Origin of the sequence: Geomonas propionica, assembly GCF_016458235.1 — a bacterium.
GTDB classification, from domain to species: domain Bacteria; phylum Desulfobacterota; class Desulfuromonadia; order Geobacterales; family Geobacteraceae; genus Geomonas; species Geomonas propionica.
The window spans coordinates 1-115,343 of the sequence record NZ_JAEMHK010000006.1 but is presented as its reverse complement, the minus strand read 5'-3'; the positions used below and the strand labels follow the sequence as shown (position 1 = coordinate 115,343).

Annotated in this window: 101 protein-coding genes, 1 tRNA gene and 1 riboswitch (1 of these 103 running past the window's edge); of the genes, 68 read left to right on the top strand and 34 right to left on the bottom strand. The window is 63.1% G+C overall.

What is annotated here, in order from left to right; all coding sequences use genetic code 11:
- The 13 genes from JFN90_RS09705 to JFN90_RS09645 all read left to right on the top strand — a co-directional run.
- Positions 1 to 463, top strand: the 3' portion of a protein-coding gene (locus tag JFN90_RS09705) for an ABC transporter ATP-binding protein (RefSeq protein WP_199394918.1). 227 nt of this gene lie to the left of the window's left edge; the window shows 463 of its 690 coding nt (coding positions 228–690); its start codon lies beyond the left edge, outside the window; its stop codon occupies positions 461 to 463.
- Positions 464 to 1,630: an ABC transporter permease gene (locus JFN90_RS09700; RefSeq protein ID WP_199394917.1), complete on the top strand. Its 1,167-nt coding sequence runs from the start codon at positions 464 to 466 to the stop codon at positions 1,628 to 1,630. It begins immediately after the preceding gene.
- A 148-nt stretch (positions 1,631 to 1,778) separates the two neighbouring features.
- Positions 1,779 to 2,936: an ABC transporter permease gene (locus JFN90_RS09695; RefSeq protein ID WP_199394916.1), complete on the top strand. Its 1,158-nt coding sequence runs from the start codon at positions 1,779 to 1,781 to the stop codon at positions 2,934 to 2,936.
- Positions 2,937 to 3,133: 197 nt separating this feature from the next.
- On the top strand, positions 3,134 to 3,877 hold the full coding sequence (locus JFN90_RS09690; protein ID WP_199394915.1) for a hypothetical protein: 744 nt from the start codon (positions 3,134 to 3,136) through the stop codon (positions 3,875 to 3,877).
- A 93-nt stretch (positions 3,878 to 3,970) separates the two neighbouring features.
- Positions 3,971 to 5,050: a prephenate dehydratase gene (gene pheA, locus JFN90_RS09685; protein ID WP_199394914.1), complete on the top strand. Its 1,080-nt coding sequence runs from the start codon at positions 3,971 to 3,973 to the stop codon at positions 5,048 to 5,050.
- Positions 5,051 to 5,063: 13 nt separating this feature from the next.
- Positions 5,064 to 5,924 carry a prephenate dehydrogenase gene (locus JFN90_RS09680; RefSeq protein WP_199394913.1) on the top strand — a complete coding sequence of 287 codons (861 nt, stop codon included), beginning with the start codon at positions 5,064 to 5,066 and terminating at the stop codon, positions 5,922 to 5,924.
- Positions 5,925 to 5,965: 41 nt separating this feature from the next.
- Entirely contained in the window at positions 5,966 to 7,255 is a 1,290-nt protein-coding gene (aroA, locus tag JFN90_RS09675; protein ID WP_199394912.1) for a 3-phosphoshikimate 1-carboxyvinyltransferase, read from the top strand.
- Positions 7,252 to 7,953 (top strand): (d)CMP kinase, encoded by a 702-nt coding sequence (cmk, locus tag JFN90_RS09670; RefSeq protein ID WP_199394911.1) that lies wholly within the window; start codon positions 7,252 to 7,254, stop codon positions 7,951 to 7,953. Before aroA ends, cmk begins: the two co-directional genes overlap by 4 nt.
- Positions 7,954 to 7,955: 2 nt before the next feature.
- Positions 7,956 to 8,807, top strand: coding sequence for a 4-hydroxy-3-methylbut-2-enyl diphosphate reductase (ispH, locus tag JFN90_RS09665; protein WP_199394910.1), 852 nt, complete (start codon positions 7,956 to 7,958; stop codon positions 8,805 to 8,807).
- A gap of 68 nt (positions 8,808 to 8,875) precedes the next feature.
- Positions 8,876 to 10,630, top strand: coding sequence for a 30S ribosomal protein S1 (locus tag JFN90_RS09660; RefSeq protein WP_199394909.1), 1,755 nt, complete (start codon positions 8,876 to 8,878; stop codon positions 10,628 to 10,630).
- Positions 10,631 to 10,684: 54 nt separating this feature from the next.
- Positions 10,685 to 10,966, top strand: a complete 282-nt coding sequence (locus tag JFN90_RS09655) for an integration host factor subunit beta (RefSeq protein ID WP_015721554.1) — start codon at positions 10,685 to 10,687, stop codon at positions 10,964 to 10,966.
- Positions 10,967 to 10,988: 22 nt separating this feature from the next.
- A tRNA-Leu gene (locus tag JFN90_RS09650) sits at positions 10,989 to 11,075 on the top strand.
- A 161-nt stretch (positions 11,076 to 11,236) separates the two neighbouring features.
- The gene (locus tag JFN90_RS09645) at positions 11,237 to 11,527 is read left to right on the top strand and encodes a putative quinol monooxygenase (protein ID WP_199394908.1); all 291 of its coding nucleotides are present in this window, start codon (positions 11,237 to 11,239) and stop codon (positions 11,525 to 11,527) included.
- 116 nt (positions 11,528 to 11,643) lie between these two features.
- Here the strand turns inward: JFN90_RS09645 and JFN90_RS09640 are convergent, their stop codons facing one another.
- Positions 11,644 to 12,066 (bottom strand): pyridoxamine 5'-phosphate oxidase family protein, encoded by a 423-nt coding sequence (locus JFN90_RS09640; RefSeq protein ID WP_199394907.1) that lies wholly within the window; start codon positions 12,064 to 12,066, stop codon positions 11,644 to 11,646.
- 234 nt (positions 12,067 to 12,300) lie between these two features.
- On the opposite strand from JFN90_RS09640, the gene JFN90_RS09635 reads away from it, so the two are divergent.
- Together JFN90_RS09635 and JFN90_RS09630 are read left to right on the top strand one after the other, a co-directional pair.
- Complete coding sequence (locus JFN90_RS09635) at positions 12,301 to 12,660, top strand: VanZ family protein (RefSeq protein ID WP_199394906.1); 360 nt, start codon at positions 12,301 to 12,303, stop codon at positions 12,658 to 12,660.
- A 16-nt stretch (positions 12,661 to 12,676) separates the two neighbouring features.
- Entirely contained in the window at positions 12,677 to 12,850 is a 174-nt protein-coding gene (locus JFN90_RS09630) for a hypothetical protein (RefSeq protein WP_199394905.1), read from the top strand.
- A 106-nt stretch (positions 12,851 to 12,956) separates the two neighbouring features.
- Here JFN90_RS09630 and JFN90_RS09625 read toward each other — a convergent pair whose 3' ends face one another.
- Complete coding sequence (locus JFN90_RS09625; RefSeq protein WP_199394904.1) at positions 12,957 to 13,409, bottom strand: BON domain-containing protein; 453 nt, start codon at positions 13,407 to 13,409, stop codon at positions 12,957 to 12,959.
- Positions 13,410 to 13,631: 222 nt separating this feature from the next.
- Between JFN90_RS09625 and fusA the strand changes: the two genes are divergently transcribed.
- Entirely contained in the window at positions 13,632 to 15,701 is a 2,070-nt protein-coding gene (gene fusA, locus JFN90_RS09620; RefSeq protein ID WP_328755543.1) for an elongation factor G, read from the top strand.
- Positions 15,702 to 15,750: 49 nt separating this feature from the next.
- Here the strand turns inward: fusA and JFN90_RS09615 are convergent, their stop codons facing one another.
- On the bottom strand, positions 15,751 to 18,576 hold the full coding sequence (locus JFN90_RS09615) for a hybrid sensor histidine kinase/response regulator (RefSeq protein WP_199394902.1): 2,826 nt from the start codon (positions 18,574 to 18,576) through the stop codon (positions 15,751 to 15,753).
- A gap of 311 nt (positions 18,577 to 18,887) precedes the next feature.
- Here JFN90_RS09615 and JFN90_RS09610 point away from each other — a divergent pair, with 311 nt between their 5' ends.
- From JFN90_RS09610 to JFN90_RS09550, 13 genes are all read left to right on the top strand, one after another.
- Complete coding sequence (locus tag JFN90_RS09610; RefSeq protein ID WP_199394901.1) at positions 18,888 to 19,070, top strand: hypothetical protein; 183 nt, start codon at positions 18,888 to 18,890, stop codon at positions 19,068 to 19,070.
- 76 nt (positions 19,071 to 19,146) lie between these two features.
- Positions 19,147 to 20,103 (top strand): YbgA family protein, encoded by a 957-nt coding sequence (locus JFN90_RS09605; RefSeq protein WP_199394900.1) that lies wholly within the window; start codon positions 19,147 to 19,149, stop codon positions 20,101 to 20,103.
- A 106-nt stretch (positions 20,104 to 20,209) separates the two neighbouring features.
- Positions 20,210 to 22,192 (top strand): heterodisulfide reductase-related iron-sulfur binding cluster, encoded by a 1,983-nt coding sequence (locus tag JFN90_RS09600; protein ID WP_199394899.1) that lies wholly within the window; start codon positions 20,210 to 20,212, stop codon positions 22,190 to 22,192.
- Positions 22,193 to 22,415: 223 nt separating this feature from the next.
- Positions 22,416 to 24,212 carry a transporter substrate-binding domain-containing protein gene (locus JFN90_RS09595; RefSeq protein WP_215906751.1) on the top strand — a complete coding sequence of 599 codons (1,797 nt, stop codon included), beginning with the start codon at positions 22,416 to 22,418 and terminating at the stop codon, positions 24,210 to 24,212.
- Positions 24,209 to 25,615, top strand: a complete 1,407-nt coding sequence (locus JFN90_RS09590; protein WP_199394897.1) for a sigma-54-dependent transcriptional regulator — start codon at positions 24,209 to 24,211, stop codon at positions 25,613 to 25,615. Before JFN90_RS09595 ends, JFN90_RS09590 begins: the two co-directional genes overlap by 4 nt.
- 397 nt (positions 25,616 to 26,012) lie before the next feature.
- A complete protein-coding gene (locus JFN90_RS09585) occupies positions 26,013 to 27,326 on the top strand; it encodes a dicarboxylate/amino acid:cation symporter (protein WP_199394896.1) in 1,314 nt (437 codons plus the stop codon).
- A gap of 137 nt (positions 27,327 to 27,463) precedes the next feature.
- The gene (locus tag JFN90_RS09580) at positions 27,464 to 29,713 is read left to right on the top strand and encodes an NADP-dependent malic enzyme (RefSeq protein ID WP_199394895.1); all 2,250 of its coding nucleotides are present in this window, start codon (positions 27,464 to 27,466) and stop codon (positions 29,711 to 29,713) included.
- 496 nt (positions 29,714 to 30,209) lie between these two features.
- Positions 30,210 to 31,379, top strand: a complete 1,170-nt coding sequence (gene sucC / locus JFN90_RS09575) for an ADP-forming succinate--CoA ligase subunit beta (RefSeq protein ID WP_199394894.1) — start codon at positions 30,210 to 30,212, stop codon at positions 31,377 to 31,379.
- A 9-nt stretch (positions 31,380 to 31,388) separates the two neighbouring features.
- Positions 31,389 to 32,261: a succinate--CoA ligase subunit alpha gene (gene sucD / locus JFN90_RS09570; protein ID WP_199394893.1), complete on the top strand. Its 873-nt coding sequence runs from the start codon at positions 31,389 to 31,391 to the stop codon at positions 32,259 to 32,261.
- A gap of 41 nt (positions 32,262 to 32,302) precedes the next feature.
- Complete coding sequence (locus JFN90_RS09565; protein ID WP_199394892.1) at positions 32,303 to 32,464, top strand: DUF6290 family protein; 162 nt, start codon at positions 32,303 to 32,305, stop codon at positions 32,462 to 32,464.
- 50 nt (positions 32,465 to 32,514) lie between these two features.
- Positions 32,515 to 36,096 (top strand): pyruvate:ferredoxin (flavodoxin) oxidoreductase, encoded by a 3,582-nt coding sequence (gene nifJ / locus JFN90_RS09560; RefSeq protein WP_199394891.1) that lies wholly within the window; start codon positions 32,515 to 32,517, stop codon positions 36,094 to 36,096.
- Between the two features lie 204 nt (positions 36,097 to 36,300).
- Positions 36,301 to 36,888: a DUF4124 domain-containing protein gene (locus JFN90_RS09555; protein ID WP_199394890.1), complete on the top strand. Its 588-nt coding sequence runs from the start codon at positions 36,301 to 36,303 to the stop codon at positions 36,886 to 36,888.
- A complete protein-coding gene (locus tag JFN90_RS09550; protein ID WP_199394889.1) occupies positions 36,885 to 37,817 on the top strand; it encodes a M28 family peptidase in 933 nt (310 codons plus the stop codon). The genes JFN90_RS09555 and JFN90_RS09550 overlap by 4 nt, the downstream gene beginning before the upstream one ends.
- On the opposite strand, the gene JFN90_RS09545 is transcribed toward JFN90_RS09550, so the two are convergent.
- Positions 37,762 to 38,709, bottom strand: coding sequence for a CHAD domain-containing protein (locus JFN90_RS09545; protein ID WP_199394888.1), 948 nt, complete (start codon positions 38,707 to 38,709; stop codon positions 37,762 to 37,764). The two genes, JFN90_RS09550 and JFN90_RS09545, sit on opposite strands and share 56 nt — an antisense overlap.
- A 134-nt stretch (positions 38,710 to 38,843) precedes the next feature.
- Entirely contained in the window at positions 38,844 to 39,008 is a 165-nt protein-coding gene (locus tag JFN90_RS09540) for a hypothetical protein (protein ID WP_199394887.1), read from the bottom strand.
- A 184-nt stretch (positions 39,009 to 39,192) separates the two neighbouring features.
- On the opposite strand from JFN90_RS09540, the gene JFN90_RS09535 reads away from it, so the two are divergent.
- Positions 39,193 to 39,573 (top strand): hypothetical protein, encoded by a 381-nt coding sequence (locus tag JFN90_RS09535; protein ID WP_199394886.1) that lies wholly within the window; start codon positions 39,193 to 39,195, stop codon positions 39,571 to 39,573.
- A gap of 351 nt (positions 39,574 to 39,924) precedes the next feature.
- Positions 39,925 to 40,893, top strand: coding sequence for a peptidylprolyl isomerase (locus tag JFN90_RS09530; protein WP_199394885.1), 969 nt, complete (start codon positions 39,925 to 39,927; stop codon positions 40,891 to 40,893).
- A 99-nt stretch (positions 40,894 to 40,992) separates the two neighbouring features.
- Here the strand turns inward: JFN90_RS09530 and JFN90_RS09525 are convergent, their stop codons facing one another.
- Positions 40,993 to 42,486 (bottom strand): sigma-54-dependent transcriptional regulator, encoded by a 1,494-nt coding sequence (locus JFN90_RS09525; RefSeq protein WP_199394884.1) that lies wholly within the window; start codon positions 42,484 to 42,486, stop codon positions 40,993 to 40,995.
- Between the two features lie 693 nt (positions 42,487 to 43,179).
- Here JFN90_RS09525 and JFN90_RS09520 point away from each other — a divergent pair.
- The 12 genes from JFN90_RS09520 (at position 43,180) to JFN90_RS09465 (ending at position 56,612) form a co-directional block, all read left to right on the top strand.
- Positions 43,180 to 43,671, top strand: coding sequence for a tetratricopeptide repeat protein (locus tag JFN90_RS09520; protein WP_199394883.1), 492 nt, complete (start codon positions 43,180 to 43,182; stop codon positions 43,669 to 43,671).
- A gap of 48 nt (positions 43,672 to 43,719) precedes the next feature.
- Entirely contained in the window at positions 43,720 to 45,723 is a 2,004-nt protein-coding gene (locus tag JFN90_RS09515; RefSeq protein ID WP_199394882.1) for a PAS domain-containing sensor histidine kinase, read from the top strand.
- A gap of 184 nt (positions 45,724 to 45,907) precedes the next feature.
- A riboswitch (cyclic di-GMP riboswitch) is annotated at positions 45,908 to 45,983 on the top strand.
- A gap of 189 nt (positions 45,984 to 46,172) precedes the next feature.
- Positions 46,173 to 47,957, top strand: a complete 1,785-nt coding sequence (locus JFN90_RS09510) for a putative bifunctional diguanylate cyclase/phosphodiesterase (RefSeq protein ID WP_199394881.1) — start codon at positions 46,173 to 46,175, stop codon at positions 47,955 to 47,957.
- Between the two features lie 38 nt (positions 47,958 to 47,995).
- On the top strand, positions 47,996 to 48,697 hold the full coding sequence (locus JFN90_RS09505) for a hypothetical protein (RefSeq protein ID WP_215906756.1): 702 nt from the start codon (positions 47,996 to 47,998) through the stop codon (positions 48,695 to 48,697).
- Positions 48,669 to 49,265, top strand: coding sequence for a DNA-3-methyladenine glycosylase I (locus JFN90_RS09500; protein ID WP_199394879.1), 597 nt, complete (start codon positions 48,669 to 48,671; stop codon positions 49,263 to 49,265). The genes JFN90_RS09505 and JFN90_RS09500 overlap by 29 nt, the downstream gene beginning before the upstream one ends.
- A 176-nt stretch (positions 49,266 to 49,441) precedes the next feature.
- On the top strand, positions 49,442 to 50,890 hold the full coding sequence (gene pyk / locus JFN90_RS09495; RefSeq protein ID WP_199394878.1) for a pyruvate kinase: 1,449 nt from the start codon (positions 49,442 to 49,444) through the stop codon (positions 50,888 to 50,890).
- Positions 50,891 to 51,109: 219 nt separating this feature from the next.
- Positions 51,110 to 52,096, top strand: a complete 987-nt coding sequence (galE, locus tag JFN90_RS09490) for a UDP-glucose 4-epimerase GalE (RefSeq protein ID WP_199394877.1) — start codon at positions 51,110 to 51,112, stop codon at positions 52,094 to 52,096.
- A gap of 28 nt (positions 52,097 to 52,124) precedes the next feature.
- Complete coding sequence (locus JFN90_RS09485; RefSeq protein WP_199394876.1) at positions 52,125 to 53,003, top strand: YicC/YloC family endoribonuclease; 879 nt, start codon at positions 52,125 to 52,127, stop codon at positions 53,001 to 53,003.
- Between the two features lie 71 nt (positions 53,004 to 53,074).
- The gene (gmk, locus tag JFN90_RS09480; RefSeq protein WP_199394875.1) at positions 53,075 to 53,683 is read left to right on the top strand and encodes a guanylate kinase; all 609 of its coding nucleotides are present in this window, start codon (positions 53,075 to 53,077) and stop codon (positions 53,681 to 53,683) included.
- Between the two features lie 30 nt (positions 53,684 to 53,713).
- Positions 53,714 to 53,920, top strand: coding sequence for a DNA-directed RNA polymerase subunit omega (gene rpoZ / locus JFN90_RS09475; protein WP_199394874.1), 207 nt, complete (start codon positions 53,714 to 53,716; stop codon positions 53,918 to 53,920).
- A gap of 122 nt (positions 53,921 to 54,042) precedes the next feature.
- The gene (locus tag JFN90_RS09470; RefSeq protein ID WP_199394873.1) at positions 54,043 to 56,193 is read left to right on the top strand and encodes a RelA/SpoT family protein; all 2,151 of its coding nucleotides are present in this window, start codon (positions 54,043 to 54,045) and stop codon (positions 56,191 to 56,193) included.
- 35 nt (positions 56,194 to 56,228) lie between these two features.
- On the top strand, positions 56,229 to 56,612 hold the full coding sequence (locus JFN90_RS09465) for a RidA family protein (RefSeq protein WP_199394872.1): 384 nt from the start codon (positions 56,229 to 56,231) through the stop codon (positions 56,610 to 56,612).
- Positions 56,613 to 56,685: 73 nt separating this feature from the next.
- Here the strand turns inward: JFN90_RS09465 and rpmB are convergent, their stop codons facing one another.
- Complete coding sequence (gene rpmB / locus JFN90_RS09460; protein WP_012531640.1) at positions 56,686 to 56,877, bottom strand: 50S ribosomal protein L28; 192 nt, start codon at positions 56,875 to 56,877, stop codon at positions 56,686 to 56,688.
- A 105-nt stretch (positions 56,878 to 56,982) separates the two neighbouring features.
- Between rpmB and JFN90_RS09455 the strand changes: the two genes are divergently transcribed.
- Positions 56,983 to 57,573: a YdcF family protein gene (locus JFN90_RS09455; RefSeq protein ID WP_199394871.1), complete on the top strand. Its 591-nt coding sequence runs from the start codon at positions 56,983 to 56,985 to the stop codon at positions 57,571 to 57,573.
- A gap of 221 nt (positions 57,574 to 57,794) precedes the next feature.
- On the opposite strand, the gene metG is transcribed toward JFN90_RS09455, so the two are convergent.
- The 4 genes from metG to tmk all read right to left on the bottom strand — a co-directional run bounded on the left by metG (position 57,795) and on the right by tmk (position 61,997).
- Entirely contained in the window at positions 57,795 to 59,324 is a 1,530-nt protein-coding gene (gene metG / locus JFN90_RS09450; protein ID WP_199394870.1) for a methionine--tRNA ligase, read from the bottom strand.
- The gene (locus JFN90_RS09445; RefSeq protein ID WP_199394869.1) at positions 59,321 to 60,259 is read right to left on the bottom strand and encodes a PSP1 domain-containing protein; all 939 of its coding nucleotides are present in this window, start codon (positions 60,257 to 60,259) and stop codon (positions 59,321 to 59,323) included. The genes metG and JFN90_RS09445 overlap by 4 nt, the downstream gene beginning before the upstream one ends.
- Before the next feature lie 128 nt (positions 60,260 to 60,387).
- Positions 60,388 to 61,350 (bottom strand): DNA polymerase III subunit delta', encoded by a 963-nt coding sequence (holB, locus tag JFN90_RS09440; RefSeq protein WP_199394868.1) that lies wholly within the window; start codon positions 61,348 to 61,350, stop codon positions 60,388 to 60,390.
- A complete protein-coding gene (gene tmk / locus JFN90_RS09435) occupies positions 61,350 to 61,997 on the bottom strand; it encodes a dTMP kinase (RefSeq protein ID WP_199394867.1) in 648 nt (215 codons plus the stop codon). Before tmk ends, holB begins: the two co-directional genes overlap by 1 nt.
- Before the next feature lie 246 nt (positions 61,998 to 62,243).
- Between tmk and rnc the strand changes: the two genes are divergently transcribed.
- From rnc to JFN90_RS09405, 6 genes are all read left to right on the top strand, one after another.
- Positions 62,244 to 62,942, top strand: coding sequence for a ribonuclease III (gene rnc, locus JFN90_RS09430; RefSeq protein ID WP_199394866.1), 699 nt, complete (start codon positions 62,244 to 62,246; stop codon positions 62,940 to 62,942).
- Positions 62,939 to 63,991: an elongator complex protein 3 gene (locus JFN90_RS09425; RefSeq protein ID WP_199394865.1), complete on the top strand. Its 1,053-nt coding sequence runs from the start codon at positions 62,939 to 62,941 to the stop codon at positions 63,989 to 63,991. The genes rnc and JFN90_RS09425 overlap by 4 nt, the downstream gene beginning before the upstream one ends.
- A 140-nt stretch (positions 63,992 to 64,131) precedes the next feature.
- Positions 64,132 to 65,028 (top strand): GTPase Era, encoded by an 897-nt coding sequence (gene era, locus JFN90_RS09420; protein ID WP_199394864.1) that lies wholly within the window; start codon positions 64,132 to 64,134, stop codon positions 65,026 to 65,028.
- Between the two features lie 270 nt (positions 65,029 to 65,298).
- A complete protein-coding gene (locus tag JFN90_RS09415; RefSeq protein ID WP_199394863.1) occupies positions 65,299 to 66,846 on the top strand; it encodes a NapC/NirT family cytochrome c in 1,548 nt (515 codons plus the stop codon).
- 473 nt (positions 66,847 to 67,319) lie between these two features.
- The gene (locus tag JFN90_RS09410; RefSeq protein ID WP_199394862.1) at positions 67,320 to 67,997 is read left to right on the top strand and encodes a PTS sugar transporter subunit IIA; all 678 of its coding nucleotides are present in this window, start codon (positions 67,320 to 67,322) and stop codon (positions 67,995 to 67,997) included.
- 2 nt (positions 67,998 to 67,999) lie between these two features.
- Positions 68,000 to 70,000 carry a proton-conducting transporter transmembrane domain-containing protein gene (locus tag JFN90_RS09405; RefSeq protein WP_199394861.1) on the top strand — a complete coding sequence of 667 codons (2,001 nt, stop codon included), beginning with the start codon at positions 68,000 to 68,002 and terminating at the stop codon, positions 69,998 to 70,000.
- Between the two features lie 106 nt (positions 70,001 to 70,106).
- On the opposite strand, the gene nrfD is transcribed toward JFN90_RS09405, so the two are convergent.
- From nrfD to JFN90_RS09390, 3 genes are read right to left on the bottom strand one after another with little or no spacing between them, the layout of a single operon-like run.
- Entirely contained in the window at positions 70,107 to 71,354 is a 1,248-nt protein-coding gene (gene nrfD / locus JFN90_RS09400; RefSeq protein WP_199394860.1) for an NrfD/PsrC family molybdoenzyme membrane anchor subunit, read from the bottom strand.
- 2 nt (positions 71,355 to 71,356) lie between these two features.
- Positions 71,357 to 72,139, bottom strand: a complete 783-nt coding sequence (locus JFN90_RS09395; RefSeq protein WP_199394859.1) for a 4Fe-4S dicluster domain-containing protein — start codon at positions 72,137 to 72,139, stop codon at positions 71,357 to 71,359.
- A complete protein-coding gene (locus JFN90_RS09390; RefSeq protein ID WP_199394858.1) occupies positions 72,136 to 72,612 on the bottom strand; it encodes a multiheme c-type cytochrome in 477 nt (158 codons plus the stop codon). The genes JFN90_RS09395 and JFN90_RS09390 overlap by 4 nt, the downstream gene beginning before the upstream one ends.
- Before the next feature lie 403 nt (positions 72,613 to 73,015).
- Between JFN90_RS09390 and JFN90_RS09385 the strand changes: the two genes are divergently transcribed.
- The 12 genes from JFN90_RS09385 (at position 73,016) to JFN90_RS09335 (ending at position 87,786) form a co-directional block, all read left to right on the top strand.
- Entirely contained in the window at positions 73,016 to 74,992 is a 1,977-nt protein-coding gene (locus JFN90_RS09385) for a proton-conducting transporter transmembrane domain-containing protein (protein ID WP_236018930.1), read from the top strand.
- A 19-nt stretch (positions 74,993 to 75,011) separates the two neighbouring features.
- Entirely contained in the window at positions 75,012 to 75,920 is a 909-nt protein-coding gene (locus JFN90_RS09380; RefSeq protein WP_199394857.1) for a respiratory chain complex I subunit 1 family protein, read from the top strand.
- Positions 75,921 to 75,924: 4 nt separating this feature from the next.
- Positions 75,925 to 76,566, top strand: coding sequence for a hydrogenase (locus JFN90_RS09375; protein WP_199394856.1), 642 nt, complete (start codon positions 75,925 to 75,927; stop codon positions 76,564 to 76,566).
- Between the two features lie 4 nt (positions 76,567 to 76,570).
- A complete protein-coding gene (locus JFN90_RS09370; RefSeq protein WP_199394855.1) occupies positions 76,571 to 78,004 on the top strand; it encodes a proton-conducting transporter transmembrane domain-containing protein in 1,434 nt (477 codons plus the stop codon).
- Positions 78,001 to 79,512, top strand: a complete 1,512-nt coding sequence (locus JFN90_RS09365) for a hydrogenase large subunit (RefSeq protein WP_199394854.1) — start codon at positions 78,001 to 78,003, stop codon at positions 79,510 to 79,512. The genes JFN90_RS09370 and JFN90_RS09365 overlap by 4 nt, the downstream gene beginning before the upstream one ends.
- A gap of 21 nt (positions 79,513 to 79,533) precedes the next feature.
- Positions 79,534 to 80,292: an NADH-quinone oxidoreductase subunit B family protein gene (locus tag JFN90_RS09360; protein WP_199394853.1), complete on the top strand. Its 759-nt coding sequence runs from the start codon at positions 79,534 to 79,536 to the stop codon at positions 80,290 to 80,292.
- Positions 80,293 to 80,415: 123 nt separating this feature from the next.
- Positions 80,416 to 82,935 carry a response regulator gene (locus JFN90_RS09355; RefSeq protein WP_199394852.1) on the top strand — a complete coding sequence of 840 codons (2,520 nt, stop codon included), beginning with the start codon at positions 80,416 to 80,418 and terminating at the stop codon, positions 82,933 to 82,935.
- Between the two features lie 72 nt (positions 82,936 to 83,007).
- Positions 83,008 to 83,739: a hypothetical protein gene (locus JFN90_RS09350; RefSeq protein WP_199394851.1), complete on the top strand. Its 732-nt coding sequence runs from the start codon at positions 83,008 to 83,010 to the stop codon at positions 83,737 to 83,739.
- Positions 83,740 to 83,862: 123 nt separating this feature from the next.
- A complete protein-coding gene (locus JFN90_RS09345) occupies positions 83,863 to 84,063 on the top strand; it encodes a cold-shock protein (protein WP_199394850.1) in 201 nt (66 codons plus the stop codon).
- 178 nt (positions 84,064 to 84,241) lie between these two features.
- A complete protein-coding gene (locus JFN90_RS22400; protein WP_268898649.1) occupies positions 84,242 to 84,376 on the top strand; it encodes a hypothetical protein in 135 nt (44 codons plus the stop codon).
- A 102-nt stretch (positions 84,377 to 84,478) separates the two neighbouring features.
- On the top strand, positions 84,479 to 85,171 hold the full coding sequence (locus tag JFN90_RS09340) for a PilZ domain-containing protein (RefSeq protein WP_199394849.1): 693 nt from the start codon (positions 84,479 to 84,481) through the stop codon (positions 85,169 to 85,171).
- A gap of 134 nt (positions 85,172 to 85,305) precedes the next feature.
- Positions 85,306 to 87,786, top strand: coding sequence for an ATP-binding protein (locus tag JFN90_RS09335; protein WP_199394848.1), 2,481 nt, complete (start codon positions 85,306 to 85,308; stop codon positions 87,784 to 87,786).
- On the opposite strand, the gene murB is transcribed toward JFN90_RS09335, so the two are convergent.
- The 3 genes from murB to JFN90_RS09320 all read right to left on the bottom strand — a co-directional run bounded on the left by murB (position 87,783) and on the right by JFN90_RS09320 (position 92,282).
- Positions 87,783 to 88,748: a UDP-N-acetylmuramate dehydrogenase gene (gene murB / locus JFN90_RS09330; RefSeq protein ID WP_199394847.1), complete on the bottom strand. Its 966-nt coding sequence runs from the start codon at positions 88,746 to 88,748 to the stop codon at positions 87,783 to 87,785. The genes JFN90_RS09335 and murB overlap by 4 nt on opposite strands.
- 184 nt (positions 88,749 to 88,932) lie before the next feature.
- A complete protein-coding gene (locus tag JFN90_RS09325; RefSeq protein WP_199394846.1) occupies positions 88,933 to 90,627 on the bottom strand; it encodes a methyl-accepting chemotaxis protein in 1,695 nt (564 codons plus the stop codon).
- Positions 90,628 to 91,040: 413 nt separating this feature from the next.
- Positions 91,041 to 92,282 carry an exo-beta-N-acetylmuramidase NamZ family protein gene (locus tag JFN90_RS09320; protein ID WP_328755466.1) on the bottom strand — a complete coding sequence of 414 codons (1,242 nt, stop codon included), beginning with the start codon at positions 92,280 to 92,282 and terminating at the stop codon, positions 91,041 to 91,043.
- A gap of 249 nt (positions 92,283 to 92,531) precedes the next feature.
- Between JFN90_RS09320 and JFN90_RS09315 the strand changes: the two genes are divergently transcribed.
- The 3 genes from JFN90_RS09315 to JFN90_RS09305 are packed head-to-tail and all read left to right on the top strand — an operon-like array spanning position 92,532 to position 94,496.
- On the top strand, positions 92,532 to 93,326 hold the full coding sequence (locus JFN90_RS09315) for a c(7)-type cytochrome triheme domain-containing protein (protein WP_199394844.1): 795 nt from the start codon (positions 92,532 to 92,534) through the stop codon (positions 93,324 to 93,326).
- Positions 93,327 to 93,335: 9 nt separating this feature from the next.
- Positions 93,336 to 93,638 (top strand): hypothetical protein, encoded by a 303-nt coding sequence (locus JFN90_RS09310; protein WP_199394843.1) that lies wholly within the window; start codon positions 93,336 to 93,338, stop codon positions 93,636 to 93,638.
- 60 nt (positions 93,639 to 93,698) lie between these two features.
- Positions 93,699 to 94,496: a c(7)-type cytochrome triheme domain-containing protein gene (locus JFN90_RS09305; protein WP_236018929.1), complete on the top strand. Its 798-nt coding sequence runs from the start codon at positions 93,699 to 93,701 to the stop codon at positions 94,494 to 94,496.
- 18 nt (positions 94,497 to 94,514) lie between these two features.
- Here JFN90_RS09305 and JFN90_RS09300 read toward each other — a convergent pair whose 3' ends face one another.
- Both JFN90_RS09300 and JFN90_RS09295 read right to left on the bottom strand, forming a co-directional pair.
- Positions 94,515 to 95,720, bottom strand: coding sequence for a M20 family metallopeptidase (locus JFN90_RS09300; RefSeq protein WP_199394841.1), 1,206 nt, complete (start codon positions 95,718 to 95,720; stop codon positions 94,515 to 94,517).
- The gene (locus JFN90_RS09295; RefSeq protein ID WP_199394840.1) at positions 95,717 to 96,229 is read right to left on the bottom strand and encodes a GNAT family N-acetyltransferase; all 513 of its coding nucleotides are present in this window, start codon (positions 96,227 to 96,229) and stop codon (positions 95,717 to 95,719) included. Before JFN90_RS09295 ends, JFN90_RS09300 begins: the two co-directional genes overlap by 4 nt.
- Positions 96,230 to 96,728: 499 nt before the next feature.
- Here JFN90_RS09295 and JFN90_RS09290 point away from each other — a divergent pair, with 499 nt between their 5' ends.
- The 3 genes from JFN90_RS09290 to JFN90_RS09280 all read left to right on the top strand — a co-directional run bounded on the left by JFN90_RS09290 (position 96,729) and on the right by JFN90_RS09280 (position 103,208).
- Complete coding sequence (locus JFN90_RS09290; RefSeq protein WP_199394839.1) at positions 96,729 to 98,498, top strand: autotransporter assembly complex protein TamA; 1,770 nt, start codon at positions 96,729 to 96,731, stop codon at positions 98,496 to 98,498.
- Positions 98,495 to 102,943 (top strand): translocation/assembly module TamB domain-containing protein, encoded by a 4,449-nt coding sequence (locus tag JFN90_RS09285; RefSeq protein WP_199394838.1) that lies wholly within the window; start codon positions 98,495 to 98,497, stop codon positions 102,941 to 102,943. Before JFN90_RS09290 ends, JFN90_RS09285 begins: the two co-directional genes overlap by 4 nt.
- 106 nt (positions 102,944 to 103,049) lie before the next feature.
- Positions 103,050 to 103,208, top strand: coding sequence for a hypothetical protein (locus JFN90_RS09280; RefSeq protein WP_199394837.1), 159 nt, complete (start codon positions 103,050 to 103,052; stop codon positions 103,206 to 103,208).
- A gap of 137 nt (positions 103,209 to 103,345) precedes the next feature.
- Here the strand turns inward: JFN90_RS09280 and JFN90_RS09275 are convergent, their stop codons facing one another.
- The 15 genes from JFN90_RS09275 to JFN90_RS09215 all read right to left on the bottom strand — a co-directional run bounded on the left by JFN90_RS09275 (position 103,346) and on the right by JFN90_RS09215 (position 115,126).
- On the bottom strand, positions 103,346 to 104,251 hold the full coding sequence (locus JFN90_RS09275) for an MBL fold metallo-hydrolase (RefSeq protein ID WP_199394836.1): 906 nt from the start codon (positions 104,249 to 104,251) through the stop codon (positions 103,346 to 103,348).
- A 170-nt stretch (positions 104,252 to 104,421) separates the two neighbouring features.
- Positions 104,422 to 104,874, bottom strand: coding sequence for a transglutaminase-like domain-containing protein (locus tag JFN90_RS09270; RefSeq protein WP_236018928.1), 453 nt, complete (start codon positions 104,872 to 104,874; stop codon positions 104,422 to 104,424).
- Positions 104,875 to 104,899: 25 nt separating this feature from the next.
- On the bottom strand, positions 104,900 to 106,126 hold the full coding sequence (locus JFN90_RS09265) for an MFS transporter (RefSeq protein ID WP_199394835.1): 1,227 nt from the start codon (positions 106,124 to 106,126) through the stop codon (positions 104,900 to 104,902).
- A gap of 197 nt (positions 106,127 to 106,323) precedes the next feature.
- Entirely contained in the window at positions 106,324 to 106,797 is a 474-nt protein-coding gene (locus tag JFN90_RS09260) for a nucleoside 2-deoxyribosyltransferase (RefSeq protein ID WP_199394834.1), read from the bottom strand.
- 171 nt (positions 106,798 to 106,968) lie between these two features.
- A complete protein-coding gene (locus JFN90_RS09255) occupies positions 106,969 to 107,628 on the bottom strand; it encodes a hypothetical protein (RefSeq protein ID WP_199394833.1) in 660 nt (219 codons plus the stop codon).
- 55 nt (positions 107,629 to 107,683) lie between these two features.
- Positions 107,684 to 109,378: a hypothetical protein gene (locus tag JFN90_RS09250; RefSeq protein WP_199394832.1), complete on the bottom strand. Its 1,695-nt coding sequence runs from the start codon at positions 109,376 to 109,378 to the stop codon at positions 107,684 to 107,686.
- A gap of 27 nt (positions 109,379 to 109,405) precedes the next feature.
- Positions 109,406 to 109,540, bottom strand: coding sequence for a hypothetical protein (locus JFN90_RS22395; RefSeq protein WP_268898648.1), 135 nt, complete (start codon positions 109,538 to 109,540; stop codon positions 109,406 to 109,408).
- Between the two features lie 332 nt (positions 109,541 to 109,872).
- The gene (locus JFN90_RS09245; RefSeq protein ID WP_199394831.1) at positions 109,873 to 110,280 is read right to left on the bottom strand and encodes a hypothetical protein; all 408 of its coding nucleotides are present in this window, start codon (positions 110,278 to 110,280) and stop codon (positions 109,873 to 109,875) included.
- A 73-nt stretch (positions 110,281 to 110,353) separates the two neighbouring features.
- A complete protein-coding gene (locus JFN90_RS09240) occupies positions 110,354 to 111,118 on the bottom strand; it encodes a M23 family metallopeptidase (RefSeq protein ID WP_199394830.1) in 765 nt (254 codons plus the stop codon).
- A gap of 19 nt (positions 111,119 to 111,137) precedes the next feature.
- Entirely contained in the window at positions 111,138 to 111,269 is a 132-nt protein-coding gene (locus tag JFN90_RS22390; RefSeq protein ID WP_268898647.1) for a hypothetical protein, read from the bottom strand.
- Positions 111,270 to 111,929 carry a hypothetical protein gene (locus JFN90_RS09235; protein WP_199394829.1) on the bottom strand — a complete coding sequence of 220 codons (660 nt, stop codon included), beginning with the start codon at positions 111,927 to 111,929 and terminating at the stop codon, positions 111,270 to 111,272.
- 16 nt (positions 111,930 to 111,945) lie between these two features.
- The gene (locus JFN90_RS09230; RefSeq protein ID WP_199394828.1) at positions 111,946 to 112,275 is read right to left on the bottom strand and encodes a hypothetical protein; all 330 of its coding nucleotides are present in this window, start codon (positions 112,273 to 112,275) and stop codon (positions 111,946 to 111,948) included.
- A complete protein-coding gene (locus JFN90_RS09225; RefSeq protein WP_199394827.1) occupies positions 112,272 to 113,441 on the bottom strand; it encodes a DUF819 family protein in 1,170 nt (389 codons plus the stop codon). The genes JFN90_RS09230 and JFN90_RS09225 overlap by 4 nt, the downstream gene beginning before the upstream one ends.
- On the bottom strand, positions 113,438 to 114,544 hold the full coding sequence (locus JFN90_RS09220) for a dipeptide epimerase (RefSeq protein WP_199394826.1): 1,107 nt from the start codon (positions 114,542 to 114,544) through the stop codon (positions 113,438 to 113,440). The genes JFN90_RS09225 and JFN90_RS09220 overlap by 4 nt, the downstream gene beginning before the upstream one ends.
- A gap of 171 nt (positions 114,545 to 114,715) precedes the next feature.
- Positions 114,716 to 115,126: a YbjN domain-containing protein gene (locus JFN90_RS09215; RefSeq protein ID WP_199394825.1), complete on the bottom strand. Its 411-nt coding sequence runs from the start codon at positions 115,124 to 115,126 to the stop codon at positions 114,716 to 114,718.
- Positions 115,127 to 115,343 lie beyond the last annotated feature (217 nt).

The following is a 115,343-nucleotide window of genomic DNA, read 5'->3' as shown; positions in this document are numbered from 1 at the left end:
CACCAGCCTCGGCGAAAGCGACCTCGCCCGCTGGCGCGCCGGCAGCGTCGGATTCATCTTCCAGTTCTACAACCTGATCCCGGTCCTCACCGCTTTCGAGAACGTCGAGCTTCCCCTTCTTTTGACTCACCTGGACCGGCGCGAGCGGCGCGAGCACGTCGAGGCGGTCCTGAACGTGGTCGGGCTCGCCGACCGGATGGATCACTACCCCGCCCAGCTTTCCGGCGGCCAGCAACAAAGGGTCGCCATCGCCCGGGCCATCGTCACCGATCCCGAAATCCTGGTGGCGGACGAGCCGACCGGCGACCTGGACCGCGCCTCCGCCGAAGAGATTCTGCAGCTCATGGATCGCCTGGTGCAGGCCTTCGGCAAGACCGTCATCATGGTCACCCACGACCCGCGCGCCGCCGAGAAGGCCCACATCATCCGGCACCTGGAAAAGGGTGAACTGAGCGTGACCTAGATGGGCATCCCTTATTCCTACAGTTTCCGCAACCTCTGGACCCGGCGTCTCACCACCGTCCTCACCGCGAGCGGCATGGGGCTCGTCGTCTTCGTCTTCGCCGCCACCCTGATGCTGACCGAGGGGCTGCAAAAGACCCTGGTGCAGACCGGCTCTCCCGACAACGTGGTGCTGCTGAGAAAGTCCGCCAATTCCGAGGTGCAAAGCGGCGTGGAGCGAGATCAGGCGTCACTGCTGGAGAGCCAGCCCGAGATCGCCATCGGTCCCGGCGGAACGCCGCTTCTGGCCAAGGAACTGGTGGTGCTGATCAACCTGAAAAAGCGGGTGGGGGACAAGCCGGCCAACGTTATTATCCGCGGCATCACCCCCGAATCGCTGGAGTTGCGCCCCGCCGTTCGCCTGAAAGAGGGACGCATGCCCCGTCCCGGCTCCGCCGAGGTCATCGCGGGAGAGAGCGTGTCGCGTCGCTTCAAGGGGTGCGGCATGGGCGAGACGCTTCGTTTCGGGATGCGCGACTGGCGCGTCGTCGGCGTCTTCGATGCGGGCGCCACCGGATTCTCCTCCGAGATCTGGGGCGACCGTGACCAGATGATGCAGGCGTTCCGCCGCCCGGTCTATTCCTCCATCATCTTCCGGTTGCGCGATACCACCGCCTTCGACGCCTTCAAGGCGCGGGTGGAGTCGGACCCGCGGCTGACCGTGGAAGCCAAGCGAGAGACCCAATACTACCTGGATCAGTCCGAAGCGATGGCGAAGTTTCTGCGCATCCTGGGGCTCGTGCTTACCGTCGTCTTCTCCATCGGCGCCGTGATCGGGGCGACCATCACCATGTACGCCGCCGTCGCCAACCGGGTCACCGAGATCGGCACCCTGCGCGCCCTTGGTTTCCAGAGAAAGAGCATCCTCTCCGCGTTTATCGTGGAGGCGCTCCTGCTCGGGCTCTGCGGGGGGATCCTCGGCCTCTTTGCCGCCTCCTTCATGCAGCTGATCACCATTTCCACCATGAACTGGGCCTCGTTTTCCGAGTTGGCCTTTTCCTTCACGTTGAACGTGAGCATCGTCTGGAAGTCGCTGCTTTTTTCCGCCGTCATGGGTCTTGTCGGCGGCGTGCTGCCCGCCTTTCGCGCCTCGCGCCTGAAGATAGTCGAGGCCCTGCGGGCCACTTAAAAGCTGGAACACAGATGGCACGGAGGTCCACAGAGGTCTCAGAGGAAGACGACTGGGTTTTCCCCGTTTTCCCTGTCCTTGCCTTTGCTTCGTGACCTCTGCGATCCTCTGTGTCCTCTGTGGTAAAGCTTTTTGTTTCGGGGTGTCGATGTTTCTCCTCAAATACATCCTCAGGAATCTGTTCCGGCACCGGCTCCGCTCGGTCCTGACCGTGGTGGGGATCGCCGTGGCGGTGCTCGCCTTCGGGCTGTTGCGCACCCTGGTCGGCCTCTGGTACTCCGGCGCCGAGCACGCCTCCGACACACGCCTGGTCACCCGCAACTCCATCTCCCTCGTGTTCCCGCTTCCCATCTCCTACCTGGAGCGGATCCGCGGAGTGCCCGGGGTGACCACGGTTTCCTACGGCAGCTGGTTCGGCGCCTACTACAAGGAGCCGAAGAACTTCTTCGCCAATTACGCCATCGAGCCCAAGGGGTACATGGAGCTCTACCCCGAGTTCACCCTCTCCCCCCAAGAGAAGAACGACTTTCTCCTGGACCGCAAGGGATGCATCGTCGGGCAGCGCCTCGCCAAGACCTACGGTTGGAAGGTCGGCGACCTGATCACGCTCAAGGGGACCATCTACCCGGGACAGTGGGAGTTCGTGCTGCGCGGCATCTATCACGGCAGGGAGAAGGCGACCGAGGAACGCATCCTTCTATTCCACTGGGATTACCTGAACGAAGCCATGCGCCAGACCGTGCCCAGGCGTGCCGACCAGGTCGGCTACTTCATCGTGGGGGTGAAAAAGCCGGAACTCGCTTCGGAAGTGGCGCTCGCCATCGACTCGCTTTTCAAAAACTCGCTGGCCGAGACGCTGACCGAAACGGAAAAGGCCTTCCATATGGGGTTTGTCTCCATGACCGAGGCGATTATGATCGCGATACAGATCGTTTCCTACATGGTGATCGCCATCATCATGGTGGTAGCGGCCAACACCATGGCCATGACCGCACGGGAGCGCATCGGCGAATATGCCACCCTGAAGACCCTGGGCTTCAAGGGGTGGCACCTGGCTGGGCTCATCTTCGGCGAGTCGGTGATCATCTCCTTTCTCGGCGGCCTGCTTGGTGTCGCCGCCACCTTCCCGGCGGCAAGCTGGATAGAGACTGAGCTGGCCCAGTTTTTCCCCTACTTCAGCGTCTCCGGAGAAACCCTCCTCTTGGAATTGCTGGCTGCCCTCTCCGTCGGCGTAGTTTCCGGTATCTTCCCCACCTGGCGCGGCGCCACCATCCGCATCGCCGACGGCCTGAAGCGGATCGGGTAAACCCATTTTCAACGCAAAGACGCAAAGGCGCGAAGAAAAACGAAAATCTTGTCTTTTACCCTGAAAGGCAGTATAAGAACCCCCCTGTATTTTCTTTTCCTCCAGTACGTTGAGAGCTTCTCTTTGCGGCTTTGCGTCTTTGCGTTACAAAGCCTTCTGCCTTTTTGCCTTGCGTTTTTGATTCTAGGAGGTCCCCGTTGAGATTTCTGCGTCTGCCCAAGGACCGCATCGTCTGGTTGCTGCTCCTGGTCTCCCTGGTCCTGTACCTGGGCGACTACTTCCTGTTCCCCCGCGCCGAGGAGATCGGCTTCAACTTCATGTCCAACGTGGCCTTCCTCCCGGTCTACGTCCTCTTTGTGACCCTGATGATCGAGCGCGTGCTCAAGGAGCGCGAACGCGAGGCGATGATCAAGAAGCTGAACATGGTCATCGGCATCTTCTTCAGCGAGGTCGGCTCGCCGCTGCTGCGGGACCTGCACGACTTCTACCCCGACGGCAAGGAACTCTCCCAGAAACTGGGGGTCACGGTGCGCTGGCACGAGGAGGATTACCGCGCGGCACGGGAATTCCTCAAGGAACACGAGATCCGCCCCGACTCCCGCTCCGGCGACCTCGCCGCCCTCAGGGCCTTCCTGGCCGAGAAGAAGGGGGTGATGCTGTCGCTCATGGAGAACCCGAACCTCCTGGAGCACGAATCCTTCACTGATCTCCTTTGGGCCGTGTTCCACCTGATCGAGGAACTCCAGGCCCGGTGCTCCCTTACCGGACTGCCGGCCAGCGACATGGATCACCTGAGCGGCGACATCAAACGTGCCCACACCAACCTCCTCATGGAGTGGCTCTCCTACATGGCGCACCTGCAAAAGGACTACCCCTACCTCTTCTCGCTCGCGGTCCGCATGAATCCGATGAATCCGGAGGCGCACCCCGAGGTAACCTGAGAAAGAGAAAAAAGTTGCATATTTGCGACGGGTGCCTTATAAGTATCAGCTCCGCAAAAAGCCACTATCCCTCCTGAAAGGTGACCGAAAGCTTTGAAAGAAAAGCAAACTCTGGCAAAACTCCGTCAGGAAATAGATGCGGTGGACGATCGCATCCTGGAACTTCTCAACCAGCGGGCCAAACTCGTGATGCAGGTCGGCGCGGTGAAGACCGAAAACCGCAGCGACTTCCACGTGCCCAGCCGTGAGAGGGAGATCTACGAACGTCTTATCGCGGCGAACCCGGGCCCGTTCCCGGCCGAGGCGGTGCACGGCGTCTTCCGTGAAATCATTTCCGCGTCGCTGGCGCTGGAAAAGCCGTTGAAGGTCGCCTTCCTGGGGCCCAACGCCACCTTCAGCCACCTGGCCGCCATGCAGCACTTCGGCCTGTCGGCTTCCCTGTCGCCGGAGCGCTCCATCCCCGCCGTGTTCGAGGCGGTGGAGAAGGGCGAGGCGTACTACGGCGTGGTCCCGGTCGAGAACACGACCGAGGGGATGATCTCGCACACGCTCGACATGTTCATGGAGAGCGAGCTGAAGATCAACGCCGAGGTCCTTTTGGAGGTGTCCCACTTCCTGCTTTCCAGGACCGGGCGCTTCGAGGACATCAAGAAGGTCTACTCGCACCCGCAGCCCTTGGCCCAGTGCCGCAAGTGGCTCGCCGAGAACCTCCCCAACGTGCCGCTGGTCGACGTTGCCTCCACGACGCTCGCCGCCCAGATCGTGGCCGAGGACTACACCGCGGCGGCCATCGCCAGCGAGTACGCCTCCTCCATTTACAACCTCAAGATCGTCAAGGCCCGCATCGAGGACCAGGTGAACAACTTCACCAGGTTCCTGGTCATCGGGCGCAAGATGGCCGAGGCCAGCAGCGATGACAAGACCTCGCTCATGTTCTCGGTGCGCGACGAGCCGGGCATCCTGCACCGGATGCTGGAGCCGTTCGCCAAGCGCGGCATCAACCTCTCCAAGATCGAGTCCCGCCCCCTCAAGAAGAAGGCCTGGGAATACATCTTCTATCTCGACCTCTCCGGGCACATCTCGGACCCTGCCGTCGGCGAGGCGGTGCAGGATCTGTCCACCTGCTGCCAGTTCGTGAAGGTGCTGGGCTCGTACCCCCGGGCGCGTCAGTGAGGAGGGACTAGCAATGGTCCAGTTCAAGAAGCTGGCCGTAATCGGCGTCGGCCTGATAGGCGGATCCCTGGCCCGCGTCCTGCGTGAGAAGGGGGCTGTGGACGAGGTGGTCGGCATCGGGCGCGGCGAAGCGAACCTGAGGCGCGGCGTCGAATTGGGCGTTTTGGACAGCTACACCACCGACGCCAGGGAAGGGGTCGCCGGGGCCGATCTGGTCTTCGTGGCCACTCCGGTCTGCACCATACCGAAGGTGGTCGCGGAGATTGCGCCTTACCTTGCTCCCGGCTGCATCGTCACCGACGGCGGCAGCGTCAAGGAAAGCGTGGTGACCGCGTGCGAACCGCTCATGCGGGAAGGGACCTTTTTCGTCGGCGGGCATCCCATCGCCGGGACCGAGCACTCCGGCGTCGAGGCCTCTTTTTCCACCCTGTACGTGGGGAGGCGCTGCATCGTCACCCCGACCGCGAATACCGATGCTAGGGCGCTGGAAAAGGTGGTCGAACTCTGGAAGGTGGCCGGTTCCACCGTGCCGCTCATGGATCCCGTGCAGCACGACCTGGTGGTCGCCGCCATCTCGCACCTGCCGCACATGGTGGCCTACTCGCTGGTGAACGCCGTGGACGGCTACGACCGTTTCGGCGGCGACCTGCTCTCCTTCTCCGCCGGCGGATTCCGGGACTTCACCCGCATCGCCTCGTCGGACCCGGTCATGTGGCGCGACATCGCCCTTACCAACCGCGATGCGATCCTGGAGATGATGGACTTTTTCTCCGTGTATCTGGAGAAACTGCGCACATTGGTCGCCGAGGGAGATGCCGACGGCCTGCAGTCCTTCTTCCTGAACTCCAAGCAGAAGCGGGACGCCATTCTCTAGCGGCCGCCGTCCGACGGAGCTGAAAAAATACGAGGTGTTTCATGCAAAGCTACACCGTTAAACCCGCCAAGAGTGTGCGCGGCGAGATCCGCGTCCCGGGCGACAAGTCGATATCGCACCGCTCCATCATGTTCGGCTCCATCGCCAACGGCGTGACCAAGGTCTCGGGTTTCCTGCGCGGCGAGGACGCCCTCGCAACCCTGGAGGCATTCCGCGCCATGGGCGTGCAGATCGACGACGACGGCGAGACGGTGACCATCGTGGGCAAGGGGCTGCGCGGGCTCGAGGAGCCGACCGACGTCCTTGACTGCGGCAACTCCGGCACCTCGATGAGGCTCCTCACCGGGCTTCTCGCTGGTCAGAGCTTCTTTTCGGTCCTCTCCGGCGACAAGTACCTGCGCGCCCGCCCCATGAAGCGCGTGGTCGGCCCGCTCTCCAAGATGGGCGCCCGCATAGGCGGCCGCGCCGGCGGTGAAAAGGCGCCGCTCGCCATCCAGGGCTCACAGCTGAAAGGGATCGAGTACGACTCCCCGGTTTCCAGCGCTCAGGTCAAGTCGGCCATCATGCTGGCGGGGCTTTACGCGGAGGGTGAGACCGTGGTGCGCGAGCCGCACCTCTCCCGCGACCACTCGGAGAGGATGCTGCGCGCGTTCGGCGCCAACGTCGAGACCTTTCCCGGCGGCGTCAAGGTGCGCGGCGGCGCCGAGCTGATCGGACGCGACATCGTCGTCCCCGGCGACATCTCCTCCGCCGCCTTCTTCATGGTGGCGGCGTCCATCGTCCCGGGTGCGGACCTGCTCATCAAGGGGGTCGGCATCAACCCGACCCGCACCGGCATCATCGACATCCTTAAGGGGATGGGGGCGGACCTGGAACTTGTGAACGAGCGCGACGAAACCGGCGAGCCGGTGGCGGACATCCGGGTGCGCTACGCGCAGTTGAAGGCCATGGCGATCTCGGGCGAGGTGGTGCCGCGCGCCATCGACGAGTTCCCGGCCATCTGCATCGCGGCGGCTCTCGCCCAGGGAACCACCGTGGTGAGCGGCGCGGAGGAGTTGCGGGTCAAGGAAACCGACCGCATCAAGGCCATGGCCGACAATCTCAAGCGGGCCGGGGTCACCGTGGTGGAGACACCGGACGGCATGGAAATCACCGGCGTGTCCGCCCTCAAGGCGTGCGCCGCCGACAGCTTCGGCGATCACCGGATCGCTATGTCCATGATGGTGGCAGGGCTGGTCGCACAGGGGGAGACCACGATCTCCGACGTCGACTGCATCGCCACCTCGTTCCCCGGCTTCCATGAACTTCTCGAGGGGGTAGTACAGCGTTGAGTGCAGTGAGAACAAACGGCGTAATCGTAGCCATAGACGGACCTTCCGGGGCGGGCAAGAGCAGCCTCACCAAGCTTTTGGCGCAGCGCCTGGGCTATATCCACATCGACACCGGCGCCATGTTCCGCGCCGTCGCCCTCATGTCCAAGCGCGCCGGCATCGCCAGCGACGATGACGCCGGGCTGGCGGAACTCTGCCGCGGCCTGGAAGTGAACTTCGTGCGTGACGGCGACAGTTGCCGGGTGCTCGCCAACGGCGAGGACGTCTCCCGCGAGATCCGCACCGAGGAGATCGGCCTGCTCACCTCCGCCATCTCGGCCCGGAAACCGGTGCGTGAGGCGCTTTTGACCATGCAGCGCGCCATGGGTGCCAAGGGGGGCGTCATCCTCGAGGGGCGCGACATCGGCACTGTGGTCTTCCCCGATGCCGAGGTGAAATTCTTCCTCTCTGCCAGCGCCGAGGAACGCGGCCGGCGCCGCTACCTGGAGTTGGCCGCCCGCGGCGACCAGGCCACGCTCGAGGAGACCATCGCCAAGGTGATCCAGCGCGACCAGCAGGACGAGGGGCGTGAACACGCGCCGCTCAGGCAGGCCGAGGACGCTCTCGCCATAGACTCCACCACCCTCTCCATCGACGAGGTGCTGGCGGTCATGGAAAACACCGTGCGCAAACGCCTGGGGCAGGGCGACAAGGGGTAACCATGGAAGTGATACTCGCCAAACACGCAGGTTTTTGCTTCGGGGTGAAAAGGGCCACCCATCTCGCCTTTGACGCGGCCGACAAGGGTGGCGACACCTACACTCTGGGGCCGATCATCCATTCTCCGCAGGTGGTGCAGCGGCTCGAGGAGATGGGGGTCAAATCGGTCGAGGATGTGAACGGGATCGGCGACGGCAGCACCGTGATCATCCGCTCGCACGGCGTCGCCGCCGAGGAGCTGGAGGCCGTGGTGCGGGCCAACCTCAAGATCGTGGACGCAACCTGCCCGTTCGTGAAAAAGGCCCAGGAACACGTCGCCACCCTCTCCAGAGAAGGGTATGACGTAGTCGTGGTCGGGGACGCGGTGCACCCCGAGGTGCAGGGGATCGTTTCCTACGCCACCGGCCGGGTCTACGTGGTCAGCTCCGGCAATGACGTGGACCGGCTGCCGCGCATGGCCAAAATGGGCGTGGTGGCGCAGACGACGCAGTCCTTCGAACACCTGAACGAGGTGGTGGCGGCCTGCCTCGCCCGCGGCGGCGAGACCCGGGTCTACAACACCATCTGCGACGCCACCGCGGTGCGCCAGGAAGAGACCAAGAAGCTTGCCGGCGAGGTGGATTGCATGATCGTCATCGGCGGCTTCAACAGCGCCAACACCAGGCGCTTGGCGCAGATCTGCCGCGAACTGCTGCCGCGCACCCATCACATCGAAACCGCCGGGCAGATCGACCCGGCCTGGTTCGAAGGGGTGCAGCGGGTCGGGGTGACCGCGGGGGCTTCGACGCCGAAGTGGCTGATCGACGAAGTGACGGAAACAATTTCGGCCATCGACAAGGATAAAATAGGTTGATATTTTTGTGCGATGTGCTAAATTAGCTCGATTTTATATGGAGATTACACGAGGGGGTAACAGTTTCAATGGGTGATGAAAAACGTACGTTCAAGAAAAAAGATATGCCGATTAGGCGGTTACACGATAATGACGAGGAGCTGGACCAGGCAGAAATGGGTGGCGAGTTCGCCGACCTTTTCCAGGACAGTCTGAGGCAGCCGCAGAGCGGCGAAGTCGTCAAGGCAGTCGTGGTTCAGATCGAGCAGGACGTGGTGCTGGTTGATGTCGGCTACAAGTCCGAAGGTGCTATCCGCATCGCCGAGTTCATCGACGAGAATGGCGACCTGACCGTCAAGGTCGGCGACGAAGTCAACGTCTACTTCGAGCGCGGTGAGAACATCCGCGGCCACATGGTCCTTTCCAAGAAGAAAGCCGATTCCCAGGTTGCCTGGGAAGCTATCGCCGCTGCCGGCGAAGGCGGCACCATCGAAGGCAAGATCACCGGCAAGGTGAAGGGCGGCATGACCGTCGATGTCGGCGTCGAGGCGTTCCTCCCGGCTTCGCAGGTTGACCTGCGTCCCGGCGGCAACATGGACCGCTTTGTCGGCCAGACCTACCAGTTCCGCATCCTCAAGCTGAACAGAAAGCGTGGCAACCTGGTGCTGTCCCGCCGCGTGCTGCTCGAAGAGGACCGTGACAAGGCAAGGACCGAGACCCTGGCCACCCTGAAGGAAGGCGACATCGTCAACGGCGTAGTGAAGAACATCGCCGAGTACGGTGCGTTCGTTGACCTGGGCGGCGTCGACGGCCTGCTGCACGTCACTGACATGTCCTGGGGCCGTCTGGGCCACCCGTCCGAAATGGTCAAGGTGGGCGACACCCTGAAGGTCATGGTGCTCAAGTACGACCGCGAGAAAGGGAAGATCTCCCTGGGCCTCAAGCAGACCGTACCCGATCCGTGGTTGAACGTTGCCGACCGTTACCAGGAAGGCGAGCGCGTCAGCGGCAAGGTGGTGAGCCTCACCGATTACGGCGCATTCATCTCCCTCGAGGACGGCATCGAAGGCCTGGTGCACGTCTCCGAGATGTCCTGGACCCGTCGCGTGCGTCATCCGTCCGAAATCCTCAAGGTTGGTGAGGACGTCGAGGCGGTGATCCTGGGCGTCGATCCGGGCAACCGCAGGATCTCCCTGGGCCTCAAGCAGACCGAGGTGAACCCCTGGACCGTGATCGGCGAGCGTTACCCGGTCGGCACCAAGATCGAAGGCCAGATCAAAAACATCACCGACTTCGGCGTCTTCATCGGCATCGAGGACGGCATCGACGGCCTGGTCCACGTCTCCGACATCTCCTGGACCCGTCGCGTGAAGCACCCGGGCGAGCTGTTCGGCAAAGCGCAGACCGTGCAGGCCGTGGTTCTCAACATCGACGTCGAGAACGAGCGTCTCTCCCTGGGCATCAAGCAGCTGGTTCCGGATCCGTGGGAAGAGATCCCCAGGAAGTACAAGCCCGGCTCCAAGGTTCGCGGCAAGGTGACCTCCGTGACCGACTTCGGCATCTTCGTCGAGATCGAGGAAGGGATCGAAGGTCTGATCCACGTCTCCGAGATCTCCTACGAGAAAGTCGCTTCCCCGAAAGACTTCGCTAACGTCGGCGACGAGCTCGACGCAGTGGTGCTGAACGTGGATATGGTCGAGAAGAAAATCGCCCTTTCCATCAAAGCGCTGCAGACCGCGATGGAGAAAGCGGAAATCGCTTCCTACATGGGCAGCCAGGGTGAGGCAACCTCCAGCTTCGGCGACCTCCTCAAAGAGAAGCTGAAGAAGAGCACTGAAGAATAAACCAGTCACTTCGCCGACTGAATAATCTTATAGATTCATATTTGAGGTGTTTAAATGACTAAGAGCGAATTGATCGACAAACTGGTGGAAGTGCGCGGCGCGCTGACCCGTAAGGATTCCGAGGCGGTAGTCTCCATGGTGTTCGACGCCATGAGCGAGGCTCTCACCAACGGTGACAAGGTTGAGATCCGCGGCTTTGGCAGCTTCACCATTCGTGACCGCGAGCCGCGCGAGGCGAGGAACCCGAAGAGCGGGGAAATCGTCAGCATCCCGAGCAAGAAGACTCCGTTCTTCAAGACCGGGAAAGACCTGCGGGAGCGCGTGAACAACCTCTAGCAGCAAGCAACCGACGGGATCGGCCCGGATGGCGGAATTGGTAGACGCAACGGACTTAAAATCCGTCGGCCTCACAGCCGTGCCGGTTCGACCCCGGCTCCGGGCACCACGGTGAAACACAACTGTAAGAAGGGCTATGTTTAGGCATAGCCCTTTTTCTTTGGGACTGCCGGGTGATTATGAAGGCAACCAATTTCCCGTTGGGATTCGTTGCCGCGACCGGGCTACCTCACGAGGAGCTATCTTCAAGAAAGAACGAAGGGGGACAACATGTCAAAAGTAACCATCGTGGCAAAACTGACCGCAAAGAACGACTGCATCGAGACGGTAAAAGCTGAAGTCATCAAGATGCTTGCTCCGACCCGCCAGGAGAACGGCTGCATCGAGTACCGCTTGCACCAGGACAGCACCGACCCGGCCGTCTTCGTGTTCTACGAAAACTGGGCCAGCCAGGTCGCTTTTGAGCAGCACATGGACTCGGCACACTTCAAGGCCTACGTCGCTGCCGTCAGCGACCTGATCACCGACAAGACCGTAAACCGGCTGACTGAGCTGGTGTGAATGCAGTGCAAGCTGGCGCCGAGGACCGGCTCCAGATCAGGCAGGTTGGTTCAACGTAAAAAGGCGTCTTCCCTCACGGGAGACGCCTTTGTCATATCTAGTACGCTACAGGACGGCTAAAGCTGGATGTACTCCTTGGGATCGGTGTTGGTTGCCATGGTCCAGACGGTGGCGCTCCCTTTCTTCACTATGTACACCGCCAGTTGTTCATAGCCGACCTTGTCGATCCAGGGCTTCAAGAATTCCCGCTTGGCCACGATCTCTTTTTTCAGCTCCAGATCCTCTATGGCCTCTACGGTGCCGGTGATCCGGACCTGGATCAGGTTCTCGAAAATGCCGTTAGTGAAACAGAGCTCGACCTTCGGGTTCTTGCTCAACTGGTGGTAAAGATCCTTGATCTTGCCGGTATTGAAGACGATGCCCTTCTCGTCGGCCCTGTATAACAGCATGCCGCGCACGTGCGGAGTGTCGCCGTCGGCGGTCGCCATGTGGAATATCGGATTGGAGTTCAAAAATTCCATTATTTCTTGCTTGTTCATATCTCGCTCCTTGAAAGCCCGGTGATGGCGCTGCTAGCTTGGACAACGGATATTATACAACAATCGCCCTGCCCGCAAGAAGGTGTCTTGATGTTTTCAATTAAGTATTGCCAATAAAAAGTTTGTGGACGGTGGTGATGAAGCGGCAATTCGGTAAAATGATGGCCTGTATCGGCTTTCCTGTAGGCGCATGGTGCAATCGGTCGCAGCACACAGGTACAGGAGGTTACAGCAATGAAAACAGCCATCGTTCTCCTCGCATTACTGTTTGCCCTGCCGGCTCAGGCCCTCGACAAGGATAAGATTTCCCATTTCGGCGGCGGCGCCATCTTAGGCCTCGCCTTCGACACCGTGCTGTACCACGCCACGGACCTGGAGCGCCCCAAACGGATGGTCACCGCCACCGGACTCGCCATGATCCCCGGCTTTGCCATCGAAGTGGCGGATGAGTTTACCGGTACGCATTTCAGTTGGTATGATCTTCTGGCCGACGGTCTGGGATCGGCGACCGGCATGTTTGCGGGAGAACTCATCAACGGTAAGCTCTGGATAAAGGCATCAGCGCGGCAGGTGCAGCTGACCGGGCGCTGGTGATGTCGAGGTGGCGGTCATGAAAGAAGGACGCGATACAGATCCTGCGCAGCGCTGGGTTGCCACGTTCACCTGGGAGGACCGGCTCATCGCCAGGTTCTTCCCTCGCTTCTTCAAGCGTTATGCGCCTGAGGAGGTGCAGCAGCAGTGGGAGTTGCTGCTGGCGCGCAAGCAGGAGCGCCGCAACAGGTAAACGAGTCTTTTAACCTCGTGCCGATGCCGGCAATGGCAAAGGCCAGGCTGCCGTGGCCGCCTGGCCTTTGTTGTCACGCGTTTGCAAGCCCTCGCAGGGACCTAATCTACTTATTCTCTTTCTGCTCTTTTTGCTCTTTCTTGTCCTTTTTCTCTTTCTTCTCCTTCGGGGGCGCGATTTCCAGTTCGTTGGTCACCTTCCCCTTGCCGACCACGCTGGCAGCAGCCTTTTCCACGGTATTCTTCTCTTCTTCGCTCTTCACCGGCCCTTTCAGGGTGACGTGCCCATTCTTGGTAATGATCTTCACGTTGTGCGCCGTGATGGACAGGGACTTGTCCTTCACCACGGTGCGCCGGATCTCCCGGGTGATCTCCCGGTCGGTCTTGTTCTCCTTTTGCTGCTCGGCGGTCGCGCCCTTGTTCTCTTCCTTGTTCTTCTTGGTGTTATCGGCCTTGGTGTCGCTCTTGGTGGTGTTCTGGGAGGCGTGAACTGCGGGCGGTGTGCCGAAGGCGACGGCGGCTGACAGTGTGGCGGCGAGCAGAATAGTGATCGTTTTCATGGTCCTGACTTCCTCCTTGAGATGTGGTATTGGGATAATTCCCGTTTAAGAATTAGTAAAAACTAATACATTGAGTGTGGTATGTCAATACGTAAGCAACAGAAAGAAGCAGCTAGTGTGACGGCACTACCTGGGAATCCCTTTTTGACTTCTGCAGGTGGTCGGATATTATTAGACTTTTCGAACCACAGTTCCACGGCCACCAGCCAAAGGAGAACGACGATTTCAGCCTCCGACGTTTCTCACATCCGAAACATTGGCATCATCTCCCATATCGATGCGGGCAAGACTACGGTCACTGAGCGTATCCTCTTCTACAGCGGGGAGACGCACAAGATGGGGGAGGTGCACGACGGCCAGGCGGTCATGGACTGGATGCCGCAGGAACAGGAACGTGGCATCACCATCACTGCCAGCGCCACGTCCTGCCGCTGGGGTGACCACCGGCTCAACCTGATCGACACTCCCGGACACATCGATTTCACCATAGAGGTGGAGCGGAGCGTCAGGGTCCTGGACGGGGCGGTGGCCATCTTCAGCGCGGTGGAGGGGGTGCAGCCCCAGAGCGAACTGGTTTGGCGCCAAGCGGACCGCTACCGGGTGCCCCGGGTCTGCCTGATCAACAAGATGGACCGGATGGGAGCCGACCACGACCACGTGCTGGCTCACATGGCCCAACGCTTGGGAGCGCGGGCGGCCTTGTTGCAACTGCCGGTGGGGACCGAGGCGGGGTTCGCTGGAGTGATAGACCTGGTGGGGGAAGAGGTGCTTTCCTTCTCGGACCAGGACCTGGGACGCACGGTAGTGCGGGCGCCGGTGCCCTCCGAGTACGCCGAACCGGTGCGGCTGGCACGCCTTGAGTTGACCGAGGTGGCCGCCGATTTCGATGACAAGGTGATGGCGGACTTTCTGGAGGGGCGCAAGGTGGCGGCGGAGGACCTGCACCGGGCCCTGCGTAAGGGGACGCTTGCCTGCCAGATCTTTCCGGTGCTCCTTGGCACGGCTCTGCGCAACAAGGGGGTGCAGCCGGTCCTCGACGCCGTTTGCCTTTACCTGCCGTCCCCGCTGGATCTCCCGGGCATGGTGGGGAGGCATCCCGTCAGTGGCGAGGCGGAGACATTCAGCTGCGATCCGGACCAGCCGCTGCGCGCGCTGGCGTTCAAGGTGATGGCGGAGGAAGGGAGGCGACTCACCTACCTGCGCATCTACTCCGGCAGGGTGAAGGCGGGGGCCACCGTGCTGAACGCGAGCCGCGGCGGTAACGAGCGCATCAGGCACCTGTTCCACATGCACGCGCACCGCAGGGAGGAGGTCGCCGAGGCGCTGGCGGGAGACATCGTGGCGGTCACCGGGTGCCAGTCGACCCTGACCGGCGACACCCTGTGCGATCCCGCTCGACCTCTGCTCCTGGAAGGGGTGAGCGTGCCGGAGCCGGTGGTCTCCTTGGCCGTGGAGGCGAAGGGGGGGGAGGATCGGGCCCACCTTTTGGGGACGCTCGAGTTTTTCCAGTGGGAGGACCCGACCTTCCGGGTGCACGAGGACAAGGAGACCGGGCAGACCATCCTGACCGGCATGGGGGAGTTGCACCTGGAGATCGTCATCGACCGGCTGCGGCGGGAATACGGCGTGCAGGTGAAAACGGGGCGGCCCAGGGTGGTGTACCGCGAGACGCTCAGGCACGAGGTGACCCGACGCGAACTCTTCACGGCGCTTGCCGACAAGCGTCCGGAACCTGCCGAGCTCTTGCTGCGCCTGGTGCCGCTGCCGCGTGGCACGGGGGTCAGGGTCCTGCTGCCGGACCCGGCGGCGCCGATCGCCGCTGAGCTCCTGGCGGCCGTGCAGGAGGGCCTGCTGGAGGCGTGCAGCGGCGGCTGCCTCACCGGGTACCCGCTCACCGACCTGGAGGTGCGGGTGCAGGAGGTCCCCGTGGAGCAGGGCGCGCCGGCTCCCTCGGAACTCGCCCTGCGCGGGGCGGCCCAGCGCGGCCTGGTGCTGGCGGCGCGCGAGGGAGCTCCCATGCTGCTTGAGCCGATCATGAAGCTGGAGCTGGAGACGCCGACGGAACACTTGGGGAAGGTGCTGGGGGGGCTGCAGCAGAAGAGAGGGAGGGTGGAGGGGCTCGACCGGCGCGGCGAGCTCGAGCTGGTAAAGGCCACCGTTCCCCTCGCCGAGATGTTCGGCTACATGACCGAGCTCCGTAGCGCGACCAAGGGGCGCGGCAGCTACACCATGGAGTTCCAGGGGTTCGAAGAGGCTCCCGCGGAGGTACAGGAGCGCTTCGGCCTCACGTAGGGGGAGGAAACGGAATGGGACTGGCTCCGCAGGTGCCTGTCCCCCTCGGTCAGCAAGTAGTGGGAGGGAGACCTTCGGTCCTGGGTCCCCTGCGTTGGGTGTCGCAGCACTTCATCACCTCGGCGAGCGCCTGCATGCTGTACGGTTTCTGGATGAAGGCGAGGTAGCCCGCTCCCGAGAGCTTCCGGGTCACCTCCTGCTCGCTGTAGCCGCTGGAAATGATCACCTTCACCTCGGCATCAATTTTTCTCAGCTCCTGGTAGGTCTGCTCCCCGTCCATGTGCGGCATGGTCAGATCGAGAACGACGAAGCGCACATCTCCCCGGTCGCGGTACAGTTCCACGGCCTTGGCGCCGCTGAGAGCGGTGACCACCTGGTAGCCCAACTGCTCCAGCATTGAAGCGCCCACGTTACAGATGAACTCCTCGTCGTCAACCAGCAGCACCGTCCCGCTCCCCCGCCAGGTCTCCTCCGGCGCCGGCTGCTGCTCGGCCGCCTCGTCCAGGACCGGCAGGTCGCTGGCAGGCAGGATGACAGTGAAGGTGGTCCCGCGACCGGGTGTGCTCTCCACCTTGATGGCGCCGCGGTGTCCCCTGATGATCCCCAGCACCGCCGACATTCCCAGCCCCCGGCCGGTGAACTTGGTGGTGAAGAAGGGGTCGAAGATGCGCGACAGCGTGGTTTCGTCCATGCCGCAGCCGTCGTCCTCCACCTGTACGAACAGGTATTCCCCCTCCTTGATCTCCTTTTCGGACCAGGCCCCTCTCAGATACAGCTCGTCGAAATGGCGCAAACCGCTGCGGATGGTTATGGTTCCCCCGCGGTCGCCGATCGCCTCGGATGCGTTGATCACCAGGTTCATCACGATCTGGCGCAACTGGGTGGAGTCCGCCTGCACCGGCGGGAGTTCCTGGGTCAGTTCAAGCACCAGCCGGGATTTCTTGGAGATGGAGACTTCAAGCAGGTGGGCCATCTCGGTCAGGAGGCCGTTCAGGCTGACTGGTTCGACCACGAACATCCCCTTGCCGGAGTAGGCGAGCATCTGCCGGGCCAGGTCCGCCGCCCTGATCGCCCCCTTCTCTATGTTCTGCAGGTTCTCCACCGCCGGCGAGCCCGGGTCGATGCGCATGAGTCCCAGGCTGGAGTTGCCGAGGATGCCGGTCAGGATGTTGTTGAAGTCGTGGGCGATGCCGCCGGCCAGGATCCCCAGGCTCTCCAGCTTCTGGGCATGCAGGAGCTGCTGTTCCAGCCTCAGGCGCTCTTCTTCGTGCATGCGGCGCTCCAACTCCGCGGCGGCACGGCCGCTCACCATCTGCAGGATCTCTTCCGCCAGCTCCCGGTTCGACAGCGGTTTGTGGCCGATGGTCGCGATGAGCCCGATGGGAACCCCGGTGGAACTCCATAGCACCACGCCCAGGTAGCTCTCGGCTTTCAGGTCCTGCAGTACCTGGTCGTTGGGGAAAAGCTCGCGCACCCCTTCGCGGTAGCAGCAGATGTTGTTTCCCACCACCTCGCCGCAGGGCGTTTCCTTAAGTGTGTAGCGGACGTTCTCCTCGAAGTTGCCGTTGTAGTAGACCGCGAGGGTGCGGGCCCAGAGGTTTCCTTCCTCCAACTGGTCGATGCAGATGAAATCCATGTCCAGGGTGGTGGCCAGGTAGCGGGCCAGGCGGTGGAAGAACTGCTCTTCCGGCGCGTCGGAGGTGTGGGACTGCGCCAGGAAGGCGAGGCACTCCTCGGTGCGCTTTCGCTTGGTGATCACGTCGAACACGATGACGAAGCAGCCGGGTTCCGGGCTGTAGACGGACACCGAGAGCCACTCGCTGATGGCGTTGATGTAACATTCCATCTGCTCCGGCTTGCCGCTCAGGGCGACGCGCCGGAAGGCGGCCAGCAGTTCCGGGTCCGAATCCCACAGGCGGGGCAGCACCTCGCTCATACGTCTCCCCCCGGCCGCGCGCAGGCCGGTGAGTCGCTCGAAGCTCTTGTTCACCTCCAGGAATACGAAGTCCTGGGGGAGCGAGGAGTCCAGGATCATCCTGCAGTAGGCGAAGCCGTTCATCATGTTGTCGAACAGGGAGCGGTAGCGCTCCTCGCTTTTTTTGAGGCTCTCCTCGGCCTGCTTGCTTCGGGTGATGTCCATGCCGCTCGCCTGGAACTCCAGTATCTGTCCGGCATCGTCCATGATGGCGCTGTTGCTCCACTTCTGCCACACCAGGCGCCCGTCGGGGAGCCAGGCCCGTACCTCCAGCGACTGCCCCTGGTTCTCCTCGGTCATGCTCTCGACGTTTCGGATCAACGCCTCGCGGTCCTGCAGGAAAAAGAAGGGGTAGAAATTCTGCCCCAGCATTTCCTCCCGTTCCTTTTGCAGATAGCGGCAGTAGGTGTCGTTGACGAAGGTGAGCGTGCCGCCGCGCCGGTAACGGACCACGAACTCGGCCTGGGTCTGCACCATGGCATGGTAGCGGGACTCGCTTTCCTGCAGCGCCCTTTCGGCCTCGTGGGTCTCCCTGACGATGACGCAGACATGGGCAGGGGCGCCTCCGTCGGCGGACTTGATCGGCATGGCGTCCATGCAGACCGGCACTAGGCGCCCCCTGCGGCGGTTGTGAATGGCGAGGTTGACGTCGCGGGCGGGTGTGCCCAGGAAGGCGGATGTGGCGGGGTGCTGGTCGGGCGGAAGAGGGGCTCCCTGCGCCGTGCACAGGTGCCATTGGGGCGAGTCGCTGTTGTGTCGCAGGAACAGGTCCCGTTCCATCCCGAAGACCTCCAGAGCGGCGGCATTGACATCCAGCGGTGTGCCGTCAGAAGCCTGGATGAACATTCCCAGGGGCAGATCATCGAACAGGGCGCGGCATTGCTCCAGCGAGTCGAACATCGGCATGTCTCCGTGTTGCCGGTCACTTGGATTCACAACAAGATAGCGTTATATCAGATCGTGCTGAATGTTCAATCAGGGAGGGATGTACCTGTGTGAACTTCCTTACAAATATGAGCAGTCGGTACAGCGTCTGTGACTGTGCATGCTGTCAAGGTTTCGGCATAGTACGACGAAATTTTGGAGCCTTTGTCGCCTTTGTCGCAACCTTTTGTCATGCTCTTTTTCGAGAAATTGCGAGGTTATGACTTTGGTTGAGATATTGCATCAAAGCGGAGACCCGCTGATACTGTCCCAAAAGGAGCAACCACGTGTTCTTGATGCTCGAATCGAACCCTGATCGTAGGACCCATCTTTCCCCCAAGCAACAGCCTCTGCTGGACCGCGAAGCCAACTTCGTTCCCAGGCACGACCTGAGGATGCCAATGCCTCCCCGACAGGTGCGGCTCTTCATCGGTGAAGGGCTTTTCTGCCCGGACGCCCCGCTGCTGTGAAGTCCCGGCTGGCGCGGGGGGGATTTTTCTGCCACAATGTCTCCCGTCCCTGAAGAGGGGCTATGGGGAGGGTTACATGTCCGGATCCGGCGCACCCATCAAGATAGGCGTCAGCTCCTGCCTGTTGGGGGAGAAGGTACGCTACGACGGCGGCCACAAGCACGACCCCTACCTCACCGGCGTACTGGGGAGGTTCTTCAGCTTTGTGCCGGTCTGCCCCGAGGTGGAGTGCGGCATGACAACGCCGCGCGAGGCGATGCGGCTCGAGGGGGACCCGGCACAGCCGCGGCTGATGACTCACCGCACCCGCATCGACAAGACCGAGCAGATGCTCGCGTTCTGCCGCGCCAAGGTGGAGCAGCTGGCGGCCGAGGACCTGTGCGGCTTCATCTTCAAGAAGGGTTCCCCCTCCTCGGGACTGTTCCGGGTCAAGGTGTACCGGGAGGGGATGCCCGCAGCGAGCGGCAGCGGTCTCTTCGCGGCCTCGGTGGCGCGGCGCTTCCCGCAACTCCCGATGGAGGAAGAGGGGAGGCTGAACGACCCGGTGCTCCGGGAGAACTTCATCGAGCGGGTCTTCGCCTTTCGGCGCTGGAAAGACTTTCTCGCGGAGGGGCCCGACCTGGGCAGGCTGGTGCAGTTTCACACCTGCCAGAAGCTATTGATCATGTCGCACAGCACCCAGCTCTACCGCGAACTCGGGGCGCTGGTGGCCACGGGGAAGGAAATCGCCTTTCCAGAACTGCTGGAGCGCTACCAGGAGCTCTACATGAAGGCCCTGGAGCTGCACGCGACCGCGAAGAAGCAGACCAACGTGCTGATGCACATCATGGGATACTTCAAGAAGCACCTCTCGGTCGAGGAGAAGCAGGAACTTTTGCAGCTCATCAAGCAGTACCACGACGGGCTGGTGCCGCTGGTGGTGCCCCTCACCATGCTCAGGCACTACGTCGCCAAGTACCGGCAGGAGTACCTGAGCCAGCAGGTCTATCTTTCCCCCCACCCGGCGGAGCTGATGCTGCGCAACCACGTCTAGCCGGGCTGCCGCCCACCATCCCGAAACCCGCCTATTAGATTTTCTCTATCCCGGAGCGCCCTCTTCGGCTATAGTTTGCCAATTCCGCAACTGACAGAGGTGCCGTATGGAAGCGACACGCGAGATCTACTGGAACGTCAACCATGGCTTCATCTGGGTCATGTACCTCTTCGCCTTGCTCGCCGTCGGCGGGTGCGCCTGGGGCTTCTGGTCGCGGCTGCCGCTGTACCGGCAGGGCAAGCCCCTGGAGCGGTTGGACCGGCTCCCGCTGCGCTTTAAGCTCATGGTGCAAGGGGCCCTGACCCAGGCCAAGGTGCTCCGGGTCCAGGTGCCGGGTACGCTGCACGCCTTCTTTTTCTGGGGCTTTCTGCTCCTTTTCATCGGCACGCTGCTCATCATGCTGCAGGTGGACTTCACCGCGCCGCTCGCGGGGTGGACCTTCCTGAAGGGAACCTTCTACAAGGCCTACTCGCTCACCCTCGACCTGGCCGGCATCATCGCCATCCTCATGCTGGCGGGGCTCTTCGTGCGCCGGTTCCTGGTTCGCCCCCCGGCGCTCCCCACCAAGCGGGACGATTACCTGGCCCACGCACTCCTCTTCACCATTCTGGTCACCGGTTTCGTGGTGGAGGCGCTCCGGATGGCCGCCACCGAGGTGCACCAGAACCCGGAGCTGGCGCGGCTTTCCCCGGGAGGGCTGCTGCTCACCCCACTGTTCGCCGGGATGAGCCTGGCCGGTATCTCGGCGACGCACAAAGCGCTGTGGTGGTTGCACTTCTTCCTGGCCATGGGCTTCATTATCGTGATCCCCTGGACCAAGCTGCGGCACTTGTTCACCGATCCGGCCAACTACCTGTTCACCGACCTGCGCCCCAAGGGGGCCATCGCCACCATCGATCTCGAGGACGAGACCGCGGAGCAGTTCGGGGCCGCCAAAGCCACCGACCTCGCCTGGAAGGACATCTACGACGCCGACGCCTGCACGCTCTGCAAGCGCTGCCAAGACCGCTGTCCCGCCTGGCACACCGAGAAGCCGCTCTCGCCGATGCGGGTGGTGCAGCAGGTAGGGGAGATGGCGCTTAACGAGCCGCAGGGAGACCTGTGCCGTTACATTACCGAGGAGGTGCTCTGGGACTGCACCACCTGCCGCGCCTGCCAGGAAATCTGCCCGGTCGACATCGAGCACGTCAACAAGATCCTCGAAATGCGCCGGAACCTGGCACTCATGGAGGGGAAGTTCCCCGGCGACGAGGTGCGCACTGCCATGAGCAACTACGAGGTGAACGGCAACCCGTTTGGGCTGGCCTGGGCCGAGCGCGGCGCGTGGGCCGAGGGGCTGGACGTGGTCACCCTGGAGAGCGGCGAGCCCTTCGACGTGATGTACTTCGTCGGGTGCTACGCCTCCTTCGACCGCAGGAACAAGGAGGTCGCCAAGGCTTTCGCCAAGATCTGCTCGGCGGCCGGTATCAGGCTCGGCATTCTCGGCAAGGAGGAGAAATGCTGCGGCGAGCCGCCGCGCAAGCTGGGCAACGAGTACCTGTACCAGACCATGGCCCAGGAGAACATCGAGCGCATCAAGGGATATGGAGTGCAAAGAATCGTCACCACCTGTCCGCACTGCTTCAACACCCTGGCGCGCGACTACCGCGATCTTGGCCTGGAGGTTCCGGTTAGCCATTACACCACCTTCCTGGCGGAGCTGGCGGACCAGGGGCGGCTGAAGCTGAGCCCCGGCGAGCGCTTCGACTGCACCTACCATGACTCCTGTTACATCGGCCGCTACGCCGACATCTTCGAGCCGCCGCGCGAGATGCTGCAGCGCCTGGGGGGCAGTATCACCGAGATGGACCGCAACCGCCTGGAAAGCTTTTGCTGCGGCGGGGGAGGGGGGCGCATCCTGGCCGAGGAGAAGGTCGGCACCCGCATCAGCGTGGCCCGGGTGCAGATGGCCGGGGAGACGCACGCTCCGATGCTGGTCTCCAACTGCCCGTTCTGCCTTACCATGTTCGAGGACGGCATCAAGACCGGCGGGCTGGAGGGGGATCTGGCCGTGCGCGACCTGGCTGAGCTGGTAGCGGCGCGGCTGTAAAGGGGACTGGCTCCGAAAGGTGCCTGTCCCCCTTTAGCTCCTTTACCTCCCATGATTAGCACCAAAGGGGACTGGCACCTGCGGAGCCAGTCCCCTCCCTCTCATGAGCTTCATTGACTTGTGCGCTTCATGCGTGCGATAGTGTGATGGGCTTTTTCGTTGCCGCCGGCAGCCGGGACGCCCATATTCCAGTTTTAAGGACGAAGCAGTGGTCCACCGCGCCTTGACAGGCAAAACCCAATCCCTCGGCACCAGGTTGCTCCGCCTTACCCCGGCCCTCCCCGGCACAATCCTCCTGGCCTTTTTCCTGCTGCTGGTCCCGCTGTGCCTCCACGCGCGCGCCGATTTCATCCCCGACCCGGCGCACCAGGGGACGCCCGCCACCGTCGTGGTCGGCGGCGACCGCGCCTATCCACCCTACGAGTTCATCGATAAAGACGGCAATCCCGCCGGCTACAACGTCGACCTGACCCGCGCCATCGCCGAGGTGATGGGGATGAAGGTTCGCTTCGTCTTCGGCAACTGGTCCGAGGTGCGCGCCGGCCTGCAAAACGGCAGCGTCGACATCCTGCAGGGGCTCTCCTACTCGGCGCAACGGCTGAACACGGTCGAGTTTTCGCCGCCGCACACCATCGTGCACCATGCCATCTTTGCCCGGCGCGACACTAAGCCGGTGAAAAGCCTGGAGGAGCTGCGCGGCAAGAAGGTGCTGGTCTTCCAGGACGGCATCATGCACGAGCGGTTGAAGCAGATGGGGTTCGCCAAGGACCTGGTGCTTACCCCGACGCCGGCCGAGGCGCTGCGGCTGCTCGCCTCCGGTCAGGGGGACTACGCGGTGGTGGCGCAACTGCCGGGTATCTACCTGATCCGCGAGCTGCACCTCTCCAACCTGGTGCCGGTGGCGAAGGCCGTGGTGAGCGAGCAGTACTGCTACGCGGTGGAGCGCGGCGACAAGGAACTCCTGGCCCGCTTCAACGAGGGGCTTGCCATCGTCATCAAGACCGGGCAGTACGCCCAGATCTACAACCGCTGGCTCGGCGTGAACGACCCCCCGCGGGTGACCCGGGAACTCGCCCTCAAATACGGCGCCATGATCCTCGCGCCCCTGCTCATCATCCTGGCTGCGATCGCGCTCTGGTCCAAGACCCTGCACAAGCGGGTGGCGGAGCGGACCACGGCGCTGGCCCAGGAGGTCGCCGAGCGCAACAAGGCCCTGGAGGCGTTGAAGCGCCACCAGGACAAGCTGATCCAGGCCGACAAGATGACCTCGCTGGGGACCCTGGTCTCCGGCGTGGCCCACGAGATCAACAACCCCAACGGCCTGCTCCTCTTGGACATCCCGGTGCTGAAGCGGGTGCATGACGACGCGGAGGAGATCCTCGAGGAACATTACCGGGAGCGCGGCGACTTCATGCTGGGCGGGGTGCCTTACTCGGAGATGCGCGAAGAGATCCCGCGCATCCTGGACGAGATGCAGGACGGGGCGCAGCGCATCAAGCGCATCGTCAACGATTTAAAGGATTTCGCCCGCAAGGACATGGGGCAGAAATCGCTCATCGACCTGGACGCTGTGGCACGTACGGCGCTCCGCCTTGTGGACCCCACTATCCGCTCCTCCACCAGCCACTTCCAGACCGCCTTCCACGGCTCGCTGCCACCGATCCTGGGCAACGCCCAGCGCATCGAGCAGGTCATCGTCAACCTGGTCCTGAACGCCTGCCAGGCGCTTCCCAACCGCGAGTGCGGGGTGTTCGTGGGCAGCAGCTATGACCCGGCCCGGGGACAGGTGCAGCTCCAGGTCACCGACCAGGGTATCGGGGTGGCCCAAGAACACCTCCCGTACCTGCTCGACCCCTTCTTCACCACCAAGCGGGACAGCGGCGGCACCGGTCTCGGGCTTTCCGTTTCCTCCGGGATCGTCGAGGATCACGGCGGCTCGCTGCAGTTTCAGTCCACCCCGGGGGCGGGCACCACGGTGACCCTTTCCTTCCCCGTCCCCGACAGGAGTTCGGCACCATGAAAAAGACCCTCTACCCCGGCTTCGGCATCCTCTTGGTAGACGACGAGCCCGCCTGGCTCAAGTCGTTCGCCCTCACCCTGAAGAGCTGCGCCGGGATCAACAACATCGTCACCTGCCAGGAGAGCCGTGAGGTGATGGGGCTTCTCGACCAGGGGGGCATCGGCCTGGTGCTCTTGGATCTGACCATGCCGCAGCCCTGCGGCGAGACGCTGTTGCAGCAGATCGGGGAGAGCCACCCCGAGATCATGGCCATCGTCGTGAGCGGCATGAACCAGTTGGAAACCGCGGTGCGCTGCATGAAGCTGGGCGCCTTCGACTACATCGTCAAGACCGACGAGGAGGACCGCCTGGTGAGCGGGGTGCTGCGCGCTGTGCGCATCCTGGAACTGCAGCAGGAATTCCGCACCATGTCGGACCGGATGCTGTCGCGCGAGCTGAAGCATCCCGAGGCCTTCGTCGACATCGTCACGGCGGACGCGCGCATGCACGACCTGTTCAACTACGTGGAGGCGGTTTCCCCCAGCCACCAGCCGCTTTTGATCACTGGGGAGAGCGGCGTCGGCAAGGAGCTGGTTGCCCGCGCCGTGCACAACCTGAGCGGCTGCTCCGGCCCCTTGGTGGCCGTGAACGTTGCCGGGCTGGACGACACAGTGTTTGCCGATACCCTTTTCGGTCACGTGCGCGGCGCCTACACCGGCGCGGACCAGGCACGCCCCGGCATGATCGAGCAGGCGGGAAACGGCACGCTGTTTCTGGACGAGATCGGCGATCTCAGCATCGCTTCGCAGGTAAAACTCCTGAGGCTATTGCAGGAGGGGGAATATTTCCCGCTTGGCGGCGACCGCCCCAAGAGGATGAACGCCCGCATCGTGGTGGCGACGCACCGCGACTTGGCCGCACGGGAGGCGGCGGGGCAATTCCGGCGTGACCTCTACTACCGCCTATGCACGCATCGCATCAACATCCCGCCGCTCAGGGAAAGGCCCGGTGACATCCCGCTCCTGCTCGACTACTTCCTTAAGGAGGCGGCGAAGTCGTTGGGAAAGAAGAAGCCGACCCCTCCCAAGGAACTGGCGCAGGTGCTCGCCACCTACAGCTTCCCCGGTAACGTGCGCGAACTGCGCGGCATGGTCTACAACGCGGTCAGTCTGCACAAGGAACGTATCCTTTCTATGGACAGTTTCCTCAAGGCGATCGGGCAAAGCCGGGACACGGCGCCCCTCGCCTCCCAAACTCAAAACCCGTTTGCGGCTTTCGAGCGGCTCCCCACCTTTGTCGAGGCCGCCGAGCTGCTGGTGGAGGAGGCGATCAGCCGCGCCAACGGCGTACAGGCCATAGCGGCGCGACTTCTGGGCATCTCCGCGCCCGCACTCAACAAGCGTCTCAAGATGTCCCGCAAGTAATAAGTGCAGCGGGGAGAGTCGCTCTCCCCGCCAAAGCCGCAGTAAATTATTTTCGTCTTTTATCCCCTCAATCCCATCCCCAGACGCGCCAGTCGCCGCTCCAAAAGGGTAATGGTGTTAACCTTGGTTAACTGCTTAACCGTGGTTAAGGCCCTTATCTCTCCGTAATTAAACCGCTTTTTCGATTGCAACAGCTAAGGTGTTTTCTTTGGTTAATGCCTTTCGTTGTTTTGCTCCTGTGTAAAACATTATTTTTCGACGTGTATCCGGATAGTTACATCCGTATACAGGCTTTGGTATTCGTCTTGCTGATATGAAGTGTCAAACAATGTTATCGGCTACACGCCTTTGTCGGATCTTATACAGGTTCAAGATGAGCCACCAAAAAGGAGAGACCATGAAAACGAAGAAGTTCTACCAGGTTCTGTACTTCCAGGTGCTGTTTGCGATATCCATCGGTATCGCGCTGGGCTACTACCTGCCCGACACCGGTGCGGCCATGAAGCCCTTGGGCGACGGCTTCATCAAGATGATCAAGATGATCATCACCCCGGTCATCTTCTGTACCGTGGTCACTGGCATCGCCGGCATGGACGACATGAAGAAGGTGGGACGCGTCGGCGGCAAGGCGATGCTCTACTTCGAACTGGTCTCCACTCTGGCCCTGGGCATTGGCCTGCTGGTGATCAACGTGATCCAGCCGGGCGTTGGCATGAACGCCGACGTCACCAAGCTGGACACCAAGGGGCTCGCCACCTACACCGCGACCGCCGCCAAGTCGCACAGCTTCGCCGATTTCGCCCTGAGCATCATCCCGACCAGCGTGGTCGACGCGTTCGCCAAGGGTGAGATCCTCCAGGTGCTTTTCTTCGCCATATTGTTCGGTCTGGCACTGGCCGCCCTTGGCGAGAGGGGCAAGCCCATCTACAAGTTCATCGATGACGTCTCCCACGCCCTCTTCGGGGTGGTCAACCTGATCATGAAGTTCGCTCCCATCGGCGCCTTCGGCGCCATGGCCTTCACCATCGGCAAGTTCGGTCTGGGCTCGTTGGCCAAGCTGGGCATGCTGATGGGGAGCTTCTACCTCACCTGCCTGCTCTTTATCTTCGTGGTGCTCGGCACCATCGCTAAGATCTGCGGCTTCAACATCTTCAAGTTCATCTCCTACATCAAGGAAGAACTCCTGATCGTACTGGGGACCTCCTCCTCCGAGTCCGCCCTGCCGCGCATGATGGCGAAGCTCGAGAACCTGGGCTGCACCAAGTCCGTGGTGGGCCTGGTCATCCCGACCGGCTATTCCTTCAATCTGGACGGCACCTCCATCTACCTGACCATGGCCGCCATCTTCGTGGCGCAGGCCACCAACACGCCGCTTACCATGACCCAGACCATCACCATCCTGGGCGTGCTCATGCTGACTTCCAAGGGTGCCGCCGGCGTCACCGGCAGCGGCTTCGTGACCCTGGCCGCGACCTTCGCCGCCATCCCCACCATCCCGGTGGCGGGCCTGGCACTGATCCTCGGCATCGACCGCTTCATGTCCGAGGCGCGCGCTCTCACCAACCTGGTCGGCAACGGCGTAGCCACCGTGGTGGTCTCCCGCTGGGAGAACGAACTCGACATGGACCGCATGCATCGCGTGCTGAATCAGCAGGAGATCGAAGAAGAGCCCGAGATGGGGCTTTTGGAGCCGGAGCCGGAAGAGGCATAATTTTGCATGCGGGGGCGGCCGGTCCGCCCCCCGCCACATTTTGGCCCCGACAGGGGCTATTGAGAGAGGGCTAGCACGTGGTTGCTGCTGCCCTCTTTTTTTGAACCAAAATTAGCTGGAACAGGAGGATTGCATAGATGAGCAAGAAACTGGGAGCACTTGACTACCACTGTAACGGTAGGAAAGGGAAGATCGAAGTCATCGCCACCAAGCCGTGTCAGACCGCGGCCGACCTGTCGCTTGCCTATTCGCCGGGTGTCGCCGAACCCTGCCTCGCCATCCAGCAGAACCCCGACGACGCCTACAAGTACACCGCCAAAGGGAACCTGGTGGCCGTCGTTTCCAACGGCACCGCGGTCCTTGGGCTTGGCAACCTGGGCGCGCTTGCCGGCAAACCGGTCATGGAGGGTAAAGGGGTCCTCTTCAAGCGCTTCGCCGACATCGATGTCTTCGACATCGAGCTGGACACCGAGAACCCGGACGAGATCATCAAGGCCTGCCAACTCCTGGAGCCGACCTTCGGCGGCATCAACCTGGAGGACATCAAGGCGCCCGAGTGCTTCTATATCGAGGAAGAGCTGAAAAAGACCATGAAGATCCCGGTCTTCCACGACGATCAGCACGGCACCGCCATCATTTCGTCGGCCGCCCTTTTGAACGCGCTGCAGCTCGTGGGCAAGAAGATCGAGGACATCAGGATCGTCGTCAACGGCGCCGGCGCCTCGGCCAACTCCTGCGCCAAGCTCGCCATCGCGCTGGGCGTGAAGCCGAACAACATGATCATGTGCGACACCAAGGGGGTCATCTACAAGGGCAGAGTGGAGGGGATGAACAAGTACAAGGAGCTGTTCGCCGCCGACACCCCGTTCCGCACCCTGGAGGAGGCGGCCAACGGCGCCGACGTCCTCTTCGGCCTCTCGGTGAAGGGTGCCTTCACCCCGCAGATGGTGCGCTCCATGGCGCCCAACCCGATCATCTTCGCCATGGCGAACCCCGACGCGGAGATCACCCCGGAGGAGGCGCACGCGGTGCGCGGGGACGTGATCATCGCCACCGGCAGGAGCGACTATCCCAACCAGGTGAACAACGTGCTCGGCTTCCCCTTCATCTTCCGCGGGGCACTCGACGTGCGCGCCACCGCCATTAACGAGGAGATGAAGCTCGCCGCGGTGCACGCCCTGGCGCGACTTGCCCAGGAGGAGGTGCCCGACTCGGTCTCCAAGGCCTACGGCAACGAGAAGTTCTCCTTCGGCCCGAACTACATCATCCCCAAGCCGTTCGATCCGCGCGTCCTTTTGCACGTGGCGCCGGCCATCGCCCAAGCCGCCATGGACAGCGGCGTCGCGCGTCAGCCTATCGAGGACATGGCGAAGTACATCGAGCAGTTGGAATGTTCGCAGGGGCGCTCCAAGGAGATCATGCGCAGCATCATCAACAAGGCGAAGAGCGACCCGAAAAAGGTAGTCTTCCCCGAAGGTGACAACGAGAAGATCCTGCGCGCGGCGCAGATCATCGTGGAAGAGGGGATCGCCCACCCCATCCTCGTGGGCGACCGCAAGAAGATCCTGCAGAAGATGGATGACCTGAACCTCGACCTCGAGGTTCCCATCGTCGACCCGACCGAGAGCGAGTATACCGAGGAGTACGCGCAGGAGCTGTACCGCCTGCGCCAGAGAAAGGGGATCACCAGCTCCGAGGCCAGCCGCATCATGCGCCGCAAGTCCCGCACCCACTTCGGCACCATGATGGTGCACAAGGGGCACGCCGACGCACTCCTGGGCGGCATCGACACCCACTATCCCGAAACCATCCGCCCGGCGCTGGAAGTGCTCGGCAAGCAAGCGGGGCTCTCCAGCGTGCACGGCCTGTACATGATGGTGTTCAAGAAGGGGGTCTACTTCCTGGCCGATACCACCGTCACCATCGACCCGACTGCGGAAGAGCTGGCCGAAACCGCCATCCTCGCCGCCGAAAAGGTTGCCATGCTCGACGTGGAGCCGAGGATCGCCATGCTCTCCTTCTCCAACTTCGGCTCGGTGGAGCACCCGCAGGCGAGCAAGGTAAAGCGCGCCGTGGAACTGGTCAAGGAGCGGGCCCCGCACCTTATCGTCGAGGGTGAGATGCAGGCTGATACCGCCTTGGTGCCGGAACTTCTGGATGGCTTCACCTTCTCAAAGCTGAAGACCCCGGCCAACGTGCTCATCTTCCCGGACCTCAATTCCGGCAACATCTGCTATAAGCTGCTGCGCCGCCTGGGGGGCGCCGAATCCATCGGCCCCATCCTGATGGGAATGAACAAGCCGGTGCACGTGCTGCAGCGCGGTGACGATGTGAACGACATCGTCAACATGGCCGCCCTTGCCGTCGTGGACGCCCAAAACCCGTAACCGTCGCTTGGTCAGAACCGATCCCCCCTTCCCCTCTGTCGAGGTGGGAGGGGGGATTTTTTTGTGCCGGCGGTTCGATTCGTTTACGGAGTGTTTTATTTTGGACTTTTGTCGTTTGTCTCTCATTTGGCCTCCTGATATTGCCGTATTACCATGTAACCAAATAACGTTGCCGGCTCCGTTTTACTGGGACGGCCTCGACTTTCCCGGCTCGATTGGTTGCTTAGTAATTACGAGTAAATATGTGTAATTCAAACATTCGTTCGGTGTTTCTCGGGTGACCTGTCAATCTCACTGCCGGTCTGGATTGGTGCAGAATTTTGGTATGACCAATTATTTTGTGGAAATATTATAAAAGTGTTTGCCAAAAAACTATCATGGGAGTATATGAGTGTGGTGCGGCGTTGACCCCCGGATTTAGGCCAAAATAAAACAAGAACAGGTTAATGTTGTACGCTTGGCAGTTTTACTAAAACAGAGGCTTTAAGGAGGGAAAATGAACGTCCACGAGTACCAGGCCAAAGCGATTCTGAGAAAATTCGGCGTGCCGGTCCCCGACGGCCACGTCTGCTACAACGGCGCCAGCGCCAGGGAATGGGCCAAGCGTTTGGGCGAGGGGCCCTGGGTGGTGAAAGCGCAGATCCACGCCGGCGGGCGCGGCAAGGGGGGCGGCGTCAAGCTCGCCAAGACCTCCAGCGAAGTGCAGATGATCGCCCGCGATATGCTGGGCATGACGCTGAGGACGCATCAGACCGGGCCGGAAGGGAAGGTGGTGCACCGGGTGCTGGTGGAAAACGGCTGCAACATCGCCAACGAGCTCTACGTTAGTTTCCTGGTCGATCGCGGCACCTCCCGCGTCACCGTGATGGCTTCCACCGAAGGCGGCATGGACATCGAGGAGGTGGCGGCCAACACGCCTGAGAAGATCGTCACCGAGGCGGTGGATCCTTTGGTCGGCCTCACCCTGTTCCAGTGCCGCAAGATCGCCTTCGCCCTGGGGCTCAAAGGAAAGTTGACCAACAAGGCGGTCAAGGTTCTCACCAACCTCTACGCCACCTTCATCGCCTGCGACTGCTCCCTCTTGGAGATCAACCCGCTGGTGGTCACCGCCGAGGGTGACCTGCTTGCCCTGGACGCCAAGTTCGGTTTCGACGACAACGCCCTCTTCCGGCACCTGCAGATCGGCGACATGCGCGACTTTGACGAGGAGGACCCGAACGAAATCGAGGCCTCCCAGCACGACCTCTCCTACATCTCGCTTAACGGCAACATCGGCTGCCTGGTGAACGGCGCCGGCCTCGCCATGGCCACCATGGACATCATCAAGCACTACGGCGGCGACCCGGCCAACTTCCTGGACGTCGGCGGTGGGGCCACCATCGAGCGCGTCACCGAGGCCTTCAAGATCATCCTCTCGGACAAGAACGTGAAGGGGATCCTGGTCAACATCTTCGGCGGCATCATGAAGTGCGACGTGATCGCAACCGGCGTCATCGAGGCCGCGCACCAGGTCGGCATCCAGGTGCCGCTGGTGGTGCGCCTGGAGGGGACCAACGTGGAGTTGGGCAAGAAGCTTCTGGCCGAAAGCGGCCTCAACATAGTAGCCGCCGACGGCATGGCCGACGGAGCGCAGAAAATCGTGGCCGCCGTTGCGGCTGCCGCCTAGGGGGACGCCATGAGCATATTGATAGGCAAGGAGACCAGGGTCATCACGCAGGGGATCACCGGCGCGACCGGCCTGTTCCACGCACAGGGCGCCCGGGAGTACGGCACGCAGATGGTGGGCGGGGTGACCCCCGGCAAGGGGGGCTCGGTGATCGACGGCTTCCCGGTGTACGACACCGTGGCCGAGGCGGTGCAGGCGACCGGCGCCACCGCGAGCGTCATCTACGTCCCGCCGCCGTTTGCCGCCGACTCCATCATGGAGGCGGTGGACGCCGGCGTTGAGTTGGTCTGCTGCATCACCGAGGGGATCCCGGTCCTCGACATGGTCAAGGTGAAACAGTACCTGGTCGGCAAAAAGACCCGGCTGGTCGGCCCCAACTGCCCCGGCGTGATCACCCCCGGGGAGTGCAAGATCGGCATCATGCCCGGCTACATCCACAAGCCCGGCAAGATCGGCGTCGTTTCCCGCTCCGGCACGCTTACCTACGAGGCGGTCTGGCAGTTGACCAGCATCGGCCTCGGGCAGTCCACCTGCGTCGGCATCGGCGGGGACCCGGTGAACGGCACCAGCCACATCGACTGCCTGCGCCTCTTCGAGGAGGATCCGGACACCGAGGCGGTGATCATGATCGGCGAGATCGGCGGCAGCGCCGAGGAGGAGGCCGCCCGCTTCGTCAAGGAGAACATGACCAAGCCGGTAGCGGCCTACATCGCAGGGGTCACCGCCCCTCCGGGCAAGAGGATGGGGCACGCCGGCGCCATCATCTCCGGCGGCAAGGGGACTGCGACCGAGAAGGTGGCGGTGCTGAAGGAGTGCGGCATCAGCGTCGCGGCGACCCCCGCCGAGATGGCGCAGGCGCTGCTCAAGGTCTACAAACCGTAACAACGTAAAAGTGCCACGAGGATGTGGCGGCGGAGAACGACATGAAAAAGAAAGATAACGCACGCTATCACGTGCTCTCGGTGCGGGTGAGCCGCGAGGAACGCGAAACCATCGAGAAGATATCCAAAGAAGTCAACATGAAGGTGTCCGACCTGATGCGGGAGGCCCTGCAGGACATGGTCCCCTGGCAAGCCGCGCCCTAGCCGGGCGGCGGGAAAGAATCGACTGCATAAGAGTATAGAGGAGCGAGAGCATGAGCAGAAAGATGGTAACCATAGACGGCAACACCGCGGCGGCCCACGTGGCTCACGCCACCAACGAGGTGATCGCGATCTACCCGATCACCCCTTCCTCGGTGATGGGGGAGATCTCGGACGCGAAGAGCGCGGCGGGGGAGAAAAACATCTGGGGCACGGTGCCGCTGGTTTCCGAGCTGCAGTCCGAGGGGGGAGCCGCCGGGGCGGTGCACGGCGCGCTGCAGGCGGGCGCGCTGACCACCACCTTCACGGCGAGCCAGGGGCTTTTGCTGATGATCCCCAACATGTACAAGATCGCCGGCGAGCTCACCTCCACCGTGTTCCACGTCTCGGCGCGCGCCATCGCCACCCAGGCCCTGTCCATCTTCGGCGACCATTCCGATGTGATGTCCTGCCGCGCCACCGGCTGGGCCATGCTCTGTTCCAACAACGTGCAGGAGGTGATGGACTTTGCCCTGATCGCCCAGGCGGCCACCCTGCGCTCGCGCATCCCGTTCCTGCATTTCTTCGACGGCTTCCGCACCTCGCACGAGGTGCAGAAGGTGGAGGCGCTCTCCCGTGACGACATGCGCGCCATGATCGACAACGAGCTGGTCAACGCGCACCGTGCCCGCTGCCTCACGCCGGACCGGCCGGTGCTGCGCGGCAGCGCCCAGAACCCCGACGTCTACTTCCAGGGGCGCGAGACGGTGAACCGCTTCTATCCCGCCACCATCGGTATCGTCGAGAAGGAGATGGAGAAGTTCGCGGCGCTGACCGGGCGCACGTATAGTGTCGTCGAATATGCCGGCGCGCCTGACGCCGAGCGGGTGGTGGTGATCATGGGTTCCGGCGCCGACACCGTGCAGGAGACCGTGGCGACCCTGAGCGCGCAGGGGGAAAAGGTGGGGGTGGTGAAAATCCACCTGTACCGTCCCTTCCCGCTCGAGGCCTTCGTCAAGGCGCTCCCTGCCACGGTGCGCCGTATCGCGGTGCTCGACCGCACCAAGGAGCCGGGTGCCCTGGGCGAGCCGCTCTACCTCGACGTGCGCACCGCCATCGGCGAGGGGATGGCCGCCGGCATCAGCAACTTCGTCGGCTATCCGGTCATCGTCGGCGGGCGCTACGGTCTGGGATCCAAGGAGTTCACTCCGGCCATGGTCAAGGCGGTATTCGACAACCTGAATGAGGACCAGCCCAAGAGCAACTTCGCGGTCGGCATCAAGGACGACGTCACCGGCGCGAGCCTCGACTACGACAGCTCCTTTAGGACCGCGATGGAGGGGACCTACGAGGCGATGTTCTTTGGCCTCGGCTCGGACGGCACCGTGGGGGCCAACAAGAACTCAATCAAGATCATCGGCGAGGCGACCGACAACTACGCCCAGGCCTACTTCGTCTACGACTCCAAGAAGGCCGGGACCATCACCACCTCGCACCTGCGCTTCGGCAAGAAGCCGATCAACGCGCCGTACCTGATCGACAACGCCGACTTCGTCGCCTGCCACAACTTCACCTTCCTGGAGAAGTACGACATGCTGGGCAAGGCGAAGCCGGGGGCCACCTTCCTGCTCTGTTCCCCGTTCGATCACCAGGAAGTCTGGGACAAGATGCCGGTCGAGGTGCAAAAGCAGATCATCGACAAGAAGCTCAAGGTCTACACCATCAACGCCATCAAGCTTGCCGAGGAACTGGGCTTGGGCGCCCGCATCAACGTCATCATGCAAACCGCCTTCTTCAAGATCTCCGGCATCATCCCGCTCGAGAGCGCGATCGCCGAGATCAAGGGGGCCATCAAGAAGAGCTACGGCAAGGCGGGCGAGAAGGTGGTGGCCATGAACAACGCCGCCGTCGACCAGGCGCTGGTGCACATCCATGAGGTGGCCGTCCCCGCGGCCCCCGGAAGCTCGATCACCATGCCCCCGCCGGTGGGGCCGGGCGCGCCGCACTTCGTCAAGGAAGTTACCGGGCGCATCATCGCGGGCTTCGGTGACGACCTCCCGGTCTCCGCCATGCCCATCGACGGCACCTTCCCGACCGCGACCTCGCAGTACGAGAAACGCAACATCGCGGTGGAGATCCCGGTGTGGGACGAGAAACTCTGCATCCAGTGCGCCATCTGTTCCTTCGTCTGCCCGCACGCCGCGATCCGTGTCAAGGCCTACCCGGCCGAGGCACTGGCCGGCGCCCCGGCGGGGTTCAAGTGCGCCGGGTCCAAGATCCCGGAGCTTAAGGAGCACAAGGTGACCTTCCAGGTCGCCCCCGAAGACTGCACCGGCTGCGGCGCTTGCGCCCACAACTGCCCGGCCAAGGACAAGGAGAACCCGGCGCATAAGGCGCTGGACATGCAGTTCCAGCCCCCCCTGCGCGCTGCCGAGGCGGCCAACTACCACTTCTTCCTGGGGCTTCCCGACCTCGACCCCGCCTTGGTGAAACTGGACACCCTGCGCGGCAGCCAACTGGTGCGCCCCCTGTTCGAGTACTCGGGCGCCTGCGCCGGCTGCGGTGAGACACCGTACCTGAAACTTCTCTCCCAGCTCTTCGGTGACCGGGCTCTCATCGCCAACGCCACCGGCTGCACCTCGATCTACGGCGGCAACCTCCCCACTACGCCGTGGGCGAAGCGGGCCGACGGGCGTGGCCCGGCCTGGTCCAACTCGCTCTTCGAGGACAACGCCGAGTTCGGCTACGGCATGCGGCTCGCCGTCGACAAGTTCAGCGAAGCGGCAGGGGAGCTCTTGGAGCAACTCGTGGAGTGCGGCTGCGGCAGTTGCGCCCCGATCGCGCCGCTGATGAGGGAGATCCTGGATGCCGACCAGTCGGGTCAGGCCGCCATCGAGGCTCAGCGCGCCAGGGTGGCCCAGCTCAAGGAGGCGCTTGCCGGCTGCGACGAGGAGGCTGCGGCGCAACTACTCCCCATTGCGGACTACCTGGTGCAGAAGTCGGTCTGGTGCGTGGGGGGGGACGGCTGGGCCTACGACATCGGCTACGGCGGTCTGGACCACGTCATCGCCTCCGGGAAGAACGTGAACATCCTGGTGCTCGACACCGAGGTCTACTCCAACACCGGCGGCCAGGCCTCCAAGTCGACCCCGATCGGCGCGGTGGCGCAGTTCGCCGCCGGCGGCAAGACCATGGCCAAGAAGGACTTGGGCATGATGGCCATGGCTTACGGCCACGTCTACGTGGCGGCGGTGTCGCTCGCCAATCCGGGCCAGGTGGTCAAGGCCTTCATCGAGGCCGAGGCCTACGACGGCCCCTCGCTGATCATCGCCTACGCGCACTGCATCGCGCACGGCATCGACATGACCCGCGGCGTGGACGAGCAGAAAAAGGCGGTTTCCTCCGGCTATTGGCCGCTGTACCGGTACAACCCGGCGCTCGCCGCGCAGGGGAAGAACCCGCTGCAACTGGACAGCAAGGCCCCCACCACCACCTTCGAGGAATACGCCGGAGGCGAGAACCGCTACAAGGTGCTCAGAAAGGTGAACCCCGAGGCGGCGGACCGGTTGATGGAAAAGGCAAGCGCCTGGGCTGCGGACCGGTTCGACTACTACACCAAGCTGGCGGCGCTGAACTTTGGCGACGACGGCAAATAGTAGCGCCAAAACGACGCTGCGGTAACAAAAAGGGCCGGGGGATTTCCCCCCGGCCCTTTCGCGTTAAGCGGGTCCTCCCCCCCAGGGCACAGGCGCGCCGGGGGCGGGGAAGATGAGACGCTGCAAAAGAAAATTGACAAATGGCGCCACATGCATATTATCTTCAGCCTTGAACTGCACGATCTTGCTATTTCCGGAGGGCACATGCGACGCACCACGATGATTGCCACGGTTTTTCTCTTTGCCGCACCCACGCTCGTTCTGGGCGGCACCTACCAGTGGCGCGACGACGCCGGGACCGTTCACTTCACCGACGACTCCGACCGCATCCCCGGAAAGTACCTAAAACGTGCCCAGGAGGTCGATGCGGCAAGTGCTGCGAAACCCGCGGCAAACGCGCCGAAGCAGGAGGCACCGGTAGCGGCGCCGGCAGCGAGGCGGGCTGCTGCCCCAGAGCCCGGCGACCCCAACGGCGCGCAGCGGGAGCGACTGCGTGGCGAACTGGCCCGGATCCGGGGCGGGCTGGTGGGCAAAAAGCAGGAGCTGCAGAAGCTGCATCACAAGTGGATGGTGCTGAAGGGGCGCACCCCGACCCTGGAAGAGGCCAAGAAGTTCCAGAAGGACCTCGCCGAGGGGAAAACGACTGACGGCAATAACCCCTATGTCACCAAGAACCACGTCTTCTCTACGGCCGGTGCAGCGCGTGCCGCTTACTACAAAAAGCTGGTTGAAGTGCGCGAGGACGATGCGCAGTTACAAAAGCTGGAGCGGGAACTCGAGGCGATGAAGTGAGCACGGCGCCCGGAACTGCGGGGAAGGGTGGGGCGCTGCCGGTAGTTTCCAGGGAGCGCATCGCACAACACCTGCAGTTCCTGGAGGGGGTCCGGCATCCGGTGGCGGCGCCAGCCGCCTTGCAGCGGGCCTGCACCTATCTGGAAGACTCGCTGCGCGCCCTGGGGTACGCGGTGGACCTGCACGGCTTTCTTGACGGCGGCGAGCAGTACCAGAACGTCGTCGCCACCAGGCTGGGGACGCGCCGGCCGGAACAACGAGTCCTGGTGCTGGCCCACTATGATACCGTTGCCGGTTCCCCCGGGGCCGACGACAACGCCAGCGGCGTGGCGCTGCTCTTGGAACTGGCGACCATCTTCAAAGAGTGGCGGCCGGAACTGACGCTGCAGTTTGTCGGAGTCAGCCTGGAGGAGAACTCGGAGGAGACCGGGACCGGACTCCGGGGAAGCCGTGCCCTAGCTTCCTTCGCGTCGATGCAGGGATGGCAAATCGAAGCCGTGGTGGTGCTGGAATCGGTGGCTTTCGCCGGCAGGTCGGTGCGTCAGGAGGCTCCCGCAGGGGTGCCGCTGCAGGTGCCTGAAACCGGCGACTTCCTGGCGGTGATCGGAAACCAGGCCTCGCAGGGGCTGGTGTCGCGCTTTGTCCTGGCCGTGGAAAGCTTTGGTGTCGTCCTTCCCGTGGTACCCCTGGTGGTGCCGGGCAACGGCGAACTCCTCCCCGATACCCGCAGATCCGACCACGCACCCTTCTGGGATGCCGGTTACCCCGCCATCATGCTCACCGACACCACCAACTTCCGCAATCCTCACTACCACCTGCCGACCGATACCGTAGCGACCCTGAACCTTTCCTTCGCGGCCCGCGTCTGCGAGGCTACCTCTGCCTTCCTACTGGGGCTGGCGTGCGGGGAAGGCGAAGCTCCGCGCTGATCGCACGCGTCAGTGGTTCGATCGGCTGCTCCCGGTGCGCCTGCATCAAACTCCCGAAAAGTACCGCCCGCTGCCCGGCCAGCACCTGCAGCAGTTCTTCCCGGCCCGCTCCCTGTGCCACCCGCTGTTCCACCATCTCCGCGAAAACATCCAGGTCGTGCAGGCTTCCCAGGAGGTCCTGGTAGCGCTTGAGGACCTGGCGCAGTTGATCCCCTTCGTCTTCCAACAGCGGTGCCAGGATCTCCAGCCGGTAGCGCAGCTTCTTGAAGGCGATGCGCAGCCGGTGCTGGGCCACCGCGTCCTCCTCCCGTAGCGCGGCCGGGAAAAGCTCCTCGACCAGCGTGACCCGCTCGGCCAAGGCCGCTTCTGCAAAGAGGGCGACGTCCATGAAGGGGTCGATACCGCTTGGCCGGAAGGGATTCGGATGCCCCAATAACCGCGCCAGTTCCTTTTTCAGGTTCCCCGCACGCAATCTGGGCAGTGCTTGTGCCAGTTCGGTTTGGGCCGCGTCCCTTTCTTTCGACAGCGTGCGCAGCAGGCCGGCCAGCGCCGGTCCACCGCCGCCTTGCTCCCGATTAAGCCCGGAGAAGAAGGCGAGGGCCTCGTCGACGTTACGTAGTTCTCCCAGAAGGGTAGTGAGCCTTTTCACCCTGCGCGACAGCCTCGCCACCTTCTTCCCCGGCAGAAGGGGGGCGAACAGGGCGAGCCCCTCCCGCAGGCGCCTGGAAGCGACGCGCAGGTCGTGCACCGCGTCCAGGTCGAGCCCCCGGACGGCACCGCGCCAGCGGACGAAGAATTCTTGCTGCAGCATGGCAAGGAGGTGCGAGGCGGCAAACCACAGGCGTGCCGGACGGAGTTGCGGGGAAGGGATGTGATCGGCGGGAATACTCATAGCTATCACCCAGACTGACAGCATTATAGCATGAACTCAATCAAGGATTCCGCCACTCGTTTGATGGCAAAGGGGTAAGTGCGTGCCCACTGGATGCCAGGGAGCGCAAGACTACGCTTCCTGGATCAAAGGGTTCAGTGAGGTTTGTGGATGGATATTAGGAATTCCATGACTGCCAGCAGGTTGGTGAGCCTTCTGAAGAGGATGTTCTTTTCCCGCAGGTCCTTAGTGTTCTTGAACTTTGTCATCAGTAGCTGGTACTGCTCATGGGCCAGATCGAAAGGTTTCATCTTTTTCAACGTGCCGCTCTCCTTTGTGGTTTTTTAGATTAGAGTGTTATAACTACAATAGATTAACATGTCAAGCGAGGAGGGTGAAGAAACCCCGTTCCCGCCATTGCTAAAAAATGCCAAGCGAATAATTGGTAAAAATTAATGTTGTGCTATAGTGTGTCGGTCGTTTATCAAACTCGGGAGGATCATTATGAAAAGAGTGTTGACCACCATCGTAACCGCGCTAGTAGCAGTATCTTTCGCTGGAATGGTCTGGGCGGCAGACACGACCGGAACCGATTCGGGATACACCGGGGGGCAGGGGACCGGTATGTCGTCCGGAACCCAGAGCGACCAGGGAAGTGCCGAAACGGCCAAGCCGAAGACCAAGACCAAGAAGAAAAGAAAGAAAAGCAGCAAGAAGACCAGGAAACATACCAGGAAAAGCACGGGGACCGGTGCCTCCGGGACGCAGCCCAACTACGGCACACCGCCTCTAGGCGGTCCTAGCGGCACCGGTGGCATGGGCGGTACCGGCGGCACTGGTGGTGGGACCGGCGGTATGGGCGGGACTGGCGGCACCGGGCAGTAAGGTATCTACGGCAGGGGCTCCTTCTGGCCGCACCGCAAGGCGCGGCCTTTTTTTCGCCGCCTGTTGATCCGCGACATAGCGATTCAACACGGAGCCGCCCGGTTCCCCCCCATGGGGTGGGTGAAATGCCCCACCTCCCTTGCCGGTTGGGTGACGGCTTATGTGGCGCGGCGGTGCATCCGCAGTGGCTACCCCCACAAAGTTTTGCAATTCTGAACAATTACCTGAACCGGCCCCGGCGCGGTGACGGGCGTTGGATGACGGTTTTGCCCCAGATCGTTGCCGGGTACGGCTCTTGCTGTGCAAAGCTGCCAGCTTTACATTTCATTACATTTGATAAAAGGAGATTCCATGTCTGCGTTGAAGAATTGGATACCGGCCACAGCGGCGGTGCTGGCCCTGTGTGTGCTCCCGGGGTGCTCTGAGAAAGGGGGCGGTGGCGCCCCCGTCGCCAAGGTGAACGGCACCACCATCACCAAGCCGGAGCTGGACCGTGCCGTGAAGACCCTCCTGGCGCAAAACCAGGTCAACCAGAAGCTGCCGCCGGAACAGATGAAAAAGGCCACCGACGCCGCCCTCGAGCAATTGACCTCGGCGGAGCTGTTGTACCAGGAAGGGAAGAAACTGCAGATAAAGAACCTGGACCAACTGGTCGACCAGCAGTACCAGAAAAACCGCGCGGCCTTCCCGACCAAGGAGGAGTACGAAAAAGCGCTGAAGGCGACCGGGATGACCGAGGCCGAGGTGCGGGAGTCGATGCGCAAAGAGATCGTGGTCAACTATTTCGTGGATCAGCAGTTCTCGGCCAAGGCCACCTGCACCGATGCCGAGGCGAAGAAGTTCTACGACGACAACAAGGTGAAACTGTTCCAAAAAGGCGAGCGCCTGCGTGCGAGCCACATCCTGGTGAGCGTAGACCAGAAGGGGGGGGGCGAGGAGAAGAAAAAGGCACGCGAGAAGGCGGAGGCACTCTTGAGCAGGGTGCAAAAGGGTGAGGACTTCGCGGCAGCCGCAAAGGCCGAGTCGACCTGTCCCAGCCGTACCAAGGGTGGGGAACTGGGCATTTTCGGCAAAGGACAGATGACCGCCCCCTTCGAGAAGGCCGCTTATGCCCTGAAACCGGGCGAGATCAGCAAGGTGGTGGAGTCGGAATTCGGCTTTCACATCATCAAGCTGCAGGAGCGGATCGCCCCTTCCACGGACAGCTTCGACGCCGTCAAGTTCCAGATCGTTCAGTATCTGAAGATGGAGCAGACTCGCAAGGCCGTGGCCGCCTTCCTGACCGAGTTGCGCCAAAAGGCGAAGATCGAAAAGGTCTAGCAGCGGGCGTCATCACGCAGATCGGCCCGGGGGGAGTTTCCCTCCGGGCCGTTTTTGTTGCCGTCGCTGGGGCGTTGCAGTAAGGGGGGGCGATGGAGGTCAGACCCACCTGAGGTTGTCGGCGGAGGCCTGGGGGGCACTGCCGGAAACCGACGCCTCGAACCCGTCGTTCTCCCCATCCTTTCCCGACTCGGACAGCCCGAACTTCTTCATCCGGTAACGCAGGGTATCCCTGCTCGTCTTCAGGAACTTGGCGGCCTTGGACTGGTTTCCGCCGGACTTCTTCAAAGCGAGCTGGATCAGCATCTTTTCCAGTTCTTCGAGGGAGATGCCGGTGGACGGGAGCACGATGTGCTCGCCGGCGAAGTCGGAGCTGATCATCCCGGGGCTGTCCGGTTCCTGCGCGGCGACCTTGCTCTGCTTGATCTCCGGGCTCAAAAATTCAGGCGTCAACACCTTCCCCTGTTCCAGCATCATGAGGCGCTCCACGCAGTTGCGCAACTCGCGGACGTTGCCGGGCCAGTCGTATCTGGTCAGGTATTCCAGGGTTTCCGGCGAGGCATGGCTGACACTTCTACCGTACTCCTCGTTCAGGGCGTCGACGAAGTACTGCACCAGCGATTCGATATCCTCCTTGCGCTCTCTGAGCTTGGGGAGGCAGATATTCATCACGTTGAGCCTGAAGAAAAGGTCGCCGCGGAACCTTCCTTCCTTAACCATCTTGGGGAGGTCCTGGTGCGTTGCGGTGATGATCCGCACGTTGGCCTCGACGTCCTCCTGCCCCCCGAGCCTGCGGAAGCGTTTGGTCTCGGTCGCCTTCAGGATCTTGGCCTGCATCTGGTAGGGCATGTCCCCGATCTCGTCCAGGAACACCGATCCTCCCTCGGCCAGTTCGAAGACCCCTTTCTGGCGCCGGGAGGCGTCGGTGTAGGCCCCTTTTTCATGGCCGAAGAGCTCGTTTTCCAGCAGGTTCTCCGGGATCGACGCGCAGTTTACCTCGATGAAGGGGGCGTCGGCCCGCGCACTGTGGTAGTGGATCGCCTTGGCGACCAGTTCCTTGCCGGTCCCGCTCTCGCCGGTGATCAGCACCGTCTTGGCGTCGGCATCGGCGCAGATCTTGATCATCTTGAAGACTTCGATCATCTTGGGGCTGTTGCCCACCATCTTCTCGTTGTCCGACTTCCTGCGCAGCTCGTTTCGGAAGTAATCGACCTCCTTCTTGAGCCGCCGTTTCTCGAAGGCCCGCTCCACCACGTGCTTGACCGCCTCGAGGTTGAAGGGCTTACCGAAATAGTCCTCCGCGCCGTCCTGCAGCGCCTGCACCGCCGAGTCGGCGTTGGCGTAGGCGGTGATCATGATGACGTAGAGGTCCTCGTTGGTCGCCTTGAACCGCTTCAGCAGCTCGAGGCCGCTGGTATCGGGAAGGCAGATGTCCAGCATGACCAGGTCAGGCTTGAAGATCTCGAATTTCTGAACAGCCTCGGCACCGGAAGCGGCCGTATCCACCTCGTAGCCGTCCTTTTTGAGGCTGGCGGCGAGGGACCAGGAGATCAGCTTTTCGTCGTCGACGACCAAGATCCTGTTTTTACTCATGGTGACGGTTCCTTCCTGGACCTGCTGCGGGAGAGTCCGCAGATTCTCGATAGGCTGAGACCGGTGTCGGTCAAGTTGCGGGGCGGGTCCCCATGCCGGTCAGCAGGCGGCTGAACTTTATCATTTATTTAATAATTTGTGTATTGTTTTTTTAGCATATAGGGGCCCTGTCTGGTGCGGAGCAGGGCCTGGCAGATCTTGGCCGGTGCAGCAATGGGTCCTTTACACCGGGCAGTGGGGGATATCACCCATGTTTGGGACATTTGCCCCAGTGCTACGGCTGCAGCGGCCCGATTTTTCAGCGCCGCGTGGCGCAAGGACTTTTTTCTCCGTACTGTGTTATTTGACGCACGCAGGTGGGGCTTTTCCAACACTTTACCCGCCCAGGGCGCGGCGAAGCCCCTGAAGGGCGCCTGTCCAGGGACGGCGACGGTGCCGAGGGCGCGTGGGGCAAATGACCAACTTCCAGCGCGTTAGCGACTTGGCGGTGCGGCTTCAAGAGGTGGCGCGACTCTTTTCTCCTGTTTCCCACCGGTCAATGCGACTTCGGCAGGATGGAAGCTAGCAGGATACGTGCCGAGCCCCCGGCGCCATAGCGCTCTGTCCCCCTCGCACCAGGCGCGGCCCCCACCATGGCATGGATGGCAAGTATTGTGCATAAGGAAAAACGAATTCACTATAAGGGCGGTGGCCATGAAACTGATGCAGGTGGTGTTGTGGGTAGCAATGGTGGTTGCCATCGGCGCCGGGTCGGGGTACGGGTACGACGGGACCGATTTGAAAGAGGTACAGAAGTTGGCGGAGCAGGGTAACGCCGAAGCCCAGATGAAGCTCGGTGTCATGCTTTCTTCTGGGGTCGGGGTCCCGCTGGACAAGCTGGGGGGGCTCAAGTGGTACGAGAAGTCCGCCAGTCAGGGTTACCCGCCGGGGCAGTGGAATCTCGCCTTCGTGTATATAAGGGGGGAGGTGGTCCCCCAGGATTTCAAAAAGGCCTTCCAACTGCTGCGGCAAGCGGCCGACGCCGGTTTTGACAGTGCGCAGTATGATCTCGGCATGATGTACCTGCAGGGGCTCGCCGTGCCGGCACCCGATCAGGACAAGGCGGACGTCTGGTTCCGCCGGGCGGCTGCGCAGGGGAACCGCGACGCCAAGAAGATCCTGAAGGAACTGGCTGCGAACCAGTGACCCGGGCGGCCGATCACCATAAGAATCATACGTTTCCAGGAGTCACCCATGCCTAACATATTCGAGCCCCAAAACGCGGCGCCGGAACTCACCCGCGCCTGCTTTGATTTCAGCCACGTTGCCGGTGAACTCGAGGAGAGCCGTAAGCGGCTGAGCGCCGTCTTCGATACCGTGCAGGTCGGCATCGTCATCATCGACGCCGAAACCCACACCATCGTGGATGCCAACCCCAAGGCGGTGGAGTTGATCGGCACGGCAAAGGAAGCGGTGGTAGGCTCGGTCTGTCACTGCTTCATCTGTCCCGAGCAGAGCGGGCACTGCCCCATCACCGATCAGGGGCAGCGCATCGACAACGCCGAGCGACAGTTGCTCAGGCCCAGCGGCGACGCCATCACCGTCGTGAAAACGGTGGCCCGGGTGAGACTGTACGGGCGGGACCACCTGATCGAGAGCTTTCTGGACATCACCGACCGCAAACGGGCCGAAGAGGAATTGAGGGCGAGCGAGGAGCGCTACCGCGATATCCTGGAGAACGCCAACGACCTGATCCAGAGCGTGGACGCCCAAGGGAACTTCATCTACGTGAATAACGCCTGGAAGAAGACCATGGGGTACACCGACCAGGAAGTAGCCAAGCTGAACATCTTCGACGTGATCAAGCCCTGCTGCCAGAGCCACTGCGCCACCATGTTCGACCAGTTGAAGTCCGGCGCGCGGATCCCCCGGGTCGAGGTCGAGTTCGTCGCCAAGGACGGGCGCAGCATCATCCTCGAGGGGAGCATAAACTGCAATACCTCCGACGGACACGTCAGCACCAGGGGGGTCTTCCGGGACATCACCGAGCGCAAGCAGATGGAAGCGGAGCTGACGCAGAGCGAGGACCGCTACCGCAAGTTGTTCGAGAACGCGCCGGAGGCGATCCTCGTGCAACATGAGGGGCGCTACGTCTGCGCCAACAAGCAGGCCTGCCACCTGCTCGGCGTGGACCGCCCCGAGGAGCTGATCGGCCAGTCCATCTTCTCCTTCGTGCATCCCGACTTCCACGCCATGGTGGTGGAGCGCATCCAGCAGATCCACGAGACCGGCGAGCCGTCGCCGCTACGCGAGTCGAAGATGGTGCAAAAAGGCGGGGCCGTCATCGACGTGGAGGCGGTGTCGACCGGAATCGTGTTCCAGGGGCAGCAGTCGATCCAGGTCATCATACGGGACATCACCGAGAGAAAGCAGGTGGAGGAGCAGAGAAGAGAGCTGAACAGCCATCTCGAGAGGATGGTGGAAGAGAAGACCCGGCACCTGAAGGAGGCCCAGGCCAAGCTGATCCAGTCGGAAAAGATGGCGACCCTGGGCGAGGTGATCGCCGGTGCCGCCCACGAGTTGAACAACCCGCTGGCCGGGATCCTGGGCGCGATCCAGATGCTGCGCAGCAGCGCGCTGGCGCATCCCATCGACCCCGAGCTGATGGATGGCATCGACGTCCTGGAGAGCATCGAGAGTGCGGCGGTCCGCTGCCAGAAGATCGTCGAGGACCTGGTCCGCTTCACCACCCAGGCGCGCTGCAATTTCAGCGATATGGACATCAACGAGGTGCTCAGGGACACCCTGGAGATCATGTCGGGGCCCTTCGAGGAGCAGAAGGTGAAGGTCACGCTGCAGCAGGACGCGGAGGTGCCCCGGATCGAGGGGGACTTCGTGAAGTTGCTGGAGGTCTACGTGAACCTGCTGCAGAACGCGAAGAGCGCCCTCCCCAACGGCGGCCGGATCGACATCAGCACCGCCCTGGTGAAGAAGTACGGGGAGCCGCTGCAGGTTTCGGTGGTGATCCGCGACGACGGCTGCGGCATCCCGCCCCAGAACCTGGCCAAGATCTTCGACCCCTTCTTCACCACCAAGCCGGCGGGGAAGGGGCCCGGCCTCGGGCTCACCGTCTGCTATGGCATCGTGAAGCGTCACGGAGGGGACATCGACGTGCGCTCTACGGTGGGGAAGGGGACCGAGGTGACGGTCACCGTCCCGGTCCGGCAGCAGAAAGGGCTGGGCTACCAGGCTTCCTGATCCTGGCGGCGGAGTTCTCACGTCCCGCCCCCCCCCGTTCGGGTTAATTTTATTTGACATTTCCTTCCCCATCTGGTTAAACCATCTCTCGATGGCAAGGGCAGCAGCGGCTGCCGGAGACAAGCGGGAGGGGCGGCCAGCTCAGCTCGAAGCGTGCCAGAAACGGAAGCACCGGAAAAAAGATAAACGATAATACTAAACCATCCGCGAGGGTGGGACGGAAAGCCCACGGGTCTCCCTGAGACAGCCGGGTTGCCGAAATATCTAGCCAAGCTGCAGCTACGATACCGGCAACCCGTTTTTTTTGTTCGCTTCTAATGATGTTGTCCCAAGATGGCCCCGCGCTGGAGTGACTGCCGGAGCGGCCGCCACCCTCTCCCCATCGCATTTTTCTTCGTAAATCCAGATAGTCATGCCGGTGCCGCACCAGGCGGCGGCAGGAGAGACCCATGCACGATGCGGCTAACGATCCACCAGGGTGTTTGCAGTCGGGTTCCGGTCCGCTGCAGTTGTTCAACCAGCTGCAGCAGGACGATGAACGCCTGGCGATGCTGAAGGAAGCGATCGACTTTCTTCCTATCGGCGCGGGGATCACCATCAGCGACCGGGAAGGCAAGATCATCTACGTGAACCAGGCGGAGGCGGAGATGCATGGCTACGCCAGCGAAGAACTGCTGGGCAGGCCGGCACGGGTCCTGGCGCCGGAGAGCAAGGCCGGCGGGCGCCGCATCAACCGCCAGACCGCCGGACTGTGGAAACGGGAGTGTCTGAACCTGCGCAAGGACGGCATGATCTTTCCCGTGCAGCTCACCTCCCTGCCGATCAGGAACCCGGGCGGAGACTACCTGGGGATGCTGACCGCCTGCGAAGACATGACCCAGCGCAAGCTCTGCGAGCAGCAGCTGAAGACCCTCGCCTATTACGACAGCGTTACCAAACTCCCCAACCGGGCGCTCCTCATGGACCGCCTGCACCAGGCCCTCGCCCTCGCCCAGCGCGAACGGCGCGAGCTGGCCCTGCTCTTTCTCGACCTCGACAATTTCAAGGACCTGAACAGCTCCAAGGGGCACGAGGTGGGGGACAAGTTCCTGCAGGAAGTGGCGGCCCGGCTGGCGGGGTGCCTGTGCGAGTCCAACACGTTGGCGCGGCTGGGAGGGGACGAGTTCGTCATCCTGATCAACCCGGTTCCGGGGGACGAGGAGGTGGCCGTTACTGCCGCCAGGCTGCAGGCCCTTTTCGCCGAGCCCTTCCTCATTGAAGGTGAGGTGCTCTACGGCAGCACCAGTATCGGCATCGCCCTCTTTCCCGAAGACGGGCGGGACGTGGAGAGCCTCTTGCGCAGCGCCGACGCCGCGCTGTACCAGGCCAAGAGAGAGGGGAAGGCGGGCTACCAGTTCTTCTCCCAGGAGATGAACCAGGTGAACATGCGCCGGGTGGCCTTGGAGAACGGGATGCGCCAGGGGCTCGCGCGGGGGGAGTTTTACCTCTACTTCCAGCCCCAGTGGGACCTGAAGACCCTGCGGCTGACCGGGGCGGAGGCGCTTTTACGCTGGCACAGCGCCGAGTTCGGCCTGGTCGGGCCGGACGAGTTCATCCCCATCGCGGAGTCCTGCGGCTTCATCTTCGATTTGGGGGACCTGGTGCTGAGGGAAGCCTGCCTGCATGCGGTGCAGTGGGACTCCTTCTTCCCGGGGCTTAAGGTCGCCGTCAACATCTCGGGGCGGCAGTTCCGGCAGCCCGACTTCCTGGAGACCATGGCCTGCGTCATTAAGGAGACCGGGGTCCGCCCGAGCTCTCTGGAACTTGAGTTCACCGAGAGCGTCATCATGGAGCGGGCCGAGAAAAACATCCACGCGCTGCAGGCGCTGAAGAGAATGGGGGTGAAGCTGAGCATTGACGACTTCGGCACCGGCTATTCCTCACTCAACTACCTTAAGCACTTCCCCATCGACGCCATCAAGATCGACCGCTCCTTCATCGCGGAACTCGTCACCGACAGTGATGACGCCGCCATCGCCGAGGCCATCATCTCCATGGCCCATAGCCTCAAGCTCAAGGTCATCGCGGAAGGGGTCGAGAACGACGCCCAGCTCGATTTCCTGGTGGATCGCTGTTGCGACGAGGCGCAGGGCTTCTACTTCGCTCCCCCCATGGCCGGGGAAGATTTCACTGGCTACGTGAAGCGCTTCTCCGAGCCGGAGGATCAATCCAAACCGCTGAGTGTCGCAGGCTGACCTCACCCCCCTAAAAGGAGGAAACACCCGTGAAAACCATGCAAAAGATAGCGCGCGCTTTCGTGCTGCAGGCCGTGGCACTGCCGCTCATACTGTCCCAGGCGCAGGCCGGCAACGTCGGCGTGGACGTCAACATTCATCTGGGCAACGAGCGCCCGGTGGTGGTGGCCCCGGCCCCCGCGCGGCCGGTTGTGGTGGCGCCCGCCCCGGTGCCGGTTTACCAGCCCGAGCCCTACTATGACGATGTCGAGGAGAACGTGGAGTTTATCTACCCGCAGCCGCTGGGGTTCTACGTGGCGGTGGGGGTACCCTACGACCTCTTCTACCTCAACAACGTCTACTTCAGCTTCCGCGACGGGCGCTGGTACCGCTCTCCCGACAACCGCGGCCGCTGGGTCCCGGTCGGGTACCGCGAGCTCCCCTCGCCGCTGCGCCGCTACCGCATCGAGCGCATCAGGGAGTACCGTACCCGCGAGTACGCCGTGTACCAGCGCGACCGGGACCACTATCACGGCAGGCACAGAAGCGAGCGGGGCTACTGGAAGGCGCGTCACGAGCACCAAAAGGACGAGAAGCGCTACGCCAAGGAGCAAAGAAAGGAAGAGCAGCGCTTCGAAAAGGAACAGAGAAAGGAAGACAAGCGTTACGAGAAGGAGCAGAGAAAGGAGCACAAGCGCCTCGAGCACGAACAGCGCGGCGAGGAGAGGGGCAATGACCGGGACCGTCACGGCCGCGACTAGCCTGAACCGCTGTGGCTGGGCGGGCAGCGATCCCCTTTACTGTGCTTACCATGACCTCGAATGGGGAGTGCCGGTGCACGACGACCGCCTCCTCTTCGAGTTTCTCACCCTCGAGGGGGCGCAGGCGGGGCTTTCCTGGATCACCATCCTGAGAAAGCGGGAAGGATACCGCCGCGCCTTCGCCTCCTTCGACCCGGAGCTCGTGGCCCGCTTCGGCGATGCCGACGTCGCCCGGCTCATGGCCGACCCCTCCATCGTCCGTAACCGCCTGAAGATCGCTTCGACCCTGGACAACGCGCGCGCCTTTCTCCGCGTGCAGCAGGAGTTCGGCTCCTTCGACGCCTACCTGTGGCGCTTCGTGGACGGCGTCCCGATCCAAAACGCCTGGCGCAGCCTCGCCGAGGTCCCCCCAAAGAACGAGCTGTCGGACCGAATGAGCCGCGACCTCAAGCGGCGCGGTTTCCGTTTCGTGGGGAGTACCATCTGTTACGCGCTGATGCAGGCGGTCGGCATGGTGAACGACCATACCGTCGACTGCTTCCGTTGGAGCCAGCTGCAAAACGGGTGACCGGCCAAACCTCCAGCGAAAACCTGCCCATACGCATTGCGTCCCGCCCCGATTTCGGGTAGATATTTAGGGTCATTCCTCAAGCAGCACATCCCCCTTTCGCGAGCCGGCACCAAGCGGGGGAGACGGTCCCCGCGCACGTCCCCCGCCAGCGCCCGGCTCGACCAGGAGAACCCATGTTCCGTCGCACCAAGATCGTAGCCACCGTCGGCCCCGCTTCCGATTCCGAGCAGATGCTCGACGCCCTGATCCACGCCGGCGTGGACGTCTTTCGCCTCAACTTCTCCCACGGCGATTACGCCTCCAAGGTGGCGGTGATCGGACACATCCGGAGGCTTTCCCAGGAGCACGAACATGCCGTGGCCATCCTCGGGGACCTGCAGGGGCCCAAGATCCGCACCGGTCTCATGGCCGGCGGTTCCATGGAGCTTGTGGCCGGCAGCGAGGTGGTGGTCACCACGCGGGAGGTGCTGGGGCAGGGGAACCTGATCCCGACTATCTACCGGGGGCTGCCGCGCGACGTGAAGCCGGAGGACCGCATCCTCCTCGACGACGGCTTGATGGAGTTGAAGGTGCTCGGGGTTTCCGGGGAGGACGTGCGCTGCCAAGTGGTGACCGGCGGGCTCCTGAAAGACCGCAAGGGAATCAACCTCCCCGGCGCCAAGGTCTCCGCCCCCGCGCTCACCGAGAAAGACAAGGAGGATCTGCAGTTCTGCATGGAGCAGCAGTTGGACTACGTGGCCCTCTCCTTCGTGCGCGAGGCCTCGGACGTGGTCGAACTGCGGGAGATCATCGACCGCGCCGGTTCCACGCTGCGCATCGTCGCCAAGATCGAGAAGCCCGAGGCGGTCTTGAACTTCGCCGCCATCCTGCGGGTCTCGGACGGGATCATGGTGGCGCGCGGCGATCTCGGTGTCGAGCTGAACCCCGAGAAGGTCCCCCTGATCCAGAAGCGCATCATCAGAAGCTGCAACGACGCCGGCAAGCCGGTGATCACCGCGACCCAGATGCTGGAGAGCATGGTAAACAACCCGCGCCCGACCCGCGCCGAGACCTCGGATGTCGCCAACGCCATCCTGGACGGCACCGACGCTATCATGCTCTCCGCCGAGACCGCCTCGGGGAAGTATCCGATCGAAGCGGTTTCCATGATGGTGCAGGTGGCGCACGACATCGAGAACGACCCGCAACTCATGGCGCAGTGCTGCAAGACGCCCAACGGCCAGAGCAGCCTCCCGAACATCTCCGAGGTGATCGGCATGGCGGCCTGCCGGGCCGTGGAAAGCGTCAAGGGCTCCGCCATCCTCGCTTTCACCCAGACCGGCAGCACCGCGGCGCTGGTTTCCAAGTACCGCCCGGCCCAGCCCATCATCGCGGTGACGCCGTCGCAGCAGGTGCGCCGCCGGCTCGCGCTCTACGCCGGGGTGCAGGCGCTGCGGGTGGACATCGAGGGGGATACCGAATCCCAGATCATCTCCGTGGAGGCGGCTGTGCTCGCCATGGGGTGGCTCAAAACGGGGGACCTGGTGGTGATCACCATGGGGAGCCCGCTGTCGAGCCCCGGCACCACCAACCTGATGAAGGTGCACCGGCTGGAAGAACCAGGGCTGCGCCCCCCGCGCTGATCGACGGCAGGGACCTCACAGTTTTCGTCCATTTAGGCGTTGCGCTGGGGTGGGGTAGGTGCTATAACTGTCGCGATCACTCGCATGAGGATCGGCGCTGCGCTATGGCCGACGACGGGGCTGATTTATGACAATCCGTCCTGTCCCGTTGCCGCGTATCGAGGGTTTAGTCCAATGGCTAGACCCTCTTTCATTATCTTTGTCATGGAGGTTACTGCGATGAGTGTGATACTCGTTACCGGCGGCGCCGGTTACATAGGAAGTCACGTAGTCAGACAGCTCTCCGAGGCGGGGCATGAGGTGGTGGTGTACGATAACCTCTCCACCGGTTCGGCCGACGCGCTGGTGCACGGCGAACGGCTCGTGGTCGGCGACCTCTCCAACCCCGACGCCATACGGCAGGTGCTCAAAGATACCGGCGCCAAGTCGGTGCTCCATTTCGCCGCGGCGATCATCGCCCCGGAGTCGGTAACCCTGCCGCTCAAGTACTACAGCAACAACACCAGGAACACCCTGAACCTCCTGCAGGCCTGCGTGGAGCACGGCGTCGAGCGCTTCATCTTCTCGAGCACCGCCGCGGTCTACGGCCTCCCCGAGGGGGGCGCCGCCTCGGAAGTAAGCCGCACCGCCCCCATCAACCCCTACGGGACCTCAAAGCTCATGAGCGAGTGGATGCTGCGCGACGCCGCCTTCGCCCACGGCTTCTCCTACGTGGCGCTGCGCTACTTCAACGTGGCGGGCGCCGACCCGCAGGCGCGCATGGGGCAAAGAACGCCGGAGGCGACCCACCTGATCAAGGTGGCCTGCCAGGCCGCCCTGGGCGCCCGCGACGGCGTTTCCATCTTTGGCACCGACTACGACACCCCCGACGGCACCGGGATCCGCGACTACATCCACATCGAGGATCTCGCCTCGGCGCACCTCTTCGCCTTACGCTATCTTGAGCGCGGCGGCGCCTCCGACGTCATCAACGTGGGGTACGGCAAGGGGAGCAGCGTGCGCGAGGTGATCAAGGTGGTGAAGGACGTAAGCGGCGTGGACTTCAAGGTCAACGAGGCACCGCGGCGTCCCGGCGACCCCGACAGCCTGATCGCCGTCGCCGACAAGATCCGCACCGTCCTTGGCTGGACGCCGTCCTACAACGACCTGCACACCATCGTCGCCGATGCCTGGCGCTGGGAGCAAAAACTTTGGCAATCCCGCTAGCCGCACAGGGCGGGGACAAGGAGAAGGCATGATAAAAAGCATGACCGGCTATGGCAAGGGTGAGGCCGTCCACGAAGGGGGACGCTTCATCGTGGAGGTGCGTTGCGTGAACCATCGCTACGGCGAGATCACCGTGAAGCTCCCCCGCGTGCTGCTGCAGTTCGAGAACGAGATCAAGAAGCGGGTGGGCGAGAAGCTCGTGCGCGGCAAGATCGACGTCTTCATCCAGGTGGAGAACGCGGTGGCGCTTGGCGTGCCGACGGCCAACCTCCCCTTGGCGCGCGGCTATCTGAAGGCCTTCCAGAGCATCGGGGAGGCGCTCGGGCTTTCCGGCGAGGTGGACCTCGCGCTGGTCGCCTCGCAGCGGGACGTGGTCACCGTGGCGGCCGAGGCCGAGGCGAGCCTCGACGAGATGCCGCAGGAACTGATGACCGCGCTGGAGGACGCCCTGCGCCGGGTGGACGAGATGCGCCTGTTCGAAGGGGAATCGCTCTACGCCGACTTCCAGAGACGCCGCGAGACCCTGGCCCAGTCCATCGCCCAGGTCGCCGCACGCGCCCCCCAGGTGGTCGCCGAGTACGGGCAGCGCCTGAAGGAGAGGATCGCGCAGCTTCTCGGTGATGCGTCCCTGCCCGAGGAGCGCCTGGCCCAGGAGGTCGCGGTCATGGCCGACAAGTGCGACGTCACCGAGGAACTGGTACGCCTGGAGAGCCACCTGCGCCAGTTTGACGAGACGTTGGCGAAAAGCGAACCGGTGGGAAGAAAGCTCGACTTCCTGCTCCAGGAGATCAACCGCGAGGTGAACACCATCGGCTCCAAGGGGAACGACGCCCAGATGGCGGCGCTGGTGGTGGAGCTGAAGGCGGAGCTGGAAAAGATTCGCGAGCAGGTGCAGAACATAGAGTAGGGGAACTTTACACTTTGGGGTTCCGCCGGCATGTTTTTGTAGCGGATCCCGACAACGGTTACGGGTGAACTATGAAGCGTGAAGGCGTATTGTACGTGATTTCGGCCCCTTCGGGGGCGGGCAAGACCTCGCTGTGTAAGGAAATAATTGACATCTTTCCTAACTTACGGCATTCTGTCAGCTACACGACGCGCCCTCCCCGGAACGGAGAGGTGCACGGGCGTGATTATTTTTTTGTGGGCAAGGAAGAGTTCGACCGGATGGTCGAGGCCGGGGAATTCGCCGAGTCGGCTGAGGTGCACGGCAACTTCTACGGCACGTCGCTCGCCACCCTCAAGGAATCCCGCGCCGAGGGGATCGATCTCATCCTTGACATCGACTGCCAGGGTGCGCGGCAGCTGAAAGGGCGTTTCGAAGGAGGGGTCTACATCTTCGTACTCCCCCCCAGCATCGAGGAGCTCAGGCGCCGCCTGGACAACCGCTCCTCCGACTCGCAGGAAGTCATCGAGCGCAGGATCCAAAACGCCTCCGGCGAGATCCAGGAAGCGCGCTGGTACGACTACATCATCATCAACGACAAGTTTTCCGAGGCCCTGGAGCAGCTGAAAAGCGTGCTGGTCGCCGAGCAGTGCCGCACCACCCGCCTGTTGCAGGGGCTTTCCAGGATCTTCACGATTTAGACGTTTAACATCACAAAGGGGATTTCACTTATGGCAAGGGTTACTGTAGAAGATTGCCTCGAGAAGGTGGACAACCGCTTCCTCCTGGTCATGCTGGCCTCCAAGAGGGTGAAGCAGCTGTTCAAGGGCGCCAAGCCGCTCATCGACAACAGGGCAGCAAACAAGAACGTGGTCGTCTCCCTCAGGGAAATCGCCGCCGCCAAGATCGGCTGCGAGATCGGCAAGAAAGGTCGTTAACAGATCGAGAGGGAGACGCATGAGCGGTCTCCCTTTTTTTCAAACCGGCTGGGGCTATCGGCTGACGGGGCATCTGCTCCGGTGCTGTTAGCCCCTTCTTTTTCCGCTAAGAAACGGACGCGATGATAAGACTCAACGACATACTCGATAAGGTTTCCTCGTATAACCCGGGCGCGGACCTGGACCTATTGCGCAAGGCCTACGTCTTTTGCGCCAAGGTGCACCAGGGGCAGACCCGGCTCTCGGGGGAGCCCTACCTGATCCACCCGATGGAGGTGGCCGGGATCCTGGCCGACCTGAAGCTGGACCTTCCTGCCGTGGTGACCGGCCTGTTGCATGACACCGTCGAGGACACCCTGACCACCCACGAGGAGCTGGAGTCGCTCTTCGGCGCCGAGGTGGCGCGCCTGGTGGACGGGGTCACCAAGATCGGCAAGATCCACTTCAAGACCAAGGAAGAGAGCCAGGCCGAGAACTTCCGCAAGATGCTTCTCGCCATGGCCACCGACATCCGGGTCATCCTGGTGAAACTCGCCGACCGCCTGCACAACATGCGCACCCTGCAGTACCAGCCCGAGCCCAAGCAGCGCACCATCGCCAAGGAGACGCTGGACATCTACGCCCCCATCGCCAACCGGCTCGGTATCTCCTGGGTCAAGGGCGAACTCGAGGACCTCTCCTTCCGCTACCTGGAGCCGCAGCTCTACTACGACCTGGCCGGCAAGGTCGCCAAGAAGAAGCAGGAGCGCGAGTCCTACGTCGCCACGGTCAAGGACATCATCAAGAAGCAACTCGAGGAGCACGGTATCAAGGGGGACGTCTCCGGCCGCTCCAAGCACCTCTACTCCATCTACAAGAAGATGCAGAGCAGAAACGTCGACATCGACGAGATCTACGACCTGATCGCGATCCGGGTCTCGGTGGACGACATCCGCGAGTGCTACGAGGTCCTGGGGATCATTCATTCCACCTGGAAGCCGATCCCCGGGCGCTTCAAAGACTACATCGCCATGCCCAAGGGGAACATGTACCAGTCGCTGCACACCACGGTGATCGGCCCCTACGGTGAAAGGATGGAGGTGCAGATCCGCACCGCCGAGATGCACCGCGTCGCGGAGAGCGGCATCGCTGCGCACTGGAAGTACAAGGAAGGGAAGGGGTACGACGAGAAGGAGGTCCGGCACTTCACCTGGATCCGGCAGCTCCTGGAGTGGCAGCAGGAGCTGGACGACTCCAAGGAGTTCATGGACACGGTCAAGGTCGAGCTCTTCCCGGAGGACGTCTTCATCTTCACCCCGAAGGGGGACGTGAAGGGGTTCCCGAAAGGCTCCACCCCGATCGACTTCGCCTACTCGGTGCACACCGACGTCGGCCACCGCTGCGTCGGCGCCAAGGTGAACGGCAAGCTGGTCCCCTTGAAGTACGAGTTGAAGACCGGCGACATCGTCGAAGTGATCACCTCGCCGCACCACACCCCGAGCAAGGACTGGTTGAAGATCGTCAAGAGCTCGCGGGCGCGCAACAAGATCCGGGCCTGGGTGAAGACCGAGGAGCGCCTGAGAAGCATCACCCTCGGGCGCGAGATCTGCGAGAAGGACTTCCGGCGCTACTCCCTCAATTTCGGCAAGCTGCAAAAGAGCGGCGAGCTGAAGAAGGTGGCCCAGGAGTTCGGTTTCCAGGCCGAGGACGACCTGATGGCGTCGGTGGGTTACGGCAAGCTCTCGGCGAACCAGGTGGTCGGCAAGCTGGTGCCGGCGGACAAGATCGAGGCGGCCAAGGACCAGAAGGAAACCCGCATCGGCAAGGTGATCGGGGCGCTGAAGGGGAAGTCCTCCTCCGCCATCCAGATCAACGGCGTTGAGGACGTGCTGGTGCGCTTCGGCAAGTGCTGCAACCCGCTTCCCGGCGACGAGATCACCGGCTTCATCACCCGCGGCCGCGGCGTCACCGTGCACACCGCCGACTGCCCCTTCGCCATGGCCTTAGAGCCGGAACGGCGCATCGATGTGGCCTGGAACAAGGGGAAAAAGAGCGCGCTGCCGGTCAAGATCCGCGTCGTGTGCAACGACGAGAAGGGGATCCTGGCTCACATCGCCACGGCGATTACCAACTGCGAGGCCAACATCTCCAGCGCCAGCATCCAGAGCACGCTGGACAAGCGGGGCGAGAACCTGTTCGAGGTGGACGTGACCGACCTCGACCACCTGAAGAAGGTGTTCGCCGCCGTCATGAAGGTGAAGGGCGTCATCAAGGTGGAACGTCTGAAGAGCTAGGGAAATAAGGAACGATCGAGACAGGAGGAGGCACTATGCAGAAGGAAATCATCAGCACCGACCAGGCACCCAAGGCGATCGGCCCGTATTCCCAGGGCGTGAAGGCCGGGGGCTTTCTCTTTCTTTCCGGCGCCATCGCGCTCGACCCGGCCACCGGTGAAGTGGTGCAGGGGGGCGTCGTGGCGGAGACCGAGCAGGTGATGAAGAACATCGGTGCGCTCTTGGCCGCAGCCGGCCTGGGCTTCCAGGACGTGGTCAAGACCACCATCTATCTGGCCAACATGGGGGATTTCGCGACGGTGAACGGCATCTACGGGGGCTACTTCCAGGAGAACCCGCCGGCCCGCAGCACTGTTGAAGTGAAAGGGTTGCCGCGCGGCGTCCTGGTGGAGATAGAGGTCACCGCTCTTTGCCGCTAAGGGAATTGCGGACACAAATAAAGCCGCGGGCGCTTAGAGCGCCGCGGCTTTAGGGACTGTGCGGAAGATCTTCTTAGAGAGCCTTGGTGACGTGACCGGAGCGGATGCAGCGGGTGCAGACCTTGATGCTCCTGACGGTACCGTTTTTCACGGCCTTGATCTTCTGCAGGTTCGGGCGCCAAATTTTGCTGGTCTTGTTGTTGGCGTGGCTAACGTTGTTCCCGAAGCTAGGGCCTTTTCCGCAAATCTCGCATATTCTGGACATTTCTTTGTACCCTCCGGTGATTACTGAAGTCGTTACTAATAGCAGAAAGGCTACGCCGTTGCAAGTAAAAAGTGGCGGTCTTGCTGTTTTTTCAGGTGCTAAATCATGGCTTTATTGAAAGGGCTGTTCTCCCTGTTGTTGCTGATACTGATCGTTCTGAGTGTTCTTTTCGTGGACTTCGTCTACAAGACCTTCTCCCTGACTCCGCGCGACGTGAAGTGTGACGCCATCGTGGTGTTGACCGGCGGCCGTGGTCGCGTGGAGGAGGGCGTGCGCCTGTACCGGGCCGGGCAGGGGAAGAAGTTGTTCCTGATCGGCGTCGATCCGGCGGTGAAGAAGCGCGAGCTCTATCAGGGTGAGGGGGCTGCGAACGTCTACCTGGAGCAGAATTCGCGCAACACGTTGGAAAACGCTATCTACGCCCGCGACCTGATCATGAAGCACAAGGTGACCTCCATCAAGCTGATCACCTCGCGTTACCACATGAAGCGCTCCACCATACTGTTCCGGAACGCGCTCCCCAAGGACGTCGCCATCTTCCCGCACCCGGTCGACTCGCGCAATCTAAAGGAGGAGTGGTGGAGCCACCAGGGGAGCTTCAAGCTGTTGTTCTCGGAGTTCTATAAGTACTGCATCCTGCGCTTTTTCTTCATGTTCGCGCCGGGCGAGCTGAGGCCGATAATCGGGAACAGCTAAGGCGCCTCACGCAAAGCCGCCAAGGCGCAAAGCAAAGCAAGGCTTGAAACAACAACAGGGATAAAGGGGATGCAAAGGATGTAAAAACCAAAGCTTTGGTTTTCATCCCTTTTATCCCTTTTATCCCTGTTTAGTTTTTTAGCCTCGCTTTGCGCCTTTGCGCCTTTGCGCCTTTGCGCCTTTGCGCCTTTGCGCCTTTGCGGCTTTGCCTGAGGCCGGTTTTACTCCGCCTTTTCCTCGATCCTCGGGAAGAGTGCCTCGGCCTTGGCGATGGTGGTGCCCGGTTTCAGCCCGCCCCATGCGAGCCCCTCGGCGCTGGCTTCCTCAGGCCAACCCAGGCAGCAGAGGCCTTTCTGGGCGGTCTTGGGCATGAAGGCGGAGAGCAGCGTGTAGACCACCCTCTGGCTCTCCAGCATGTAGTACATGACGGTGGAGAGACGCTCGCGCTGCTCCGGGTCCTTGGCCAGGGTCCACGGGGCGGTCTCGTCGATGTACTTATTGCCGGCGGAGATTACTTCCCAGATCGCCTGCAGCGCGCGGCTGAAGGCCATCTCCTCGATGAAGTTGTCCACTTGCCCGATCATGGCCGCCGTCTTTTCCCGGTACGCCTTGTCCAGTTCGGTCTCTTCGCCCGGCGTCTGCAGCACGCCGCCAAAATATTTGCCCAGCATGGCGGTGGAGCGGTTCAAGAGGTTCCCGAGGTCGTTGGCCAGGTCCGAGTTGATGCGGTGCACCAGCGCCTGGTGCGAGAAGTCGCCGTCGAGGCCGAAAGGCACCTCGCGCAGCAGGAAGTAGCGCACCGCGTCCACGCCGTACTTGTCGACCAGCATGTTCGGCTCGACCACGTTCTGCAGGCTCTTGCTCATCTTCTGCCCCTCGACGGTCCACCAGCCGTGCGCGAACACGCGCTTCGGGATGGGGAGGCCGGCCGCCATCAGGAAGGTGGGCCAGTAGACGGTGTGGAACCTCAAGATATCCTTGCCGATCAGGTGCACGTCGCAGGGCCAGTATTTGTCGAAGTTGCCCCCCTCTTCGGGGTAGCCGAGCGCGGTGATGTAGTTGGTGAGCGCGTCGAACCAGACGTAGACCACGTGCTTGTCGTTGCCCGGTACAGGGATGCCCCAGCTGAAGGTGGTGCGGGACACGGAGAGGTCACGCAGGCCTTCCTTCACGAAGGAGATGATCTCGTTGCGGCGGCTTTTAGGCTGGATGAAGTCCGGGTTGGCCTCGATGTGGGCCAAAAGCGCGTCCTGGTACTTGCTCATCCTGAAGAAGTAGGATTCCTCCTTGAGCTTCTCGGTGGGACGATTGCAGTCCGGGCACTTGTAGTCGATCAGCTGGGTCTCGGTCCAGAAGGTCTCGCACGGGGTGCAGTACCAGTCCTCGTACTCTCCGAGATAAATGTCACCCTTCTCCATGACCCGCTCGAAGAGGACGGAAACCCCCTTCTTGTGCCGCTCCTGGGTGGTGCGGATGAAATCGGTATGGGAGATCTCCAGCTTCTCCCAGAGCGACTGGAAGCGCTTCATGACGCGGTCGGCCAGTTCCAGGGGAGTCTCGCCGGCGGCGGTGGCGGCCTTCTCCACTTTCTGCCCGTGCTCGTCAGTGCCGGTCAGGAAGAAGACGTCGAACCCCTTGAGCCGCTTGTAGCGGGCCAGCACGTCCGCGGCCAGGGTCGTGTAAGCGTGCCCTATGTGCGGGACGTCATTTACGTAGTAGATGGGGGTGGTGACGTAAAAAGCCGGTTTCATTGTGGTTTCTCCTTTTTTCTCTCCTTGACGTCGACGGGCCTGTTGCGGCGCTGCTTGCCGGGACCCTGGGATTTCCCCTTGTCGCCCCCCTGCTGTTCACCCTTGCCCATGGGCGGCTTCTTAACGCGGTCGCTGACGTTCTCGGGGGCGATATCTTCACCCTTCAGGACCACCAGCGAGTCGTCGGTCGTCTTCAGCGTGACCGTCTGCTCCAGCACGTTGACCTTGACCACCTCGCCGTCGTGACAACCGCACTGCACCCTCTTGCCGCACTTGGGGAGACCCTTTCTCAGCGAGCAGTAGGTGTCGAACTCGTAGGAGAGGCAGCAAAGAAGCCTGCCGCACTGCCCGGAAATCTTGCTCGGGTTGAGCGCCAGGTTCTGCTCCTTGGCCATCTTCACCGAGACCGGCTCGAACTCGCGCAGGTAGGAGGAGCAGCAGAGCTCGCGGCCGCAGATGCCGATGCCGCCCACCATTTTGGACTCGTCCCTGACGCCGATCTGGCGCATTTCGATCCGGGTGTGGAAGGCGTGGGCCAGGTCCTTGACCAGTTCACGGAAGTCCACCCGGCCGTCGGCGGTGAAGTAGAAGATGGCCTTGGAGCCGTCGAAGAGGTACTCGACCTTGACGAGCTTCATGTCCATGCCCCGCTCCTTGATCCGGGTCAGGCAGAGCTTGTGCGCCTCTTTTTCCTTGGCGGTGTTGGCGGCCAGCGTGGCCAGGTCGGCGACCTCGGCCAGGCGCTGCACCGGCTTGGTCCCCTCCGGGACCAGCGCGTCGTCCACCTCGATGGGACCCGCCACGACCTGTCCTATGCTTTTACCCCGCTCGGTTTCCACGATGACCCGGTCCCCGGCCTTGACGTTGGCCTTGCCGGCGGTGAAGTCGTAGAGCTTGCCCGCGGTGGAAAATTGAATCCTTACTATCTTTGCCAAAAATGCCTCCAAAGAGAAAACAGGTCTTGGTCAACCTGTGGTTCGTGTGCCGGTTCGCAGAGGCGCCAAGGACGGGTCCTTTGATTCTCTCCGCGTCTTTGCGCCGTGGCGTCTTTGCGTTAAGCCTTTTACCGCTCCGCGAGGCGCATGAAAAAGACCTCCAGTGCTAGCCTCGCGTTCACGTTGCGAACAAGCAGGCGGCGCAGGGCCACCAGTTGCTCGATCAATTCGATGGTCACCGTCTCGGTGCACCGCTCAGCCTCCCGGGCCACCAGGTGCGCGAGATCCACGTTGGCCAGCGCGTCCGGCGTGGAGCGATAGATGAGCACGTCCCGCAAAAAGGAGAGGAGCAGCTCCAGGAACCCGGGGAGCCCTTCCTTGTCGGCGGCGAGTTCCTCAGCCGTAGCGAAGAGGGTGTTGATGTCCTTCAGGTTCAGGGCGAACACCCGCTCCAGAAAGGTCACTCGCCCCTCGAGGACCCCGTCCCCGGCGATCTCGAGCGCTCGGCTCAGGCTGCCACCGGAAAGTGACGCTGCTACCCGCGCCGCCTCGGCCGGGAACTGGTCCCGGACCAGCCGCCCTTCGATCAGCTCGGCCGGCAGCGGCTGGAAGTCCAGCGTCTGGCAGCGGGAGAGTATGGTCTGCAGCACCGCGGAACGCTCGGCGGTGATCAGGATCATCAGCGCGTTGCCGGGGGGCTCTTCCAGCGTCTTCAGGAGGGCGTTCCCGGAGGCGAGGTTCAATTTCTCCGCGCCGTCGATGATGCACGCTTTCTTTGGCGCCTCGAAGGGGCGGTAGGCGAGCTCCTTCTGCAGTTCCCTGATCTGATCGATCTTGATGAAGGCGCCGTCGGGTTCCAGGACGTGCAGGTCCGGGTGCTGACCGCTGGCGATTTTGCGGCACGAGGAGCAGACGCCGCAGGCCTCTTCCTTGCCGCAGAACACCGCCTGCACCATGGCCAGCGCGGTCTTCTTCTTGCCGCACCCCTCGATGCCGGAGAAGAGGTAGGCATGCGCCACCCGCTCCAGCGCGATGGAACGTTGCAGCACCGAGATGGCCCGGTCCTGTCCGATTACTTCGGAAAAGGGCACTAGCGGCCACCCTGCGGCAGCCGGTCCCTGAGGGCCGCGGTAACCAGCACCTCGGTGCGGGCTACGTCGCCGGAGCCGTCCACCACCACGAAACGCTCGGGGAAGGCTCGGGCCAGCGTCAGGTAACCCTCGCGCACCCGCTCGTGGAAACGTACCGATTCCAGCTCGAAGCGCTCCTCGCGGGCGCCACTGGTCGCCTCGATGCGGGAGAGGGCGCGGGAAAGGCCGATCTGGACCGGGCAGTCGATGAGCACGGTGAGGTCTGGCTGCACCCCGCCGGTGGCGAGCGCGTTCAGTTGGCGGATCACGTCGAGATCAAGCTCCCTGCCGTGCCCCTGGTAGGCCACGGTGGCGTCGGTGAACCGGTCGCAGAGCACCGTCTCGCCCCGCTCGAGTGCCGGAGCGATCACCTCCTGAACGTGCTGGGCGCGTGCCGCCGCGTAGAGCAGCAGTTCGGCCAATGGGGTGATGGCGCTGTTCTTGGCGTCGAGCAGGATGGCGCGCATCTGGTCCGCGATGGGGCATCCCCCCGGCTCGCGGGTGGCCACCACGGTCTCGCCGTCGGCCTCCAGACGCTCCTTGAGGAGCCGCAACTGGGTCGTTTTACCGCACCCTTCAACGCCTTCAAATGTAATGAAAAAGCCCATGTCTCCGCTCTCATGATCCTCTATAAAATCACTGAATTATATGGGAGGGGTGATTATTATGCAACATTTAAATGCCCCCGCGAACCCCTGTCGCGCAAGGCTTGGCCGCCACTGGTGCCGGTTTGCGGGAGGGGGGCGGGCAAGCCCCATGCCGCTGCCGCGCAACTGCCGCCGAGAACCCTATTGCCATGCCGCCACCCTTTGTCTATATTTGGCTCAAATTAAGGATAGGCACGGGCATCTATCATGAACGAAAAGCTGGACCATACCCTGGCGGTGATCGAGACACGGATCAAGTACCGCTTCCGCAATCCCGAGTTGCTGGAGGAGGCGCTCACCCATCGCACCTACGTGAACGAGGCGGGGGGGAAGGACAACCAGCGCCTGGAGTTCTTCGGAGATGCGGTGCTCGACTTCCTGCTCTCCGACCTCTTGCTGCGGCGCTTTCCCGACAGCCGTGAGGGTGAGTTGACCAGGATCAGGGCGGCACTGGTGGACGAGGTGAGCCTGGCCCGCCTGGCCGCGGAGCTGGATCTCGGGACCTCCCTGCGCCTTGGCCGCGGCGAGGAGAAGGGGGGCGGGCGGCACAAGCGCTCCTTGTTGGCCGATGCCTTCGAGGCCCTGCTCGCCGCGCTCTACCTGGATGGCGGCATCGAGTCGGCGCGGCGGGTGGTGCACGAACTGTTCGAGCCTTTGCTGGATACCCCGGAGCTGCTCTTCGGGCGCGACGCCAAAACCGAACTGCAGGAGCGGGCGAGACTCCTGCACCGGGAGCTGCCGCGCTACCAGTTGAAAGACGCCACCGGTCCCGACCACGACCGCCGCTTTACCGTCGAGGTCTACCTGGGTGCCGAGCTGATGGGGGAGGGGGTGGGGAGGACCAAGAAAGAGGCCGAGCAGGATGCCGCCCGCGCCGCCACCCTGCTGCTCAGGGGGGAGCATTGAGGCCGCTGCTGGTCCCCTTTTTCATCTCCCACCAGGGGTGCCCGCACCGCTGCGTCTTCTGCAACCAAGTGCGGGTGGCCGGCCCGGAGGGTGCCTTGCCCACCCGGACGCAACTTTTGCACCGCATCGACGAGTACCGTATGGGGGCGCCGGCGCGCCGACTGGAAGTCGCTTTTTACGGCGGCACCTTCACCGCCCTGCCGCGCCGGGACCAGGAGGCACTGCTCCTCCCCCTGCAGCCGCTGCTGGCCGGCGGCATCCTGCAGTCGGTGCGGATTTCCACGCGCCCCGACGCCATCGACCCGGACACTGCCCGCTTTCTCAAAGCGCATGGCGTCGCCACCGTCGAACTGGGGGTGCAGTCGCTCGACTCCGGGGTGCTCCTCCTCTCCGGGCGCGGCCACGGCAGCGCCGAGGTGGAAATTTCGGTGGCGACCCTCAAGGAGGCCGGCATCGAGGTTGGTATCCAACTCATGCCGGGGCTCCCGAACGACACGCCGGAGACCTCGCTCGCTACACTGCGCCAGGCGCTCGCCCTGCAACCCGCCTTCTTGCGCATCTACCCCACCCTGGTCATCGACGGGACCGAGCTGGCCCGGCGCTACCGCGAGGGGAGCTATCAGCCCATGACGCTCACGCAGGCGGTGACCTTGTGCAAGGAGATGCTGGTGCTCGCAGGACAGGCCGGCATCCCCGTGGTCCGCTTCGGGCTGCAGCCCACCTCCGAGCTCGACTCCCCTGGGGTAGTGCTGGCCGGTCCCTACCATCCCGCCTTCGGGCAGCTGGTCGAGTCCGAACTCTGCTTCGACCGCATGTGCGCGCTGCTCGAGGATGTCCCGGCCGGAAGCGTGGTAACTTTCGGCGCTCCCGCGGGGCGGGTCTCCGATCTCGTGGGGCAGCGAAGGGGGAACCTGCAGCGACTGGCGGCCCGCTACGGCGTGACCGCAACGGTGCGCGAGGACGCCGCGCTTTCCCCCGACCTCATCTCCCTGCAGTGGGGCGAGCTGACCCGGCACGCCTGCCTCTTCGAGTCTTACCCCCGCCACTAGGCAGAACGCCGGTTCGAGGTATACTGTGTCGGTGCGCCTTACACAGGTGCGGATGCAAAGAACGCTTTCCTTGCCGTACCAATTCCCGTATGTTGTAGCGTTTCGATTACCGCAACAAGAGCCAGGAGGGCATTAAGAAGATGTCTGAAAAGATATTCCGTTCCGGTTTCGTCTCCATCGTGGGGCGGCCGAACGTCGGTAAATCCACGCTGTTGAACCGCATCCTCGGTGAGAAGCTGATGATCACCTCGGACAAGCCGCAGACCACCCGCAACCGGATCAAGGGGATTCACAATGTGCCGGATGGGCAGATCGTCTTTCTGGACACCCCGGGTATCCACCGCGCCAAGACCCGTCTGAACAAGTTCATGGTCGAGGAGGCGCTCTCCTCGGTGCAGGGGGTGGACCTGATCCTGTTTCTGGTCGACGGCGCCTTCGATCCCGAGAAAGAGGCGGCCATGATCAAGGAGGTCCTCTCCGGCGTCGAGGCTCCGGTAATCCTGGTGCTGAACAAGATCGACCTGATTGCCAAGGGCGATCTCCTGGGGCGCATGGCGGCCTACGGGGAGACCTACCCCTTCAAGGAGATCATCCCGGTTTCAGCCGCTTCCGGCGACGGCGTCGAGCAACTGGTGCAGCTGGTGCACGGGCTTTTGCCCGAAGGCCCCTGCTATTTCCCGGACGACATCCTGACCGACGTGCCGGAGCGTTTCATCGTGGCCGAGATCATCCGGGAGAAGATCTTCCGGCTGACCCATGACGAGGTCCCTTACTCGGTGGCGGTGGTGGTGGACAGCTTCAAGGAACGGGAAACTGGCGTCGTGGCGATCCAAGCCACCATCAACGTGGAGCGCGACTCGCAGAAAGGGATCGTCATCGGCCGCAAGGGAGAGATGCTCAAAAAGATCGGCACCCAGGCGCGCCAGGAGATCGAGCGGCTCTTGGACACCAAGGTGTTCCTGGAGCTGTTCGTGCGGGTGAGCGGCGAGTGGAGCGACAACAGCCGTATGCTCAAGGAGTTCGGCTACGAGTCGTGACCCGGTAGCGGGGTGCGTCGACTTTCCTCATGAGTACTTGCTTGCATTTTATAAGATTGTTTGATACTATAACATTGTTTTTTATTCTTGATATGGCGAGCCGGTCGTCGTTGGCGTTTCCCACGTAAACCCCGCGGGTTTTTCGTAGATAGCCGTTTTAAAATATCGCGTATACATTAACATAGTTTTTTTTGACATAAGTCATACCGGATAGTAAGGTTCTGCCCTATTTTCCTGGAACCATACGTAAACACGCAAGGAGACGACACTATGGCATTAAGAAAGTATGCCGGCTACGCCTGGAACCTGATCAGTCTGGTCGGCATGATCCTGGCCGTCACCGCGACGGGCCTGATCATCGGCTTCCTCTCCTACGAGGGGATAACCGGCGTCGAGAAGCCCTACCTCGGCCTGATGACCTACTTCCTCTTCCCGGGCATGCTCATCGTGGGCCTCATCCTGGTCCCGCTGGGCGCCTATATCATACGGGAGAAGAGGCGCAGGCATCCCGATGTGGACATTCCCCCGTTCCCGCGGGTGGACTTCAATGACGCGCACAAACGCCATCTGTTCCTCTTCTTCGTCATCGCCAGCATCGGCTTCGTGCTCATCGTCTCCGTCGCTTCTTTGAAAGGGTACGAATTTACCGAGTCGACCACCTTCTGTGGCGAGCTCTGCCATCAGGTCATGGAGCCCGAGCACGTCGCCTGGGCCAATTCGCCGCACGCCAAGGTGAAATGCGTCGAGTGCCACGTGGGCCCCGGCGCCGCCTGGTACGTCAAGGCCAAGATCTCCGGCATGAGGCAGCTTTACGCGGTGGCCACCCACACCTATCCGGAAACCATCGAGACACCGATCGACAACCTCCGCCCGGCGCGCGACACCTGCGAGCACTGCCACTGGCCGGAGAAATTCTATGCCGGACGCCAGAAGGTGTTCTACCACTACGCTCCCAACGAGGAAAACACCCCGCGTGAGATCAACATGCTGATCAACATCGGCGGGACCCCGAAGAGCGAGCACCACAAGGGCATCCACTGGCACATCGGCCAGGAGGTCTCCTACATCGCGCTGGACCGTCAGCGCATGAGCATCCCGTACATCGCGGTCAAGGAGAAGGACGGCACTGTGACCGAGTATATGGACACCGAGAAGCCGCTCAGCAAGGCCGACATCGCCAAGGCTCAGAAAAGGGTCATGGACTGCCTCGATTGCCACAACAGGCCGGCTCACGTCTACCGTTCCCCGGGCGTGGAGATGGACGAAGCCTTCGCCGCCAGGCGCATCGACCAGGGGCTGCCGTACCTGAAGAAGACCGCGGTGGAGGTCCTGACCAGGCCTTACAAGAACAAGGAAGAGGCCAAGGCGACCATCGCCAAGGAGCTTTCCGAGTACTACAACAAGAACTACCCGGAGGTGGCCAAGGCGAAGAGCAAGGAACTCGCCCACGCCGTGACCGTGGTGCAGGACATCTACAACAGGAACTTCTTCCCGGCCATGAAGATCTCCTGGAATACCTATCCGAACCACATCGGGCACTTCTACACTCCGGGGTGCTTCCGCTGCCACGACGGCAAGCATAAGACCGCGGCGGGCAAGGTGATCTCCAAGGACTGCAACATGTGCCACACGGTGTTGGGGCAGAAGCAGGAGAACATCCCGGCCGGCAGCGCGCCGGTGAAACAGTTCGTCCACCCGGTCGACATCGGTGACGAGCTCTTCAAGGCGAACTGCAGCGACTGCCACTCGGCAGGCGGCCAGGACGTCCCCGGCGGCGAGAAGCACGCCAAGGGCGGCGAGAAGCACGCCAAGAAATAACAGCCACAACGAAAAGCCCCCGGAACACTCCGGGGGCTTTTTTTGTTTCAGTATTGCAGCGGGCTGGATTGAAGGCGGGCTGGGGATTCCTGAGACGGATGGGAACTAATGGAACTGATGGGGACCTGATGGGAATATTGTCCACTAAGCGATGTCCCTGCCCAGGCGTTCCCCCCTTCGCTTGAAGGGGGGACAGGGGGGATTTGCAGTTTAGATGGCAACCGGAAGGGGGATCTCTTTAACCCAAAGGCAAATCCCCTCTGTCTCCCCTTTCACAAAGGGGAGGACGTGACGTCAACTGTAGTGCTGGGTGCCAAATTTCCGACGCTGCCCCAGTTTACAGTAGAACCTTCTTTGTCGTCTAACGTGCCGCCAAACGGCCGGGACGATTCGCTTTTTTAACATTAACGGCGTTGCGTCTTCATCTTAACGGTGCTATACCTTTCCCTGTTCAGCCATGGGGGTAACAGTCGATGTTGATGAAGGCTTCAGAAGTGGCCGCGCTGCTGCACCAGGACGAGGGGACGGTCCTTAAGTGGATCAAGAAGGAAAAACTACCCGCCACCCTTGTGCGCGGCACCTACCAGATTAACCGGGTCGACCTCCTGGAGTGGGCCACGGAGCACGGCATCAAGGTGCCCCCCGAGCTGTTCGAGGCGGTAAAGGCGGACCTGGACCTGCCGAGCCTGGCCCAGGCTCTCGAGGCGGGCGGGATTCACTGCGGCGTCCCAGGAGACGACAAGCTCTCCGTGCTGCGCAACGTGGTGAACCTGTTGCAGCTTCCGTCGCAGGTGGACCCCGAATTCCTGCTCCAGGTGCTCCTGGCCCGCGAGGCGCTCGGCACCACCGCCGTCGGTGACGGCATCGCCATCCCCCACGTCCGCAATCCCATCCTGCTGCAAACCAAGCCGCAACCCGCGATCTCCCTCTGTTTTCTGGAGCGCCCGATCGACTTCGGGGCTTTGGATGGCGTTCCCGTGCGCATCCTGTTCCTCATCACCAGCCCCACCGTCAAGGTGCACCTGCACCTGCTGTCCCGGCTCGCCTACGCCCTGCACGACCAGGAGTTCCGGGGCACCCTCAACAATGCCTGTGATCCCGCGGCTGTCATGGAGGCCGCGCGGCGCTGCGAGCGCGGCAAGAGGAGCTGATCATGACCTTCTCCGGCGAGCCTGCGACTTTTCTTGGACTGTTGTTGCTCGCCGTTTGCTGCCAGGCCATATCCGGCCTGCCACTCTTGCTCGTGAAGGGATCGAACCTCGCCCAGCGAGCCGGTGTCGCGCTCATGGTGGCGGCATCGCTCGCCGGCTGTGCCGGGGCTCTCGGCGCGGTCTTCTTCCCCTCCGCAGGAAGTTGGCTGCTTCCTTCCGGACTCCCTTTTGGCGGGCTGGAGATAGGCGTTGATGCCCTGTCCGCACTGTTCCTCCTCCCCATCTTCATCGTCACCGGCTGCTGTGCCGTCTACGGGGCCGGCTACTGGCCGGTGGCGCGACACCCGGAGCACGGCGGCAAACTCGCCTTCTTCCTGGGACTCCTGTCCGCCGCGCTCACCGTGGTGTTGGTGGCCAGAAGCACCATGCTTTTCCTGATGGGGTGGGAGGTGATGGCCCTGGCCGCCTACTTCGCCCTCACCACCGAGGACGAAAAGCACGAGGTGCGCGAGGCGGGGGTCCTCTATCTGATCACGGCTCACCTGGGCGCCTTGGCGCTCTTCGCCACCTTCTCGCTCCTGAACGCCGCCACCGGTGCCTACCTCTTTCCGGCCCCCGGTTCCCTCTCCGCCGCAGGCCCCATAGCCACCGCCGTCTTCCTGACCGCCCTGTTCGGTTTCGGGATGAAGGCAGGTGCGATGCCGCTGCACATCTGGCTCCCGTCGGCGCACGCCAACGCTCCCAGCCACGTCTCCGCCATACTCTCCGGCGTCGTGCTGAAGACCGGTATCTACGGGATGATGCGGGTCTTCTCCGCCTTCACCGATCCGCCGCTCTGGTGGGGCGCCCTGGTTCTGGTGCTGGGGTGTATCTCCGCCGTCCTCGGTGTCGCCTACGCCATCGGACAGCACGACCTTAAGAGGCTTTTGGCCTACCACAGCATCGAGAACATCGGCATCATCCTGATCGGTCTCGGCATGGCCTTGATCGGCGCCAACCAGGGGTGGGAGGCGCTGGTCGCGCTCGGGGCGGCAGGGGCGCTCTTGCACGTTGTCAATCATGCCTTGTTCAAGGCGCTGCTCTTTCTTTCCGCAGGATCGGTGATCCATGCCACCGGCACCAGGGAGATCGACCTTCTGGGAGGCGTGGCGCGTCGACTGCCCAAGACGGCAGTTTTTTTCCTCCTTGGCGCCGTCGCCATCTGCGGGCTTCCCCCCTTGAACGGGTTCGTCAGTGAGCTGATGATCTACCTGGGCGCCTTCAACTCCATCGGCGCCGCGGTCGGTCTGGGGCCGTCGCTCCCTGCGCTGGCGGCACCGGTGCTGGCGCTGGTGGGGGGGCTGGCTGTGGCCTGTTTCGTCAAGGTGTACGGGGTGGTTTTCTTGGGGGCGCCGCGCTCGCCTGAGCACGAAGGCGGGCATGAGGCGGGCGCCGGGATGCTGGTCCCCATGGGGGTGCTTGCCGCGTGCTGCGCGCTGATCGGTTTGGCGCCGGGGCTGCTCGTCCCGGTTCTGAACGGCGCCCTGGGGGGGTACGGGGGAGTGCCGGGAATGCAAGGGATTGAGAGCCTGGTTCCCTTCGCCTGGATCACGATCCTCGGGGGCGGGCTGATCCTGCTCCTGGCCTTGCTCTGGGTCTTCTTCGCCAGGCGCGTAGCCCGCTTTCCGGTGCCGGTCGCGCCGACCTGGGGCTGCGGCTATCTGCGCCCCACGCCGCGGATGCAGTACACGGCCTCCTCGTTCGGCTCCATCCTCGTCAGTTGGTTCGCGCTACTGCTCCGTCCCGAGCGGCACCGGGACGAGGTCGACGGGCTTTTTCCCGGGCACTCCAGCCACGAGAGTCACCTGCCCGAGACCGTGCTGGAAAAGGGCTATCTCCCGTTTCTCGAGTACCTGTTCGAGAAAGCCCAGCCGGTGCGGCGTCTGCAGCACGGCAAGTTGAACATCTACATCTTCTACACCTTCGTGACGCTGGTGTTGCTGCTCGCCATCACCAGCGGGTAGCGGTTTCCCTTGCGAACGAAAAGCGGGCGAATAGTTATTCGCCCGCCTTTGTTTTTCCTTTAGAACCTAAAACCCAGAACGTAGAACCTAGAACGTCCTTCGCTTTTTAATGCGTTTCCTTGAACACCGGCATCACCTTGTTCAGCACGTAGAAGAGGCCGAAGGGAACCCCTGCGACGATCAGGGCGCCGACCAGCCCCTCCTTCAGCGTTTCCATGCTGTCCGGCCACAGTGGCATGACGTAGTGCATGAACCCCGAGAACGACGACGAGAAGGCCTGCCCGCCGATGACGACGTTCCAGCGCATCATGAAGACCCCCAGCAGCACCAGCGCGCTTCCCACGGCGGCGCGGCGAATGGTCAGTCCCGGGATCAGGAACAGCACGAAGGGAACCAGGTTCCCCAGCCCGTACTGCACCACGAAGATGTTCACGAAGTCCCGCTCGTAGATGACGCTCCTCAGGATGTCCCACGATTTCACCGCGGTGTAGCCCCTGAAGATGAGGTCCAAAAGTTCCAACGTGATGGCCGCCACCATGAACATGAGCAGGTAGCGCGAGGTCATCGCCACTACGTGTGCCTCGGCGCTCTTCAACTCCTCCATGGAGGGAAGCTCGGGGTGGGCGAGCCGGTGCCGACGCGCCAGCTGCTTCCTGATTTCCATGGTGAGGATGTAGGTCAGAATGCAGAGGGCGATGCCGGAAACGACCGCGGAACAGATGAAGATGACCGGCATGAGCGGCGTCATCCAAAGCGCGTTCGCCTTGACCGAGCCGAAGATGAAACCGGCGTAGCCGTGCAGGAAGCAGGCGACCGGGATGCCGGCGGCGGCGAGCTTCTTCACCGCCCGCTCGTCCGCCTCGATCGCCTCGTGGGAGATGTCATAAGCGCCGAGCGTCAGCACGCTGAACAAGAGGTACTGTCCCTGCTGCAGCACGCTGCGTCCCTCGATCGCCTTGAGCCCGAGCGCGGTCTCCACGAAGTGCTTACGGAACACGAACCAGAGCTCGGACGCGACGATCATACCGTAGGTGCTGAACACGATGCCGAAGGCGGCGATGGCCGAGGTGAAGTGCGGCGTCATCATCACCTCGATGCCGCGCAGCGGCTGCTGCAGGTGCATCAGAAGCGGCAGCATGGCGACCGGCAGCAGCGCGAAGGAGAACACCAGCGAGAAGCGCGCGATCCCTTTCAACTGCTTCACGCCGAAGACGTGGTACAGCGAGGAGAGCACGAAGGCGCCGGCGACGAGGCCGGTCATGAACGGGTACATGACGATCTGGATGGTCCAGTAGATGTACTCGTTGGGGTAGGTGAAAAACTCCTTGATGGTCCAGGCTTCTCCATGCACCATGGCTATTTCACCTCCTTGGAAAGGCCGAGGTAAAAGACCTGCGGCTTGGTGCCGTACTCTTCCTTGAGCACGTTGACCCGCTCGGTCATGATGATCTTGGTCACCGGGTCCTCGGGGTCCCTCAGGTTCCCCACCCGGCGCGCCCCGAAGGCGCAGCTGTCGACGCAGGCGGTTTGCATCCCCTTGGTGATGCGGTGGTAGCAGAAGTTGCACTTTTCGGCGACGTGGAATACCGGATGGAAGAAGCGCACCCCGTAGGGGCACCCCATGATGCAGTAGCCGCAGCCGATGCACCAACTGCGGTCGACCAGCACCACCCCGTCCGCGGTCTGGTAGGTCGCTCCCACCGGGCAGACCTGGACGCAGGGCGGGTTGTCGCACTGGTTGCAGAGCTTGGGCACGAAGAAGGCCTTGTCGATGTCGTCGTCCTTGATCTCCTCCAGTTTGCCGTGCCCGATGTCGATCCCCTTGTTGGGGAACCCGTCGCGCGCTCCCTTGGGGGAGTCGATGTGGGTTTTGCCGTCGCTGGTCACCACGTAGCGCTCCACCCAGGTGCGGGTCACGTTCGCGTCGTAGGGGACTTCGTTTTCAACCTTGCACCCTTTGACGCAGAAGCCGCACCCCACGCATTTGCGGGTATCGACCAGGAAGACCCAGCGCGGCCCCTTCTGATCCTTCTCGGCCAGGAGCCGCTTGGGATCGAACAGTTCCAGGCAGGAGAGCGGGATCGCCAGGCCGCCCGCGATGAGCAGTGATTTCTTGCAGAAGGATCGTCTCGAAATCATTTCTTGTGCCCCTCCTTCCTGGGATCGTGCGGCCAATGGCAGGTGACGCAGTCCAGGCCGACGTTGTGGGTCTTGGGATCGATCCCCTTCATCACGCCGCGGCCGCTGTTGGGGTAGGGGAGGCGGGTGTGACAGCGTGCGCAGAGTTCGCGACTGCGGTCGATGGTCAGCGACTTGGGGTCGTCCGGATGATTCAAGGCGGGGCCGTGGCAGTTCTCGCAGTTGATGTTGCGGTGCGGCGACTCCTTCATCTCGTCGTACTTGTCGGGATGGCAATCTTTGCAGAAGGCAGCGGTCTTATACTTGACCTTCATATCTTTCCACTGCTGCTCGTTGCCGGCGCGGTGCCAGCCGTACATGTACCCCCTGGCGCCGATTCCGAAATCCGCGGGGACCAGGAATTTGCGCGCCACCAGCACCAGGGCGATGATCACCAGCACCACGAATAGCGGGCGCCAAACATGACTCTTCACAGCCTCCCTCCTTTCATCCAAAAAAGTAACGATTTGCGACAGCGCTCGCCACGAAACTGCGGCCGCTCCTTTTCCTATAACAATGTTCGTAACAAAACCGATGTATGCTTTTAATGATAACGGCACCCCGCTTGAAAACAAGAAAGCTTTGCACTATTGTTGTTTTATCGGCCATCCTTGTGACATTCCAAATCTTTTTTTGACAAATCTTTTCTCAGGGAGTATGGTTGGTTCCCTGTCGCTCCCTGTAAACAGTATCGGCACCAACTCGCTACAGTTAAAGGGAAAAGCGGCAGGTCTGGCAGCTTTGCTCCCCTTCCGCGGCACCGGCATCCCCGGTTGCGTTGGAGGTTGAAACTCGATGGGCAGATGACGATCCGTTCCTGGTTCGAAAGGGTGGGTTATGTTGTTTTTTGACATGATGCGGGACCCGGCTTCCTTGGTCCTTTGCGCAATAGCTTTAGCCGGCTGCTCGGGGCTCCCCGGTCTCGTGTTTCGGGACGGGACGCTCGGACAACGGCTGGCCGCGGTAGCCGCTCTGACGAGTTCTCTCCTCGCGCTGCCGTCTCTTCTCTACCTCTTGCTGGGTGGAGGAGAAGCAAGCTTTCTCTTGAACTGGAATCTCCCCTTCGGCCCCTGCGAAGTCGCCCTCGACCCTCTCTCTTTATTCTTTCTGATCCCCATCTTTTTGGTGTTCCCCGCCGGCTCCCTTTACGCCCTCGGTTACTGGCCCACCGCCTCGCACAGTTCCCAAAGAAGCGTCACCTTTTTCTACGGCATCCTGGCGTGCGCCATGGCGCTGGTGGTGGTGGCCCGCAACGGCGCGCTGTTCATGATGTCGTGGGAAATCATGGCGCTCTCCGGCTACTTCCTGCTGGTCGCGGAGCACCGCGAGGCGGAGGTGCGTAGCGCGGGGACGGTCTACCTGGTGGCAAGCCACCTGGGTGGCGCCGCGCTCCTGTTGCTGTTCGCCTCGCTGTTCATGATTACCGGCGGCTTCGGGTTTCCCCCCGCCGGTTCGCTTGCCGTCGGTGCGGGACTGGCCGGTACGCTCTTCCTCCTGGCCCTGGCCGGCTTCGGCTCCAAGGCGGGTCTCATGCCGCTGCACCTGTGGCTCCCGTCGGCCCACGCCAACGCACCGAGCCACGTCTCGGCGGTGCTCTCCGGGGTCATGCTGAAGGTCGGCATTTACGGTGTCCTGCGCGTGATCTCGTTCTTCCCTGAGCGTCCGCTCTGGTGGGGCGCAGTGCTCACGGCCGCGGGGCTCACCTCGGCAGTGATGGGGATCTGCGTCGCCTCGGCTCAGAAGGACATCAAGCGGCTCTTGGCCTACAGCAGCATCGAGAACCTGGGCATCATCTGCGCCGGTATCGGCATGTTCCTTGTGGGGCAGGGGACCGGCAACCAGCGACTCGCCTTCCTGGGACTGGCCGGCGCGCTCTTTCACGTGCTGAACCACGCCATTTTCAAACCGCTACTCTTCTTCTGTGCCGGCAGCGTCATGCATGCCGCCGGCACCCGCGACCTGGACCGAATGGGGGGGCTGGCGCGCCGCCTTCCCTATACCGCCTTCTTCACCCTGTGCGGCGCGATCGCCATCTGCGGCCTCCCCCCCTTCAACGGCTTCGCCAGCGAGATGCTCCTCTACCTTGGTTTCTTCGGAGAGGCGCGGGCCGGGCAGCCCTTCGTGGCCCTGGGGGCGCCGGTGTTGGCCCTGGTGGGGGGCGTCGCCGTGATCGCCTTCGTGAAGCTCTACGGCATCGCCTTTTTAGGGGCGCCGCGCACGGCGGAAGCTGCCGGTGCCCACGAGGCGACCGGGACCATGCTGGCCCCCATGGCCCTCCTGGCCTCTCTCGCCCTCGTCGGTGGCCTTTTCCCGCAACTTTTCCTGGCCCTGGTGCGGCCCGCTATCCGGGGGTTCTCCCCTGACCTGGCTCATGCCGCCGTCCTCCCGATCGCGCCGCTCTGGTTCGCGCTGGCCGGGGGTAGCGTCATCTGCCTGGCGGCCCTTTTGTTCCTGTTCCTGCACCTAAAGACCAGGGGGAGCGCCGTCTCCGCCCCCACCTGGGGCTGCGGCTACCTCCGGCCGTCGCCGCGCATCCAATACACCGGCAGCTCGTTCGGCGCCCTCTTTTCCTCTCTTTCGGGGTCGTTGATCCGCACCCGGATCACCATGGGGGCCGTGACCGGCCTCACCCCGGCCGCGGTGCGGTTGAGCTACCACCCCGAAGAGACCCTGCTGCACCGCGTGGTGCTGCCGGTCCTGAACGTCGTCGGCGTCGGCTGCGCCTTCGTCCGGAGGCTGCAGCACGGCGAGGTGCAGATTTATATTCTCTATATCTTCGTGACGCTGATGCTGCTTTTGTTGTGGGTGCAATAGAGAGGCACAGGAGTTGGACATGATCGACACAATCTTCCACGTGGTGCTGGTGCTCGCCATGCCCCCGCTGTTACTGGGGGTGATCGGCAAGACCAAGGCGGCCTTCGCCGGGCGGGTCGGCGCCCCGTTCCTGCAGCCCTACTACGACCTGGCAAGGCTCATGAAAAAGGGGATCGTCCTCTCCGACAGCACCACCTGGATCTTCCGCGCCGGGCCGGTGGTGACCCTCGCCGCCACCCTGTTCGCGGCGCTCCTGGTGCCGCTGGGCAAACACCCAGCGCCGGTCTCCTTCGAGGGGGACATGATCCTGTTCGCCTACCTCTTCGCCCTGGGGCGTTTCTTCACCACCACCGCGGCGCTCGACACCGCCTCCAGCTTCGAGGGGATGGGGGCGGCCCGCGAGGTGAGCTTCTCCTGCCTGGCCGAGCCGACCCTCTTCTTCGCCTTGATCACTCTGACCCGGCTCTCCGGCACCATGAGCCTGACGCCGATGCTGCACCACGTGACGCTCCCGGTCTGGATGGCAACCGGTGCCTCGCTGATCCTGCTCTTGGCGGGGCTCTTCGTGGTGCTCCTCGCGGAGAACTGCCGCATCCCGTTCGACGACCCCAACACCCACCTGGAACTCACCATGATCCACGAGGTGATGGTGCTGGACCATAGCGGCCCCTATTTCAGCTGCGTCCTCTACGGCGCCGCGCTGAAGCTCTATCTTCTGGGCGCGCTCTTCGTGAACATCGCCCTGCCGTTTGCCTCGGGGAACGCCTACCTGGACTGGGTGGTGTTCGCGGCGGGGATGCTGCTTCTCGCCGTCGCCATCGGGGTGGTGGAGTCAGTGATGGCGCGCCTGAGGCTGATCCGCGTGCCGCAACTCCTGGTCGCGGCCTTGATCCTGACCGCATTCTCCCTGGTTCTGGTTGTGAGGTGACCACATGAATTCCTTGGCCGACCAGTTGCTGGTTCTCTGTCTTTTGATCAACTTCGCCGTCCTTGGCACCAGCCGGCTCGCCTTCTCGGTGCGCTGCGTGGCGGTGCAGGGGGTACTGCTCGGGACGCTCCCGGCGCTGGTGCATCCTTTCTCCTGGCACGTCAGCTTCATCGTAGTGAGCATCATCCTGGTCAAGGGGGGGCTGATCCCGGTGCTGATCATCCGGGCCATCAAGAAAGCGGAGATCGAGCGCGAGTTCTCCCCCTTCATCGGCTACATCCCGTCGCTGGTGCTGGGGGCGCTCTTCACCTCGCTGGCCTTCATCTTCGCCGCCAGGCTCCCGCTCGCCCCGGAGCACGAGGGGCTCCTGATCGTCCCGGCCGCGGCCGCCACCCTCATGAGCGGCTTCCTGGTGCTCATGGGGAGACGCAAGGCGATCTCGCAGGTGCTCGGTTATCTGCTCATGGAGAACGGCATCTTCCTGTTCGGCCTCCTTTTGGCCGACGCCATGCCTGTCATGGTGGAGGCGGGGGCGCTCCTCGACCTCCTGGTCGGCATCTTCGTGATGGGGATCGTCATCAACCACATCAGCCGCGAGTTCTCGAGCATCGACACCTCGAGACTTTCCGCGCTGAGGGAGGATTAGCGACATGATGTGGGCCCTGGTACTGCTTCCGCTTCTTGGCGCCGCGCTCTCCTGGCTCGTCCCGGACAACCGCCGGCGCGTCTGGGTGCTTCCCGTTTTCTCCCTGGCGCACCTGGCCGTGAGTGCGGCGCTCCTGGTGCACACGCCACCCCCTTCCCCGGCGGGATGGATATGGCTCGACCCCCTGGGCAAGCTCGTGCTCATGGCCAACAGCGTGCTTTTCACCATCTGCTCCCTCTACGCGGTCGGCTACCTGAGCTACCGCTTGAAGCGCCCCAACCGGGTCCTGTGCGCCTCGCTGCTGGTCTGTCTCTCCGCTACCTCGCTGGTGGTGATCTCGCAGCACCTGGGGCTTTTGTGGATCGCCCTGGAGGCCACCACCCTGACCATGGCGCCGCTTATCTACTTCAACCACAACGCCCGCTCCATCGAGGCGACTTGGAAGTACCTCCTGATCTGCTCGGTCGGCATCGCCATCGCCCTTTTGGGGCTCTTCTTCCTGGCTTACTCCACCATTGTGGCCCAGCAGGAGGTGAGCCTCCTCCTTCCGGCCCTGATCCGGGACGCGGCCGCGCTGCACCCGGGGTGGCGCCATGCCGCCTTCATCTTCCTCCTGGTCGGCTTCGGCTCCAAGATGGGGCTCGCCCCCTTGCACACCTGGAAGCCGGACGCCTACGGCGAGGCGCCGGGGCTTGTGGGCGCTCTTCTCGCCGGCGGCTTGGTGAACTGCGCCCTGCTGGCGCTGCTGCGCGTCTACCAGGTGGCGGCCGCCTCGACCGAAGGCCCGCTCTTCCAGCAGGTGCTCCTCACCATGGGATTGGTCTCCATGGCCTTCGCCGCCGTCTTCATGGCGCGCCAGAGCGACTTCAAGAGGATGCTCGCCTATTCCAGCGTCGAGCACGTCGGCATCATTGCCGTGGCGCTCGGCCTGGGCAAGGGCGCACTCTTTGCCGGGCTCTTGCACATGATCAACAACTCCCTCACCAAGGGGGTGCTCTTTCTCTCCTGCGGCAACATCCACCGCGCCTACAACTCCAAGAGCACCCAGTTCGTGCGCGGCGCCCTCCGGCGCACCCCCTGGTCGGCGGCGCTCTTTCTGGCAGCCTTCCTCGCCATCACCGGTTCGCCCCCCTTCGCCCCCTTTGTCAGCGAGTTTCTCATCGTCTCCTCCGCCTTCGGGCAGGGGAACCACTGGACCGGCGGCCTCTTCCTCCTCTTCCTGGCGCTGATCTTCATCGGCATGGCCTCCACCGTGCTACCGGTGGTCCTGGGCGAGGTGCCGCCTGACCTGGAGCGGACCCGGTACCGCGATGCCGTCCCGACCGTGTTGCCCCCGCTGGCGCTCATGGGGCTCGTGCTGGTGCTGGGGCTGTGGATCCCGACGCCGCTGCAGGAACTCCTGCACGAGGCGGCGCGGCTTTTGGGAGGTGAGGCATGAGCCCGGCCCTGGTCTTCACCCAGAACGGCGGCGTCTTGTCGCGCCACGAGATCCCGCGCCACGCGCCCGAGCGCTTCGCCCAGTCTCTACTCTCCGCCCTCGCCGGCGGCTGGCGCGTGGTCTCCTACTTCGGCATGCAGGAGGAGGAGGGGGTGTGCCTGTTCTGCCTCCTTTCCTTCAAGACCCACGCTTCCATCGGCGTCATGAGCACCCTGATCACCGGCAAGAGCTTCTACTCGCTGGTAGCTGACGCGCCGCAGCTGCACCTTTTCGAGCGCGAGATCGCCGAGCAGTTCTACTTGAACCTGGAGGGGCATCCCTGGCCCAAGCCGGTCCGCTTCGCGCCGGCCTTCGGATCCCTCCCCGGTGACATTCCCGCCCCCCCGCCCATCATCGGCGTCATGGATTTCTACCGGGTGGAAGGGGAGGAGGTGCACGAGGTGGCGGTGGGGCCGGTGCACGCCGGCATCATCGAGCCTGGACATTTCCGCTTCCAGTGCTTCGGCGAAGAGGTGATGCACCTGGAAATCTCGCTCGGCTACCAGCACCGGGGCGTCGAGCGGATGATGCTGGGACGCCCGGACGAGCGCAAACGCAAGCTGATGGAGACCGTGGCGGGTGACACCAGCATCGGCCACGGCACAGCCTACGCCATGATCGTCGAGGCGCTCTCCGAGACGCGGGTGCCGGCCCGGGCCCAGGCGGTGCGCGGCATCGCCCTCGAGCTGGAGCGGTTGGCGAACCACACCGGCGACCTGGGCGCCATCGCAGGCGACGTCGGTTACCTACCCACCGCCTCCTTCTGCGGCAGGATCCGCGGCGACTTCCTCAACATGACCGCGGGGATCTGCGGCAGCCGTTTCGGCCGCGACCTGGTTCTGCCGGGCGGGGTGCGCTTCGACCTGGACGGTGCCGGGGCGCGGCAGCTGTCCGACCGGATCAAGGTGGCCCGCGACGAGGTGAGTAACGCCGTCGATCTCCTCTGGGACGCGCCGTCCGTGCTGGCAAGGCTGGAGGGGACCGGGGTGGTGAGTGAGCAGACCGCCATCGATCTCGGGCTGGTGGGACCCGCCGCCCGCGCCAGCGGCCTGAACCGCGACATCCGCCGCGATCACCCCTTCGGCATCTACAGCATGAGCCAGATCCCGGTGGAGACCGCGAAGAGCGGCGACGTCTACGCACGGACCCTGGTGCGCTGGCTGGAGATCGAGAAGTCACTCGACTTCATCGAGGAACAGCTTTCCCAGCTTCCCGGGGTCGCCGTGGCCAACCCGGTGCGCGAGGTGGCGGGGGACCAACTCGCTGTGGCGCTCACCGAAGGGTGGCGCGGCGAGATCTGCCACGTGGCGGTGACCGACGCCAAGGGGGATTTCCAGCGCTACAAGGTGACCGACCCCTCCTTCCACAACTGGACCGGTCTCGCGCTGGCGCTCCGTGGCGGGCAGATCTCGGACTTCCCGCTGTGCAACAAGAGCTTCAACCTTTCCTACTGCGGGTTCGACCTGTAGGGGATCGACAGGAGTCGCATCATGATCAAGGCCATCCTCGCCCGCATCAAGCAGGGGCACCGCACCATGGCGTACCCGAAGGAGCCGCTGCCGTTGCCGGAGCGCTTCCGCGGCTACCCTGAGCTGAAAAGCTCTCTCTGCCCTCCCGACTGCCGTCTCTGCGCCGACGCCTGCCCGGTGGGGGCGGTGGGGTGTAAAGACGGGCTCGCCGTGGACCTGGGCAAGTGCCTGTTCTGCGCCGAGTGCGCCGACGCCTGCCCGAGTGGCGCCATCTCCTACGGCAACGACCCGCGCCTCGCCGTGAACCGTCGCGAGGACCTGGTGGTGCGGGATGGGGAGGAGCGCAGGCTGGCCCAGGCGCTCGATAAAAAGATGCTGGCCCTGTTCGGCCGCTCGCTTAAATTCCGCTCCGTGGTTGCCGGCGGTTGCAATGCCTGCGAGGCCGACAGCAACGTCCTCTCCACCATCGGCTGGGACATGGGGCGCTTCGGGCTGCAGTTCGTCGCCAGCCCGCGCCACGCCGACGCCCTCTGGGTCACCGGCCCGGTCACCGAGAACATGCGCGAGGCGCTGCTGCAGACCTACCAGGCCATCCCCGCCCCGAAGCTCGTGGTGGCCTGCGGCGCCTGCGCCATCAACGGCGGCCCCTTCATCGGCTCCCCCGCGGCCAACGACGGGGTGGACGGCCTGTTGCCGGTCGACCTCTACATTCCGGGATGCCCGCCCCACCCGGTCACCATCCTCGACGGACTGTTGCGCCTTTTGAACCGCATGGGGTGATGGCGCCAGAGATTATTCCGTTTTTTGCTGACAATGCGGCGGCTTTGGGTTATTCAAAAACTGTCCCAGTTCTCAGCCTGGAGCCGTCCCACAACGGCCGGCTCCGACTGCCATGAGCGGCCCATGAAAAATACCCAAGAACAGAGCCGGGAGCGGCATTCATCCCCGGGCAGTTCCCGCATCATCAGGGTAAGCCTTGCCGCCTTTCTGCTCGGCATGATCGTCAGCGGAACCACGGTCGGGCTCTACGAGGAGAATCGCGAGCAGATCCGCCGCCAGGCTGCCGCCGACCTCACCGCCCAGGTCGCCTACGGCATCCGGGACAACCTCAATCGTGCCCTTTCCTCCACCTATGCCCTCGCGGCGCTGATCCGGCAGGACAACGGCGTCATCAAGAATTTCCCCCAGCTTGCCCGGGAGATGCTGCAGCTCTATCCGGGCATCAGCGCGCTCCAGTTAGCCCCCAGCGGCATCATCACCGAGGTCGTCCCTTTGCAAGGGAACGAAAAGGCGATCGGGCACAACCTCCTGGCGGACAACCGGCGCAATAAAGAAGCGCTCCTTGCTGTGCGCACCAGGTCGCTGACCCTGGCCGGCCCCTTCGAGTTGATCCAGGGAGGGGGTAAGGCGGTAATCGGCCGGCTCCCTGTATTCCTGAAGGACGCAGGGGGGCGGGAAAGGTTCTGGGGCTTCACCACCGCACTGCTGCGCCTGGATCAATTCCTGGGCAATGCCCAGCTGTCGCTTTTGGGCAAGGAGTACAACTACCAGATCTCCCGTACTCACCCCGACACCGGGAAAACCGATGTCTTCTGGTCGGTGGGGGGACCGCTGCGGCAGCCCGTCAGCCAGAAGCTGGAGGTTCCCAACGGGGTATGGACCGTTTCCGTTGAGCCGGTACACGGCTGGCACATCACCGGCTTTATGGTGGTGGAAATCCTGCTGGTCCTCTTTCTGAGCTCGCTCTGCTCCCTGGTGGCGTGGTGGTTCATGTGCCAGCCGCAGCTGTTGCAGCGCATGGTCGACGAGAAGACGCGCGAGCTGTCTGAGTCCAACGCCATGCTGCAAAACGAGGTAATCGAGCGCAAACACGCCGAGGAGGCGCTCAAGGCCTCCGAGATCAAGCTCCGCTCCATCTTCACTTCCCTGACCGACGTCATCCTGGTCTTGGACCGGGAAGGGCGCTACCTGGAAATCGCCCCGACTAGCACCGACAGGCTGTACCGTCCCCCGATGGAATTGCTGGGGCAGCGTATCAAGGACGTCTTCCCGAAGGAACAGGCTGACCTTTTCCTCAAGACCATTGAGAATGCCCTGGACCGCGGCGAGACCATGTCCATTGACTACGCGCTCGACTGCAACGGGACGGAAGTCTGGTTCACCGGCAACGTCGCCCCCTTGGACGGGGATCGAGTTATCTGGTCCGCGCGCGACATAACGCTCAGGAAACGCTCGGAGGAAGAGCGGCTGAAGCTGGAAAAGCAGATGCTGCACACCCAGAAACTGGAGAGCCTCGGGGTTCTGGCCGGGGGCATCGCCCACGACTTCAACAACATTCTCACCGCCATCGTCGGCAATGCCGATCTCGCCTTGATGAGGCTCAACCCGGAGTCCCCCGCGCAGGAAAACCTGCGTCGCATCGAGGTGGCGGCATCGAGGGCCGCCGACCTGGCGCGCCAGATGTTGGCGTACTCCGGCAAAGGGCACTTCGTCACCGAGGAACTGGACCTGAACACCCTGGTGGAGGAGATGGGCCAGATGCTGAGCGTTTCGGTCGCCAAGAAAGCCCAGCTCAACTACCGGCTGTCCCGTCCCCTGCCGTCCATCACCGCCGACGCCACGCAGATCAGGCAGGTGGTGATGAACCTGGTGATCAACGCCTCCGAGGCGATCGGCGACGACAGTGGCATCATCACCATCACCACTGGCCAGATGGAGTGCAACGAGGGGGACTGCAACACGGGGTGGCTCTCGGATCCACTTCCGCCCGGGATCTACGTCTACATCGAGGTTTCGGATACCGGCTGCGGCATGGATCGGGAAACCATGGCGAAGATCTTCGATCCCTTCTTCACCACCAAATTCACCGGGCGCGGGCTCGGGATGGCGGCGGTGCTCGGCATCGTCCGCGGCCATATGGGCGCCATCCGGGTCTACAGCGAGCCCGGGCGGGGGAGCACCTTCAAGGTCGTGCTGTCCGCCGGCACCGCGACGGGCGAGTCGCCGCACATGGCGTGCGCGCCGGAGCAATCCTGGAGGGGGAGTGGTACCGTCCTGCTTGTCGACGACGAAGCTACCATCAGGGATCTCGGCAGTGAGATGCTCGGGGAACTGGGGTTCGAGGTGGTGACGGCCGCAGACGGGCGGGAAGGGGTGGAGATCTTCCGCAACCGCCGCGACATCGTGCTGGTGCTGCTCGACCTGACCATGCCGCAGATGGATGGGGAGCAGTGCTTCAGGGAGCTGCGCAGGATCGACCCGCAGATCAAGGTGGTGATGTCCAGCGGGTTCAGCGAGCATGAGGTCTCCCGCAAGTTCCTGGGCAAGGGGATCTCCGCTTTCGTGCAAAAGCCGTACAAGCTCTCGGCACTACGCGAGGTACTCTCCGCGCTGGACTGGGGGAACTCCAGCCAGTTACGTTAATCCTCTTGTCAACGCTCGGTTGTTTGAGTAGTATCCGGGCTTTGCCAAAATCTACCTGGAGCGAGGCCTGCCATGAAGCCTTCATTCTGCCGACACCTTTTGCGTATCATTCCCCTGTTGCTGGTTCTTGTCATTGCCGGCTGCGGCGAGATCGACTGGTTTCCGCAGTACGTGAGGGAACCTACCACACCGGATCAGTTTTCCTTTGAACCCGCCACCGGCCAAGACAAGGGTGTGCCGGTCACCTCGAAGGAAATCGAGGTTACCGGCCTGACTGCGGCTACCAGTCCTATCAAAGTCAGCGGGGCCACCGGCAGCACCTACAGCATCAACGGCGGGACCGCCACGAGCAGCGATGGCACGGTGGCAAACGGCGACAAGGTGACGGTGAGCCACAAGACCGCGAGTACCCTGGGAACTTCGACCACGACTACGCTCACCATAGGCAACGTGAGTGCCGACTTCGTCAGCACCACAAAAAGCTTTGAGCTGTCTGCGTTCTCACAGCCTGAGCAGATCGGCGGCTTCATGATCAGCTATACCGACGTCACCACACCCGTGGGCGTGACACAAATGCATCTGGTCAGCATTAAGGATACTGTTAACTTAGGCACCGCCGCCTACCAAGCCACTGTTCTTAAGAGCTTGGATCTGACTCAGTTCACCAATGTAAAACAGTCTCTACCCCTCTCCAATGGGGAGAGAATCTTCGTGCGCAATACCCTCGCCAATGCTTCCGCTACCACCACCCTGACCATTGACGGCGTGGACACTGTGGTAAAGCTGACGCTACCGGCCCCCTAGCTGCCGGACGAAAAGGACGAAATTTAATCGCTTGCATTGTAAAAGCCAAGCTGCTAAGGTGTCCAAGTTCCGGAATGAACCGGACGAATTAAACCGCAGAAAGCATGGAGAAGGTAAAAGTAAATGGTTAACGGAACTGTAAAATGGTTTAACGACAGCAAGGGGTTTGGTTTCATCGAGCAGGAGAATGGCGACGACGTGTTCGTTCACTTCTCCGCCATCACCGGCGACGGGTTCAAATCCCTGGCTGAAGGCGATAGCGTGACCTTCGAAGTAGTCAAGGGCCCCAAAGGCCTGCAGGCTGCCAACGTGTCCCGCAGCTAAGAAGTTTTCCTTAGCGTAGTAAATGAAAGTCCCGGAGTGATCCGGGACTTTTTTTTTGCCCCCACCCCGACCGTTCCATCTCACGTCCCGCCGCGCTGGATCAGGCGCCATCGTTGACAACATCTCCCCCTGTGATATCCATTATTGGTCAAAATTAATCTTACCGGGAGGCTCTTTCATGAAGATCACCAGGAGGACCAGGGTTTGCTGCGTGGCAGTCATCGTGGCCGGGGTCGCGGTAGTCGGGCACGTGGTCGCGAAAGACCGGGGCCTGACATCCTATCACCAGGGCGTGACCCAAGCAGAGCACTAGACACACCACTGGGGACGCGGCCCCCCGCAGCACGGACCACATCATCGGTGCCCGGAGTCACCTCCGGGTACCGGCTGTCAGGCACAGAGGTGATCGGACGTCATGGAAGATACCAGGATACTGATGGTGGTGCGCGAACCGGAGGCGAGGTCGGCCTACGAGCGGATCCTGGACCGGATCGGGGTCAGCTACCACACCGCCGGCGACTTCAATGAGGTGCTGCGCATGACCGTGGCGTCCGCCTACAACGGACTGCTGGTCGACATACTGACCCTGGTGCGCTGCTCCAAGGAAGAAAAGAACATCGCCTACGACTGCATCAACTTCTACCCGACCTTGCGCATCAAGTGGGACTCCAGACAGCAGAGCATCACGCTGGGCCCACAGGAAGATTCCTCCGCCGCGGCCGACACCGACGCCGCGCTCACCCGCTTCATCCAGGACCGCTGCGGCACCTTCTCCGCCCGGTGCCTCAGGCGCTTCGCCAGGAAAGACAGCTATCTGAGCCTGCTCCTTTCCGCCCGCGACGGCCTGCCCGGCGCCGTAGTGGTCAAGACCTTCACCGTCAACATCTCCCAGGGAGGTGCCTTCGTGCACACCACCCACCCCTTTGCCAGGGCCGAACGCGTCTGGCTCAGCTTTCCCGAATTGGCCGGTGAGGCCTCGATCGAAGCGGGCGTCTGTTGGAACATCCCGTGGGGAGGGTGCCGCAGCATACCCGGGGTCGGTGTGATGTTCGACCAGGGTCTGTCGCCGCGTCAGGTCGAATGGCTGAAGCAGGTCGCCCCCAGCTAAACCCGTCCCCCGCAACGTGGTGCCGGCATTTGGCGCTAAAGAATCCGCTACGGATGCCGACTAATCAGCTAAGGATTAGAACGCTCCCCGGGATCGTGCGGCCTGCGCCGTCCCCCGGCACCACGGGAAACTAGATGATCAATCGGCTCCGCGACCTCTCCATCCGACGAAAACTTATTGCCATGCTGCTTTTCACCAACGCCGTCGTGCTGGCGCTGGTCTCGGCGGCGTTCGTGGTGAACGAGGTAAACCGTTTCCGCAGCGAGATGCAGACCGAGCTTACGGCGCTCGCTGAGATCATCGGCAACAACAGTTCCGCGGCGGTAGCCTTCAACGACCGACAGGCCGCCGGGGAAACCCTCGCCGCCCTGCGCGCCAAGCCCTACCTCCGCACCGCTCTCATCGTGCTGCAGGACAATACGGTCCTAGTCCGATACCTGGCGCCCGGGAGGCCGGCACATCCGCTCCCCTTCGTCGTGGTCGACGGTGACCGGATCAGCATCGACCAGAACCGCTTGCGCACCACCCTGCAGCATTCCCTTTCCCCCTTGGCCATAGGCGAGGACATCTACGGCGTGCATCGCATCCTTTTGGACGGTCAGCAGATCGGCACCGTCGTGCTGCAGTCCGATCCCCGCGAGTTCACCGACCGGCTGGCGCGCTTCTTCCTCCTGGTTACCGGGGTGATGCTGAGCGCGCTGCTCCTGGTGTACTTCCTCGCTACGCGACTGCAGCGCCTGATCTCGGCCCCCATCACGCACCTGGCGCAGGTGATTAAGGCGGTCTCGGCGGAGAAGAGCTACTCGATGCGGGCGACCAAGCAGGGCAACGACGAACTGGGGACGCTGATCGAGGGGTTCAACGAGATGCTGGGCCAGATCCAGCGGCGCGACCAGCAACTGGAGGCGCAGCGTCAGGAGCTCGAGGGGGAGGTGCAGCGTCGCACCGCGCAGCTCTCGGCGGCCAACCGGGAACTGAACCAGACCGTCGCCGAACTGCTGGTCTCCAAGGAGGCGGCCGAGGCCGCGAGCCTTGCCAAGTCCCAGTTCCTGGCCAACATGAGCCACGAGATCCGGACCCCGATGAACGGGGTGCTCGGGATGACCCGGGTGCTCTTGGAAAGCGGGCTTGGCGGCGAGCAGCGCCGTTTCGCCGAAGCGGTGCGCAATTCCGGCGAGTCCCTGTTGTCGATCATCAACGACATCCTTGACTTCTCCAAGATAGAGGCGGGGCGCATGGAACTGGAACCCGCCCCCTTCGACCTGCACGACATCCTGGGCGGTGTGCTGGAGATGTTCGCCGCGGTGGCGCAGCGCAAGGGAGTGGGGATTTCTCTGCAACTCGACCCGGACCTGCCGTGCTACGTGGTGGGCGACCCGGTGCGCTTGCGCCAGATCCTGGTGAACCTGCTGGGCAACGCGGTCAAATTTACCAGCCGCGGTGAGGTGCGCCTGACGGCGCTCCCCCTGGCGGAACAGGGGGAGGGATGGCTTCGTTTCGAGGTGGCGGACACCGGAATCGGTATCCGGCCCGAGGCGCAGGCGCATATCTTCGAGAGCTTCTCCCAGGCGGACTACTCGACCACCAGGACCTTCGGCGGCACCGGTCTGGGGTTGGCCATTTCCCGGCAACTGGCGCAGTTGATGGAAGGAGAGTTGGGTCTTGCCAGCGAGTACGGCGTCGGCTCCACTTTCTGGTTCAGCGTCAGGCTGGAGGTGCTCAAGGAAGTCCCGGAATGCCTGGCGCAGCAGTCGGCCCCGCTGCAAGGCTGGACGAAGCCCAGCTTCGACGCCCTCATCCTTGTGGCGGAGGACAACCCGGTGAACCAGGACGTGGTGCGGCATATGTTGGGGCAACTCGACTGTCGGGTGGAGATCGTCGACAATGGCGAGCTCGCCGTCGCTGCCATAAAGGAAGGGAAGTACCACCTGGTCTTCATGGACTGCCAGATGCCGCACATGGACGGGTACGCAGCCACCCGCGCCATCAGGGCCCGGGAAGAAAACGAAGGGGGACGGCACCTGCCGGTGGTCGCCCTCACGGCCAACGCCCTCTCCGGCGACCGCGAACTCTGTCTCGCCGCCGGGATGGACGACTACCTCAGCAAGCCCTTTGACTGCCGGCAGTTGGCCGAGGTGCTGCTGCGCTGGATACCCGAATGTGCCACGACCCGCCCCGACAGTAGCACCGTGTCTCCCCCCGCTACCAACGCCCGGGAGGCAGGTGCGCAGGGGTTGCCGGACCCGGAACGGTCGCGGTTGAAGGGGCATTCGCCAGAGGGGGACGTTCCGGTGTTTGACCGCGAGGGACTGGTGCAGCGGATGGGAGATGCGGAGTACGTCGAGATGTTCGTGGGGAAGTATCTGGACAGCACGGACAAGTTGATGATTCTTTTGCGGCAGGCGGTGGAGGCGGAGGATTATCCCGAGGTGCGCCTGCAGGCCCACAGCATCAAGGGGGCCGCCGCCAGTATCGGGGCAGAGGTGATGCGCGCCGTGGCGCTGCAGATGGAGCAGTCGGCGCAAAAGGAACAGGAGCGCTCGGCGCTGACGGAACAGTTCGGGGCGCTGGAGCGGGCCTTGGAGGATTTCCGCCGTGTCGCCGCCCCGGTTTAGATCACGACCCCCAGGGGGCTCACCTCCTCCTTGAGCACCACCCCCAGTTTCATCTGCACTTCCTTCCGCACCAGGCGGGCCAGTTGCACCATGTCCGCAGCCGTGGCCGCTCCCGTGTTGACCAGGTAGTTGGCATGTCGGTGGCTCACCGCCGCTCCCCCCACCCGCAGGTTGCGCAGTCCCGCCTGATCGATGAGCCATCCCGCAGGTATGCGGCATTCCCGGCAGCGCACCCCCTGGTCTTCCTCGAACCTGTCAATCAGATCCGCATCGTCTACCTTCGGGTTCATGAAGAAGGACCCGGCGCTTTTGTCGCAGGAAAGCTGCTTCGCCTCACGTTTAGCCAGCGTTTGCGCCACCTTGGCGGCGATCTGGTCCGGATCCCCGGGGACGAGCGCCAGCAGCGCGCCTACCACCACAAGCCCCGGATCGCGCTTGAAACGGCAGTCCCGGTAGCCGAAAGCGCACTCGTCGCGGCGCAGCGTTACTGTCTGCAGGGTGACGGTGTCGAGTACGGAGACCGTCGCCAGCACGTCACCGATGGCGCCGCCGTAGGCCCCGGCGTTGCCCCGCACCGCGCCGCCCACGGTCCCGGGGATGCCGGCCAGCGACTCCAGCCCGGAGAGCCCCCACGCGACCGTGCGGTGGACCAGGGTGGTGAGGTCAAAGCCCGCCTGGACCTGGACCATGCCGCCGGACCGGGTGACCCGGTGCATCAAGAGCCGTATGGCCACGCCGGGGAAGCCGTCGTCGCTGATCAGGAGGTTGCTTCCCCCACCCAGGATGCAGAAGGGGAGCTGCATCTTTTGAGCGAAACGCAGCGCCTCCTGGAGTTCGCGCAGGCTGCGCGCGCCGACCAGGAAGCGAGCCGGTCCCCCGATCCGGAAGGAGGTAAAGGGGGCCAGCGGTACGTTCTCTTCAATGTTGAGACGGGAATCGGCGTGCAGGTTGGCATTTGGCATAGCGAATATAATACACGAGTTGGTTGGAAAGCCAATGCAGCGGTGGGGACGCCGCATGGTCGAGTGTTGGGGGGGGGCGCGTTGGGGGAAGGGGACAGGCTCCGCCAGGTGCCTGTCCCCCTTTTGCTGGGGAAGCCCCGTGGGGAAGGGGACCGGCACCTGGCGGAGCCAGTCCCCTGGTCGGTTACAGTCTGAACTTCTGCACCATCTCCTGCATCTCGCCGGAAAGGGACGAGAGCCGCTCCGAAGCTGCGGAGATCTCCTGCGATCCCCGGGCGCTTTGCTGCACGGTGCCCGAGATCTGGTGGATGTTGTTGGTGATCTCCTGGGTGGTGGCGGTCTGCTCCTCGGCCGCGGTCACGATCTGGTTGATCTGGCCGGTCACCTTGTTGATCTGGGCCAGGATGTCCTCCAGTGCCTCGCCGGAGCGGGCCGCCTCACCGGTGCCGCGGGTCACTTCCTCGACCCCTTCTTCCATGGCGCGCACCGCGAGCTTGGTCTCCTGCTGGATGTTCTTGATCATGGTGCCGATTTCGCGGGTCGCCCTGGTGGTGCGCTCGGCCAGGGCACGGACCTCGTCCGCGACCACGGCGAAGCCGCGCCCCTGCTCCCCGGCGCGCGCCGCCTCGATGGCTGCGTTCAGCGCCAACAGGTTGGTCTGGTCGGCGATGTCCTCGATAGTGGCCACGATCTCCCCGATCTGGTCGCTGCGGGTCCCCAACTGCTCGACGACGCTGGCGGAATTGCGCACGTGGTCGGCAATCCTGTTCATGCCCTGAACGGTTTCTTTGACGATGGCGGCACCACTTTGCGCCGAACTGCTGGCTTGCCCTGAGCTGCCGGCAGCCAGGTGGCAGTTCCGGGAAATGTCGTTGCTGGTGCAGGTCATCTCCTCGCTGGCGACCGCTACCGTCTCGGCCTGGTTCACCACGGCGCCGGCGTCGTCAGCCATGCAGCGCGCGTTGGCGTTCAACTCCCCGGCCGCGGCGGCAACGTCCAGTGCGCTGCGGTTCACCTTTTCCATCACCTCGCGCAGTCCCTCGACCATGCGCCGCATCGCCTCGTAGATACCGGTCCTCCCGGTCTCCAACCGCACGGTAAGGTCTCCCGCCGCCACCTGCTGTGCGATCTCCTCCAACTCTTCCGGTTCGGTGCCGATGTGGGCGATCAGCCTGCGCACTACCAGTACCGCCGCGAGGCAGATGGCTGCCAGGATCACCGCGGTGAGCGCTATCACCAGGTACACGTTCTTGAGGATCAACTGCTTGTTGGCGTCGGCGGCCTTCTGCACCTGGGCATCCAGGTCATCCACGTAGGAACCGGTACCGATGACCCAGTCGAAGGGGGCGAAGTAGAGGGAGTAGCCGCGCTTGGTGACCGGGGTGTCGCTCCCGGGCCGCGGGAAGTGGTAGTCGGTGAAACCGCCGCCCGACTCCTTCCCATTCTTGATGATCTCCCGGATCAGGTATTTCCCCTTGGCGTCCTGGAGGTTCATGCGGTTCTTACCTTCGGCCGGTTTCCCCAGCAGGACCACATTGGTACCATCGGAGGTGTCGGCCCAGAAGTAGCCGTCTTTGCCGAACTTGAGCCCGCGGAGCAGGTCGGCACCCTGCTTCTTCGCCTCATCAATGGTGATCTCGCCTTTTTGCTGCCGGTCGCTGATCTCCTGCAGCAGGCTGGCCGCGGTCTGTACCTCGGCTTTGGCCAACAGGTCGGAGTTGGCATAGAGGGATTCGCGGTAGGACTCGTTGAACCTTGTGGTGAGGTCATAGAACTGCTTACCGACTGTCAGACCGGTGGGGGCTCCCAGGACACAGCAGCTCACCAGCACCAACAGGAGAATCTTCACTTGAAAGGACAACCTGTTTTTTGGTTTCATGTATTTTCCCTCATCCAAAGGCGTCGTCGCCTTGCTCATTCCTTCACCGTTCCGTATCGGCGCATTCATCGATAAATTGAGGAGTTTTTGCCTGCATGACCGCACGTTGTTGCCGCAGTGTCATTGGTGGAGGACGGTTAAGAGAGCGCGCTCCGAGAAGAAAAGGCTCAAGTCGAGCCCAACCGTGGCGATAAAGGTGACAGCGTTGACATGGAAGGGATGCCAGGGCACAGAAGTGCGCAGTCCGGGCTAGGGCCGGACCTGTGCCAGAACGGCGCCGCAGGCAACGCTGTTCCCTTCTGCCATGTGATCGGTGCATTTTTTAGCGGCCGATACCGATGAGAGTTGCACCGGGGGTACCTGAGAGGGTACCCCTTCTTTTTTGGTGCGGGCCGGGGGGGGCTGGGGATGGGTCAGTAGAGGAGGTAGGGTTTGCGCTGCTCCAGGAAGCGCTTCACCCCGGGGGTCCAGCGCGCCTCGATAGCCGCGGCGTTTTCGCCGGCTTGCAGCCCCTTGCGCAGTTCGGGCGAGCCCGCCATGTCGTCGATGCCGCCGTGGAACAACAGGGGACGGCTCTTCTCGGGGAGCACCGCCTGCAGCGCGGCCAGAAGCGCAACCCCGGTCTGTACCGGCGCCACCTTGCGGTAGTCGGTGATCTCGATGCTCACTCCGGCCACTACGCGGTCGCGGTACTTGGGGGCGCTGGAGACGCCCGGGATCCGGACCGGGGTGAACTGCAGCGGATCGAAATGCAGTCCCGGGAGTTGCTCTGCGTTCAGGCGCAGGGCGAGCGCATTGGCGTCGATGCCGGGCCATCCCGCGATCTGGAAGGGCCTCGTGCTGCCGCGCCCCTCGGAGGCGCTGGTCCCCTCCAAAAGGCCGGTGCCCGGGTAAAGCAGCACCGAGTCGATCAGGGCGAGGTTCGGGCTGGTCGCCACCCAGCGCAGGCCGGTGTCCTGCCAGCGCATGTCACGCTGCCACCCTTGCATGCGCACCACGTGCAGGTCCAGCTTGTCCAGGTCGGGGAGCATCGCCTCCCCCTTGATCATCACCGCCAGCTCCCCTACCGTCAGCCCGTGGGCCAGCGGGATCGGGTAGAGCGAGGTGAAGCTCCCCGGGATCTTCTCCCTCACGAACCCGGCCACGTAGTCCCCCCCCAGCGGGTTGGGACGGTCCAGCACGAGGAACGGGATCCCTGCCTGGGCCGCCGCCTGCATGGCCAGTCCCATGGTGGAGATGTAGGTGTAAAAGCGCGCCCCGGCGTCCTGGATGTCGAACACCATCAGGTCGATTCCCTTGAGGTCGTCCGGGCGCGGTTTCTTGCCGGCGCCGTAGAGGCTCTTCACGGGAATCGGGGCCTGGTTGTCGTCGGCAAGCTTGACGCCGTCCTCGGCGTTACCCTTGAGGCCATGCTCGGGGGAGAAAATGACGGCCGGCTTCACCCCCTTTTGCTCCATCAGCGCCAGGAGGAGGGTTTCCCCCACCATGGCGGACTGGTTGGTGATCAGGGCGAATCGTTTTCCCTGCAGCGGCAGGAACCCCTGCTCGCTCAGGACCTCGGCGCCGGTTTTGACGATCTCGGCACGGGAAAAGCCGGGCAACAACAGTAACAGCATCAGGGATAGTGCGACAACGGAGGGTGAAACTCGAAACACGGTGTACCGCCTTCTGGTTGAGATGATGGTGGAGCTTACCCCACAAGTTTCCGCCAAGGCAAGCCCCATGCGGCTTTTTGGTGAGTTGTGTCACACCCAGGGGCTGTGGCCGGCTTGATAGTGTGTCGTTTTTCATCAGTAGACAATAAAAATAAACTTGTCATACTGAAGCAATTGAAATAGATTATTCACATTTACTGATGATAATCATGTCTTCCCAGCTGTCAGGGATGACCGGGAGGGAGTGCTATGAAGAGACTTATTCTGGTGGGTCTGATTCTTTTCTGCGGTGCCGGTGTGCTCTGGGGAGCCGGGACCAAGAAGAAGAAGCCGCTGCCGCAGGACTTCGGGAGCGTGACCATCAGCAACTACTCCCAGCAGGCCGGGATGCCGCCCGTCGTCTTTGACCACTGGGTGCACCGCAAGAACTACACCTGCCGCCTTTGCCATGTCGACATCGGCTTCGGCATGAGCGCTAATTCTACCCAGATCCGCGCCGCCGACAACAGCAAGCGCTTTTTCTGCGGCGTCTGCCATAACGGCACCTCCACCATCAACAAGGTCAAGATCTTCGACGCCTGCGCCACCAGCTACACCAGGGAGGAGTACAAGCGCTGCGTCAAGTGCCACGCCCTGGAGAAGGACCCGGTCAAGGAAGAGGCCTTCTACCGTTTACAGGAGAAGATGCCGCGCGAAACCTTCGGCAACGGCATCAACTGGGAAAAGGCCGAGGAGACCGGCCAGATCAAGCTGATCGACTCCCTGGAGGGGGTCTCCTTCAAGAAGAGCTCCATGAAGGTGCAAAAGGACTTCGCCCTCAAGGGGAAGGTGGAAGGGATGCCGGACATCATCTTTTCCCACGCCAAGCACACGGTCTGGAACGGCTGCGAGGTCTGCCACCCGGACATCTTCGTAGGGGTCAAGAAGGGGGCCACCAAGTACTCCATGATTGATCTTTTCGACGGCAAGTACTGCGGCGTCTGCCACGACAAGGTGGCCTTCCCGCAGAGCGACTGCAAGCGCTGCCATTCCAAGCCGGCGTAGGGGAGAGCCATGAGTTTGCTTAACGTGAAAGGCGTGATCGCGGCGACGCTGCTGGCGCTGGCCCTGGCGCAGCCGCTTTGGGCGGAGGAGGCCTGGCAGGCGACCTTCGACGAGACCTGCTCCAAGAGCAACCAGGCCATGACCATGTCGGTGCAGGAGCTGCGCGACCTCTTGGCCAAGTGCGACGCGTTGCAGAAAGTGATCGAGACCCAGGAAGAATCGGTGCGCAAGGTATATCTGAAACGGCTTTCGCTGTGCCGGAACCTGTACGCGTACATGCTGGAGTACAAGCAGAGCAGCCCGGCCAAGTAGACCAGCCGGGATGAGGGGAGTGCTAGGATGAAGTCGGGGGTGTTGCGGAAGGGGATGAGAATGCTGTTGCGTGCTGTGTCGGTCTGTGCCCTGGTGCTCCTCGTCAGTTCCGGCGGGTCCGCCATGGATCGCAGCGAGCTGGCGGCGGTGCTCAAGACCATCCCGCCCAACGGCCCCTTCGCCAAGTTCGGCAACGTCACCATGCGCACGCGCGCCAAGCAGGCGGGTATGGCGCCGGTGGTGTTCCCGCACTGGGCGCACCGCAAAAACTACACCTGCCGGGTCTGCCACCTGGAGCTTAACTTCGGGATGAAGCGGGGCGATACCGGGATCACCCGCGCCCTCTATACCAAGGGGAAATTCTGCGGTGTCTGCCACAACGGCACAGTCGCCTTCGGCGTACAGAATGCCGACCGCCAGTGCCACCGCTGCCACATGGAGAACACCAAGGAGCTCGATAAGCGTTTCGAGGAATTCGCCGAGGGGTTGCCGATGGCGAGCTTCGGCAACGGCATCGATTGGGCCGCGGCCTACCGTGACGGGAGCATCCGCCCCACCAACTCCATCAACACCGAGATCACGATTCCCTTCCCTGAAAAGCTGAAGAAGCCGCTCAAGCTGGGCACCGCCTCGCCCAGAAGCGATGTGAGTTTCTCGCACGAGGAGCATTTCGCCGAGCTGGACTGCTCAAGCTGCCACCCCGACATCTTCAACATCAAGGTGAAGTCGACCGCCGCCTTCACCATGGATACCAACATCTACGGTAACTTTTGCGGCGCCTGTCACATGCTGGTCGCCTTCCCCATGAACGACTGCAAGCGCTGCCACAAGGGGATGAACAGCAACTTCAGCATGTAAACCGATCCCCTCTTCCGCTTAGCACCCCACCCAACTCGCCTGCCGATCGAAGCAGTTCAGCGAACCCCTGCGGTCCAGCGTGAGCCCGGCGTACTGGTCCATGCCCAGGCAAAGCGCCGCGTAGATCCGCGCCGCCGCCAGCACTTCCGGAAAACTGACATGCTCTTCGGGGGTGTGCGAGATCTCCAGCGCGCCCGGGCCCAGGATGAGCGGCCGGCACCCCGCGGCATGGAAGAGGTTGCCGTCGGAGTGCGACCGGAAGGCCTCGAACTTCAAGGTGAGGCCGAGGCGCTGGTAGGTCTGCTCCAGGATGCGGGCCAGCTGGTTGTCGGTACCCAGGTTGTACCCGGGGGAGGCGAAGTCGAAGGCGACCGAGAGGTCGAGCCCCGGTATGAACTGCCCCGCCCCGGCGGTGACGCGGCGGATGGCCTGCTCCACGGAGTCGGGGTCGCGCTCCGGCGGGAGGTGCAGGTCGATCCATGCCTCGCAGCGGTCCGGCACCACGAACCCCTTCTGGGAGGAACGCATCTCCCTGATCGAATACACGATCTCCGACTCGCCCCGCTTGAACAGGGCGTCCTTGCCCAGGTGCAGCAGCACGCGCAGCATGGACTCGACGGCGTTGTGCCCCAGTTCCGGCAGGGAGGAGTGGCTGCGCACCCCCCGGGTGACGAACCCCGCCTCCAGATAGCCGTAGTGCGCGAAGCAGGCGGAGAGGCTGGTGGGCTCTCCGATGACGGCCCAGGGTGCCCGGTTGTCCTGCAAAAAAGCGGCGCTGCCATCGCCGTTCTCCTCCTCACCCACCACCAAAAGAAGCCCCACGCTCGGGCGGCGCGCCGGTTTCAGGGCCTGCGCCAGGGCGAACCAGGTCTCCAGCATGGCCGCGCACCCACCTTTCATGTCCGCGCTTCCCAGCCCCCGGATCAGGTCTCCCTCCTCCCGCGCCCCGAACTCCTCGAGGTCCCAGGCGGGGACCGTGTCCACGTGCCCCACCAGGTAAAGCCTCGGTTCGTCCTCTCCCATGGTCACGCGCAGGTTGTAGCGCTCCTCCTCGACCTCCTGGCGCTCGACCGTAAACCCGGCGCCGGAGAGGAGGTCCTCCAGGTAGAGCTGGATGTCCTCCTCCTTCCCCGAGGGGGAGTAGATGTCGAGCAGGTCGGCGAGGGTCCTCTTGAGCCGGACCGGATCGATGGCGGCCATGACCTCTTCGAGTCGGCTGTTCATGGCTTTTTCACCGCCTTCTTCTTATGCCGCTTGGAGAGGTTGAGCGTCATGTAGAGGTGCTCCTGCACGTTGTCGAAACCGTGCTTCTTAAAGAATCGGATGGCGGGCTCGTTGTCGGCCGAGGTGTCGATGATGATCATGCGTACCCCCTGTTCCTTGAAGCGCCTTTTCAATTCCTTGAAGAGCCGGGCGCCGACCTGCAGCTTCTGCAACTCGCGGCGCACCCCGAGCCAGACGAGGTAGCCGTACTTCCAGGGCGAGTGATGCTTCTTCACCGTGGTCCCCAGGGCGAAGCCGAGGATGCGGTCCTCGTGCTCGGCCACGATGCACAGTTCGTTGTCGGAGTTGAACAGCGTGGTGATCTCGTATTCGTCCCAGGTGCGGTAGAGGCTTTGTGAATATTCGGCGGTGAAGACCTCTTCCCCGATGTGAAACACCTCCGGCAGGTCCTCGATGATCATCTGCCGGATGCGGGGGGCCTCCTCCTCGTGCGGGTCGTTTTGCGGCATGACCTACCTCGTGAACGGCTTATTTGGCTGCTGCTGACATTATAACAGAGTTGGGAGGCGTAAGACTGGGACAGCCGTGGTCTGGACTGACATGGTAAAAGTCGCGAAGGAAACGGTACATGGTAGGTGCAATGAGAACCTTCAACGCAAAGACGCGGAGCCGCAAAGGCGCAAAGAATAAAGATTTTCTACATTATCTCGGTGCTCATATCGAGGGGGCTTGCGTGACGTGTGAGAGGGAATTTTGAAGCGTTGTGACGCTGACCCAGCCCGATCCGTGGCGCAATGCTCATAGAAAAAAAACGTCCTGTCATGGTTTTGACTGGCGGCTCCGCTCTGCCTGCCGGATATTGAATGGGAAAGGAGAACATCGCTCCCCGGCATGGTAAACTACATGGATTCGCAGCCTGGAAAGGTTAGTCCCGTCCCATCTTACTCCACTTCTTCTGCCGCGCGTGGAGCCCGGGACCCGGAGGGGACGCCATCTGCTTGGAGCCGCATGCCCCGATCTATTGCCACATACCTCCGTATCGCACTGAGCCTCACCTGGCTCGTCTGTCTTGCCGCGCCGGTGCTGGCCGCCGAGCCGGTCGAGGTCGCCGTTTCCGGCATCGAGGGGGACGCACAGGACAACGTGCGCCGGGCGCTGGAGTTGCCGCATGGCCTCGTGCGCGACGGCAAGGTGGACCGGCTCTGGCTGGAGCGCTTCGCGAGGCAGGCGCCGGAAAAGGCGCGGGTGGCCCTGCAGCCGTACGGCTTCTACCGCGCCAAGGCGGCCGCCACGGTGCGGCAGGGGAAGGGGGGCAAGACCCTGGTGGAGGTGGTGGTCGACCCTGGCGAGCCGGTGCGCGTGGTGGAGGTCGACCTGAAGCTCGCAGGGGAAGGGGCGCAGCAGAAGGAACTGCGCCGCCAGGCCGACGCCTTTCCGCTCGCCGCGGGGCAGGTGCTACTGCAGCCGAGCTACGAGCGGGCCAAGGGCACGCTGCAGGCGCAGGCCCAGGCCCTGGGCTTCCTTGATGCCGATTTTCCCCGCCACGAGATCCGCATTTCACCCGACCTCGCCACCGCCCGCATCCACCTCACCCTCGATACCGGGGGGCGCTACTACTTCGACGGTACCCACATCGAGGGGGGGGCGGAATACCCGGACGTTTTCCTGAAACGGTTCATCGCCTTCAAGGAGGGGGAGCCCTTCTCTTACGCCAAGCTCGGGGAGACCCAGCTCAACTTCGCCAACTCGGAGCGCTTCCGGCAGGTGGTGGTGACGCCGCAGCGTGAGGAGGCGAAGGAGCACAAGGTCCCGGTGCTGGTCCGGCTCACCGCCGCGCCCCGACGCACCCTGCGGCCGGGCCTTGGCTACGGTACCGATACCGGCGGCAGGTTTTCGGTGCACTACCGTGACCTGAACCTGGACCACGGGGGGAACGATCTCGACACGAGCCTCTACATAGCTGAGCGCCTGCAGGGCTTCGCCGGGCGCTACACCATGCCCAGCGCGAGCGACCTGAGAAGCTCGACCTCGATCCAGCTGAACCTGCAGCGCGAGACCGTTTCCACCTATCAAAGCCGGCTGGCGGCCGTGGAAATCGACCGCAACTTCGGCCTGGGACGCGGCGAGGTCGCCACCCCCTACCTGAAGATCCAGCAGGAGAATTACAAGGTGGCCAACGTCAACTCCCAGTCCCGGCTGGTGCTGCCCGGTTTCCGCTTCTCCAAGGACCGCTTCAACGACCTGGTGCGGCCGACCAGCGGCTACCGCGTTTCCCTCGACCTGCGCGGTGCCCACCAGTACTTCGGCTCGGATACCGGCCTGGTCCAGGGCATTGGCAACGCCAGCGTCCTGATCCCCATCCCCGGGCGCCTGACCTTCCACGCCCGCGCCAACACGGGGTACAGCATCCTGACCGACCCCCTCGCGGACCTTCCCCCCTCGATCCGCTTCTTCGCCGGCGGCGACCAGAGCGTGCGCGGCTACGCCTATCAGAGCCTCGGCCCCCGGGACGCGGCCGGCAGGGTGGTGGGGGGGAAACACCTGCTGGTGGGGAGCCTGGAACTTGAGCGGGCCCTGTTCAAGAACTGGGGTGTCTCGATTTTCGACGACATCGGCAACGCCTTCAACGACTTCGGCAATGTCGACCTGAAGCAGGGGGTGGGGGTGGGCGCCCACTATTACACCCCGGTGGGGGGGCTCAACCTGTACCTGGCCCATCCGCTCGCACCAAACTCACCGCCCATCCGCATCCATTTCACCGTGGGGTTTGAATTTTGAAGCGGCTTGCGCTCTACATAGGGATCCCCCTGCTGGGCCTGGTGGTCGTCCCGGCTGCCGGGCTGTTCTGGCTGCTGGACACCAGCTCGGGCGCCCGTTTCGCCGTGACCACTCTCGGGGGGCTTTCCGGAGGCAAGGTGTCGGTGCGGCAGGTTGAGGGGCGCCTTTGGGACCGGCTGCGGCTCACCGGGGTGCGGCTCGACCGCCCCAAGATGGTGCTGCAACTGGAGCGCCTGGACCTCGCCTGGGAACCCGTGCGCCTTTTGCACGGCAAGCTCCTGGTACACGACCTCACCCTTACCGCGCTACGCATTCAGGACGATACCCCGCTGGTCGCCAAGGCCCCGGAACTCAGCTGGCCGCAGGTGAGCGAAAAGCTGCGGGGCCTGGAAGCGCGGGTGGAGCATTTTAGCCTGAAGGGGATGAGCTACCGCCACTTCCAGGGGGAGCCCTTCCTGTTGAGCGAAGCGGCGGCCGGGCTGACCCTGCGCGACGGCATCCTCACCGTTTCCGGAGGGAGTGTCTCGGAGGCCCGTGGTAGCGCCTCGGTGGAACTGACGGCCGGGCTGAGGCGCCCCTCGCTGCGCCTCGACCTGCGCCTCGCCCCGTCGCGGCCGGTGGCCGACCTGGACGCCGTCATCGTGCAGGCGCGGCTTGAGCCGGGGCGGGAGCCCGAGCAACTGGCGGGTCCCATCGCCGTTACCGGGAACCGCCGCGGCCACCGGCGCCTGGAGCTCACCAGCGAACTCGGCGTCACCCGAACCGGCTTCAACTTCAGAGGCTTCCGCTTGCTGCGCCCCGACCGCCGGGGGGTCCTCACCGGCAACGGCAGCATGACTCTCACTAAAGACGAACCGCTCTTCGCGCTGGCCCTCCACGCCGACCACCTCGACCTGGAGCGGGAACTCGATCATCCCGCCCTCCTGAACGGGGATCTCACCTTCTCCGGGAGCCCGTCCCGCTACCTCGGTACCCTCGACCTCACCAACCGCGGGCCGGGCTGGGAGAGCATGGGGCTCGCGGCGCGCTACCGTGGCGACAAGAAAGGGGTACGCCTGGACCCGCTCTCCGGCAAGTGGCTCAAGGGGAGCGTGCGCGGCGCGCTCGACGTGGACTGGAGCAGCGGCTGGCGGGTGAGCGGGAAACTCTCGGGTCGGGGGCTCGATCCGGAAGCCCTCGCCGCGGAGTGGAAAGGGGTGGTGAACCTCGATCTCAACGGCGTGGTGGGGCAACAGGACCATGGGCCGGTACGGGGGAGCGTGCAGGCGCGGCTTCTTGAGAGCAGGCTGAAGGGGCACGACCTGACCGGCGAGCTGGAAGGGAGCTTCGCGGGCGCTGAGCTCGCGGTGCAGCGCCTGGTGCTGGCGGGAAAAGGGTTCCGCTTGCGCGGCAGCGGCGAGCCCGACCGCCGCTTCAATTTCACGGCCGACGTGACCGATCTCTCCGGATTGGTGCCGGGGAGCGCCGGCGCCGTCGTCGCCGACGGGTGGCTGCGCTGGCGCGATGGCATGCTGTCCGGAGCGGCCGCCGCCAAGGGGCGTGACCTGGCAGTGGGCGGCGTTAGCGCCGGCGCCGTCGATCTGCAGGCGAGCCTCGGGGAGGGAAAGGATTACCCGGTCCACCTGCGCGGAACGGCGAACGCGGTACGGGCCGGTGAGCTCGCGGTGGATGCCGCCTCCTTCGCGCTCTCCGGCACCTCGAAGCGGCACACCCTCGAGGCGCAGCTCACTTCGAACGTCGCCCAGGTCCATCTCCGCGCCTCGGGCGGTTACGCCGACGGCGTCTGGCGCGGAGAACTCTCCCGCTTCTCGGGCAACGATGGCGTGGGGCCTTTCGCACTCGCCGCACCGGCGCGACTCGTCATCGGGCAGGGGCGTTTCAGCACCACGCCGCTGGTCATCGACGGCGCCCCCGGCGAGCGGCTGGAACTGGCCGGGAACCTAAACCGCGACCGGTCGGGCGCCTTCCGGGGCAGCTGGAGCGGGCTCAACCTGGCCCGGGCCGACGTCTGGCTCCCCAAGGGGGATCTCTCCGGCGCTTCCTCCGGCAGTTTCGACCTGCGCCTTGCCCCCGGGGGGCGCGCTACTGTCACGGCCCGCGCCGAGGCGAGCGGGGCGGTGGTCACCGACGGCAAACGGTTGGGAGTGGAGCGGTTCCAGGCTACGCTGCAGGGCTGGGAGGGGGGCGTGAACGCCGCCGCCGAGCTTGCCTTGGAAAATGGAGAAGGCAGCGCCAACCTCACCTTCCATTCCGATCAGCCTGCCGCCCTCGCCATCCCCAGACGCGGCGACCTCACCTTAAACTGGTCCGGCTTGGACCTGGCGCTGCTGCGACCGTACTTGTCACCCGACCTCACCCTGGAGGGGAGGCTCGCAGGGGAGATGAAGGGGCGGCTGCAACCGGGACGGCGCATGGATCTAAGCGGCCACACGGCCCTCGCAGGGGGGCGGGTCCTCTGGCGCGCCAAGGGGGACGAATTTGATGCCTCCATCGAACGGGCCGAGGTCGCCTTCGAGCGGCATTACACCGGGAAAGCGGGCGGCGAGCTGGTGCTGCACGGCAGCGCCGATGCCACCGGCGCCTACCGCTCCCAGGGCGAAAAGGTGATCGGCAGCCAGTTCACCCTGCGCGTCGACGCCGACCGCAAAGGGACCCGCGCCGCCGCCGACCTCTGGCTCGACACCGGCGGCAGCCTGCGCGCGGCTCTCGACTCCGATGCTCCCGCCGGAACCACCCTTCCCGGGACCGGGGACTTCAGCGTTCAGTGGAGTGACATCAAGCCCGCCCTGCTGCGCCCGTGGCTTCCCGGGACGGTCAACATCGAGGGGGAACTGCACGGCAGCGCCAAGGGGAGGCTCCTCCCCGGCAAGCGGCTGGAGATGGCGGGGGAGGCGGGCTTCTCACAGGGGAGCGCCCGGTGGCAGGGAAATGCCGGTGAGGCGAGCGCCGCGATCCGGTCGGCTCTGCTCAACTTCGCCTGGCGCGGCGAGAGCCTGAGCGGCAACCTCGATCTTTCCCTCGCGGACTACGGCCAAGCCAAGGGGGACTTCATCCTCCCCATCCCGGCCCGGCTGCCGGTGACTCCCAACCCGAACGGCACGGTGCAGGGGAGCTTATCGGGGACGCTGCAGGAGCATGGTTTCCTCAACACCTTTTTCCCTGGCCTGGTGCAGGAAACCCGCGGCACGCTCAGCGTCGATCTAAAGGCGGGAGGGACCTGGGGCGCTCCCACCGTGAACGGGACCCTGCAGCTCGCCGATGCCGGCGCCTATCTCCCGAGCGCCGGGATCACCCTTACCGGCGTGGAACTCCTGGCGCGCCTGGAACACGACGAGATGCGCATTGAACGGCTCCGCGCCCTCTCCGGCGGCGGTGAACTGGTCGGCAACCTGCTCATGCGGCTCAAGGGGTGGCAGGTGCAGGATTACAAGGGCACCCTGAGCGGCCAGCGTTTCCAGACCGTGTACCTGCCCGAACTCACCATGTACACCTCGCCTCAACTCACCATCACCGGCGACGCCAAAAAGGCCACCATCAACGGCGATATCGGCATCCCGGAAATGCTGATCTCCGGCTCTCCCGCGCAGCACGTGGTCGCGCCCAGCGAAGATGTGGTTTTCGAGGGTGCTCCCCCGAAAAGCAAGGAGGCCGCCATCCCGCTGCTCGTTGATGGGAGGGTGAAGGTGGTGCTCGGGGATAAGGTGCAGGTGGAGGCGTCCGGCATCGACGCCCAGCTCGGCGGCAGCATGGAACTGGTCTTGAACGGGATCGACAAGATCGAGAGTTCCGGAGAGATCAAGGTGATCAAGGGTCGCTACCGCGCCTACGGCATGAACCTGGAGATCGTGCGTGGGCGGATCTATTACGTCAACGACCCGGTGACCCGTCCCACCCTCGACGTCCTTGCCCTGCGCACGGTGGGGGACGTGAAGGCCGGGGTGACCGTGGGTGGATTCCTGAACGCGCCGGTGGTGAAGCTCTACTCCGAGCCGACCATGCCCGAGGTGGACATACTCGCCTACATGGTGCTCGGGCACCCGATGGGGAGCAGCAACGAGCAGGGTGGAGCGCTGGCCACCGCGGCCGCCGGCCTCTTCTCCTTCGGCAAGTCCGAGTCGTTGCAGGACCAGATCAAGGACCGGCTCGGCCTGAGCACGCTGGGACTGGAGCAGGTCGATACCTCGAGCACCGGCCGGATGGGGTACAAGGAGATCGCCACCACCCCGACCGGCGCCATTTCCGCCAAGACCCCCACCGCCGGCGAGTCGGTCTTCTCGGTCGGCAAGTACCTGACCCCGGAACTCTACCTCAGCTACGGTCGGTCCCTGATCACCGGCCAAAACCTGTTCCGGGTGCGCTACGACATCTTCAAGCGCATGCAGATCGAGACCCAGAGCGGCTCCGAGTCCGGCGTCGACGTATACTACAAGCTGGAGTTCAGGTAACGACAGCTATGTGCCATGAAAGCCTATGATGCGATAACTCTTGATCACATATCTCGGTGTAGGTTAGAGTTTGCAGGCCGAGTGGAGGGAGCTTGTGAAGACAGCAATGAAGATAGTGAGAGCCCGGGAAGGGTGGGAGGAAAAGTTTCGCCTGATGGCCGAGCAGGGGGATGACAACCTCTTAGATGAAGATTTCGTGCAAACGAAGTGGGACGAGGAAGAGTGGGTAGAAAGCGGGAGTGTAGATCACTACTCGAAGATCTGACACCCAAACATCATTGGGGCGCCACGTCCTTTCGGGAGATTCCAGTGTGGAGCGTGACAGCAGACCAGCAGACTGCAACAGAAAAGAGGCGGCCACTTGTGGCCACCCCTTAGCGCTTTAATTCTGCGAAACCGTCGCTACTTCTTGGCGAGGTAGCGGCTCTTCACGTTGTAGTTCACCATCCATTCCGCCATGTTGCGCTTCGGGAGCGTCTTCAGCAGTTCGGCGCTGATAGCGTCGGCGTCGCCACCCTTCGCCGCCAACTCGGTCGCCTTCTGGTCGAAGAGCTGGATGTATTCCTTCATATCCTGCAGGTCCTTCTTGCCGGAAAGGGGACCGTGACCGGGGACGACCTTGTCCACGTCCATCGCCAGCAGGGAATCTATGCTCCGTATCCAACCGCCGAAGTCGCCGTCGGCCAGGAAGGGATGGAAGTCGGTGAAGAGGATGTCGCCGGCGAAGAGTATCTTTTCTGCGGGGAGGTAGACCACCAGGCTTCCCGCGGTGTGGGAGGGAGCGGTGCGGATCAGGCGCACTTGCTCGCCGCCGAGGTCGATCAGCATCTCGTTGCTGAAGGCGAGGGTGGGGACAGCTATCTCGGTTCCGGCCATATCCTCGGGCTTCAAGCCGTAGTTCGCCGCACGCTGCAAGAGCCCGGCGCCGTTGGCCGCAAGGTAGTTGCGGTCGGCCTCGTGGGAGATGACGGTCGCGCCCAGTTTGGAGAACACGCAGTTGCCCAGCGCGTGGTCCAGGTGGGTGTGGGTGTTCACCACGTACCTGATCGGCTTGTCGGTGACCTTGCGGATGTCGGCCAGGAAGCGCTTCCCTTCCTTGGCGGAGATCAGGGTGTCGACCACCAGCACCCCGTCTTTGCCTATGACGATACCGGCGTTGGCTGCGAAGCTGTGTCCCGGCGAGGCGTCTTTGCTCCCCACGTAGGAGTAGACGTTGTCGGCGAGCTTGGTGAGTTCGGCGCAGGCGGCCTGGGCCAGCAGCAGCGTGAAAGCCAGGACGAGTGCGGTCATTACGGCGGGGCGTTTCATCTCGTTCTCCTTTTTTTCAGAAGGTGATGGTCTCGGAACTGAAAGCGCCGACGAGTTCGATGTCGGGCAGGTTCTGGTATACCTCCGTGATCGTCTGGTGCGTGCTAAGCGTACGGACCACCAGCGGCAGCGGCTCGGGCCAGATCTCGGGAAGGTCGGCTTCCAGCCGCTCACTGATCGAGAAGGCAAGGCGCTCGTCGGGGGGGGGCGAACTGGGCGGCGATGCCGGGTTTATTGCCGCGCGGGTCGACCCGGTACCAGCCGTGGTCCGGCAGCCAGACGGCGTTCAGCCCGTGCAGACAGTAGGGCGGGCCGCCGTCGTGCAGGGAGAGGCGCTGGTAGCACAGTCCGGCAGGGATGCCGTTGGCGCGCAGCAGGGCGGCCAGCAGATGGCTCTTGGCATAGCAGTAGCCGGTGCCGTGCTCGAGCACATCGGAGGCGCGGCAGGTCACCGGGCCGATCTGGTAGTCCCAGCTGTGCTTGATCTGGTCGCGGACAAACTCGAAGCAGCGTCGTGCGATTACCGTCTGGTTGTGTTCGCCGGCGGACAGGCTCTGCGCCTTTTCCAGTACGGTCCGATGTCGCCAGTCGATATACTCCGTCGCTTCCAGGTACTGTTCCATGCTCCACCCTTCCTGTCTGTAGCGGTTACTGATCCTTCCTTGACAGACTCAACATGGTATCACGGTATAGATAAGAGAAAAGTACTGCCAGTATAAAAGTGACGGCGCCGGCGCTGAAAAAGCCGGTGGCGAAGTCTGCGGCCTTGATGACCATGCCCATGGTTGCAGAACTTAACATCATGCCGAGGTAGATACAGCTGTTGTACAGCCCCAGTCCGAGACCCCGCTGCCGGGGAGGCATCACGACCACCACCAGGGCGCTCAGGGCGGTGAAGCCGATCCCCATGCCGGCCCCGAGGACGCAGGCGCAGATGAGGAGCGACACCATGCCGTGGGCAAGCCCCGCGGCGCCCACGGCGTGTGCGCAGAGCACGAGGCCGATGCCGGACATGAGGCCGCGGTCGACCCGGTCGCTCAGGTGGCCGAACGGGATGCGCAGGAGCACGTTGACCAGGGCCTGCGCCGCGAAGATGATGCCGATCTGCCCCACGTTGAGGCCGAGGGCGCGGGCATGCAGGGGGAGAAAGGAGATGAACATGCCGAAACCGAAGCACCCCCCGAGCGTCCCCACCAGCGCCGCCATGAGCCGCCGGTTGGAGAGGATGCCGGTGGGAAGCTCCTCGGCGTGCTCGTCGTGGGGCTCTTCCTCGGTGCGCGGCAGGAAGCAGACGACGGCCACCAGGGCCGCCACGATCAGGCCTCCCGAGACGAAGAACACTTCGCGGATCCCCAGCGCCTTGCCGAACCAGCCGCCGGAGGCGGGGCCGAAGGTCATGGCGAGGTAGACGGCGGTGGTGTACCAGCTGTAGGCGCGACCGACGTGGGAGCGGGGCACCACGCGGGCCACCGAGGACATCATGGTGGGGGTGAAGGCGGAGAGTCCCATGCCGAAGATGAGATAAACGGCGCCTAGGAAAAGCGGCGTGTAGCAGAAGGGAATCAGCAGCGAAGCGCAGCTCATCAGGGCGAGGCCGGAGATGAGGACCGGCCTGATGCCGATCCGGTCCGAGAGGAGCCCGGACGGGACGGCGAGGATGCCGGCGGAAAGCATGAAGGCGGCGTTGATGAGCCCGATCTGCGCGGTGCCGGCGCCGATGCTGCTGGCCAGAAGAGGCAGCACCGGGATGCGCATGTAGGCCCCGAGGAAACAGATGAAGCCGATGACGCAGCAGGTCAGCACCTGCACGCTCTGGCGGTGGTTGGGTGGGCGGAACTGTCGGGTAAGGTTGCTGTCGTGGCCGGTGTCGCTCATGGTCACGCCAAGCTAGCCGCAACGATGGGCGCTGTCAATATTAAAACTGACTAGGCAGGAGGTTGTTCGAAATCCCCTCTCCCTTTGGGAGAGGGCTAGGGTGAGGGCGTTGCCAAGGGCAACATGACAGCAGCGGGCGGAGCCCTCACCCGCCCTTCGGGCACCCTCTCCCTTTGGGAGAGGGCCGTATAGAGCCGTCAAAACACGATCTCTTCGATCTTCCTGAACAGCCGGCCGCCGCTCGCCTCGATGAAATGGAGCACCTGCAGGTTGAGCGGCACGCCGGGAAAGTCGCCGCAGTCCCTGAAGTCGGTGCGCAGGCCGTAGCACCTTTTACCGATCCCGGCGCCGTAGCCCAGTTCTGACACCGTGCCGCTGTCGGGCTCGGTCCCGTCCAGGACCGCCAGCACCAGGTCGCTCCCCTTGAGTCCCCGCGCGTTGACCGCGCCCGTGAAGCGCGCCGCCTCCTGGATGGCGCGTGCCCGCTCCGCCCCATCATCGACGGACATGGCCTGCTCGATCCGCTGCGCCACCTCTTTCTGTTCCCAGGGGTCGAAGACGCTGCAGCCCAGGCGGCTCAGGCGCTCCTTGATCCGTTCGCGGTACGGGTTGTTTTCGCGGCTGAAGCCCAGGGGGGAGGCGAGGTACACGGTCACTCGTTTGTCGGTCATGGCAATCTCCGTCCGCGCGGCAGCACCGGCGTGACTTCGGGGGATATGGGTAGGGAGAATATAGGTCCAGACGTGGGGGAAGTAAATGAAAAAGGGCCCCCGGCAAGGCAACCGGGGGCCAAATTCCGACGCCGTTGCCGGCGCCGGAGGAGGACGTTACTGCCGCGCTCTTTACTGCGGCGCGAGCCCCACCTGGATCGCTCCGCGCTCCAGGCTGACCAGGAAGGCTACTTTCTTGTACGGCACCCTGCATTCGCCGGGGGAGGGAACCCGCGACCAGGCACCGGAGTCCTTTATCAGAAGGGACTTCAGTTCCTCGCTCTCCGTCTGCACCGAAAAGGCGGGAGGGGCATCGGTGTCGTAGCTCGCGGTGATCCGGACCGTGGCACCGGCCAGCCGCTCGCGCTCCGCGGCGGCAAGTTTTCCTTCCAGCACCTGGCGCATGGCGAGGCCCGCCACCTGGAGGTAGCGGCGCGTGTTGTACATCATCTCCTGCTGGTGCCAGGCCCCGGCGAAGGCGCGGCTTATTTCCGGCGCGACTTGCGCCTGCTGCGGCTGTACCTCTGCGGAGGCACTCTCTGCGGCCGCGACCTGGGCAGGTTCCGGCGGCACCTCGGCAGTTTCGGTCGCCTCTTGTTGCGGCGCGGCCGGAACAACGGGCGGTTCTATCCGCGCTGCCGGGGCCTCCTGCGGGGCGGGGGGAGCGAAGCTCGCCAGGTCGACGTAGAGAACGGGCGGCCTGACCGCCGGCTTTGCCTCGCCGTAGCACCAGATGGCTGCGCCGAGTGCCAGGTGCAGCAGTGCCGATATGAGCAAAGGTGTTGATTTCATTCTCGTACCCGAGTGGCGCCCCTGCCCCCCGCGGGAAGGCAAGGGCGACGCATCCCTAGTTGGCGTTAGGCTGCAGCATCAGCTTGATGATCGCCTTCTTCTCTGCGGTACTTGCCGAGGCGCCGCCGGACTTGGTGGCGATGATCTTACCCTCGATGGTGCCCAGGCGTGTCATGAAGTTGGAAGCCGCCTGCATCCGCTGCTCCTGGGTCGGCTGGTTGTTGTTGTCCCAGATGGAGTTCCTGGCCATGTCCACGATGTTCACGTCCTGCTGGATGGCGAGGTAGGCGTTGAAGGCGGTGGACGGGGTGTCGAAGCTGCTGCGCTGCGAGGTCCAGGTGCCGCCGTGACCGGTGCAGCTTTGCTGGTCCCAGTACTGGGTGTTGGAGCAGGAGCCGAGCCATTGCTGCATCATGGGTGGAATCGGGGTGGTGTCCCGGGTGTAGCTGATGCTGCCGCCGCCCTGGATCAGGTTCAGCATCCAGTTCACCATGACCACCTGTTGGATCGGCCAGTTGACCTGGGTCTGCTGGTCGATGTAGTTGGTTCCGAAGTCGGGGGGCAGCATAATGCCGGGGAAGGCGGCCATGATCGAGGCCTTCAGCGCGGTGATGTCGCCGTTGCTGGAGGCGATGGCGTTCTGGAAGGTGGTCCAGGCGTTTTGGAAGATGGTGTTGATCGCCTGCTGTACCGTTTGGGCGTCGCTGCCCGGATGGGCGGCCAGGTACGCGGCCGGATCACGGAAGAACTCGCCGTACACCGCGTCCACGTTCGCGGTCGCCACCGCCATGGCCTGCGCCGCCGTGACGAAGGTGGAGACCTGGCTGCCGTTGGCCTGCAGCGTATTGAGGGCGTTGGTGTAGTCGGTGACCATCTGCACCATGCTGATTTTGCGGTTGAAGGCCGACATGGACTGGTCGATGGAGGCCATGAGGTTGGCGGACAGCGCCCCCGGGCCGCTCATGAGACCGGTAGCCTCGGCTGCCGCGCCCGCCGCCTCGTGGGCGTTGGTGATCTGTCCGAGCTCGACGTCGGCGCAGGCAGCAGCGTTCATGAACACGTCGGCCATGAGACCGCCCGCCTTCTGGGTCTCGCTCGTTTCAGTGGCGCTGCTGCCGCTTTGCACCGCGGTGTAGTAACCCTTGGTGAAGTCTCGCAGCGTGGCCTTGGTGCTGTCGGGGTTGTAGACCAGGCACCCCTTCAGCGCGGTCAGTTTCTGCTGGGAGACGCCGTTGTTGAGCAGGTATGACTCGAAGCCGCCGTTGCCCCTGATGGCGCCCTGCCCCAGGGCCGCCAGTTTCAGGACGTCGTCCGCCTGGAGGTCAGGGGAACGCAGCAGCACCAGGAGGTAGGCGGCCAGAATGGGGTCGTCGGTGCCGGCCAGTTCGGCTGCCTTCAGGAAGGTTGCGGCCTGGACCGTGGCCAGGTCGTTGATGCCGAGCTGATTCACGTCGCCGTCGGGAGGCGCGGGGGCGACACCCTGGCGCACCACGGTACCGGCGCCGTTCTTTATGGTGAAGGCAATGAAGTTGACCTCGGCGTTGGTGGGAAGGGTGGTCAGGGTGAAGGTCAGCTTGCCGTCCGCATCGGTGACGGCGGGTTTGGTTTCAATGCTGGCCAGCGTGCCGTCGCTTTTCAGCTTGCTGGTGCTGATGGTGTAGCTGCTGTTGGCTGTGAGGGCGAAAGAGGTGCCGACTCCGAAGCTGAGCAGGGTGGCGGCGGTCAGTAAGGACTGGGAAAGCTTTTGCATGGTGTGATCTCCTTTTCTCGGCCTTTGCTATTTGGCGCTGCCCTGGATGGTGCCCTTCGCACCGCCACCCGGATTTTGCTGCGCGCCGCCTCCGCCGCACCCCGCCAGGGAAAGGGCCAACACCGTCATTGTTGCCACCGCCAATGTCACAACCTTCTTCATAGCTACCTCCTCTTGTGCTAACCGTTGGTGAACCAATAGTTCAAATTACGCAATACCGCCTTAGAGCAGCTTGCATGCCAATGCCAACTCATCGAAAAGCAAAGGGAAGTCTTTAGTGTATGGAGATTTTTTTGTGCAACAGCTGAACAGAGAGTGAATTTTTAGAACAGGAAGGGCGTTGCGTTGAGAGAAAGATGACTTACTTGAGGCTGTGTGGTGTGACGATGGGAAAGCAGGACTGACTGTGGGAGGGGGAGGGGCGGGCACCGGGCTGGTGCTGGTACCTCAATCGAGGGGCGTGCGGTTCGGGGCCGGGAGTGCGTCCGGGATCATCACTTTGATTCGTGGCTGCTGTCGTAGACCCTGGCGCCGCGGATGCGCTGGTCGCCGATCTTGTTCTCCAGGTCATGCCGCTCGACTTTGTGGTTTACCACCAGTTCTTCGTACCCCATGTAGCCCGCCTTGGCGAGATCTGCCACGATCTGTACGAACTGTTCTTTGTCCTGCGGGGCGAGTTTATGAAAGGCATCGAAGCGGTTGGACGCGCCCAGGTTGAAAAAGCTGTCCACCGCGCTGAAGACGTCCTGGGAGGCGGATATGTTGACCAGATCGGCAGCGGTTTGTTCGTCGACGCCGACAGGCACAGAGGCGGCTGCGACGGAGCGCTTCTCTTTGACCGATTCCTTGCTGTCGACAGACTCCAGTATCATCGCCTTGTATGCCGCAAGTGCTGAGATCATCCCGCCACCTCCTCTGTGCGCTATGACGATGAATATTGTAACCGATACTCTTTAAAAAGCGCCAGAGAAAGAATCAGTCAGTCAACTTCGTTGTTAACAGTGTCCGGTAAGGGTTGCTGGGGACGGGGAGGCCGCCGGCGACCGACAGCAGGGTCAGGTGCAGGTGGGTGGGCGATCTTCTCTGGTAGGCGTTGAGGCCGGTTCGGCCCACCTCGGCGATGACGTCGCCCGGGCGCACCAGGTCGCCCACCTCAACGAGCAGCGCGCGGTTATGCGCGTAATAGACCAGCGATTGCGTGGCGGGGTCGAGGATCCAGAGGTATTTCCCGCCGCGCAGGCGGCTGCCGGGCTGCCACTCCTTTTCGAGGGCGACCACTACCCCGCCGCTCATGGAGAGCACCTGCACCGGTTTGCCGGTGGCTTGGTCGAGGCCGGTCTGTTTCTGGTCGTGGATGAAGATGTCATGTGAGGGGTGGCCGGTGTGCCTGTTGCCGGCGAAGTAGTCGTAGCCCCCCAACTGGAAGCCGTTGCCGCGAACCCCTCCGATGGCGCGGTAGCCGTATCCCTTGAGCGGGAAGCACCAGCTCTCCACCGGGTAGTCCACGCCTCCCGCCGCGCGGTATTCCCGCGACAAGGCCTGGATCAGCTCGGTGAAGCGTGCCTTGGCCTCGCCTTTGCCCACCCGGTTGTCGCGGATCTGCGTGTTGAGCGCGTTGAAGTCCAGGGCCAGGGCGCGCAGCCTAACCGTGTCGGCTCCCCGCGCCTCCGGGGCGGGGGCGAGGAGCAGCAGGGCGATGCAGAGGACGGCCAGGTGCCTGCAGAAGAGAAGTGGGGTCATTGGTGGTCCGTGCTGCCGGTCAGGGAATCCAGGTGATGGTCTGGGTGTTGAAGTCGATGGTGTATTTCAGGCCGGCAAACTGGGCGCCGGCCCGGAGCGGGCACAGCGAGGCCGCCAGGATCAGCGCCGCGAGGGCGCAGGGAAGCCTCATCTACTTTTGACCCTTCACCGGGGCCAGCAGGTTCTGGCGCACCTTGTAGGGATCGAGCGCCGGTTCACCCAGCTCCTTCTTCTCTTCGTTGATCAGCCTGGTCAGGTTCTTTTGCTTGCCCAGGTTCCCCAACTGGTCCGGCAGCGCCGGCAGGTTCCTCAGCCTCTCGTCCTTGGTGGCAAGCCTCGGCAGCTCGACGACGCCAGCGCCGCGCAGCCTGATCTTGTACTTGCCGCTCAAGACCGGGTCGTACCACGGGGAGAGCTCGCGTTCGGCAGCGGTCTTGGCGGTGAAATGGTTCTTGAGGGGGAGCTGAACGCTGGCGTAGCCGGGCTTGTAGATCAGGAAACCGGTGCGGTCCTGTCGGGTGAAAGGCTGCGCCAGGATGGTGGTGTACGAGGGGATGTGGAAGTTCCCTTCCTTGTCGGTGAGGGCCTCCTTGATGTTGATCACCGTGGAAGACTGCCCCGCTCCGGCGCCCATCGACCTCTTGTTGTAGATGGCGAGCACCACCGCCCCCTCGACCGGCTGCTTGGTCTCGAAGTCCAGCACCCGGCCGTCGAAGGCGGGTTCGTGGTAGACCGGCCACATGGCGTGGGACGCTGTGGTCGTCAGAAGGAGCAGGGAAAATACCGCGAGTAAAAGCTTGACCATGTGCATGTCGCACCTCATGTGCTTACTGGAGCGCGAAGACGAGCCATCCCGCGGCAAGGAGAAAAGGCGGGCACAGCACGTCGGGAACCAGGTATTTCCAGTACTGTCCGGCGCTGGCGAACTCTCCCCGCTGCCTGGTGAAGAGCGCGATCAGTACCGCCGCTACCCAGAGCAGGAAGAACAGCACCAGGGTGAGCCCGACGATGCTGTTCCAGAACGCGAACCGTTCCAGGTCGTCGAGCCCGCTCGTTTCGGCGGTGGCCTTTGCCTGCCAGGCGGCAGTGAGCGACGCCGCGGCGCAGGCGAGTTCCGCCACGCAAAGCAACAGCTTCAGGCGACGCAAGCTCGTCATGACGCGAACAGCCGGCAAAGCTGCGCCGCCAGGATGCCGAGCCAGGTGCCCACGATGTTGCCGAGGATCGCCAGCAACAGCCCGACCGAAGCAAGGCCTGGATGGTAAACCTCGGCCACGACCGGCGCCGAGGCGACCCCGCCCACGTTGGCCTGGCTCGCGGCCGCCACCAGGAACATGGGCGCCTTCAAAAGCCGCGCCCCCACCAGCATGAACAGGGCGTGGATGACGACGATCAAAAGTCCTGCGGCGATGAGCACCAGGGCGGAGCCTATGCTGGCGACCGAGGCCTTGGCGCCGATGGCGGTGAGCACGAAGTAGAGCAGGTCGTACCCGGTGCGCGCGGCACCGGCCTGCTCCAGTTTACGGACCGGCGAGAAGGAGAGCAATATCCCCAGCACGGTGACGATCATGATGGTCCAGGTGTAGCGCGTGATCACGTCCTGGATCTGGGGCAGTTGCCCCGCGGCGAGGTGCGACAGCACGCCCCCGGCCAGGGCGATGGCGAGGCAGGCGGCGATGCCCCCCAGGGTCCTGCGCCCTCCCTTGCTGGCCAGGTGCTGCACCGCCTGTTCCCCGAGGTGCTCCAGCACTCCGCGCTCGGAGCGGTTCCAGCGGTCGAAGGCCGGCTGCAGCCCGACGATGGCGATCATGAATCCCATCCAGAGGTAGGGGACCACGGTGTCCACGATCACCATGGGGGCGAAGACCGCGTCGGGAATGGCGAGCGCCTCCTTCACCGCGATCATGTTGGCGCTCCCCCCGGTCCATGACCCGGACAGGGCGCCGAAGCCGGACCAGAACTGGGACCCGATCACCGGGCGGAACAGGGCGAAGGAGACCGCCGCCCCCACGATGATGCCGGCGGCACCGATGAAGAACATGGCCAGCGCCGTCGACCCCAGCCTCAGGATGGCCCGGACATCAACCGGCAGCAGCAACAGCACCAGGCTCGCCGGCAAGAGCCAGGTCCTGATCAGGCCGTAGACCGGGCTCTCGGTGGCGATGACGCCGAAGGTCGCCGCCAGCATGGGGATGAAATAGATCCAGAACACCGCCGGCAGCAGGTCGAAATAGCGCGCGGTGCGCTCGTGGCGCGACAGCCACAGCACCAGGGCCTCGATGCCAAGGAGCGTGGCGACGATGAGCACCGGGTGGCTAATCATGGCAACTCGGGCACCACGCCGATGCCGCTCCCGGCGCCGGTGAGGTCGAACCTGCCGCTGTCATCCAGGTAGGGGGAACGGGACAGCTCACCCTTCAGGAAGAAGGTGGTGTCGAGGTCGATGAAGTCGAAGCAGCCAAGGGCCGCGGCGAAGTGGGCCGAGGCGGTGATGGCCAGGGCGCTCTCCATCATGGCCCCCAGCATGAGCTTTTTACCGTTGGCGGCGGCGAGCCGGGCGATCTCCGCCCCCTCGAGGATGCCGCTTTTCATGAACTTGATGTTGATGGCGGAGACCGCGTTGGTCTCGACGGCACGCCTGGCGGCGGCGAGGGAGCCGACGCTTTCGTCGGCGCAGACCAAGGTGCCGCTGCCGTCGAGGGCCCGGGTGATCTCGCTAAGTCCCTCCCAGTCCTGCTTCGGGACCGGCTGCTCCAAAAGGACGGGGCGCGCCCCGTGGGCGTCGAGCCGGTCCAGAAAGGCGAGCATGCGCTGGGCGTTGAAGCCCATGTTGGCGTCGAGAATGAGCTCGCATCCCGGCGCCATCTCCCGCACCACGAGGATACGTTGCAGGTCCTCTTCCTCGTCCCTGCCTATCTTGATCTTGAAGGAGCTGAAACCCCGCTCCGCGAACTGCTGCGCCGTGGCCCGGGCCTCCGCCACCGACCCGATCACGATGGTGATGTCGGTTTTGAAGGAGAGCTGCGGCATGGGGGCGACCGGGGTGAACAAGCGGTAGAACGGGATCCCCTGGACCCGGGCGGAAAGGTCGAGCAGCGCCATCTCCAGCGCCGCCAGCGCCGCGTGGTTGCCGGCGAAGGCGGGCGCGAACTCGCGGCAGACCGCGGCCGGGTCGCTGATCCTGCGTCCGCGCAACGCCGAGGCGGCGCTTTGCAGGTTCTCCAGAGTCTCTGGCACGGTTTCGCCGGTTATGTGGGTCGCGACCGCCGCCTCGCCGAAACCGCAGGCGCCGTCGCTGGCGTGCAGCCGGATGAAGACGTTTTCCAGCTCGTCGTGCTGGCCGGTGGAGATGCGAAACGGCGTCACCAGCGGCGCCCGAACGATCGAAGCCAGCGCATCGTCTATTACAAAGGAGACCTTCTCCATATCAATGTTCCTCCGGGGGCGATCGCTTTCCTATCGAAGCTCGTGGTATTGCGGAACATAAAAACAGGACAAGCAAGGCAATTGACAACGGATAATTGCCAATTGACGACGAAGGCTGCCCCCGCATAACTTCTTCCCCCGGAGGGGGGAGACCGGTGGGGCAACTCGTGATTACTGGATAGCCTTCACTATGCGCGGGTGCTCTTCCTTGATGGCGCGGAAGATGAGCGAGATCATGTCGACGATCACTTCACTGGAGAAGTTGTCATGGAAAGGAACCACCACCTGGACAGAGACGGCGTTCCCTGTTTCGACGAACTTGACCATGGTGTATTCGGCATTGAGCGTGTTGATCATCTCCAGCAGCACCGGTTTCTTCTCCGGCGGGAAGGCGAAATACTTGTAGCATATAAGAGTAACATACCTGTCGCTGTCATTGAACAGGGCCATGAGAGAAACCGGCCCCACTTCTTCGAGGTTCTCGTGAATCACGTACAGGGTGTTGTCCTCGTGCGTGTTCTTCTCGAGGGTAATTGCCTGCCCCCTCAAGTATTCCTCAAACGCAATCGCGTTCTGTGCCATATCTTCCCTCCGCAATGCCGCAGTTCGGTCGTTGGCGGGAAATATATGTGAATATTTATGTGATGTAAATTAAAAAGAGCCGGTAAAAGAGAGCTTAGGGGCGATGGGAAGCGGCTTTGGAGCGGGGTGTGTGACGGCGGCTGAGCTATCTTCACTTTTGAGGACACACCATATATCCTAACGGACCAGGAGGGTGTGTCATGAGATCGAATCGCAA

Coding starts and splice junctions, on each gene's coding strand:
- JFN90_RS09700 (WP_199394917.1), top strand. CDS start 464: ATGGGCATCCCTTATTCCTACAGTTTCCGCAACCTCTGGACCCGGCGT.
- JFN90_RS09695 (WP_199394916.1), top strand. CDS start 1,779: ATGTTTCTCCTCAAATACATCCTCAGGAATCTGTTCCGGCACCGGCTC.
- JFN90_RS09680 (WP_199394913.1), top strand. CDS start 5,064: ATGGTCCAGTTCAAGAAGCTGGCCGTAATCGGCGTCGGCCTGATAGGC.
- aroA (WP_199394912.1), top strand. CDS start 5,966: ATGCAAAGCTACACCGTTAAACCCGCCAAGAGTGTGCGCGGCGAGATC.
- ispH (WP_199394910.1), top strand. CDS start 7,956: ATGGAAGTGATACTCGCCAAACACGCAGGTTTTTGCTTCGGGGTGAAA.
- JFN90_RS09660 (WP_199394909.1), top strand. CDS start 8,876: ATGGGTGATGAAAAACGTACGTTCAAGAAAAAAGATATGCCGATTAGG.
- JFN90_RS09655 (WP_015721554.1), top strand. CDS start 10,685: ATGACTAAGAGCGAATTGATCGACAAACTGGTGGAAGTGCGCGGCGCG.
- JFN90_RS09645 (WP_199394908.1), top strand. CDS start 11,237: ATGTCAAAAGTAACCATCGTGGCAAAACTGACCGCAAAGAACGACTGC.
- JFN90_RS09640 (WP_199394907.1), bottom strand. CDS start 12,066: ATGAACAAGCAAGAAATAATGGAATTTTTGAACTCCAATCCGATATTC.
- JFN90_RS09635 (WP_199394906.1), top strand. CDS start 12,301: ATGAAAACAGCCATCGTTCTCCTCGCATTACTGTTTGCCCTGCCGGCT.
- JFN90_RS09630 (WP_199394905.1), top strand. CDS start 12,677: ATGAAAGAAGGACGCGATACAGATCCTGCGCAGCGCTGGGTTGCCACG.
- JFN90_RS09625 (WP_199394904.1), bottom strand. CDS start 13,409: ATGAAAACGATCACTATTCTGCTCGCCGCCACACTGTCAGCCGCCGTC.
- JFN90_RS09615 (WP_199394902.1), bottom strand. CDS start 18,576: ATGTTCGACTCGCTGGAGCAATGCCGCGCCCTGTTCGATGATCTGCCC.
- JFN90_RS09605 (WP_199394900.1), top strand. CDS start 19,147: ATGTCCGGATCCGGCGCACCCATCAAGATAGGCGTCAGCTCCTGCCTG.
- JFN90_RS09600 (WP_199394899.1), top strand. CDS start 20,210: ATGGAAGCGACACGCGAGATCTACTGGAACGTCAACCATGGCTTCATC.
- JFN90_RS09590 (WP_199394897.1), top strand. CDS start 24,209: ATGAAAAAGACCCTCTACCCCGGCTTCGGCATCCTCTTGGTAGACGAC.
- JFN90_RS09585 (WP_199394896.1), top strand. CDS start 26,013: ATGAAAACGAAGAAGTTCTACCAGGTTCTGTACTTCCAGGTGCTGTTT.
- JFN90_RS09580 (WP_199394895.1), top strand. CDS start 27,464: ATGAGCAAGAAACTGGGAGCACTTGACTACCACTGTAACGGTAGGAAA.
- sucC (WP_199394894.1), top strand. CDS start 30,210: ATGAACGTCCACGAGTACCAGGCCAAAGCGATTCTGAGAAAATTCGGC.
- sucD (WP_199394893.1), top strand. CDS start 31,389: ATGAGCATATTGATAGGCAAGGAGACCAGGGTCATCACGCAGGGGATC.
- JFN90_RS09565 (WP_199394892.1), top strand. CDS start 32,303: ATGAAAAAGAAAGATAACGCACGCTATCACGTGCTCTCGGTGCGGGTG.
- nifJ (WP_199394891.1), top strand. CDS start 32,515: ATGAGCAGAAAGATGGTAACCATAGACGGCAACACCGCGGCGGCCCAC.
- JFN90_RS09555 (WP_199394890.1), top strand. CDS start 36,301: ATGCGACGCACCACGATGATTGCCACGGTTTTTCTCTTTGCCGCACCC.
- JFN90_RS09545 (WP_199394888.1), bottom strand. CDS start 38,709: ATGAGTATTCCCGCCGATCACATCCCTTCCCCGCAACTCCGTCCGGCA.
- JFN90_RS09535 (WP_199394886.1), top strand. CDS start 39,193: ATGAAAAGAGTGTTGACCACCATCGTAACCGCGCTAGTAGCAGTATCT.
- JFN90_RS09530 (WP_199394885.1), top strand. CDS start 39,925: ATGTCTGCGTTGAAGAATTGGATACCGGCCACAGCGGCGGTGCTGGCC.
- JFN90_RS09525 (WP_199394884.1), bottom strand. CDS start 42,486: ATGAGTAAAAACAGGATCTTGGTCGTCGACGACGAAAAGCTGATCTCC.
- JFN90_RS09520 (WP_199394883.1), top strand. CDS start 43,180: ATGAAACTGATGCAGGTGGTGTTGTGGGTAGCAATGGTGGTTGCCATC.
- JFN90_RS09515 (WP_199394882.1), top strand. CDS start 43,720: ATGCCTAACATATTCGAGCCCCAAAACGCGGCGCCGGAACTCACCCGC.
- JFN90_RS09510 (WP_199394881.1), top strand. CDS start 46,173: ATGCACGATGCGGCTAACGATCCACCAGGGTGTTTGCAGTCGGGTTCC.
- JFN90_RS09505 (WP_215906756.1), top strand. CDS start 47,996: ATGCAAAAGATAGCGCGCGCTTTCGTGCTGCAGGCCGTGGCACTGCCG.
- JFN90_RS09500 (WP_199394879.1), top strand. CDS start 48,669: ATGACCGGGACCGTCACGGCCGCGACTAGCCTGAACCGCTGTGGCTGG.
- pyk (WP_199394878.1), top strand. CDS start 49,442: ATGTTCCGTCGCACCAAGATCGTAGCCACCGTCGGCCCCGCTTCCGAT.
- galE (WP_199394877.1), top strand. CDS start 51,110: ATGAGTGTGATACTCGTTACCGGCGGCGCCGGTTACATAGGAAGTCAC.
- JFN90_RS09485 (WP_199394876.1), top strand. CDS start 52,125: ATGATAAAAAGCATGACCGGCTATGGCAAGGGTGAGGCCGTCCACGAA.
- gmk (WP_199394875.1), top strand. CDS start 53,075: ATGAAGCGTGAAGGCGTATTGTACGTGATTTCGGCCCCTTCGGGGGCG.
- rpoZ (WP_199394874.1), top strand. CDS start 53,714: ATGGCAAGGGTTACTGTAGAAGATTGCCTCGAGAAGGTGGACAACCGC.
- JFN90_RS09470 (WP_199394873.1), top strand. CDS start 54,043: ATGATAAGACTCAACGACATACTCGATAAGGTTTCCTCGTATAACCCG.
- JFN90_RS09465 (WP_199394872.1), top strand. CDS start 56,229: ATGCAGAAGGAAATCATCAGCACCGACCAGGCACCCAAGGCGATCGGC.
- rpmB (WP_012531640.1), bottom strand. CDS start 56,877: ATGTCCAGAATATGCGAGATTTGCGGAAAAGGCCCTAGCTTCGGGAAC.
- JFN90_RS09455 (WP_199394871.1), top strand. CDS start 56,983: ATGGCTTTATTGAAAGGGCTGTTCTCCCTGTTGTTGCTGATACTGATC.
- metG (WP_199394870.1), bottom strand. CDS start 59,324: ATGAAACCGGCTTTTTACGTCACCACCCCCATCTACTACGTAAATGAC.
- tmk (WP_199394867.1), bottom strand. CDS start 61,997: ATGGGCTTTTTCATTACATTTGAAGGCGTTGAAGGGTGCGGTAAAACG.
- rnc (WP_199394866.1), top strand. CDS start 62,244: ATGAACGAAAAGCTGGACCATACCCTGGCGGTGATCGAGACACGGATC.
- era (WP_199394864.1), top strand. CDS start 64,132: ATGTCTGAAAAGATATTCCGTTCCGGTTTCGTCTCCATCGTGGGGCGG.
- JFN90_RS09415 (WP_199394863.1), top strand. CDS start 65,299: ATGGCATTAAGAAAGTATGCCGGCTACGCCTGGAACCTGATCAGTCTG.
- JFN90_RS09410 (WP_199394862.1), top strand. CDS start 67,320: ATGTTGATGAAGGCTTCAGAAGTGGCCGCGCTGCTGCACCAGGACGAG.
- JFN90_RS09405 (WP_199394861.1), top strand. CDS start 68,000: ATGACCTTCTCCGGCGAGCCTGCGACTTTTCTTGGACTGTTGTTGCTC.
- nrfD (WP_199394860.1), bottom strand. CDS start 71,354: ATGGTGCATGGAGAAGCCTGGACCATCAAGGAGTTTTTCACCTACCCC.
- JFN90_RS09395 (WP_199394859.1), bottom strand. CDS start 72,139: ATGATTTCGAGACGATCCTTCTGCAAGAAATCACTGCTCATCGCGGGC.
- JFN90_RS09385 (WP_236018930.1), top strand. CDS start 73,016: ATGTTGTTTTTTGACATGATGCGGGACCCGGCTTCCTTGGTCCTTTGC.
- JFN90_RS09380 (WP_199394857.1), top strand. CDS start 75,012: ATGATCGACACAATCTTCCACGTGGTGCTGGTGCTCGCCATGCCCCCG.
- JFN90_RS09375 (WP_199394856.1), top strand. CDS start 75,925: ATGAATTCCTTGGCCGACCAGTTGCTGGTTCTCTGTCTTTTGATCAAC.
- JFN90_RS09370 (WP_199394855.1), top strand. CDS start 76,571: ATGATGTGGGCCCTGGTACTGCTTCCGCTTCTTGGCGCCGCGCTCTCC.
- JFN90_RS09365 (WP_199394854.1), top strand. CDS start 78,001: ATGAGCCCGGCCCTGGTCTTCACCCAGAACGGCGGCGTCTTGTCGCGC.
- JFN90_RS09360 (WP_199394853.1), top strand. CDS start 79,534: ATGATCAAGGCCATCCTCGCCCGCATCAAGCAGGGGCACCGCACCATG.
- JFN90_RS09355 (WP_199394852.1), top strand. CDS start 80,416: ATGAAAAATACCCAAGAACAGAGCCGGGAGCGGCATTCATCCCCGGGC.
- JFN90_RS09350 (WP_199394851.1), top strand. CDS start 83,008: ATGAAGCCTTCATTCTGCCGACACCTTTTGCGTATCATTCCCCTGTTG.
- JFN90_RS09345 (WP_199394850.1), top strand. CDS start 83,863: ATGGTTAACGGAACTGTAAAATGGTTTAACGACAGCAAGGGGTTTGGT.
- JFN90_RS22400 (WP_268898649.1), top strand. CDS start 84,242: ATGAAGATCACCAGGAGGACCAGGGTTTGCTGCGTGGCAGTCATCGTG.
- JFN90_RS09340 (WP_199394849.1), top strand. CDS start 84,479: ATGGAAGATACCAGGATACTGATGGTGGTGCGCGAACCGGAGGCGAGG.
- JFN90_RS09335 (WP_199394848.1), top strand. CDS start 85,306: ATGATCAATCGGCTCCGCGACCTCTCCATCCGACGAAAACTTATTGCC.
- murB (WP_199394847.1), bottom strand. CDS start 88,748: ATGCCAAATGCCAACCTGCACGCCGATTCCCGTCTCAACATTGAAGAG.
- JFN90_RS09325 (WP_199394846.1), bottom strand. CDS start 90,627: ATGAAACCAAAAAACAGGTTGTCCTTTCAAGTGAAGATTCTCCTGTTG.
- JFN90_RS09315 (WP_199394844.1), top strand. CDS start 92,532: ATGAAGAGACTTATTCTGGTGGGTCTGATTCTTTTCTGCGGTGCCGGT.
- JFN90_RS09310 (WP_199394843.1), top strand. CDS start 93,336: ATGAGTTTGCTTAACGTGAAAGGCGTGATCGCGGCGACGCTGCTGGCG.
- JFN90_RS09305 (WP_236018929.1), top strand. CDS start 93,699: ATGCTGTTGCGTGCTGTGTCGGTCTGTGCCCTGGTGCTCCTCGTCAGT.
- JFN90_RS09300 (WP_199394841.1), bottom strand. CDS start 95,720: ATGAACAGCCGACTCGAAGAGGTCATGGCCGCCATCGATCCGGTCCGG.
- JFN90_RS09295 (WP_199394840.1), bottom strand. CDS start 96,229: ATGCCGCAAAACGACCCGCACGAGGAGGAGGCCCCCCGCATCCGGCAG.
- JFN90_RS09290 (WP_199394839.1), top strand. CDS start 96,729: ATGCCCCGATCTATTGCCACATACCTCCGTATCGCACTGAGCCTCACC.
- JFN90_RS09280 (WP_199394837.1), top strand. CDS start 103,050: ATGAAGATAGTGAGAGCCCGGGAAGGGTGGGAGGAAAAGTTTCGCCTG.
- JFN90_RS09275 (WP_199394836.1), bottom strand. CDS start 104,251: ATGAAACGCCCCGCCGTAATGACCGCACTCGTCCTGGCTTTCACGCTG.
- JFN90_RS09270 (WP_236018928.1), bottom strand. CDS start 104,874: ATGGAACAGTACCTGGAAGCGACGGAGTATATCGACTGGCGACATCGG.
- JFN90_RS09265 (WP_199394835.1), bottom strand. CDS start 106,126: ATGAGCGACACCGGCCACGACAGCAACCTTACCCGACAGTTCCGCCCA.
- JFN90_RS09260 (WP_199394834.1), bottom strand. CDS start 106,797: ATGACCGACAAACGAGTGACCGTGTACCTCGCCTCCCCCCTGGGCTTC.
- JFN90_RS09255 (WP_199394833.1), bottom strand. CDS start 107,628: ATGAAATCAACACCTTTGCTCATATCGGCACTGCTGCACCTGGCACTC.
- JFN90_RS09250 (WP_199394832.1), bottom strand. CDS start 109,378: ATGCAAAAGCTTTCCCAGTCCTTACTGACCGCCGCCACCCTGCTCAGC.
- JFN90_RS22395 (WP_268898648.1), bottom strand. CDS start 109,540: ATGAAGAAGGTTGTGACATTGGCGGTGGCAACAATGACGGTGTTGGCC.
- JFN90_RS09245 (WP_199394831.1), bottom strand. CDS start 110,280: ATGATCTCAGCACTTGCGGCATACAAGGCGATGATACTGGAGTCTGTC.
- JFN90_RS09240 (WP_199394830.1), bottom strand. CDS start 111,118: ATGACCCCACTTCTCTTCTGCAGGCACCTGGCCGTCCTCTGCATCGCC.
- JFN90_RS22390 (WP_268898647.1), bottom strand. CDS start 111,269: ATGAGGCTTCCCTGCGCCCTCGCGGCGCTGATCCTGGCGGCCTCGCTG.
- JFN90_RS09235 (WP_199394829.1), bottom strand. CDS start 111,929: ATGCACATGGTCAAGCTTTTACTCGCGGTATTTTCCCTGCTCCTTCTG.
- JFN90_RS09230 (WP_199394828.1), bottom strand. CDS start 112,275: ATGACGAGCTTGCGTCGCCTGAAGCTGTTGCTTTGCGTGGCGGAACTC.
- JFN90_RS09225 (WP_199394827.1), bottom strand. CDS start 113,441: ATGATTAGCCACCCGGTGCTCATCGTCGCCACGCTCCTTGGCATCGAG.
- JFN90_RS09220 (WP_199394826.1), bottom strand. CDS start 114,544: ATGGAGAAGGTCTCCTTTGTAATAGACGATGCGCTGGCTTCGATCGTT.
- JFN90_RS09215 (WP_199394825.1), bottom strand. CDS start 115,126: ATGGCACAGAACGCGATTGCGTTTGAGGAATACTTGAGGGGGCAGGCA.